The sequence below is a fragment of the Stenotrophomonas sp. Y6 genome, from assembly GCF_022436665.1.
GTDB lineage: Bacteria > Pseudomonadota > Gammaproteobacteria > Xanthomonadales > Xanthomonadaceae > Stenotrophomonas > Stenotrophomonas acidaminiphila_A.
Window position 1 is genome coordinate 112,285 of record NZ_JAKUKB010000006.1, and the last position, 111,931, is coordinate 224,215.

Here is a 111,931-nt window from a genome sequence, read left to right on the forward strand (position 1 = left end):
AGGATGGTGCCGGCGCCGAGGAAGCCCACGCCGCTGACCACCTGCGCGGCGATGCGCGACGGATCGAGCTGGATGCCCGGCCGCCCCAGCACGTCGAAGAAGCCGAACGTGGACACGATCACCGCCAGCGCCGAGCCCACGCAGACGAGCATGTGCGTGCGCAGTCCGGCGGCCCATTCCAGGCGCCCGCGGTTGATGCCGATCACCGCGCCGAGCAGGGCCGCCAGCAGCAGCCGCAGGCCAAGTTCCCACCACTGGATCATCGCCGCCTCCCGGTTGTCCGCCGGCAGCCTGCCGACGCCGCAGTGTAGGCCGATGCGCAGGCCGCGCGGCCACGGGTGGCGTGTGCCGCGGGCCGGCACCGCCCATCACGGCGTTACACTTCAAGGTTCCCCGCACCGGAACCTGCGATGTACGGCAATGACACCGCCCTGCTGGTGATCGACCTGCAACCCGACTTCATGCCCGGCGGCGCGCTGCCGTGCCACCAGGGCGATGCCATCGTGCCGGGTATCGCCGCACTGCTGGCGCGGCGCCACTACGCCACCGTCGTGGCCACCCAGGACTGGCACCCGGCCGACCATGCGTCGTTCGCCAGCCAGCACGCCGGCCGCCGGCTGTTCGAGTCGATTCCGCTGCACGGCCATGCGCAGACGCTGTGGCCGGACCACTGCGTGCAGGGCACCGCGGGCGCGGCACTGCACCCGCAGGTGGACTGGAGCAGCGCCGACCTGATCCTGCGCAAGGGCAGCCATCGCCAGGTGGATTCGTACAGCGCGTTCCGCGAGAACCACGGCCCGCGCGGCGAGCGCCCGGCCACCGGCCTGGCCGGCTGGCTGCACGAGCGCGGCATCAGCGAGGTGCACGTCTGCGGGCTGGCGCGCGACTACTGCGTGCTGTGGAGCGCGCAGGACGCGGCGATCAGTGGCTTCCGCGTGCGGTTCCTGTGGGAGCTGACGCGGCCGGTATCGCCCGAGGGCGACGAAGCCACCCGCATCGCGCTGATCGAAGGCGGGATCGACATCGTGGCGTGATGCCGCCGCTCAGCGGAACACCACGGTGCGGTGGCCGTTGAGCAGGATGCGGTGCTCGACGTGGCGGCGCACGGCGCGGGCCAGCACCAGCGATTCGGTGTCGCTGCCCAGCCGCACCAGCTCGCGCGGCGTCATGGCATGGTCCACGCGGGCCACGTCCTGCTCGATGATCGGGCCTTCGTCCAGGTCGCTGGTGACGTAGTGCGCGGTGGCGCCGATGATCTTGACCCCGCGCGCGTGCGCCTGGTGGTACGGCTGGGCGCCCTTGAAGCTGGGCAGGAAGCTGTGGTGGATGTTGATCGCGCGGCCGGCCAGCGCTTGGCACAGCTGCGGCGACAGGATCTGCATGTAGCGGGCCAGCACCACCAGGTCGATGCGTTCGCGCTCGACCAGGTCGAGCAGTTGCCGTTCCTGCTGCACGCGGTTGCCCGCGTCCACCGGCAGATGGTGGAACGGCACGCCGTAGGAACCGGACAGGCTGGCGAAATCCGGGTGGTTGGAGGCCACCGCGGCGATGTCCACCCGCAGCTGGCCGCTGTGCGCGCGGAACAGCAGGTCGTTCAGGCAATGCCCCTGCCTGCTGACCAGCACCAGCAGCCGCGCGCGGCGGCGCGCGTCGTGCAGTTGCCAGTCCATGGCGTACTCCGCGCCCAGTTGTGCCAGGCGTTCGCGCAGCGCCGCCGCGTCGCCGGCCGCGGCCATGTCGAAGTGCACGCGCAGGAAGAAACGGCCGCTTTCCTCGTCGCCGAACTGCTGGGCGTCGAGGATGTTGCAGCCGGCCTCGAACAGCAGGCCGGAGACACGGTAGACGATGCCGGTACGGTCCGGGCAGGAAAGGGTGAGGATGTAATCGGGTCGCATCGACGGAGTCTAGCGACGCTCGAAATTTTCCGGGGAAACCAACTGGGCCTCCCGTCGCTGCGGGGCTTGCCCCGCAGAGCCCCTGCCCGGCGGGCCCGGCACCTACCCGAACAGCGCGCGCAGCCCGTGCGGCTGGCAACGCAGGTACTGCGGCGCGGCGTGTACCTGCGCGCCAAGCTCGGCTGCCGCGTGCCACGGCCAGCGCGGGTCGTAGAGGATGCCGCGGGCGATGCCGATGGCGTCGGCATGGCCTTCGGCCAGGATCGCTTCGGCCTGGCGTGGCTCGGTGATCAGCCCCACCGCCATCACCGGCGTGGCGACCTGCGCCTTGATCGCACTGGCCAGCGGCACCTGGTAGCCCGGCGCCACCGGAATCTGCTGGCGCGGGTCCAGGCCGCCGCTGGAGACGTGGATGAAATCGCTGCCGCGTGCTTCCAGTGCGCGGGCCACGGCGATGCTCTGCGCCAGGTCCCAGCCACCGTCCACCCAGTCGGTGGCGGAGATCCGCACGCCTACCGCGACACCCGCCGGCACTGCCGCGCGCACCGCGTCGAACACCCGCAGCAGCAGGCGCATGCGGTTGTCCAGCGAGCCGCCGTAGTCATCGTCGCGATGGTTGCCCAACGGCGACAGGAACTGGTGCAGCAGGTAACCGTGGGCGGCATGGATCTCGATCAGTTCCAGGCCCAGCCGCGCCGCGCGCCGCGCGGCCGCGGCGAAGGCCTCCACCAGCGCGTCGATGCCGGCCGCGTCCAGCGCCTGCGGCACCGGATCGCCGGCGTTGAACGGCAGCGCCGACGGCGCCAGCACCTGCCAGCCATGCGCCTGGCCGGGGGCGATGGCGCCACCGCCGTCCCAGGGCCGCGCGGTGGACGCCTTGCGCCCGGCATGCGCCAGCTGGATGCCGATGGGCATCTTCGACCAGCGCCGTACCGCGGCCAGCACCTCGCCCAGCGCCGCCTCGGTAGCATCGTCCCACAGCCCCAGGTCGGCCCAGCTGATGCGGCCGCGGGGTTCGACCGCCGTGGCCTCCAGGATCAGCAACCCGGCGCCGGACTGCGACAGCGTGCCCAGGTGCTGGGCATGCCAGCTGGTGGCACGGCCGTCATCGGCCGAGTACTGGCACATCGGGGCGATGACGATGCGGTTGGACAGCGACAGGGGGCCGAGCGACAGCGGCGAGAACAGAAGGCTCACGTGGGGGTGATCCGCTTGTGGGGGGCGCCCATTGCACTCCCGCCCGGCGGGTCGATTCAACCGGCGCGGTGGATCACTGCGTCTTGGCCGCCGCCCAGCTGCCGTCGAGCAGGAACGCCAACGCCTGCGCGCATGGCTGCTCCACTTTCAGCGACAGCAGCGCGTCGGCGCGGGTCCGGCCGAGGTTGACCGCGGCCACCGGCAGCCCGGCCCGGGCCGCGGCATCGACGAAGCGGAACCCGGAATAGACCATCAGCGACGAGCCGACCACCAGCACCGCGTCGGCGCGCTGCAGGTGCGCATGCACGTCGGCCACGCGTTCGCGCGGCACGTTCTCGCCAAAGAACACCACATCCGGCTTGAGCAGGCCGCCACAGGCCAGGCAGTCCGGCACCACGAAGCCGCTGAAATCGCCCTCCAGGTCGGCGTCGCCATCGGGCGCCTGTGCTGCTTGTGCAGTCGCCCACCCGGGGTTGGCCTCGAGCAGGCGCTGCTGCAGTGCCTCGCGCGGCGAGCGCGCGCCGCAGCCCATGCAGCGCACCTGATCCAGCCGCCCGTGCAGGTCGATCACACGCCGGCTGCCGGCGCGCTGGTGCAGGCCGTCCACGTTCTGGGTCAACAGCAGTTCCACCCGGCCGGCCGCCTCCAGCGCGGCCAGCGCCTGGTGGGTGGCATTGGGCAGGGCGTAACCGAAGCGCGGCCAGCCGGCCAGGCTGCGCGCCCAGTAGCGCCGGCGCACGGCCGCGTCGGCCATGAACGCGCGGTAGTCCACCGGCGGCGTGCGCTTCCACTGGCCGTCGGCATCGCGGTAATCGGGAATGCCCGAATCGGTGCTGCACCCGGCGCCGGTCAGCAGCAGCAGCCGCCGGTGGCGGGCGACGAATGCCGCCAGCCGCGCATCCGCCGCGCCCGGAACGTGGATGCCGGCGTCATCCGGCCGCACCGCCATGGTCCGGCCCTCCGCTCAGGCCTGCGCCGGCAGCGGCGGCACCGAGGTCGGGCGCCCGTCGGCATCCAGCGCCACCATCACGAAGTGGCCGCGCGTGCACAGCTTGCGCTCGCCGCTGTGCAGGTCCTCGGCGATCAGCTCGACCTGCACCGTCATCGAGCTGCGCCCGACCTCGACCACCCGGCCGACGGTTTCGACCATCTCGCCGATGCGGATCGGCAGCTTGAAGTCCACCTGGTCCGAATGCGCGGTAACCACGGTGCGCCGCGAGTAGCGCGCGGCGGCCAGGAAGGCCGCCTTGTCCATCCATGCCATCGCCTGGCCGCCGAACAGGGTGCCCAGGTGGTTGGTGTGGTTGGGAAAGACGATCTCCACCATGCGCACTTCGGTGGGCGGGACGATGCTGGGCGTGGCATTCATGGCGACGGTCGCGGCAGTGGGGGCAGGAGCGGATGATACGCAGCGCCGGGCACCGGCGGCGTGACGCCTGCGCCCCGCCGCCCCACCCCGGCGCCCCGCCTCAGAAATTCATGTCGAAGGCGACTTCGCCCTGTACGCCGACCTGGTAGGCCGAGACCCGGCGCTCGAAGAAGTTGGTCAGCTCCTGCACGTCCTGCAGCTCCATGAACGGCAGCGGGTTGCGCACGTTGTACCGCTTGGCCATGCCGAGCTTGACGAAATGGTTGTCGGCGCAGTGCTGCAGGTACTGGCGCATGTCGCGGGTGGAAATACCGGCCACGCCGCCGGACAGCACGTCCTCGGCGAACTGCACCTCGCATTCGATGGCCTCGGACAGCATCTCGTAGACCTGGCGCTCCATCGCCGCGTCGAACAGGTCCGGCTCCTCGGCGCGGATGGTGCGCACGCATTCGAAGGCGAACTCCATGTGGCAGCTCTCGTCGCGGAACACCCAGTTGGTGCCCGATGCCAGCCCCGGCAGCAGCCCGCGCGAGCGGAAGTAGTACACGTAGGCGAACGCGGCGAAGAAGAACAGGCCCTCGATGCAGGCGGCGAAGCAGATCTGGTTGAGCAGGAACTGGCGGCGCTGCTCGCGGGTCTCGATGCGCTTGAGCCCCTGGATCGAGTCGATCCACTTGAAGCAGAAGTCGGCCTTCTTCTTGATCGAGGCGATGTTCTCCACCGCGGCGAAGGCCCGGAAGCGCTCTTCCGGGTCGGGCAGGTAGTTGTCCAGCAGGGTCAGGTAGAACTGCACGTGCAGCGCTTCTTCATACAGCTGGCGCGACAGGTACATGCGCGCTTCCGGCGCGTTGAGGTGCTGGTACAGGTTCAGCACCAGGTTGTTGGAAACGATGGAATCGCCGGTGGCGAAGAACGCCACCAGGCGGTGGATCAGGTGGCGGTCGGCCGCGGTCATCTTGTGGTGCAGGTCGGTGATGTCGATCTGGAAGTTGATCTCGTCGACCGTCCAGCTGTTCTTGATCGCATCGCGGTACATGTCATAGAACTGCGGGTAGCGCATCGGGCGCAGGGTCAGTTCGAAGCCCGGGTCGAGAAGACGAGGAGTGAGTGAAGAGGAGTGAGGAGCGAGAGGGGTCACTGCAAGGGTATCGGCTGACGAAGACATACGAAAATTCCTTATTTTTTGGCTTTCCCGGGAAGGTGAGGCTGGGGCCGGATTCGCCCCCCGGGAACGCATGCATTACCAACGAACTGTTCTCTGGCGGAAAGCCATGAAGCTGGCGCTTTCCGTCTACAAGCTGGTGCCCGGACTTCCGCGCGAAGAGGTTTACGGGATGCGGAGCCAGCTCACCCGTGCCGCCATTTCCATTCCTGCCAACATTGCCGAAGGCTGGACCGGCGAGAGTTCCGCAGAGAAGGCGCACTTCCTTGCGATAGCACACGGCTCACTGTCCGAAGTGGAAACACTGCTGACATTGTGCGAAGACCTGTATTGGTTTCCCCACGACCAGACAACAGGCGCGCGCAGTCTGATCGAGGAAACCAGCCGCATGCTGACCAGCATGCGGCGCAGACGAAGAAGAGAAAGATGAAATGACGGTGGCTTTTTGCCGTTGCTCCTTCTCACTCCTCACTCCTCTTCATTCACTCCTGCCTCACTGGCAGGCCTCGCAGGCTTCCGGGTTCTCCAGCGAGCAGGCGACGGCTTCGGCCGGGGTGTAACTGCTGACCGTGGTCTTGGCGATCCGGGTGGCCGGGCGCGAGCGCAGGTAGTACGTAGTCTTGATGCCCTTCTTCCACGCGTACATGTACATGGACGACATCGCGCCGATGTTCGGGCTCTCCATGAACAGGTTGAGCGAGGCGGACTGGTCGATGAAGGCGCCGCGGTCTGCGGCCATGTCGATCAGCGCGCGCATCGGCAGTTCCCACGCGGTGCGGTACACGCCGCGCAGCGCCTCGGGGATCTGCGGCAGGTTCTGGATCGAGCCGTCGGCCAGCTTGATCGCGTCGCGCATCTCCGGCGTCCACAGCCCCAGCTGCTTGAGCTCGCCGACCAGGTAGCGGTTGACCTGCAGGAAGTCGCCGGACAGGGTCTCGCGCTTGAACAGGTTGGATACCTGCGGCTCCACGCACTCGTAGCAGCCGGCGATCGAGGCGATGGTCGCGGTCGGGGCGATGGCGATCATCAGCGAGTTGCGCAGGCCGTGCTTGGCAATGCGCTCGCGCAGCGCGTCCCAGCGCGCGGCGTCGGCCGGCACCACGCCCCAGGCATCGAACTGCAGCTCGCCGCTGGCGGCGCGGGTGTCGTTGAACGAGGGGTGGCGGCCGCGCTCCTGCGCCAGCTCGCACGAGGTTTCCAGCGCGTGGTAGTAGATCGCCTCGGCGATCTTCGCCGACAGCGCGCGCGCGGCGTCCGAGTCGAACGGCAGGCGCTTGCGGAAAAACACGTCCTGCAGGCCCATGCAGCCCAGGCCGACCGGGCGCCAGCGCAGGTTGCCGCGGCGCGCGGTCTCGATCGGGTAGAAGTTCAGGTCGATCACCCGGTCGAGCTGGCGCACGGCCAGGCGCACGGTCTCGGCGAGCTTGTCGAAATCGAAATCGCCATGCGCGTCCAGGTGGTTGCCGAGGTTGATCGAGCCCAGGTTGCACACCGCTGTCTCCTCGGCCGAGGTGACTTCGAGGATCTCGGTGCACAGGTTGGACAGGTGGATGACGTTGCCGGCGCGCAGGGTCTGGTTGCTGGCCTTGTTGCACTTGTCCTTGAAGGTCATCCAGCCGTTGCCGGTCTCGGCCAGGGTGCGCATCATCCGCGCGTACAGCTTGCGCGCCGGCACGGTCTTGACCGCCTTGCCCTGGGCCTCGGCCTGCAGGTAGGCGCGTTCGAACGCCTCGCCGTACAGGTCGGTGAATTCCGGCACCACGCGCGGATCGAACAGCGACCACGGCTGGTCGGCCTCCACCCGCTGCATGAACAGGTCCGGCACCCAGTTGGCGAGGTTGAGGTTGTGGGTGCGGCGGGCATCGTCGCCGGCGTTGTCGCGCAGCTCCAGGAAATCCTCGATGTCGGCATGCCAAGTTTCCAAGTAGACGCAGGCCGCGCCCTTGCGCTTGCCGCCCTGGTTGACCGCGGCGACCGAGGAGTCGAGCGTCTTCAGCCACGGCACGATGCCGTTGGAATGGCCGTTGGTGGACTTGATCAGCGAACCGCGCGAACGCACCCGGGTGTAGCTCACGCCGATGCCGCCGCTGAACTTGGACAGCTGCGCGATGTCGCCGTAGCGGGCATAGATGGACTCGAGCGAATCCTGCGGCGAATCCAGCAGGAAGCACGACGACAGCTGCTCGTGGCTGGTGCCGGCGTTGAACAGGGTCGGGCTGGACGGCAGGTAGTCCAGGTTGCCCAGCCGCTGGTACAGCGCCAGCGCCTCGGGCACGTCCTCGGACAGCGCGCTGGCGATGCGCAGGAAGAACTGCTGCGGCGTCTCGATCACCTTGCGGGTGTGCGGGTGGCGCAGCAGGTAGCGGTCGTACAGCGTGCGCAGGCCGAAGTAGTCGAAGTTGAGGTCGTAGCCCAGGTTGACCGCATCGTTGAGCTTGCGCGCGTTGACCTGCACGAAATTGAGCAGGCGCTCGTTGATCAGGCCCACCTCGTGGCCGCGGGCGACCGACTGCGAGAACGCGTGGATCTCCTGGCCGGATACTTCCTTGGCGATGAAATTGGCCAGCAGGCGCGCGGCCAGGCGGCCGTACTCGGGCTCCTCGCCGATCAGCAGCGCGGCGGTGCGGATCGACAGTTCGTCCAGTTCCTGGGTGGTGGCGCCGTTGTAGAGGCCGGAAATGGTGCGAGTGGCCACGCGCATCGGATCGACCGCATGCAGGCCGTCGCAGCAGCGCTGGATCGCGCGGACGATCTTGTTCAGGTCCACCGGCTCGGTGCCGCCATTGCGCTTGGTCACGCTCATGGCGGTGGCGGTCGGCGGGGGGGTCAGTTCGAAGCCGGCCTCGGCAGGGGCAACGGCGGTATCGGTGGCGGTCACGGCAATGCGTCCTCATGGCGTGGTGCACGCGGCGCCTGCCCTCGCAGGAACCAGGGGGGCCGGTGGCGGGCGACAAGCATGGAAGGACGGCGTCGCAGCATCCGCGACGGGCACGACCCGAGGTCGCCACCGGCGCTGCCGCGTCGCCAGCCGTCTTCCCCTCGAAGACTCCGCAGCCGGCACCGCGCGCTGTGCTTCGCGCGGCTGTCGGCAGGTCTTCGGACTCATGGGCGCGGAGGCGGGGGCCTCCTCCTACTTCCGCCGCTTCCCAAGGCATCGGGCCTCAGTGCTAGGTGGCGGGTTCGTTCCCAATTACCGCTGCGGGGCAGTGCCGGACTGGCCATTGAAGGCGTCACCGGCTTCCCTTTCAATCCGGCGGGGAGCAACCCGCCAGAACCGACGGGCCACAAGATAGTGGGGGTGACCGGCCAGGTCAACGCCAAATATTGTGGATAGCCGCGCTCCCCTTGTGGCACAAGCGATCGCTTCCGGAGCGGCAGGCCGGCACGGGACTGACGGCTCATCAGGACTGCGCAGTCAACCCTTTGGAGGCCAATTGGCGGGTAGGAAAACACCTCACGCATTCATCGTCCGATACCCCGGTTGCAGCGCCATGACTTCCGGCGGGCGCCCGGCCACGGCGCGGCCGGCGATCCTGTCGGCCCTTCGAATGGATTCCCCGCATGCGCCGCCTGCTCCTCGCCGCTGCCCTGCTCGCCCTGCCATGCCTGTCCGCGCAGGCCGGCCCGGTGAAGCCGCCGGCGCTGTCGTCCACCCAGTGCGGGGTCAGCACCGATTACGACGTGCTGGTCGACGGCGGCGGCATCTGGCTGCGGCAGCGCGACGCCAGCCCGCGCGAGATCGTGTTCCACGATGGCGAGCTGAGCATCGACGGGCGCATGCAGGTGGTCAGTGCCGCGGACGCGCAACGCCTGCGGGTGCTGGAGACCGGGGTGCGTCAGTTGATGCCGGCGGTCACCGGCATCGCCAATGAATCGGTGGGCATCAGCTTCGACGTGCTGGACATGGTGTACGGCTCCATGACCGGCAACTTCGATTCGCGCAAGGTGCGCGCGCTGCGCAGGGACGCCGAGCGCTTCGTCGCCTCCACCATCGGCCGCGGGCGCTGGGAGCAGGAGCTGTTCGGCGAAGGTTTCGAACAGCGCGTGCAGGCATCGGCCGAATCGCTCAAGGGCTCCCTCGCCCGCGGCCTGCTGTGGACCCTGCTCACCGGCGGCGAAGAGCGCATCGAGAAACGCACCGGGAAGATGGAAGCGGAGCTGGAGCCGAAGATCGAAGCGCGCGCCCGCGCCCTGGAGCAGCACGTGCAGTCCCTGTGTACCCAGGTCCTGGCGCTGGACCGGGTGCAGTCGGCGCTGGAGTTCCGCTACGACGGCCAGCCGCTGCGGATGATGAACGTCGGCGGCGGGGTACCGGCCACGGCGCCGATGGCGAAGGAACAGGCACCGGACAACCGCATCGAGCTGCCCTAAGCCCTTCTCCCCGCGGGAGCGGGGTCGGGGTGAGGGCGGTCAGGGCCGATGGTTCACCGTCGTCGACGCCGCCCCCTGATCCGCGCTTCGGGCGGCTTCTCCCGCGGGGAAAAGGATCCCCCCGGCCGACGACACGACGCCGGCGCTGCGCTCACCCCTGCGGCAGCTGCGCCAGTTCCTCGCGCACCAGCCGCAGCACCAGCGCGTCCAGCGTATCCACCGAATAGTCGGCCACATCGTGCACGGTTTCGCGACCCGGCCCGCTGCCCGGGTCGGACGCAACCTTGTAGGTGAGGAAGATGAAGCGCCCGCCGGTGTACTGGGCGATCTGCCGCTGCACGATCTCGCCGGTGGTGTCCTGCCCCGACGCGGCCACGCTGAACACCTTGATGCCCTTGCCCAGCGCCGCCAGCATGGTCTGGTCGTAGTGCGGCGGCGGATAGTCCATGTGCGGCGGTGCGTCGGCCAGCGACACCAGCAGCCGCGTGGTGGCCGGTCCGCGCCAGTCCAGCGCCTGCACCGCATGCGCGAAGGCTTCGTTCATCGCCTCGGGCATGTCGCCGCCACCGCCGGCACGCACCCCGTCGAGCACCTGCTGGAACGCGGCGACGTTGCCGGTGAGGTCCCAGCTGCGCACGAAGTATTCGTCGCCGCGGTCGCGGTAGGTGACCAGGCCGAGGCACACGTCCGGGCGCGACGGCAGTTGCTCGATGCCGCGCACGATGTCGCGCAGCGAAGCGCGCAGCTTGTCGATCTCGTCGCCCATCGAGCCGGTGGCATCGACCATGAACACCAGGTCCAGGCGCGCGCGCGGGATCGCCGCGGCGGTGGGCAGGCGCACTTCCAGCGCGTCCTTCTGCCCGCGCCGCAACTGCGCCCGGGCCTGCTGCCCGGCGCGGCGCACGTCGACCCGGTAGCTGGCCGAATCGCGGTCGTCGAAGGCATTCAGGTGCAGCCAGGCCTGGCCGCCGGCATCGGTGCGCGCCCACATGCGCGCGCCATTGGCCGCGGAGACGGCGACCTCGGCATCGGGCACCGGCCGGCCCTGCGCATCGACCACCCGCAGGCGCTGGCGCACCGACACGTCGCGCCCCAGCCGCGCCGCCTCGGGGTGGCGCTGCAGGAACTGCTGGAACCCGCCGAAGTCGGCGTTGTCATCGACCACGCCGGCGGTCACCGGCGTGGCCGGGCGCTGCATCGCCGGTGGCGACGACGCGGCGGGCGCGTCCGCCACCTCCGATACCCTGACCGCCGCGTCGACGGCGATCATGGGGGCCGGCGGCGGAGGCGGCGGCGCCATCTCGTGCAGTTCCCTGCGATGCGGAACCTTGCCGACCAGGGTGGGGATCTCGCGCACCCGCTCCGGTGGCTGCGGGTCCGGGTCCGGCACCTCGCGCATCCGCGGCATGTCGCTGCACACGCTGGCCGCCGGCGCGCGGAAATCCGCGGTGGTCTGGCGCCGGCGCGTGGGCACGGGCGCCTGCAGGTCGGGCTGCACCACGGCGGGGGCGGGCGCCGGTGGTGGCCACCGCGGCTCGCCGGCGAGCGCCGGCAGGCCGGCCAGCAGCGTCAGCGCGAACGCCATCGAACGTACCGGCGGACGCCGGAAGGCCATGCTTGCGTGCTTCATCTGCGTACTCCGTTGCTTGCGGGGTGGGCCGCCGCGGCGGCAGGCACGGAACAGAACGGATGGTGGCAAAGAACGGGGTTGGCGGCGCATGCCGCGGCCGGGGGTCGGCCCCGGCACGCGGCCAGCGGGCTACAGGCGGTGGGCGGTTCCCAGGTACTCGGCACTCTGCATCTCGATCAGGCGGCTGGCGGTGCGCTCGAAGGCACCGGCCAGGCGGGTGCCGGAATAGAGCAGCGGCGGCGGGTCCTGCGCGGTGCACACCAGGTTCACCTGGCGGTCGTAGAGCTCGTCGATCAGGTTGACGAAGCGCCGCGCGGCATCTTCGTTCAGGCGGTCGAAGTGCGGGATGCCGCCCAGCAGCACGGTGTTGAACTCGCGCGCGATCTCGATGTAGTCCGACGGCCCGCGCGGGCCTTCGCACAGCGCCGCGAAATCGAACCAGACGATGCTCTTGCCACGCCCGCGCACGGGGATCTTGCGGCCCTCGATCTGGATGTTGCCGGCGCGCGCGTCCTGGCCGCCGCTCAGCTCCTTCCAGCGCCGCTCCAGCCAGGCGTCGCTGTCGCCTTCCAGCGGCGCGCGGTACACCGGCGAGCGGGTCAGCGCGCGCATGCGGTAGTCCTCGGTGCCTTCGGCGTACAGCTCCACACAATACTTCTGCAGCAGGGCGATGGCCGGCAGGAAGCTGTCGCGCTGCAGGCCGTTGAGATACAGGTTCTCCACCGCGGTGTTGGAGGTGGTCACCAGGGTCACGCCTTCGGCGAACAGCCGTTCCAGCAGGCGCGCCAGCAGCATCGCGTCGCCGATGTCGGTGACGAAGAACTCGTCCAGCACCAGCACCCGCAGCCTGCTGCGCCATTCCTGGGCGATCTTGGCCAGCGGGTCGCTCTGGCCCTGGTGTTCGCGCAGGCGCTCGTGGATGCCGCGCATGAAGCGGTGGAAGTGGGTGCGGTACTTCTGCTCGATCGGCAGGCCGTCGTAGAACAGGTCGACCAGGAAGGTCTTGCCGCGGCCGACGCCGCCCCAGAAATACAGGCCCTTGACCGGCCCGGGCTTCTTCCAGAAGGCCGACAGCCGGTCGAGCCAGCCGTCCTGCGCCGAATCGACGATGGCCTCGTGGATGCGGTCCAGTTCGGCCAGTGCCGGGTGCTGGGCCGGATCGTCGCGCCAGTCGCCACGGGCCACGCCGGCGGCGTAGCGCTGCGAGGGGGTCGTCGCCTCCATGCTCAGCAACTGCCGTCGGGCAGCCAGCGCCGCACTTCGTGCTGGATCGCGCCGCGCAGGTCGATCAGCTTGCGATGGAAGAAATGGCTGGTGTCGGGCATGCGCACCAGCTGAGGCGGGTCGGCCAGCGTCTCCAGCCACGCATAGACCGCCTGCGCGTCGACCACCTCGTCGGCGTCGCCCTGCACCACCAGCCACTGCGCCGGCGGCTGCAGCGCGTCGAAATCCCAGGTGCGGCGGCCGACCGGCGGCGCGATCGAGATCAGCGCCTGCGGCGCCAGCGCGCCACTGGCGCGCAGCGAGACGTAGGCGCCGAAGCTGAAACCGGCCAGCCACAGCGCGCAGTCCGGGCGCTGTGCGCGCACCCAGGCCACCACCGCGCGCAGATCGTCCTGCTCGCCTTCGCCGTTGTCGTAGCTGCCGGCCGAAGCGCCGACACTGCGGAAATTGAAGCGCACCGTGGTGATGCCCAGCTCGCGCAGGGCGCGCGCGGCCATGGTCACCACCTTGTTGTGCATGCTGCCGCCTTCGGTGGACAGCGGGTGGCAGATGACGGCGACGACCGGCCGCGCGGCGACATCGCCCTCGGGCGGATCGACCGCGACCTCGAGCGGCCCGCACGGGCCCTCGAGCATCAGCACCGCCGGTTCGCGGGGAAAGGAAGGATTGCTCATGCCGCCATAATACCGGCCCCCTTCACCGGCTTCACCGCCATCCCCGGTAGCGACGGCAATGCACTTCCTGATCCTGAGCGTGATCTGCAGCGTGCTGGTCTCGGTCCTGCTGAAGCTGGCGCCGCGGCGCGGCATCGACATCGCCCAGGCCGTGACCTGGAACTACCTGGCGGCCAGCGTGCTGTCGCTGCTGCTGCTCAGGCCATCGCTGCAGTCGCTGCGCGACGGCCATGCGCCGTGGCCGGCGCTGCTGGGCCTGGCGCTGGCGCTGCCGGGCATCTTCCTGGTGCTGGCGCGCGCCGTGCGCGAAGCCGGCATCGTGCGCAGCGACGTGGCGCAGCGGCTGTCGCTGCTGCTGTCGCTGGGCGCGGCGTTCGTGCTGTTCGGCGAACACGCCAATGGCTGGAAACTGGCCGGGCTGGGGCTGGGCCTGTTGGCCATCGTCGGCGTGAGTGCGCGCAGCGGCGAGCACGGCGCCGGCACGGCGTCGAGCTGGCACTGGCTGCTGGCGGTATGGGCCGGCTTCGCGCTGATCGACATCCTGCTCAAGCAGGTGGCACTGGCCGGCACCCCGGCCACCGCGGCGCTGCTGGCCAGCTTCGCCATCGCCTTCGTGCTGATGCTGGGCTGGCAGCTGCTGCGCCACTACCGCGGCCGCCAGCGGCTGCAGGCGCGCAACCTCGGCTTCGGCCTGCTGCTGGGCGCGATCAACTTCGGCAACATCCTGTTCTACGTGCGCGCGCACCAGGCGTTGCCGCACAGCCCGGCCACCATCTTCGCCGGCATGAACATCGGCGTGGTGTGCCTGGGCGCGCTGATCGGCGTACTGGCCTTCGGCGAGAAGACCAGCACCTGGAACCGCCTGGGCCTGGGCCTGGCGGTGGTGGCGATCGCGCTGATCGCGCGCGGCGCGCAGGGCTGAGCCTGCAGAACGGCCTCCTTGTCCAGGGGATTACCCACCCCCCTTTTTATGTTACTTTGTAACAAATGGAGCCGATCCGATGAAGCATGCCGCCGCCCTGTTCGATGTCTCCGCCCTCGCCCTGTCCGGCCTGTGCCTGCTGCACTGCCTGGCGCTGCCGCTGCTGGCCGCGCTGCTGCCGCTGCTCGGCACCTGGAGCGAGGCCGAATCGGTGCATGGGCTGTTCGTGCTGATCGCCGCGCCGCTGACCAGCTACGCGCTGTGGCGCGCGCATCGCCACCGCCCGCTGCCGGCCGCGCTGTGGCTGCTGGCGGGCACCGGGCTGGCACTGCTGCTGGCCGGGGCGTGCGGCGGGCTGGGCGGGCGGGCCGAAACGCCGCTTACCGTCGCCGGCAGCCTGGCACTGGCCAGCGCCCACCTGTGGAACGCGGCGCGGCGGCACGCGCACTGAGGGGCACCGGCCCCAGGCACATGACACCGGCGCCCGCTTCGCCCGGGCTCAGGGATCGAAGCCCAGCAGCAGCGGGTCGTGGTCCGAGCTGCGCCACGGGCCGGGTACGTTGCGCCCCTGGTAGCCGGCGTCGTCGGCTTCATCGGCGTTGATGTGCCATTCGGCCGCGCCCTTCAACCGCGCCGCCATGCCCGGGTTGAGCAGCGCGTGGTCCAGGCGCCCGGTCAAGCCGTTGTAGACGTAGCTGTAGGGCTGGGGCACGCCGGCCACCTTGAACGCGTCGCGCCAGCCATCGGCCTGCAGCTGGCGGATCGGTGCTTCCATCGCATAGGCGTTGAAGTCACCCAGCAACACCGCATCGACGCTGCCACTGCCGGTCGGGTCGCGCTGCAGCCACTGGTGCAGCAGGCGCGCCGATTCCACCCGGGTGGCGGTCCAGCAGCCCTGGCCGTCGTTCTGGTCGGCGTCGGCGCCACTGGCCTCGCTGCAGCCCTTGGATTTGAAATGGTTGGCCACGACCACGAACGGCCGGCCCTTGCGGCCCATGCGGAACGCCTGCGCCAGCGGTACCCGGCTGCGCTCGCCGAACGGCTCGCGCTCCAGCACCGCCGGCTTGCCCACCGGCGCCACCCGCGCGGCGCGGTAGATGATGCCCACGCGGATCGGGTTGTCGCCCGGCCCCTTGCCGGCGTCGACGAACGCCCAGTGGCGGTCCTTGCCCTGCCCCTCGTTGAGTGCGCGCACCAGCCCGGCGATCGCCGAGTCCGGGCCGTAGCCGTCGTTCTCCAGTTCCATCAGCGCGGCCACGTCCGCGTCGAGGCCGCGGATGGTGGCGACCAGCTTGGCCTGCTGCGCCTGGAACTGCGCGAACGTCTTGGCGCCGCGCAGGGTCGGGAAGCCGCCGCCGTGGCCATCGCCGTTGAAGTAGTTCTCCAGGTTGAATGCGGCGATGCGCAGTGCGCCGGCCACCACCGGCGGCTGCGGCCGCTCGATCGCCGGCACCGGCAGCGCGGCGGTCAGCTGCAGGCGGTAGTCGCCGTCATGGCGCTGGTCGACCACGCCCTCGACGCCGCGGAACACCATGCCGGTGCGCAGCTGCGCGGCCTCGGGCAGGTAGAACACGCGGCCCGGATCGCGCTGGCTGCTGCCGTCGTCCAGGCGCAGCCGGCGGCGCGCGTTGTCGGCTACCAGCGCCGCGTTCTCCGCGGTGCCGGCGGCGGCCAACTCGGTCGGCTGCCACAGCCGCCCGTCGAAGGCCACGGCCAGCTCGCCGTGACGCGCCAGCTGGTCCTGCCCGGCCAGGGTCAGCGGTGCGGTGATGCGCACCTTCATCCCTTCCAGCGCTTCCCAGCTGGCGGGCACGGCGTCCAGCACGGTGACCGCGGGCGCGGGGCGGGCACGGGCCGCGGCCAGCGTCTCGGCCTGCAGCGCGGTCAGGGTCTGGCCGCCCTTGCCGGCCGCCAGCTCCTGCACCGTGCCGGTGACACGCAGCCACTGCCCCGCGGGCAGCACGCGCGCCGGGTCCAGCTGCACGAACAGCGCATCGGACGTGGCCGGATCGCCATCGCCGGCATCCTGCAGGAAGACGCCGCCGAGCCCGGCGCGCAGGTCGGCAGTGACGAACCCCTCGATGGTGACCTGGCGCCCTTCCAGCGGGCTGCGCGGGCCACTGCCCTGCACTTGGCCGATGGCGGTGACCGCCGGCCCCCGGGCGAGCGCCTGCGGCACAAGGGCCAGGGACAGCGAGAGGGCGAGCAGCGGGGGAAGATGGCGCATGGGGCGGACTCCAGAACGGCGGAAAGCAAAGCGCCGCCCGGGAGGGCGGCGCCGCGTGTCCATGATGGGCACGTTTTATTTCAGGTTTGCCAGCATCCAGTCGACGGTGGCGTGGATCTGCTCGTCGCTCAGGCCGGCGTTGCCACCCTTGGGCGGCATCACCCCGCCGTCGGGGCCGGTATAGCCCTCGATGGCGTGCTTGTAGAGCGTCTCCTTGCCTTGGGCGATGCGCTTGTCCCAGTGCGCATGGTCCAGGGTCGGCGCCATGCCCACGCCGGTCAGGTGGCAGGCGGTGCACAGCTTGTCGAAGATCACCTTGCCATCGAGCGTGCCGCCGTAGGCGCCGCCCGCGGCCGCGGCCTGCGCTGCCGCGGCTTCGGCCGCCGCGGCCTGCGCCGCGGCGCCGGTGCTGCCCGCGTAGACCGCGCCGGCCGGGGCGATGCGCTGCTCGACGCGCGCGACCGCCTGCGGGGATGCTTCGGTGGGAATCGCGCGCTGCAGGAACGACGCGAAGATGATCAACCCGACCGTGACGACAGCCAAGATGGCGATCACGATGGAGAAGCGCTTCAGGAACTGCAGGTCGTAATTCCGCACGTATCAACACCCCTGGCAAGTAGTCGGTGGACCACAGCTACCGGCGGAGTATAGACCAGCGCCCCCACCCACCGGCAACGGGCACCGGTGGCCACGGGCCGGCCGCGATCAGGCGCGCTGCGCGCCGATGCCGGCACCGGCCGCGCGCAGGCACAGGGCCCCGATCGCCTCGACCAGCGGCTCGCCACCGCGCAGTCCGTCGCGGCTGGGCGCGGTCGGGCCGACCAGTGCCTCGGTGAACGCACCGACGATGCAGGCCGCGCCCACGTCCAGGTCCTGCGGCGGGAACTCGCCGCTGCGCACGCCGTCGCCGAGGATGCGTTTGAACACGTCGCCGAACAGGCGGCGACAGCGGATGCGCTCGGCCTCGACCTCCGGGTCCACCGGTTCGGCGATGAAGGCATAGGCCAGCGCCGGCCCGGCCAGTGCACGGCGCACGAAGGAGGCCACCGCCTGCTGCAGGCGCAGCGCCGCCGGCTGCGGCTGGTCGGCGATGGCCGAGAGGATGTCCAGCTCATGCTCGACCGCGGCGGTGAGCACTTCCACGAACAGGTCGGCCTTGGACGGGAAATGGCGATAGATCAGGCCGGTGGATACCCCGGCCTCGGCCGCCACCGCGGTGACCGGCGCATTGCGGTAGCCGCCGGCGGCGACCAGCCGGCGGGCCGCGGCCAGGATCGCCTCGCGGTTGCCGGCGAGGCGCTTTTCCATCAGTTCCGAACGTTTGTAGGCCATGGGCTGATTCTAGGTTCAATTATTGAATTTGTATTCACTTTTTCATGGAGACCGGCTAGGCTGCGCGTAAACGCCCGTGCCGACGGTCCGCCCGTCCCCCTCCCGGAGCGCCCACCCGTCCTGCCGTACCGGAGCCGCCCCCATGCACGTCCCCACCCTTTCCTTCGATCTCGGCGAAGAGATCGACATGCTGCGCGCGAGCGTGGCCCAGTTCGCCGCCGCGCACATCGCGCCGCTGGCGGCCGCTGCCGACGCCGGCAACCAGTTTCCCGATGCGCTCTGGCGCCAGCTGGGCGAGCAGGGCCTGCTCGGCATGACCGTGGAGGAAGAATACGGCGGCAGCGGCATGGGATATCTCGCCCACGTGGTGGCGATGGAGGAGATCTCGCGCGCCTCCGGCGGCATCGGCCTGTCCTACGGCGCGCACTCCAACCTGTGCCTGAACCAGCTGCGCAAGAACGCCAGCGAGGCGCAGAAGCACAAGTACCTGCCCAAGCTGTGCAGCGGCGAGCACGTCGGCGCGCTGGCGATGAGCGAACCGGGCGCGGGGTCGGACGTGGTGTCGATGAAACTGCGCGCCGACCTGCGCGGCGACCACTACGTGCTCAACGGCAACAAGATGTGGATCACCAACGGCCCGGATGCCGACGTGCTGGTGGTCTACGCCAAGACCGACCCGGAGGCCGGGTCGCGCGGCATCACCGCCTTCATCGTCGAGAAGGGCATGAAGGGATTCTCCACCGCGCAGAAGCTGGACAAGCTGGGCATGCGCGCGTCCAACACCTGCGAGCTGGTGTTCCAGGACTGCGAAGTGCCGGTGGAGAACGTGCTCGGCGAGGTCGGCGGCGGGGTCAAGGTGCTGATGTCCGGCCTGGACTACGAACGCGTGGTGCTGTCCGGCGGCCCGCTCGGGCTGATGGCCGCGGCGCTGGACGTGGTGCTGCCGTACGTGCACGAGCGCCGGCAGTTCGGCGAGGCGATCGGTACTTTCCAGCTGATCCAGGCCAAGCTGGCGGACATGTACGTGGGCCTCAACGCGTGCCGCGCATACGTGTATGCGGTGGCCAGGGCCTGCGACCAGGGCCGCACCACCCGCCAGGACGCTGCCGGCGCGATCCTGTACTCGGCCGAGAAGGCCACCTGGGCCGCCGGCGAGGCGATCCAGATCCTCGGCGGCAACGGCTACATCAACGAGTACCCGGCCGGGCGCCTGTGGCGCGACGCCAAGCTGTACGAGATCGGTGCCGGCACTTCGGAAATCCGCCGCATGCTGATCGGGCGCGAGCTGTTCCAGCGCACCGCGTGATCCAGGCCCGGCGACCGCCGGACCTCTCCCCGGGGGCTGGCGGGTGAACGGCATCGACGGGGTTCGCGCATCATGATCCCGGCGCGCCCCGCACCCGCCCTTCGGACGCCCCCACCGACGGCACCCAGGCCACCGCAGGAACCACTGCCATGAGCGTACTGAAAACCCAGCTGCAGCCCGGCAGCGAGACATTCGAAGCCAACCGCGCGGCGATGCAGGCGCTGGTCGACGACCTGCGCGCCACCCTGCAACGCACCGCGCGTGGTGGCAGCGATGCGGCCCGGGCCAAGCACACCGCGCGCGGCAAGCTGCTGGTGCGCGAGCGCATCGACGCGCTGCTCGATCCCGGCAGCGCGTTCCTCGAGATCGCGCCGCTGGCCGCGCACGGCATGTACGACGACCCGGTGCCGGGCGCCGGCATGGTCGCCGGCATCGGCCGTATCGAGGGCGTGGAATGCCTGGTCGTCGCCAACGACGCCACGGTCAAGGGCGGCACCTACTACCCGGTGACGGTCAAGAAGCACCTGCGCGCGCAGGAGATCGCGCAGCAGAACCACCTGCCCTGCATCTACCTGGTCGATTCCGGGGGCGCGTTCCTGCCGCTGCAGGACGAGGTGTTCCCCGACCGCGACCACTTCGGGCGCATCTTCTACAACCAGGCCAACCTGTCGGCGCAGGGCATTCCGCAGATCGCCTGCGTGATGGGCAGCTGCACCGCGGGCGGTGCCTATGTGCCGGCGATGAGCGACGAGACGGTGATCGTCAAGGAACAGGGCACCATCTTCCTCGGCGGCCCGCCGCTGGTGAAGGCGGCGACCGGCGAAGTGGTCAGCGCCGAGGAACTGGGCGGGGCCGACGTGCACACGCGCATTTCCGGCGTCGCCGACCACATGGCCGACAACGACCTGCAGGCGCTGGCGCGGGTGCGTGCCATCATCGCCAGCCTCAACTGGCGCAGGCCCGAGCCGCGCGTCGCGCTGCAGCCCGCCGACGCGCCGCTGTTCGATGCGCGCGAACTGTATGGCGTGATCCCCAGCGACACCCGCAAGCCCTATGACGTGCGCGAGGTGATCATGCGCATCGTCGACGGCTCGCGCTTCGACGAGTTCAAGCCGCGCTACGGCAACACCCTGGTCACCGGCTTCGCCCACGTGCATGGGCACCCGGTCGGCGTGATCGCCAACAACGGCATCCTGTTCTCCGAATCGGCGCTCAAGGGCGCGCACTTCATCGAGCTGTGTTGCCAGCGCGGGATCCCGCTGCTGTTCCTGCAGAACATCACCGGCTTCATGGTCGGCCGCAAATACGAACACGGCGGCATCGCCAAGGACGGCGCCAAGCTGGTGATGGCGGTGGCCAACGCGCGCGTGCCCAAGTACACGGTGGTGATCGGCGGCTCGTTCGGCGCCGGCAACTACGGCATGTGCGGCCGCGCCTATTCGCCGCACTTCCTGTGGATGTGGCCGAACGCGCGCATCGGGGTGATGGGCGGCGAACAGGCCGCCAGCGTGCTGGCCACGGTCAAGCGCGACGGTATCGAGGGCAAGGGCGGGCAGTGGCCGGCCGACGAGGAGGAGGCGTTCAAGGCGCCGATCCGCGAGCAGTTCGAACGCCAGGGCCACCCGTACTATGCCAGCGCGCGGTTGTGGGACGACGGGGTGATCGACCCGGCCGACACCCGCCGCATCCTCGGCCTGGCGCTGGCCGCCAGCCTCAACGCGCCGGCGCAGGACACGCGCTTCGGCGTGTTCCGGATGTGAGGCCGTCGGCATGACACGCATCGAGCCGGACGCCTACGCTTGTGCTCTGGCTCTTGCGGCTGCCTTCGCTTTCCCGGGTTCCCTTCCGCAGCGACGCAGCCGACGGAGAGGACCCGGAGGGCGACGTGCATGGATGCACGTCGTTTTTCGACACGACACGGATGTCGTGTCGAAAAATCCCGGCGGCGAAGTGGACCCGGCGCGCGCAGCGCGTTGGGCGCGGAGGCAGGGCGTGCTTTCTTTTGGCTACCTTTTCTTTGCACGAGCAAAGAAAAGTAGCTCGCTCCCCGGCAGGGGAGTGAAAGCTCTTCAATACTTCAAGCTGCCACCGCGCAGCACGTCATGGAATACGCCATGTTCGACAAGATCCTGATCGCCAACCGCGGCGAAATCGCCTGCCGCGTCATCGCCACCTGCCGCCGCCTGGGCATCGCCACCGTGGCGGTGTATTCGGACGCGGACCGCGACGCGCGGCATGTGCGGCTGGCGGATGAAGCCGTGCGCATCGGCCCGGCGCCGGCGGCGGAAAGCTACCTGCGCGGCGACGCCATCCTCGACGCCGCGCGCCGCAGCGGCGCGCAGGCGATCCATCCCGGGTACGGCTTCCTGTCCGAGAACGCCGGTTTCGCCCGCGCCTGCGCCGAGGCCGGCATCGTCTTCATCGGCCCGCCAGCCAGCGCCATCGATGCGATGGGCGACAAGAGCGCGGCCAAGGCGCTGATGCAGCAGGCCGGCGTGCCGCTGACGCCCGGCTACCACGGCGACCGCCAGGAACCGGCGTTCCTGCGCGCGCAGGCCGACGCCATCGGCTACCCGGTGCTGATCAAGGCCAGCGCCGGTGGCGGCGGCAAGGGCATGCGCAAGGTCGAGGCCAGCGCGGATTTCGACGCCGCCCTGGCCAGCTGCCAGCGCGAGGCGCAGTCCGCGTTCGGCAACGCGCACGTGCTGGTGGAGAAGTACATCGAACGGCCGCGGCACATCGAGATCCAGGTGTTCGGCGACAGCCATGGCAACGTCGTACACCTGTTCGAGCGCGACTGCTCGGTGCAGCGCCGCCACCAGAAGGTGCTGGAAGAAGCCCCGGCACCGGGCATGACGCCCGAGCGCCGCGCGGCGATGGGCAAGGCCGCCACCGACGCCGCGCGCGCGGTCGGCTACGTCGGCGCGGGCACGGTGGAGTTCATCGCCGCACCCACCGGCGAGTTCTGGTTCATGGAAATGAACACCCGCCTGCAGGTCGAGCACCCTGTGACCGAGATGATCACCGGCACCGACCTGGTGGAGTGGCAACTGCGCGTGGCCGCCGGGCAGCCGCTGCCGAAGACCCAGGCGCAGCTGGCCATCCGCGGCCACGCCATCGAGGCGCGGCTGTACGCCGAGGATGCCGACCGTGGGTTCCTGCCCTCCACCGGCACCCTGCGCCACCTGCGCCTGCCGCCGCCCGATGCCCACGTGCGGGTGGACGCCGGGGTCGAACCGGGCGATGCCATTACCCCCTACTACGACCCGATGATCGCCAAGCTGATCGTCTGGGACGAGGACCGCGACCGGGCCTTGCTGCGCATGCGGCGCGCACTGGCGCGCTGCCAGGTGGCCGGCGTCACCACCAATGCCGCGTTCCTGCACCGGCTGGTGGCAACCGCCTCCTTCCGCCATGCCGATCTCGACACCGCGTTGATCGAGCGCGAACGCGACGCGCTGGACATCACCCAGCACGCCGCGAGCGACGCCGACTGGGCCGTGGCCGCGGTACTCGCCAGCGGGTCAGGCGCCGCAACGCCGGCCGATGCGTCTGCCTGGTCCATCGCCGACGGCTGGCGCCTGACCGGCCCGGCCGCGCGCGCGGTCACGCTGGAATACCTGCAGCAGCAACGCACGCTGCGGGTGCGCCGCGACGCGGACGGCTGGCAGGTCCACGGCGGCGACGGCGATCCGCTGCGGGTCGACGGCAAGGCGGACGGAGTGAGCTACGCCCTGCAGGCCGGCGGCCGCCTGTACCGCGGCGACGTCCTGCACGACGGCAATGCGCTCTACCTCTTCGGCGAAGGCGGCCAGCGCCGCTTCACCGTGCACGATCCGGTCGCCGAGGCCGACGCCGGCAACGACCACGGTGGCAGCCTGCTGGCGCCGATGCCCGGCAGGGTCATCGCGCTGCTGGTTGAGCCGGGCAGCAGGGTCACCCGTGGCACCGCGCTGCTGGTGATGGAAGCGATGAAGATGGAACACACCCTGCAGGCGCCGGCCGACGGCGTGGTCAACGGCTACCGCGTGCGCGGCGGCGACCAGGTGGGCGACGGCGCGGTGCTGGTGGATTTCGAGGCGGGCCCGGAAAGCTGATCCGCACATTGTCCCGGAGGCGATCAGGTTGCAACCATCATCAGAATCGGGATAACCGGGGCATGATCGGTGCGGCGGTGCGACTTGCCCTCACTGCCAGCAGGACCGCATCCATCCCATGTGATCGCTGGCCATCGCCCCACCATGCGACTCGCGGGGCGATGGGCGCGCCATGCACCATCCCCGGGCGCACGCCTGGCCGGATCCGGTTTGACCGCCTTCAGCCAGGCAACTCCCGGCGCAGGTCCGCTGGCGACCAACAGGCCTGACCGGCGGATCGAAGAGGAGTCGTCGTCAAGAATCCGCGTCGATGCGCGCCAGTGCCGCGGCGGCGGCCACGATTCATTCGGCTCGTTCCCAGACCCTGCCTCCGGGATCGAACTCGGCGACTTCCTGTAGCGCGGCGCGCCAGCCGAATCCACCCACTGCGACCGGTCCGTCACACAAGGGCGCCAGGCCGAAGGCACGCTCCAGCTCGCCTTCGTTGATCGCCGCGGTCACAAACGCTCCCAGGCCCAGGTCGGTGGCGCTCAGGCACAGCGTCTGCGAAAGGTGGCCAACGTCCATCAGTAACGCGCGGTAAGCCTTGGGGTGGTCGCGGTACTTCCAATAGCTGCGCGCCACGCGAGGCGCATAGATCACCAGCACCGGCGCCTGGGCAAACCACCACTGCCCCGCCAGTGCCCTGCGCGCCAGCTCATCCAGCGGCATGGCCGGGGCGGGCAACGGACGCAGGGCATGCACGTGTGGGCGGTAGTGGTACAGGCCTGGCGGCACGCCCTGCACCCGTTGCACCAGGAGGTAGGCCTCGGTGGCATGCAACCCTCCACCTGAGGGAGTATGTTTCTTCAGGAACTCGATGCCTTCGCCCGCGACCACGCTGCCCTGCGCGGCGAAGACGCGGTCCAGCATCCGCGCGAACATGGCCTGCTCCAGTTCCCGCCCGCTATCGAAGTTGCGGCACGTGGTGCGTCTTTCGAGCAGCCTGTCCAGGCTGTCGGCGGGGACACGCTGCAGCGGGATGTCCGGGCCGCAGCCCTCCCGTTCGACCACAGCCGGCGGCGGTGTGCCGCAGGTACGTAGCAGGCCGGCGACCGTATCCATGCCCAGCCGCTGCATCGAGGCCACGCTGTCCACGCCGCTCCAGCAACTGGCCTTGTGCACGACCGCGGCCAGTGGCCACCAGTTCAATGCGCGGTGGCGTTCATCGGCCGCGCACTGCGATGCAAAGCGGGGCTCATCGGAAATCAGCAGTCCTGTTTCCAGCAGGCGCGACAGGATGTCCTCTGGCATGGCATCGGCCACGCTCCACAGCTGCGGACTGAAACGCCCCAGCCATGCCATCTCTGCCTCCGACACCTCGATTTCCTGCTCGAGGTGCGGCGCCAGTGCGAGCCAGCGACGGGTACGCGCGACCCCCACACCGCCAGCGAGCAGCCCGGCCAGATCAAAACTCGCAGTCTCCCGCGATTCAAAAAAAACGCATGCACAGCGACGCACGTTCATGGGTATGATCCTCATGCCGCGCAGGGGGGCGCTGCATATCCATACAACTTCAAGAAGCCGGTCAAGCGCCCCTGGCGCCCCCCAACCGGACAGGGGGAACAATGAGCAACGGCTCCAACAATGACGACGCTGCGGCTGGCCATCCCGGCCTGGATGCGGTGATGGCGGACACGCTGCTGGAAAAGCTGTCCAGCGATGATGCATTCCGTGCGCTTTTCCACGAAAACCCCATCCAGGCACTGGCCGATCTTGGCGTGGATGCGGCGCAGGCGCTGGCGCCCATGACGCCTGCCGCGGGCGATCCGTTCTATTGCATGACCACCACCCGGCTGGCCAGCAAGGAAGAGATCGCCGCCGCCCGCAGCGAGCTGCAGGCCCACCTCACGCGGGCGGGTAATCACGCGGTGGTCTTCTGCTTCGAGGCCGAGAGGATCGCCTCGGCCCTGGACAGCAACTGAGGAGACAGCACCGAGGCAGGCCACTGCCGCAGGAACGCCTGCATTTCGGCAGTGGCCTGGCTGTGTTTCCCCTGTGCCGCCAGCGATTCGGCAAGCCACAGCCGCGCGAGGCGCGAGTCGGCTACGTTGAGGGGCTGCAGTGCCTGGGATGCATTGGCTTCGATGTAGGCAAGCCCACGTTGCTTCAGCAGCCAGCGTGCCTGTGTTTCAGCTTCGGCATGGCGGCCCGCGGCGGCCAGTACGCGATACAGGGCGACCCGCGACTGGTACAGGTCGTCGGCACGGGGCGACAACAGCCTGCTGGCCTCGTCGTGACGCCCGTTCGCAGCCAGCTGCCCGGCTTGCACGATCCGTTGCATTGCCGCGGTGGTTGTGCCCAGCCTCTCCTTGTCAGGCAATGCATCGACCTGTCTCAGCGCATTGGCCGCCAGGCTGGTGTCCCCCTCACGCTGCGCCAGCCAGGCGTTGGCCAGCAACATCGACGTGAGATCCGCGCGGTTGGAAGGATCCCAGGCGGGGTCGGCGATCGCGCTCACCAGCGCCTGGGCGGTCGCCAAACGGCGCGATCTCGGCAAGGACACACCGGCCGTCTGCGCCACCACGCTTGAGATGAAGCGGAACTGCAGGTTCATGAACGCATCCTGCTGGCCGCTCGTCTCAACGGCGTTTTCCACTGCTGCCCGGGCCTGCTCCCACCTTCCCTGGTCAAGCGCCAACGACACCCGGTCGATCATGGGCACCAGATCGGTAGCCGCATAGCCGCTGGGCCTGATGGCCTCCAGTGCGGCCATGGCTTCGACGGGTCGTTCAAGCACCGCCAGCACATTGGCGATACGCCGGCCCTGGCCCGCCTGAGTCTCGTTCCCGATTTCCCGCAAGCGCTTCAACGCAGGTTCCGCCGCTCCCTTGGCGAGCAGGACGCGCGCCAGGAAGTCGGCCGCCAGCGGTCGCAACGGATCCTGCGGTACATCGGCCGCCTGTGCATATGGCAAAGCCTCGTCCATGCGATTGACGGTGAAAAGGTGCCACGCGGAGTTCGCCTGGCCGGCGAAGTCGTCGGGATAGAGACCGGCCATCAGTTGCCATTTTTCCAACGCCTGCACCGGCGCCCGCAACTCGGCCTCCCAGGCATCCAGGTAGAGGCGCTCCCGATCGGGCAGGCGGTGCCGCAGGGCCAGTGCGCGGTCGAGGAAAGGCATCGCAGACGGCCGCTGCGAACGCGCCACCATGACCCGCGCCGCGCCAAGGTAGCCAAGCGCGAACTCGGGATCCAGCGTGGTGGCCTCGTTATACATCTGCATCGCCTGCTGCCACTTTCCCTCACGCGTGGCCTGCAATCCGAGCGCATATGCGCGCAAGGCATGAAGGTTTGACGTCGTCACCGATGGCAATGGCTGTGACGCAGCCTTGACCGATGCCCGGGTTTCACCCAGATGCCCGCGCAACCGCGAGGCGATGGCATCGACCGAGGCCAGCAGCGAATCCAGGCCGCGGCCATCGACGAAATCCGAACGGATCGTGGCCTGCGTATGCGGGTCGACGATCTCCATGCTCAGGCGCAGCTTGCCCCCAACCTCGGAGACCGCCGGCAGTATGACCAGACGTGCGCCGTCACGCAGCGCCACTTCGGAAGCCAGCGTACGGTCCAGTCGCGAAGCCACGGGATCGCGGCGCATGCGGGACAGGGTGTCGCGCGTCTTCATGTCGCTGAGCACGTTGACGTGCCGCGACTGCTCCAGGCTGACACGCAGGGCCTGCATCACCGAATCATCCAGCAGGGCATTGCCGGTCAGGTTGCGCAGATCGCCCATCACCACCCAGTCGCGTTCGGCGAAAGCGATGGCCGGCTCCGGGCGCATGAAGAACCAGGCGCCCACGCACAGCGCCGCCAGCAGCGCCGCCTCCGCCACCAGCGCCATCGGGCGCCGCCAGAACGGTAGGTCGCGCCACGCCTTGGGCGTGCTGCGCGGCGTGCGCAGCGGGGCGAACCCCGGTTCGCCGACCTCGAACACTTCCTGGGTGGTCGGCACGCCCTTGAAATGCCAGCGGCCATGCGACTTCCACAGCAGGTGCCCGCTGCGCGCGCCCAGTTCGCGCGCGGAGCGGTGCGCCAGCGATTCGGCCACCGCCGAGAGCAGGATCTGCCCGGGCCGCGCCAGCGCCATCAGGCGCGCCGCCAGGGGCTTGGCCAGCCCCTCGACCTCCAGCGGCTTGGCGCCGGCCTGCACCGCCTCGACACTGTTGTGCCAGGTCAGCACCTCGCCGACGTGCATGCCGGTGCGCGCCTGCAGGTCGATGCCGCGCAATTTGCCCAGCTGCTCCAGGCCCTGCCGGTAATCCAGGGCGAAGCCGAGGCCGTTGACCGGGCGCTCGAACAACAGCAGCAGGCCGTCGGAGCGGTCGATCATGCGCCCCTTCCACTGCTGCTGCAGGCGCAGCACCAGCCGGTCGTGCTCCTGGAACAGTTCCGCGGCCGCGGTGTCGCCGAGCCGCTCCACCAGTGCCACCGAATCGCACAGGTCGGTCAGCAGCAGCGTGTGCACGCGGGGGGCCGGCGCTTCCGCCGCGGGATCCATGTCGGGGGTGGCGGGCGCCTGCTGCATGTCAGCCGGCTCCCAGCCAGTCCACCGGCCATTGCAGCCGGTTGCCGCCACGCCGCTTGGCCTCGTACAGGGCGCTGTCGGCATGGGCGTACCAGTCGTTCCAGTCGCGCGCCGGGTCGAGCAGGCAGGCGCCGATGCTCACCGGGCAGACCCGCGGCACCGGCTGCGAACGCTCCAGCAGGCCATGCACGGCGTGCAGGATGAAGCCGGCCACGTGCTCGAGCGCCGCGGCATCGGCCTCATGCACCAGCAGGCAGAACTCGTCGCCGCCCAGGCGGCAGGCCAGGCCGCCGGGCTGCACCACCGAGCGCAGGATGTTGGCGACCGCCTGCAGCACGCGGTCGCCGACCAGGTGGCCGTGCTCGTCGTTGATGCACTTGAAGCGGTCGCAGTCGATCAGCAGCAGCCCCTGCGGCGGGGTCCGCGACGGCTGCCGGCATTCCTGCAGGTAAAGGGTCAGCCCGCGGCGGTTGTGCAGGCCGGTCAGCTCGTCGGTCCGCACCAGTTCCTCGGTGTGGTTGAGCTGGTGCGTGGTGGTGTAGAGGTTGTCCAGCGCCGCTTCCAGGTCGTGGTTGCGGCGGCGCAGCTGCCGGATCAGCATCTGTTCGTTGGAGACCACACGCATGATCGTGCGGCGCAGGAAGAACGCGACGCGGCCGGGGTCGTGGTCCACCAGTTTCTGGAAATCGGGGTGCCCGAGTTCGAGCAGGGACAGTTCCGTCGCGGCGCGGGCATCGGCACCGCGGCGATGGTCGCCGATCAGCAGGCCCAGCTCGCCGAAGAACTCGCCCGGACCCAGGTACTTGACCACCAGGTCCTCGCCGAAGTTGAGGTCGACGATGCCGCTGACGATGACGAACATGGCATCGCCGGAATCGCCACGGCGGAACAGCACCTCGCCGGCGGCGACCTCGCGCTGCCGGCCGAACCGCGAGAACAGCGCGAACTCGTCGGGCGACAGGACCGGATGCACGATTTCGGCCATCGCCATATGAGCGACGCCCAGCTCGCGATCATCGGCCATGATTGCAGCATTGTCGCTGGTCATTCCCTCAGCCCCACCGCCCCTCCGTCCCCAGGGGCTAGCGCGGAAGGATAGCACCGCCACCCGGCGCGGACGATGCCGGAAACCGGCTTGAGCCCCATTCAGCCGGCCAAGAACAAGGGCGGCCGTCGCGGCCGCCCCAACACCATACCCCGGCTGCTGAAAACGTATCGAAAACGCCGTTCAGGCGGCCTTGCCGGCCTGGAACTGGGCCTCCTCGGTGGACCCGGTGAGCGCGGTGACGCTGGAGGCGCCGCCCTGGATCACCGTGGTCACGTCATCGAAGTAGCCGGCGCCCACTTCCTGCTGATGCGACACGAAGGTGTAGCCCTGCCCGCGGGCGGCGAACTCCGGCTCCTGCACCTGCTCCACGTAGTGGCGCATGCCTTCGCCGCGGGCGTAGTCGTGGGCGAACTTGAAGGTGTTGAACCAGTTGATGTGGATGCCGGCTAGGGTGATGAACTGGTACTTGTAGCCCAGTGCCGACAGTTCGTCCTGGAAGCGGGCGATGGTGCGGTCGTCCAGGTTCTTCTTCCAGTTGAACGACGGCGAGCAGTTGTAGGACAGCAGCTTGCCGGGGCTGGCCGCATGCACCGCCTGGGCGAACTCGCGGGCGAAGCCCAGGTCCGGGGTGCCGGTCTCGCACCACACCAGGTCGGCATACGGCGCGTAGGCCACGCCGCGGCTGATCGACTGCTCCAGCCCGTTGCGCACCCGGTAGAAGCCCTCGGCGGTGCGCTCGCCGGTGACGAACGGCGCGTCGTTGGGGTCGAAGTCGCTGGTCAGCAGGTTGGCGGCCTCGGCGTCGGTCCGCGCCAGCACGATCGTCGGCACCCCCAGCACGTCGGCCGCCAGGCGCGCGGCGACCAACTTCTGGATCGCCTCCTGGGTGGGCACCAGCACCTTGCCGCCCATGTGGCCGCACTTCTTCACCGCCGCCAGCTGGTCCTCGAAGTGCACGCCCGCGGCACCGGCCACGATCATGTTCTTCATCAGTTCGTAGGCGTTGAGCACGCCCCCGAAACCGGCCTCGCCGTCGGCCACGATCGGCAGGAAGAAGTCGATGGCGTCCTCGGCCTTGAGCTTGCCGTCGACGATGTTCTTCCACTGGATCTCGTCGGCGCGCTGGAAGGTGTTGTTGATGCGGCGGACCATGGTCGGCACCGAGTCGTAGGCGTACAGCGACTGGTCCGGGTACATGGTCTCGGAGGTGTTGCCGTCGGCGGCCACCTGCCAGCCGGACAGGTACACCGCTTCCAGCCCGGCCTTGGCCTGCTGCATCGCCTGGCCGGCGCTGATCGCGCCGAACGCGTTGACGTAGCCCTTCCGGGCATCGCCGTTGAGCAGTTTCCACAACCGTTCGGCGCCGCGCCGGGCCAGGGTGTGCTCGGGCTGCACGGTGCCGCGCAGGCGCACCACGTCGGCGGCGCTGTACGGGCGGCGCACGCCGGCCCAGCGCGGGTTGCTGTCCCAGTCGTGCTGCAGGGCGTCGATCTGTTGCGTGTAGGTGCTCATGGTGGAACTCCTTGGGGGGCGGGCGTGCGGGAAGGGGGAATGGCAGCGCGGGACTCAGTCGATCTGCCGGTAAGCGGGCAGGGTCAGGAACTCGGCCAGCTCGTCGGCGCGGCTGAGCGTGTCGAGCAGGTCGATGGCCTGGGCGATGCGGCCGCCGCCGGGCAGCGTGGCGGTGTCGCCCAGGCGCGCGGGCAGCGCGCGCAGGGTGGCGTCGAGCAGCGCGCCGTCGATGGCGGTGCCGTCGTCCAGGTGCTGGTTGCCGGCGTGCAGCCACTGCCAGAGCTGGCTGCGGCTGATCTCGGCGGTGGCGGCGTCCTCCATCAGGTTGTGGATCGGCACGCAGCCGTTGCCGTCCAGCCACGCGGCCATGTAGCGCACGCACACTTCCACGCTGTTCTCGAACCCGGCGCGGGTGATGGTGCCGGCGCAGGGGGCCACCAGCTGGTCGCGGGTGACGTGCACGTCGCGGCGCAGCACCTGGTGCTGGTTGGGGCCGGGCATGTGCTCGTCGAAGATCGCGCGCGCCACCGGGATCAACGCCGGGTGCGCCACCCAGGTGCCGTCGTGGCCGGCGCTGACCTCGCGCAGCTTGTCCGCGCGCACCCGCGCCATGGCCTGCTCGTTGGCGGCCGGGTCGTGGTTGATCGGGATCTGCGCGGCCATGCCGCCCATCGCATGCGCGCCGCGGCGGTGGCAGGTCTGGATCAGCAGCTCCGAATACGCCTTCAGGAACGGCTGGGTCATGGTCACCTGGCCGCGCTCGGGCAGCACCTTGTCGGCATGCCGGCGGAAGGTCTTCAGGTAGGAGAAGATGTAGTCCCAGCGGCCGCAGTTCAGGCCGACGATGCGCCCGCGCAGCGCGTGCAGGATCTCGTCCATCTCGAACACCGCCGGCAGCGTCTCGATCAGCACCGTGACCTTGATCTGCCCGTGCGGCAGGCCGAGCATGCCCTCGATGTGCGCCAGCGCGGTTTCCCACAGCGCCGCCTCCTCCATTGACTGCAGCTTGGGCAGGTAGAAGTACGGGCCGCGGTCGCGGCGCATCAGCGCACGGGCGTTGTGGAAGGCGAACAGCGCCGCGTCGAACAGGCCGCCGGCGATCGGCTGGCCGTCGACCAGCACGTGCTTCTCGTCCAGGTGCCAGCCGCGCGGGCGCACGATCAGGACCGCCTGCTCGGCGAACGGCCGCAGCGTGTAGTGCTTGCCGGGCGTACCGTCGGCCGCCGCCGGCGCGGTGTACTCCAGGTCGCCGCGCACCGCGCCGATCAGCGCCTGCTGGCCGGCCAGCAGGTTGCGCCAGGTCGGCGAAGTCGAATCCTCGAAATCGGCCATGAACACCCGCGCGCCGGAATTCAGCGCGTTGATGACCATCTTCGGGTCGGTCGGGCCGGTGATCTCGACGCGGCGGTCCTGCAGCGCGGCCGGGATCGGCGCCACCGTCCAGTCGCCCTGGCGGAGGTGCGCGGTGTCGGCGCGGAAATCCGGCAGCCCGCCCTGGTCGAAGAACGCCTGGCGCTGGCGCCGCGCCGCCAGCCGCGCCTGGCGCTCGGGCTCCACCGCCCGGTGCAGCGACACCAGCAGCGCCAGCACCCCGGCCGGCAGCAGTTCCGCCTGGCCGGCGAGCCGGGCGGCCACGGTGATGCCCGGCGTCGGGCGGGCGGGCGTGGACGGGACAGAGGTGGCGACGGCGGACATGGCGGAACCCTGCGGGTGTCGGGGGAGTCCACCGTGCCGCCGGGGTCACTTATTTATCAAAACAGTTTTTGCAATACCCAACATAAGTTGTGCTAATAATCAGCCGAAATGACGCCGAAGACGCCCGCAAACCCGCGTTTTTCCTACAAGTCCGACCGGCTCAAACCGCTGCGCGCGTTCTGCCAGACGGTCCGCCTGGGCTCGGTGTCGCGTGCTTCGGAGGCGCTGTTCGTCAGCCAGCCGGCGGTGAGCCTGCAGCTGCAGGCGCTGGAGCGGGAGCTGGGGGTGGTGCTGTTCGAGCGCAGCGGCCGGCGCCTGGTGCCCAGCCGCGAGGGCCAGCTGCTGTACGAGATGGCGCAGCCGCTGGTGGAGAGCCTGGACGGGCTGGAAGCCAGCTTCCGCGACAAGGTCCGCGGCCTGGATGCCGGGGAACTGACCGTCGCCGCCAACACCTCGACGATCCTGTACCTGCTGCCGAAGATCGTCGAGGCGTTCCGCCAGCGCCACCCCGACGTGCGGCTGGTGCTGCAGGACGCGATCAGCGCCGACGGCACCGAACTGCTGCGCGGCGATGCCGCCGACCTCGCCGTGGGCTCGATGCTGGACGTGCCGGGCGACCTGAGCTACGCGCCGGTCTACGACTTCGAGCAGGTGCTGATCACCCCGCGCGGGCACCCGCTGGCCGGCAGGCGCGAGATCACCCTGGAGGACCTGTCGGCGTTCCCCCTGATCCTGCCGCCCAAGCGGCAGATCACCTGGCGGCTGGTGGACCTGGTGTTCCAGCGCCACCGCGTGCCATACACCGTGGCGCTGGAGGTCGGCGGCTGGGAGGTGATCAAGCAATACGTGGCCATGGGCATGGGCATTTCCATCGTCACCGCGCTGTGCCTCAACGACGCCGACCGCGAACGCCTGGCGATCCGCCCGATGACGCGTTATTTCCCCACGCGCAGCTACGGGGTGACGGTGCGCCGCGGCAAGGTGCTGTCGCCGCAGGCGCGCGCCTTCATCGCATTGATCCGGCCCGACCTGTTCGCCCCGCGCCAGTACGACGACACCGGCCATTCGGAGCGCTGAGCCGCGCCAGGCGCGGCTTAACGCAGCAGGCGCGGTTCCGCGCTAGCGTGGCCGCACCCGCCAGCGCGGCATACCGGAGCTCCGCCATGGATCGCACTCTGCTGTTCGCTGTCAGTCTCGCCCTCACCCTGTCCCTTTCCGCCTGCAACCGCACCCCGGCCGGCAACGACGCCCCGCCCGCACCGGCCGCCAGCGGCACGCCCGCCGCGCCGCCCGGGCTGATCCCGCGCGACGCCCTGTTCGGCAACCCCGAACGTGCCAACGTGCAGATCAGCCCCGACGGCCGCTACCTGGGCTGGGTCGCCGCGGTCGACGGCGTGCTCAACGTCTGGGTCGCCCCGGCCGACGACCTGGGCAAGGCGCGCGCGGTCACCACGGACAAGACCCGTGGCATCCGCCAGTACTTCTGGAGCCACCGTCCCGACACCCTGCTGTACCTGCGCGACACCGGCGGCGACGAGAACTTCCACCTGTTCGCGGTGGACCTGGCCAGCGGCCAGGCGCGCGACCTGAGCGATTTCCCGGCCACCCGCGCCGAGGTCGTCGGGGTCAGCCACCTGCACCCGGAATCGGTGCTGGTGGCGATGAACGACCGCGACCCGAAGTGGCACGACCTGTACCGCGTGGATCTGGCCAGCGGGCAGCGCACGCTGCTGGAGAAGAACACCCGGCAGATCGCCGGCTACATCGCCGACCCGGACTTCAAGGTGCGCATGGCCAGCCGCGCGCGCGAGGACGGCGGCAACGACCTGCTCGAACCCGATGGCAAGGGCGGCTGGAAGGTCAGCGGGCAGATCCCGTTCGCCGATTCCCTGACCAGCTTCCCCGGCGGCTACACCAGCGACGGCAAGACCCGCTACTTCTTCGACTCGCGCGACCGCGACACCGCCGCGCTGTATGCCATCGACACCGGCACGGGGGCGAAGACCCTGGTCTACGAGGACGCCCGCGCCGATATCGACAGCGCGCTGGACGACCCCATGACCCAGCGCGCGCAGGCGGTGGCGGTCAATTACCTGAAGAACGAATGGAAGGCGGTCGACCCGGCCATCGCACCGGACCTGGACAAGCTCAAGGCGATCGGCCCGGGCAGCTTCAGCGTCACCTCGCGCACGCTCGACGACAAGACCTGGATCGTGGCCTACTCCGCCGCCGAGTCGCCGGTCACCTACTACCGCTATGTGCGCGGCGGCACGCCGGAGAAGCTGTTCGTCGCGCGCCCGGCGCTGGAGGGCAAGGCGCTGGTGCCGCAATGGCCGCAGGAGATCCGTTCGCGCGACGGGCTGACCCTGGTCAGCTACCTCAGCCTGCCGCGCAGCGCCGACGCCAACGGCGACGGCAAGGCCGATGCCCCGGTACCGATGGTGCTGCTGGTGCACGGCGGGCCGTGGGCGCGCGACGACTACGGCTACAACGCCTACCACCAGTGGCTGGCCAACCGCGGCTATGCGGTGCTGTCGGTCAATTACCGCGGCTCCACCGGCTTCGGCAAGGCCTTCACCAACGCCGGCGACGGCGAATGGGCCGGCAGGATGCACGACGACCTGATCGACGCGGTGGACTGGGCGGTGAAGAACGGCGTGACCACCCGCGAGCAGGTGGCGATCATGGGCGGCAGCTATGGCGGCTACGCCACCCTGGTCGGGCTGACCTTCACCCCCGACACGTTCAAGTGCGGCGTGGACATCGTCGGCCCCTCGAACCTGGACACGCTGCTGTCCACCATCCCGCCCTACTGGGCCGCGTTCTTCGAGCAGTTCGCCAAGCGCGTGGGCGACCCGCGCACCGCGGCCGGCAAACAGCTGCTGGCCGAGCGCTCGCCGCTGACCCGCGTGTCCGCCATCCGCCGGCCGCTGCTGATCGGCCAGGGCGCCAACGACCCGCGCGTGCGCCAGGCCGAGAGCGACCAGATCGTCAAGGCCATGACCGACCGGAAGATCCCGGTCACCTACGTGCTGTTCCCGGACGAAGGCCATGGCTTTGCGCGCCCGGAGAACAGCAAAGCGTTCAACGCCGTGGCGGAGGGTTTCCTGGCGCAGTGCCTGGGCGGCCGCGCGCAGCCCATCGGCGCTGACTTCCAGGGCTCGAGCATCACCGTGCCGACCGGCGCGGACGGGGTTCCCGGCCTGGCCGAGGCGGTCGGCACCCACGTGCAGGACATCCGCCGCTGACGCGGGGCGCGTTGCGGGCGGCCCGGTCGCGGTGACCGGGCCGCCAACTCACTGGCCCCTCCCGGCGCATGGCGCGCTCAATGCGCGCAGTCGCAGTCCTTCCAGCCGGCCCGCTTGCTGGTCTGGCCGATGCCCGGATTGAAGACATTGCCAGGATCGAGCTGCCGGTAGAACGCGGCCAGCGCCGGCTTGGCCGGATACAGGTGGCCGACATTGTGTTCGGCCGGGTATTCGGCGCCGCGCGCGTCGAGCAGCGCCCACATCGCATGCTCGATCGCCAGCGGGTCTTCGCCCTTGCGCGCGATGTAGTCCTGGTGGAACACGTGGCACAGGAAATGGCCGTAATACAGCTTGTGCAGCAGGCGCGCGTCGAGCCCGGCCGGCAACCGCTCGAACCAGTCGCGGTCGTCGCGGCGCAGCGCCACGTCCAGGGCGACGATGTCCTGCACCCGGTCGCGGTGCACTTCGCGGTAGCGCACCGCCGCGCTGGCCACCGCGAAGCGGTGCAAAAACGCCTTGCGTCCCTCCTCCGCGGTGCAGTGGAAGAAGCCGCCTTCGTGGCCGTCGAAGAAGCCGCGCAGCCAGGCCCCGGTCTGCGCCGCGTCGCGCGCGGACACCTTCAGCAGCAGATGATGTTCGTAGCGCAGGCGGAACTCGCCCATGCGCCTGGGCAGGTGCGATGGCAGCAGGCCGGCCAGCGCCTGCAGCACCCGGTCGCTCACCCCGCGCAGGCCCAGCCGCTCGAACCAGCCATCGACCCGGCTTTTGCAGGCGAAGGCAGCCGGCACGCGCGCGGTGCCGAGCCGGTCGATCAGCAGGAACACGTCCTTGCCGTAGCGCTCGCCGATGTCGTAGGCATCGCGGTGGATGTACTCGCCGGCGATCGGCAGGCGTTCGAAACCGGTGAGCAGCTGGCGCCGCAGCGCGGTGAGGCTGTCGGTGCGGTTGCTGCCGATATAGAAGACCTCGGCCGGCTCTTTCTCGAAGGTATCCAGGCGCACCGCGAAAACGGCCAGCTTGCCGGCCGAGCCGGCTGCCTCGTGCAGCCGTGCCGGGTCGGCGTTGAAGCGCGCCGGCGTGCCGGCATCCACCTGACGCACCTGCGTGGCGTAATGCGGGTCGGAGGCGACGCGGCCGCCACCACTGCCGACGTCGGCCGGCGTGTAGTCGCCGGCCTGCAGGCGCGTCAGGATCTCCTCGGGGCTGTCGCCCAGCGCGATGCCAAGGTGGTTGACCAGGTGCAGCCGGCCATCGGCATCGACCTGCGCGAACAGCGCCAGCTCGGTATAGGCCGGCCCGCGCCGCACCAGCGCGCCGCCGGAGTTGTTGCAGATGCCGCCCAGCACCGAGGCGCCGATGCACGAGGAGCCGATCACCGAGTGCGGCTCGCGCCCGAGCGGTGCCAGCACCTGTTCCAGCCGGTCGAGGGTGGCGCCCGGCAGGCACAGCACCTGGCGGCCGCCATCCAGCAGCTGGATGCCGGCCAGGCGCAGCGTGCTGACCAGCACCACCGGGCGGCCATAGTCATCGCCATCGGGCGTGGAGCCGCCGGTGAGCCCGGTGTTGGCCGCCTGCAGGATGATCGCCGCGCCGCCCTGCACCGCCGCCTGCAGCACCTGCCACAGCTCCAGCAGCGTGCCCGGCCGCACCACCGCCAGCACCGGGCCCTCGCCGAAGCGGTAGCCCCGGCGGAAGCGGCGCGTGGCCCGGTCGCCGGTCAGCACGTGGCGCTGGCCGACGACCGCGCGCAGGCGCCCCAGCAGCGCCGCGCTCACGGCAGCCGCACCAGCGACTCGCGGCCGATGTCGGCAATGCGGCGCGCACCGGTCAGGGTCATCGCCACCCGCATCTCGCTGGCGACCAGGTCCAGCAGGTGGGCGACACCGGCCTCGCCGCGCGCCGCCAGCGCGTAGACGAAGGCGCGGCCCAGCAGCACGGCATCGGCGCCGAGGGCGAGCATGCGCACCACGTCCAGGCCGCTGCGGATGCCCGAATCGGCCAGGATCTTCAGCTCGCCCTGCACCGCATCGGCGATCGCCGGCAGCGCGCGTGCGGTGGACGGCACGCCGTCGAGCTGGCGCCCGCCGTGATTGGACACGACGATGCCATCGGCGCCGAACTTCACCGCGTCGCGCGCGTCGTCCGGGTCGAGGATGCCCTTGATCAGCATCGGCCCCTTCCAGAACGCACGGATCCACTCCAGGTCCTTCCATGAGATCGACGGGTCGAAGTTGCTGCCGAGCCAGCCGATGTAGTCCTCCAGCCCGGTCGGGTGGCCACGGTAGGCGGAGATGTTGCCCAGGTCATGCGGCCGCCCGCACAGGCCCACGTCGAAGGCCCAGCGCGGATGGGTCACGGCCTGCAGGTAGCGGCGCAGCGCCGCGTTGGGCCCGCTCATGCCCGAATGCGCATCGCGGTAGCGCGCGCCCGGCACCGGCATGTCCACGGTGAACACCAGGGTGGTGACGCCCGCCGCCTGCGCCCGCTCCAGCGCGTTGCGCATGAAGCCGCGGTCGCGCAGCACGTACAGCTGGAACCACATCGGCCGCCGGATCGCCGGCGCCACTTCCTCGATCGGGCAGACCGAAACGGTGGACAGGGTGAACGGAACGCCGCGGCTGTCGGCCGCGCGCGCGGCCTGCACCTCGCCGCGGCGCGCATACATGCCGGTCAGCCCGACCGGCGCCAGCGCCACCGGCATCGCCAGCTTTTCGCCGAACAACTCGGTCTCCAGGCCCAGGTCGGCCATGTCGCGCAGCACGCGCTGGCGCAGGGCCACGTCGGCCAGGTCGGACATGTTGCGGCGCAGCGTGTGCTCGGCGTAGGCGCCGCCATCGATGTAGTGGAACAGGAACGGCGGCAGGCGGCGGCGTGCGGCCGCGCGGTAGTCGGTGGAAGCGGAGATGATCATGGGTCGGCCGTGGCGGAAGGCAGGCGCGAGGCCCGCGCGCGCCGGGCCTCGTTCTCGTCGAGCGTGCGCAGCGTGGTGTGCACGAACTCCAGGTGGGACAGCGCGGCGGCGCGCGCGCGTTGCGGGTCGCCGGCCAGCACCGCATCCATCATCTCGCGGTGCTGCGCGGACAGCGGCGAGAAGGTGCGCGGCGAGGTGTACAGCCGCTCGCGGCTCTGCGAGATGTTGGTCTGCAGCAGGTCGAACAGGCCGCGCATCACCTGCAGCAGCACCAGGTTGTGCGACGCCTCGGCGATGGACAGGTGGAAGTCGGCGTCGGCGCGGGCTTCGCCGGCGGGGTCGTCCCTGCCGTGCGCATCCAGCATCGCGGCGTAGGCGCCGGCGATGCGCGCGCGGTCCTCGGCGGTGGCGCGCAGCGCGGCATGCCAGGCCGCGGCGCCCTCCAGCGCATGGCGGATCTCCAGCACGTCGAAGCGGTACTCCGGGTCGCCCTGGAACAGCGGCAGGTATGGCGCCAGCGGTTGTTCGATGGCCTGCCGCGCGCGTGCCGCCGGTTCGGCCACGAAGGTGCCGCCGCCCACGCGCGCGACCAGCAGGCCCTGGCTGCCCAGGCGGGCGATGGCCTCGCGCAGCGCGGTGCGCGATACGCCCAGCTGCGCCGCCAGCAGGCGCTCGGCCGGCAGCCGGTCGCCGGGCCGCAGCCGCCGCTCGCGCACCAGCGCTTGCAGTTGTTCGGCGACCCTGTCCGACACCCGCTGTGGCGGGCGGCGCGGCACGTTCACCGGCGCCGCTCCCCGGGCCGCGCGCAGGCGGCCGGGCGCGGCACCCCGGCACGGCGCGCCCGCCCATGGCGCTGTGGCGAATGCTTCATGTCCACTCCGGTCGCACGCAGCCGGCGCTGCCTTGCCGGCCCGCCGCGGTCGCGATTGGTATTACCAAATGATCCATAACTGCCGGTTCCGGCCCGCACGGCAGGGACAGGCCCCGCGAAGAACGCATTAGATCATGGCAGCGCGCATGTATTGGACAGACCAATTCTGACGCAGAAACGCGTCGGCACCTGATACAGCGGCCGCCAGGCCGGGCCGCTGCCCCGCCGCCAGTACACCGCCCGCGCCCTGCCATACACCGCGTCGGCATCCACCAGGCCGAAGAAGCGGCCATCGAGGCTGTTGCCGCGGTGATCGCCGAGCACCAGCAGCTTGCCGGCGGGGATGAGGATGCCGTCGATGTCGGGGCCTCCGCCGGCCGCCAGGTCCAGCGTCACCTGCCGCTCGCCGAAGCGCTCCTGGCGCGGCACGCGGCTCAGCCGCTGGCCGTTGATGCGCAGGTAGCCGTCGTGCAGTTCCACCCGGTCGCCCGCCACCGCCACCACGCGCTTGATCAGCCGCGTGCCATCGACCGGCGAGTCGAACACGGCGACGTCGCCGCGCCGCGGGTGGCCGGTATCGAGCAGGCGCAGTCCGGTGAACGGCAGGCGCAGCCCGTACGCGCGCATGTCCACCATGACCCGGTCACCGGGCTGCAGCGTGGGCTGCATCGAGCCGCTGGGCACCTGGTAGTGATTGGCCAGCGTGTCGCGCGCGGCGCACAGCAACAGCAGCATCAGCGCCAGCGGCGGCGCCTCCCTGCGCAGCCACTGCCACGGCCTCCGTGGCACGCGGCCGGGACGGGCGGACGAATCGACATGCATGGCGCGCTCCCTCCGGATACTGCCGCATGCGACCCCGGCGGCGACCGGCAAGTTCCCGAAGCTACGCATTGTTTACGCCGCCAGCGGCCTGGCTGCATGGCGGTTTTACGCGCCGGCGGCGCATCGTGGCGTCACCGCGCTTCCCGCGCCTGACATCCAGCCATCATGCCTCGTCCCTGCCTGCACCCCACCCCCGCGCCGGCCCACAGGCCGCAGTCGGTCTTCCTGCTGCGCGGGCCCGACCTGCCCGGCAACGCGCCCCACATGCCCGCCCCGCTGCCCGCCGCGGTGCTGCAGTCGGTGGTCAGCCGTGCGCTCGAGGCCGACACCACGCTGGCCCTGCGCGACTGCCGCTCCGAACAGGAACTCATCGAGGCCCTGTGCGTGGCCGACCACGACCCGGCCGACGTCGTGCTGCTGGCGCCCGGCGCCTGCGTCTCCAGCGAGCGGCTGCGGCGGCTGTTGCCGCGCCTGCGCAACGCCTATGTCGAAGTACATGACACCGCCGCCGATGCCAACCCAGCGCAGCTGCCGGAAAACGCGGGCCACCGCCTTGCGGTCGCCCACGGGTGCGGCGCGCAGAGCTACGTGCTGGCGCTGGAGGTGGCATTGGAGCACCTGGCCTGCAACGACGCCGGTGAGCGGGTGCATGTCGGCACCTGACGGCGGCACCCGCCACTACGCGGCCGGCTACGAGATCATCGCCGACGGTCACCCCCGCTGGTGGGGCCAGATCGGCGTCAGCGTCGGCGCCGGCGATCTGCCGGGCGACGATCCGCAGGCGCTGCTGCAGCACATCTGCGGGTTGGCGGCGCGCCGGCACGACGCGCTGCCGGCGCAGGTACGCCTGTTGCTGCTGGTGCGCCTGTGAGCGCGCCGCCGGCGGCACAGGCACGAACGGCGGGGTTGCCCCTGCCGTTCGTGCAGCCGGCGGACGCCGGATCGAGCGCTTACTTCAGCCCGCGGTGCTTCAGCAGCGGCTCCACGCTCGGATCCTTGCCGCGGAACTCGCGGTAGGCGGTGGCCAGGTCGCGGGTATTGCCGATGGACAGGATCCGGTCGCGGAACACCTGGCCGTTCTCGCGGGTCAGGCCGCCGTGCTCCTTGAACCACTCGAAAGCGTCATGGTCGATCATCTCCGCCCAGAAGTAGGCGTAGTAGCCGGCCGAATAGCCGCCGCCCCAGATGTGGTCGAAGTAGCTGCTGCGGTAACGCGGCGGTACCTGCGGCAGGTCGACGCGGTACTGCTTCAGCGCCGCGGCCTCGAACGCATCCACGTCCTGCCGCGGGGCATCGGCGCCCTGCGTGTGCCAGGCCAGGTCGAGCAGCGCCGCGGCCAGGTACTCGGTGGTGGCGTAGCCCTGGTTGAAGGTCCTGGCCTTGGCGATCCGGTCCACCAGCGCCTGCGGCATGGGTTCCCCGCTCTGGTAGTGCTTGGCGTAGTTGGCGAACACCTTCGGGTCCGACGCCCAGTGCTCGTTGAACTGCGACGGGAACTCGACGAAATCGCGCGGCACCGCGGTACCGGCCACGCTCGGGTACTTCGTATTGGAGAACATGCCGTGCAGGGCATGGCCGAACTCATGGAACATCGTGGTGACGTCGTCCCAGCTCAGCAGCGCCGGTTGCCCGGCGGCGGGCTTGGTGAAGTTGCACACGTTGTAGACCACCGGGCGGGTACCGGCCAGGCCGTCCTGCTCGACGAACACGTCCATCCACGCGCCACCGGACTTGCTGTCGCGCTTGTAGAAGTCGGCGTAGAACAGCGCCAGCGGCTGGCCGTTGGCATCGGTGACCTCGAACACGCGCACGTCCGGGTGGTAGACCGGGATGTCCTTGCGTTCCTTGAAGGTCAGCCCATAGAGCTGGTTGGCGGCGAAGAACACGCCGTTCTGCAGCACGTTGTCCAGTTCGAAGTACGGCTTGATCTGCGCCTCGTCCAGGTCGTAGCGGGCCTTGCGTACCTGCTCGGCGTAGAAATCCCAGTCCGAGGCCGCGGCCTTGAAGCCGCCGTTCTGGGCGTCGATGACCTTCTGGATCTCGGCCAGCTCACCGCGCGCCTTGGCGGTGGCCGCCGGCACGGTGTCGGTCAACAGTTTCAGCGCGTTGGCCGGGGTCTGCGCCATCTGGTCGCCGAGGTTGTAGGCGGCATAGTTGGGGAAGCCCAGCAGTTTCGCCTTGGCCGCGCGCAGCTGCGCCAGGCGCTGGATGATCGCGCGGGTGTCGTTGCCGTCGCCCTGCTCGGTGCGGGTCTCCGACGCCTGCAGCACCCGGGCCCGCAGGTCACGGTCGCGCAGCGAGGCCAGCACCGGCTGCTGGGTGGTGTTCTGCAGCGCCAGCACCCACTTGCCGTCGAGCTTGCGGCCCTTGGCCGCCTCCCCGGCGGCGGCGATGTCGCCGTCGGACAGGCCGGCCAGTTTCGCCTTGTCCTCGACCACCACCGCGCCGGCGGCGGTGGCCGCGACCAGCTTGTTGTGGAAGTCGTTGGCGAGCGTGGCTTCCTCGGCGTTGTACTGCTTGAGCGTTTCCTTGTCGGCGTCGTTGAGCTGGGCGCCGGCCTTGACGAAGCCCTTGTAGGTTTCCTCGACCACGCGCAGCTGCTCCGGATCCAGCCCGGCGCCGGCGCGCGCGTCATAGACCGCCTTCACCCGCGCGAACAGCCTGGGGTCCAGGTGGATGGCGTCGCTGTGCGCGGCCAGCTTCGGGATCACCTGTTCCTGGATCTTCTGCCGTTCCGGATTGGTGTCGGCCTGCACCACGCCGAAGAACACGCGGCTGGTGCGGTCGAGGATGGCGCCGGACTGCTCCAGCGGCAGCAGGGTGTTGTCGAACGTGGCCGGCTCGGCGTTGGCGGTGATCCGGGCGATCTCGGCCAGCTGCTGGCGCATGCCTTCCTCGAACGCCGGCAGGTAGTCGCTGTCCTTGATGCGGTCGAACGCCGGCGCCTGGAACGGCAGCGTGCTGGCGCTCATGAACGGGTTGGTCGACGCGGCGGCGGGATGCGCGGTGGTAGCGGTTTCGGCGGTCACGGGGGCAGTGGACTCCTTGCCGGAACAGGCCGCCAGCGCGAGGCTGATGGCGGCGGCCAGAGTGAGGGTACGCGACATGTGATGTGCTCCTGCGGAACGGGGATGCGTGCGATCACGCACCCTACTCCGTCGGCCGCGCGCTGGCATGTGCCGGTGGTGGCGCCTGGGTGTGCGGCCGCTGCCGGCTGCTCAGCCCGCCCGCCCGCCGCGCAGCGCGGCGAAGGCGGCCAGTGCATCGGCGCGGCCCGCGGCCAGGTCCACCTGCGGCCGCGCCGGGTAGCCCGGCGCCAGCCGGCGGGCCAGCTCCGGGTGCTCCCAGGGCGCGAACCGCGCCGGCAGCGGCAGCCGCGCCAGTTCCGGCACCCAGCGCGCGACATAGGCGCCCTCCGGGTCGAACCGGCGCGCCTGGCTGACCGGGTTGAACACGCGGAAATACGGTGCGGCGTCGGCGCCGGTGCCGGCGGTCCACTGCCAGCCCTGGGTGTTGTTGGCCAGGTTGGCATCCAGCAGCGTGTCCCAGAACCAGCGCGCGCCGTGCAGCCAGTGCTGGCGCAGGTGCTTGGTCAGCCAGCTGGCCACCACCATGCGCACGCGGTTGTGCATCCAGCCGGTATGCCACAGCTCGCGCATCCCGGCATCGACGATCGGCACCCCGGTGCGCCCGCGCCGCCACGCCTCCAGCCGCGGCTCGTCGGCCGCCGCCCACGGGAAATCGTCGAAGCGCGGGTCGAGGTTGTGCTCCGGCACCCGCGGGTAGTGGTGCAGCACGTGGTGGGCGAACTCGCGCCAGCCCAGCTCGGCGAGGAAGCGGTCGCGGTCCGGTTCGGCGATGGCATCGCCGGCATCCAGCACCGCCGCGGCGATCCGGCGTACCGACAGCTCGCCATGGTGCAGGTGCGGCGAGAGCCGCGAGGTACCGGCCTCGGCGGCGAAATCACGGCGCTGCGCGTAGCCGTGCACGGCACCGTCGAGGAACGCCTGCATGGCCGCGCGGGCACCGGCCTCGCCGGGGCTGAAGTGCTCCCAGAAGCCCGTATCCCAGGCCGGCACCGGCGCCGGCAGCAGGTCGTCCAGGCGCTCACCGGGGGGCAGGCCGGGGACGTCCGCCGACGGCAGCCGTGCCGGCGCATCCCAGGTCGACAGCGGCCGCCACTGTGCGCGCGCCGATTTCCAGAACGGGGTGAACACCCGGTACGGGTCGCCCTGGCGGGTGGCCAGTTCCCACGGTTCGAACAGCAGCGCGCCGTTGAAGCTCTCCGCGTGCAGGCCGGCCTGGCGCAGGCTGCGCTTGATGTGCGCGTCGCGCTGCTCGATGGCAGGCTCGTAGCGGCGCGTCCACAGCACCGCCTCGGCACCGGTGCGCGCGGCCAGCGCCTGCAGGGTGGCGAGCGTCGGCCCGCGCGCCAGCAGCAGCCGCGAACCGCGCCGCTGCAGTTCTTCGGCGAGCGCCGCCAGGGCGCGCCGGCGCCACGCGCGCGACGCCGCGCCGGGCGCCCAGTCGCCTTCCTCTTGCGGGGCGTGGATGTAGACCGGCAGCGGCCGCAGACCGCGGTCCAGCGCCGCACGCAGCGCCGGGTGGTCATCCAGGCGCAGGTCGTCGCGCAACCAGATCAGTGCGATGCCCATGGCCTACACCGTGCCGCGGTTGCGGCCGATCCACGGCCGGTACCAGTGGCGCACCGCCACCATGTCCGCGTTGTCGTCGCCGCTGGTATGGAACGGCGGGCCGAAGCCGATGACCTTGTCCGGGTAGTGGAAATACGCCGGCACGATCGGCACCTGCGCCATGCGCGCGATGCGGATGAAGCCGCTCTTCCATTCCTTCACCGGCTTGCGCGTGCCTTCCGGCGCCAGCGCGAACCAGATGCGTTCGCTGCCCTGGATCATCGCCACCGCCTGCCCCACCGTGCCCTGCGGCGAACTGCGGTCCAGCGGCACCACGCCCAGCCGCCGCAGCACCGTGCCCAGCGGCCACCAGAACAGTTTGTCCTTGCCGAGGATGCGCGCCTCGATGCCCAGCGCCATCTTCGCCGCCAGGCCCCACAGGCCGTCCCAGTTGGACGAATGCGGCGCAGCGATGACCACGGCCTTGCGCAGGTCGGGGATCGGCCCGACCACGCGCCAGCCGCCCAGGCGCAGGACCGTGCGCCCGAGCCAGCGCACGAAGCCGCTGCCGCCCACGTGCGGCACGTTCGCGGGAACGGGCGGAACCACCGGCCCCCGGGCCGGCGAGGAAGGGTTGTCCAAGCGTTACTCCCAGTTGCGTTGCGAGCGGCCGCGCTTGACCTGCGCGCGCTCCTTCTTCTGTTCCAGCCGGCGCATCCTGGAGCCGTGGGTGGGCTTGGTCGCGACCCGCGCCTTGGGGACCACCATCCCGGCGCGGATGAACTCCGCCAGGCGCTCGCGCGCATCGGCGCGGTTGCGCTCCTGGGTACGGAAGCGCTGCGCGTCGATCACCAGCACGCCGCCCTCGGTGAGCCGCCGGTCACGCCGCGCCAGCAGGCGCGCGCGCAGCGGCTCCGGCAGCGACGGCGAGCCGGCCACGTCGAAACGCAGCTCGACCGCGCTGGACACCTTGTTCACGTTCTGCCCGCCGGCGCCACTGGCGCGCACGAAGCGCTCGACGATCTCCGCTTCCGGAATCGCCAGCCGCGCCGAGACCTGGAGGGCTTCACTGACCATCGGCGCATTGTAAGCGCGTCGCCGGCCGCCGCGAGGGGGCACGGCGGCCGCGCGGGCTACAGGTCGGGCCAGTCGCGGGCGGCCCAGCGCCGGTACGCGCGGTAATGGTGGATGGCAAAGCCGGCGAACGACGGTTCGGCGCCCAGCGCCTGCTCGACCTTGCGCACCTCGCGCTCGAACACCCTCGGGCCTTCCTCGTGGAAGGTGACCTTGTTGATGTCGTTGGAGGACACCTCCAGCCCGATCACCACCTGCTTGCCGACGCGGTTGGCGTAGGCGATCTCCTCGGCCGCGTGCGAGAGGATGCTGTCGCGACCCTCGGCCTTGTCGCGGTAGTCCATCAGCGCGACATAGTCGTAAATGTCGATGGCATGCTCGCTGACCGGGCGCAGCGTGCCCTTCCATTCCAGGGTGATGCCGTCCAGCCAGAACGGGATGGCCGGGCCCACCTGCAACTGAGCGCCGGACGCGCGTTTGATCCGCATCAGCGCGTCGCTCATGTCCAGGAAGCCGACCAGCAGGCGCTCGCGGGTTTGGTCGTTCCACTCGTCGAGGATGTGCGGCTCGATGTCGAGGTTGACGCCGTCGAAGCGCGCCGCCGCCGGCGCCGCGGCGTTGTACTCGACCACCCGCCGGAACATGGCCTCGGCCTCGGCGCGGTAGGCCGGCAGCACGTAGTTCTCGGTGTTGAGGTAGGCCGAGCCCAGCAGCGCGTACACCTTCATGCGCTGCCCGTGCAGGCGCTCGATGAAGGCACGGTACAGCTGCGGCTGGTCGACGATGAGGTTACGGCCGCGGTAGGCGTCGGCGTACAGGTACACCGTGTCGATATGCTGCGACTTGAGGTAGGCCACCGCCTCCTCGGCCACGGCCGGATCCTCGACCATCGCGTAGGACTCCGCCTCCCAGGTCCAGATCGCGCGGCTGGCGCCGGCGGATGCCGCCAGCGGCAGGACGCACAGAACCAACAGCAGGCCCAGACTGATGCGCAGGTGTGTCACGGCGAGGTTCCCGTTGCGTTGACCGCGTCCACCGGCAGGCGATAGCGCCCCTGCCCGATGGCCTTGCCGGTGTCCGGATCGGACGGAAACACGGAGACATAGCAGCGCGCGCTGCAGGCGTCGGGCCGCGGCAGCTGCAGCTGCACCTGCTGCCGTCCGCCCGCGGGCAGGGCCAGCGCCTGGCCGTACACTTCGTGCAGTTCGCTGCCGTCGGCGGCGGTCAGCACCGCCAGCGGCACGAACGTGCGGCTGGGTGTGCCGTCGCCATTGCCGAACACCATCGACAGGCGCAGGCCGTTGCCGGCCGGCACCACCTGCGCCGATTCCATGGACAGCCCGGCCATGGCCGGGCCCGCCGGTGCCTGCACCTGTATCTGCGGCGCGGCCTGGTAGGCCACCAGCACCGGTCTGGCCGCGTCCGGGTCCAGCGCCTGCTGCTGCATGAAGATCGCATTGGCCTGCGTGTAGCGCTGCAGGCGCGCATTGGCCCACGCCAGCAGCGACGCATCATCGACCTCGGCCAGGTGCATGCCCTCCTGCAGCTGGTAGAGCTTGCCGTCGTACAGCCACCAGCGGTCGGCCAGGTACTCCACCGCGCTGGTCTTGGTCTGCTTCAGCGGCAACGCGTGGATGTTGCGGAACGTGTCGGCCATGTCCAGGCCGGTGCCGAGCCACGGCGTCCGCGCCGGCCGCTTCAGCCCATAGGTGTTCGACAACAGGGCCAGCAGCGACGGCGTCACGTCCAGCTGCGACGAAACCGCGCGGATGCGCGCGGCGCGCTTGAGCAGCGGCGAGAAGATGATCAGCGGCACGTGGTAGCGGTCGACGTGCTCGCCCATCGGGATTTCCGGCAGGCGATGGTCGCCGGTGATCAGGAACACGGTGTTGGCATACCACGGCGCCTTGGCCACTTCGTCGAAGTAGCGGCGCAGCTGGTCGTCGGTGTAGAGGATGCTGCTGTAGATGTCCGCCTGCGCCTGGTAGGACGGCAGCTGCGCCGCCGGAATCCGCAGCTGGGCCAGGCGCTGGGCGAACTGCGCGCGGTAGGCGTCCTGGCCGGGGAAGCGGTAGCTGGTGTGCATGGTGATGGTCTGCATCGCCAGCAGGAACGGCGGCTGCAGGCGGCCACTGTCGGCCAGCACCCGCGACACCAGCTCCTTGTCCGGGTAGCCCCAGGTACTGAACGGGTTGCGCGCGTAGCCCGGACCGAAGGAGTTCATGTCCACCAGCGTCTGCACCTGCTGCAGGCGCATGTAACCGCTCTCGTTGTCGAAGCCGGTGTCGGTGCCGTTGTAGAAGGCCGTGTGGTAGCCCTGCTGGCCAAGCACGCTGAACAGGCCCGGATGCGGCGGCATGCGGTCGCCCAGCGCGGTGAACCCCTGGTCGGCGAACGGCGCCGAGCCCAGCAGGCTGGGCAGCACGCCGAAGGTACGGCCCTGGTTGGCCAGGAAATTGTCGAAGTACAGGCTGCGCGTCGCCAGCTCGTCGAGGAACGGGGTGAAGCTGCCCAGCGTGGCCTCCGGGCCGGAGAACGAGCGCCCCAGCCCCTCCACCACGATGACCACCACGTTCGGCGGGTGGCCGTCGGCGGTGGGCGAGAACCAGGGACCGAGCGTGTCCGGCGTGCGTTCGTCGTGCAGGAACGGGTAGTGCGGATCCAGCGCCGGCTCGCCGGGGTCGGCGGCCGCGGCCGCGCCGCCGGCCGCGGCAGGCGCGGCTGCGTCCTGCCAGCGCCATACGTCGGCGCCGAACCAGGCCAGCTTGTTGCTGGCCAGTCCGCGCGCCGGTTCGTCCTTCAGTGCGGCGGCGCCGGCCGGCAGCGGTACCAGCCAGGCCAGCAACCCGGCCACCAGCAGCAGCGTGGTCCACAGCACCGAGCCACGCGCATCGCGCCGCACCCACCACCACAGCCCGGCCCACAGCGCCAGCAGCGGCAGGCCGATGGCCAGCACGGTGCCGGCGTCCAGCGGCGCCCCGTCGCCGAGCGCGGTGCGTATTTCGGCCAGGCTGTAGCCGAACAGGTCCGCGCCCAGCGGCACGCGCGCCACCTGGTAGTACTGGTCGAGCATGCCCTGCACGATGATCAGCAGCGACCAGGGCACGGCCACCGCCACCGCGCGCAGCAGCGGCCGCCGCAGCGCCAGCAGCGGCAGCGACAGCAGCAGCAGTACCGGCACCGTGCGCAACAGCACCAGCAGCGCCTGCGCCAGCGCGACCCCGGCGACCGTCCACTTTTCCCCGCTGCTCCACGCCATGCCGGCGCTGCCGCCGATCACGCTGGCCGCGACCAGTACGCACTGCGCCAGCAGCAGCGCCCGGAAACCGGAGGAGAACCGCGGGTACGCACTGCCCTGGCGTCCGGTGTTCATCGATGCACTCCCGTCACCAGCGCGAATAGACCGACAGCGACAGCCGCTTCTCGGCAAAGCCACCGTCGTCGTCGGCATAGCCGGCGCCGAGCTTGAGGCCCCAGTGCGGCGCGAAATAGTGCATCCACGCAACACCGACCGCGGCATTGCTGTTGCGCACCACGGTGCCGAAACGGTCCATGTCGGTGCTGCGGCCGGTGCCGGCGTTCACCTCCCAGTAGTCGTCCGCATCGCCGCGGTAGTAGTTGCGCAGCAGCAGCCGGTGGCTCCAGCTGCCCGAGCCCACGCCCGGCACGTGCTGCAGCTTGTAGCGGCCATACCAGTTGCCGACGTAGCGGCCCACGCCGATGCCGTAGAACTCGGTGTTGCCGGAGAAACGCAGGTGGTCGACGCTGGCCGACAGCTCCCAGCCACTGCCCACGCCCTGGAACACCTCGGCGCGCCAGGCCTGCTTCGGCAGCACGCCGGCCGACGGCCCCTGCTGGTAGCGCAGGTTGGCATAGGCGCGGGTCCACAACGGCACGTAGCCATCCAGCGCCCAGGCGGTGTCGTTGCGGCCGAAATGGTCGGCGCGCAGCAGTTCCAGGCCCAGCGAACCACGCTCGAAGTAGCGGCGCAGCGTCAGGTTGGCGTCGTTCCAGCTCTGCCGCCCGCCACTGAAGCCGGTGTGGTCCCAACCGGCATTGGCACCCCACCTGTAGCCGCCGGCGATCATCGCGTCGGGGTTGGCCGTGCGCGGCAGCAGGCTCTGCCGCAGCGAATCGACCTCGGCCGGGTCCGCACCCATCGCCAGCGCGGCATCGAAGTCGGCGCGCGCGGCCGCGGGCTGGCCGGCGTCGCGCAGCGCACGGCCACGCGCGATCCGCGCCTGCGGGTCCTGCGGCGCCAGTTCCACCCAGCGCGCGTAGGCGTCCACGGCCTGCTGCGGGCGGTCGCTCCAGCGGTACAGGTCGCCCAGTGCCGACCACGCGTCGGCGTAGCCGGGGCTGGTGCGTACCACGGTGCCCAGGTCCGCCTCGGCGGCCGCGTACTGGCCGTCCCAGGCATAGGTGCGGCCGCGCGCCAGCAGCAGGTCGCCGTTGCCGGGGTGTTCGGCCAGCAGCGCGGTGTAGCGCTCGATCGCCTCGGCGCGCTGCCCGCCGGTGGCCAGGCCGCGGATCTGCGCCATCTGCGCGGTGAGGCTGTCCGGCGCGCCGTCCTGCGCCAGCGCCGGGCCGGCCATGACGGCCAACGCCAATGCCAGGCCCTTTGCCAGCGACCGGTGGGTGGATTGGAAACGCGATGACTCGGCCACGGGAATATTCCTGTTGGTCACGGGGTGGGTCCGCCACGGTCCGGGCGGAGGGGGGCTGCCGGCACCGCGGCCGGCGGCAGGTCGTCTTCCGGCAGCTGCTGCCAGGAGCCGTCGCGCTGGATGCGGCCCCAGCCATGGCGCTTGCGCGGCCGCAGCAGCCAGTTGACGGTGCCGGCCAGGCGCCACAGCGAGTTGATCTGGCGGTAGCCGAAGTTCTCCAGCACCGCCACCACGAACAGCCGCAGTTGCTGGCGCGGGCGCGCATACAGGCCGAAGGACAGCTCCTCCAGCAGCATGGCGTTGACCGACAGCAGCACGCCCATGCCCACCGCCGCGACCAGGAACACCAGGAACACATCCAGCGGCACCAGGCCGAGGATGGCCAGCGAGATCATCGCCACGTAGCCGATGACCTCGATCGCCGGCCCGAAGAACTCGAACAGCAGCATGAACGGGAAGGCGATCCAGCCGACGACGCCGCCGCGGCGGTTGAACATCAGCGACAGGTTCGACCACAGGCTTTCGGCCAGGCCGTACTGCCAGCGCATGCGCTGGCTGCGCAGCGACTTCAGGTCGGCCGGCACCTCGGTCCAGCACACCGGGTCGGGCACGAACACGATGCGGTAGTCGCGGCCTTCCCTGCGCAGGCTGCGGTGCATGCGCACCACCAGGTCCATGTCCTCGCCCACGGTGTCGGCGCGGTAGCCGCCGACCGCGACCACGCGCTCCTTGTAGAACACCCCGAACGCGCCGGAGATGATCAGCAGCGCGTTCATCGGCGACCAGCCCACGCGCCCGAACAGGAACGCGCGCAGATACTCGACCAGCTGGAAGCTGGGCAGCCAGCGGTCGGGCAGGCCGATCCGCGACAGCTGCCCGTCGCTGACGGTGCAGCCGTTGAGCACGCGCACCACGCCACCGCTGGCCACCACCCGGCGGTCCTCGAGGAACGGCCGCACCACCCGCGACAGGCTCTCCGGCTGCAGGATGCTGTCGGCATCCATCACGCAGAACAGCGGATAGCGCGCGCAGTTGATGCCGGCGTTGATCGCATCGGCCTTGCCGCCGTTGGCCTTGTCCACCATGCGCACGCGCGGATGGGTCGGCGACGCGTAGACGCCCTTCACCGCCTCGGTCTTCAGCCGCGCGCGGTAGGCCTCGGGCACCATCACCAGGCCGAACGCCTGGATCAGCGCCTCGCGGGTACCGTCGGTGGAGCCGTCGTTGATCACCACGATCTCGTAGTCCGGGTAGCAGGTCTTGAGCAGCGAGCGCACCGAGGACACCACCGATTTTTCCTCGTTGTGCGCCGGCAGCAGCACGCTCACCGGCGGCTGGTACTCGCGCAGCGCCTCCGGCAGGTAGTTGGCGCGGTGCTCGCGCATGTAGCGCACGATCTGGTACGCCGAGATGTAGTTCAGCACCAGGTACGCCAGGTTGATGGCCACGAAGTAGGCCATGAAGAACCATTGCAGCGAGACCATCAGGTGCACCCACGGCACCTGGTAGAAATGATCGAGGACCATCTGCCAGTAGGTGTTCATGCCTTGATCCCCAGGCGGTGCTCGGACAGCACGTGGTCGATGATGTCGCGGCCATAGGCGTCGGCCAGCCGCTCCTTGATCTGCAGCAGCGCCTGCTGGCCCGCGCCGGGCAGCGCCAGCAACGCCTGCGCGGTGCGGTAGCGCACCCACCAGACACTGTCCGCCAGCAGCGGTTCCAGCAGGCCGCGGTCGCCCGGCTCGCCCATGCGTCCGAGCGCCGCGGCCGCGTGCATGCGTACGTGCCAGCGCGGCGAATCGAGGAAGCGCTTGGCCCGCTCGCGGTCCTGCGGGTCATTGAGCAGCTGCAGGCACACCGAGATGACGTGGTCGTCCACCTGCGCGTCGAGCAGCTGCCGCACCACCCCGGCCGCCTGCGCGGGGGCGATGCGCGCCAGCAGGCGCACCAGGGTCGCGGCCGTGTCGGTGTTGGCGCGCAGCAGCACGCTGGACAGCTCGCGCGCCGCGCTGCCGTCGTGGTTGTCGGTGAGGATCCGCGCCACGCTGCCCGGGAACCAGTCCTCGCGCGAGGCGATCATCGGCACGAACAGCGCCATCGCCCGCGGCGGGTCGATCTGCGCCAGCGCGCGCGCGGCGCACAGCGACACGATCGGGCTGGGGTTCTCGAGGAAGCCGGACAGCTCGTCGAACAGCCGCGGGTCGCGCAGGTGGCCGAGGGCGATGATCGCCATCGCGCGGTCGTGGTAGCGTCCATCGAGTTGCCGGCGCGCGGCCTCGACCAGTCCGACCCGCTCGCCCAGCGCCGCCAGCCGGCGCGAATCGGCCTCGGGCAGCGATTCATGGATCGTGTTCCACGCCTCGATGAACCCGTGCGCCTGGCGCGCGTCAAGCCGACGCAACGGCGGGGAGGCGCCGGCCAGCTCCTGTTTCAGTACCTGCATCCAGTGCTCGCGCTCGCGGAAATCGCGCCTTTCCCGCCGCAATGCGCGCATCCTGAGCAGCACGACCCCGGCCAGCAGCAGACAGGACATCGTGATGGTCAGCACCGCAACCCAGAATGCAATCACCACTACCGGCGAACCGTGCAAAAGACTGTCCATGTTCTTCTCCCTGTCACAGAAGCGGCATCCATGTCCGCGTTGGAATATCTCTAGGCTAATACCGGCAAAAAGACGCAAAGTTTTTGTGACTTGAGTCACAATAATCACACATGCTCACCAACGTGCAACTGCATCGGGAGTGGGAAGATGAAGAAATCGTTAAGAAACAAGCTGCTGATCCTCGGCGCATGCCTGGCGCTGCTCGGCGGTGCCGCCGGCGTCTGGGTCCTGCTGCACCCGGCCAGCTTCGTGGTGCAGCCGTGGCGCGCCCAGCAATCGGTGACCGGTGCGCGCTTCGTGTTCGGTCCCTACCCGGTGGATGCGGACATGCACCGGCTCAAGGCCGAGGGCATCACCACCATCATCAGCCTGCTCAACCCGCAACTGCCCTACGAGGCGGCGTTGCTCGACGATGAGAAGGAACGTGCCGCGCGCCTGGGCATGCGGGTGCTCAATTTCCCGATGGGCAGCATCCTCGGGCAGCGCTTCGGCGCCGACTACGAACGCAATTCGCGCGCCGCGGCCGATGCCGCCATCGCCAGCCCGGGCACGGTCTACATCCACTGCTATCTGGGACTGCACCGCGCCGCCAGCGTGCGCGATTACCTGGAGCAGCACGCCGGCCAGGCCGCCACCAGCGAGTTCGACGGCTCGCTCGAACACGGGCGCAGCGAACGACAGCTGGCCAACGAACGCGCCCAGGGCCTGTACGAGCAGGACGACTATGCGGGCGCCCTGCGCGAGCTGGCCACCGTGCAGCCGATGGACTATGCCGCGTACGTGCTCACCGGCTGGGTCCAGCTGCGCCGCGGCGAGAACGTGCTGGCGCGCGATGCGTTCCGGCGGGCCACGCTGATGCCCGATCCCAAGGCCGACGCCTGGGGTGGCCTGGGCTTCGCGCTGCTGCGCCTGGACGACCTGCAGGGCGCGTCCACCGCGTTCGAGCAGGCGCTCAGGCTCTCGCCCGACGACAACGACGCGATGCAGGGCATGGCCCAGGTGCTCTACCGGCAGGACCGGACGGAGCAGGCGCGCGCCCTGCTCGAGCGGCTGCACGCCCAGGCCCCGGACAACGCCGAGGTCAATGCGCTGCTGGAGCGGCTGAAGCAGCCGGCGGACGCTTCCCGCTAGGCCGGGCGGGGAGCCGACAACGGGCGGCGGCATCGGCTAGGCTGCACCTTTCCCGGAAGGAGCAGCCCATGTCGACCGCTTACTGGTGTGTGTTGATCGCCGCGATCCTGCCTTACGTCTGGGTGGCGGTGGCCAAGATGCGGCCCGGCTACAACAACCGCAATCCACGCGCCTGGGTCGCCAGAAGCGACAACTACCTCGTGCAGCGCGCCAACGGCGCGCACCTGAACGCGTTCGAGAACTTCGCCCCGTTCGCCGCCGGCGTGATCCTGGCGCAGCTGGCCGGCGTGGACCCGGCGACGGTCAATCCGCTGGCCATCGCCTTCGTGGTGTTCCGCGTCCTGCATGGCGTGCTCTATGTCGGCGACAAGCCGTTGCCGCGCAGCCTGGCGTGGCTGGGCGGCTTCGCCTGCAGCGTGGCGCTGATCGTGCTGGCCGCGCTGGCCGCCGGCCGCTGATCCAGCGGCGCTTGCCGGCCACCGGCAGAGGCATCCAGCGCCGCCGCGGAAGGCCGCTTTGCCGGCTCGCGGTTGGGCGCATACGCGGCGGCTGCCGGATCAGTCGCGCCGCGGGTCCAGCGCGTCCTGGTCCCAGCCCAGCAGCGCGAACGCCTTGCGGAACTCCGCGTCCAGCGGCGCGCTCACCTCGATACGGCGCCCGTCCTGCGGGTGCGGGAACGACAGCCGCTGCGCGTGCAGCAGCATGCGGTGCACGCCGTGCATGCGGAACGTGCGGTTGTGGCGGCCGTCGCCGTGGCTGGTGTCGCCGATCAGGTGGTGGAACACGTGTTTCAAGTGGCGGCGGATCTGGCGGAAGCGCCCGGTCTGCGGCTGGCAGCGCAGCAGCGCGTAGCGCGAGGTCGGGAAGCCGTTGGAGGGCACCGGCAACTCGCCGGTCAGCAGCTTCTGGAAGTGGGTGACGGCCGGCTTCTTCAGCGGCTTGCCGGGGCCGCCGTCGAGGTCGTGGTCGACGCTGAAGACGTCCTCCGCCGGCCAGCCGCGGCACACGGCCAGGTAGTGCTTGCCGACGTCGCCGCCCATCAGCGTCTTGCCCAGCGCACTGGCGGTGTCGCGGTCGAAGGCCAGCAGCAGGCAGCCGCTGGTGGCACGGTCCAGGCGGTGGATCAGGAAGATCGGCCGGCCCAGCTGTTCGCGCAGGCGGTCGGCGAGGAAGTCGTCCTCGCCGCGCGCCAGCTTGCTGTCGTGGACCATCAGCCCGGCCGGCTTGTCGACCACCGCCAGCCAGTCGTCGGCGTACAGCACCGGCAACGTCCGGTCAGGCAGCGATGGCGTGGTGTCGTGATCCATGGTTCGGCATACCTGCTCGGGCACGCCCTGCGCGCCCGGTTCGTGGAAGCCCCGTTGCAGCGGAGCGGGGAAGACGCCGGGCGTCAGGACTTCATCGGCGCGACGGTGATGCCCATGCGCAGCATCAGCTGCGCGACCTGCAGGGTGTCCAGCCGCGCACCTTCCAGGTCGACCACGCGCAGGTCCAGGTCGCCCAGTTCCGAGGCGGTCAGGTCGCAGTGGGTGAAGTCGGCCGAGCGCCAGTCCAGCGCCGAGAAATCCCCGCCGGACAGGTCCGAGCCGCTGAAGCTCGCACCGGCGACGTTGGCGCCGGTCCAGCGGTTGTCCGGCAGCGCGCACTTCTCCAGCGTCACCCCGGAGAAATCGGCATAGGCAAGATTGGACTGGCGGATCACCGCGCTGCAGAACCAGCTGCGCGCGGTGATCTGGTTCATGAAGCTGGCCCTGGAGAAATCCGCGCCCTGCGCCCGGCATTCCACGATCTCCAGCCCGAGCGCCTTGGCGAAGGCGAAACCGCACAGGCTCAGGTCGCACTGGCGGAAACGGGCCTCCTTGAGCTGGGCGCCGTTGAAGCGGCAACCGGCCTGGGTGTCCGCATCGTAGAAAACGCAGTTCACGAACGTCGTGCCAGTCAGGTCGGCACCGGAGAAATCGCAGTTGCGGAAATGCGTGCTGGCAACCGTGGCACCGGTGAAGCGGTCCCGGTCGATGCGCGCGTTGCTGACGACCGTGGCTGCCGTGGCGGCGCCGGCGCTCATCGCCGCAGCCATGCCGAGGCCAGCGCCAGCGCACCCACGCCGCCGCTGATCCACGACCACAGCGGCACCGTGGCCCACTGCGGGCCGCCGGCATGCAGGCCGTGCAGCAGCGCCGCCACCACCAGCAGGCCGGCACCGGCCACCGCGGTGACCACGCGCCGCTGCATGCGCTGCAGGGTGTGGTCGAGGTTGACGATGTCGCGCGAGCGCATCGACAAGGCATGCTGGCCCTCGACCTGCTGGCGCAGCCAGGCATGCACCAGCACCGGCATGTCCGGGGTGCGGGTCATGATCTCCGGCAACCGGCGGCGCAGTTCCCGCAGCGCGCGGCGCGGGCTGTAGCGCTCGCGCAGGATGCGCTCGAGCACCGGCCGGGCCACCGCCCAGATGTCGATCTGCGGGTCGAGCTGGCGGCCCACGCCCTCGATGTTGAGCAGGGTCTTCTGCAGCAGGATCAGCTGCGGCTGCAGGGTCAGCTGGTAGCGCTGCGCGGTGCGGAACAGCTTGAGCAGCACTTCGGCCAGCGAGATCTGCGACAGCGGGCGGGTGAAGTACGGCTCGCACACCGCGCGCACCGCCGCCTCCAGGTCGTCGATGCGCACCGTGGCCGGCATCCAGCGTGCCTGCACGTGCAGTTCGGCGATGCGCCGGTAGTCGCGGTTGAAGATGGCCATGAAGTTCTCGGCCAGGTAGTACTGGTCCTCTTCCGAGAGCTGGCCCATGATGCCGAAATCCAGCGCGATGAAGCGCGGGTTGTCGCGCCGCGCCGGATCGGTGTCGACCCAGATGTTGCCGGCGTGCGCGTCGGCATGGAAGAAGTTGTCGCGGAACACCTGCGTGTAGAACACGCGCACGCCCTTGGCGGCCAGTGCGCTGCGGTCGATGCCGGCCACGTCCAGCGCGGCGATGTCGTCCGAGGGAATGCCCCAGACCCGCTCCAGGGTCAGCGCGCGCTCGGCGGTGTGGCTCCAGATCACCTCGGGCACGTACAGGTCGTCCGAGTCCTGCCAGAAGCGGCGCAGCACGCTGGCGTTGGCGCCCTCGCGCTGCAGGTCCAGCTCCGCGGCCAGGGTGGTCTCGATTTCCGCCACCACCTCGCGCGGGCGGATCTTGTCCGCACGCGGGTGGGTGCGCTCGACCAGCGCGGCCAGCGAACGCAGCAGCGCGATGTCGGCGTCGATCTGCCGTTCGATGTCCGGGCGCAGCACCTTGACCACCACCTGGCGGCCGCCGGCCAGGGTGGCCGCGTGCACCTGCGCGATCGAGGCCGACGCCAGCGGCACGGTGTCGAAGCTGGCGAACGCCTCGGCGACCGGCCGGCCCAGCGCCTGCTCGACGATCTGCCGCGCGCGCTCGCCGTCGAACGGCTGCACCCGGTCCTGCAGCAGGGTGAGTTCGACCGCCACGTCCGGCGGCACCAGGTCGCGGCGGGTGGACAGGATCTGCCCGAACTTGACGAAGATCGGCCCCAGCTCCTGCAGCGCCAGGCGCAGGCGCGCGCCGCGCGGCAGCGAGGCGATGTCGCCGCGCGCGCGCGGCACGAATGGCCTGGCGATGCGCAGCCAGCGTTCGGCCGGGGTACCGTCGAACAGGTCGTCGAGCCGGTAGCGCAGCATCACCCGGCCGATGCGGCTGGCGCGGAACATCGCGCGGGTCGCCTTCATGCCCGGCCCCCGCTGCGCAGCCTGGCCACGCGCGCGGCCAGGCGTTCGACGTCGTCGCGGATCGCATCGACGTCATCGTGGAAGGCATCCAGTTCGGCCCGCGGCAACACGTCGCGCGATTCCTCGGTCACGTATTCGGCCGCGGTCCGGGCCAGGTCGGTGGCGCTGCGACGGGCCTGCACCAGCGCCGCGCGCAGGGTCTGCGCCACCTGCACCCCCAGCACCTCGCCGAACACCGCCACGAACGGCTGCTGCCAGTCCGGATCGAAACGCGTGGCCAGCTGCTGCAGGCGCCGCGCCAGTTCGGCGTCGCCGGATACCTTCACCCGCCCGGCCGGTGCCGCGCCGGCGCTGCGCCGCGCGTTGGCCAGCAGCGGCAGCTGCGCCAACACCCCGCCCAGGGTGCTGCGCACGGCCAGGTCCGGCTCCTGCGCGGCGTCCACCGGGCCGACCGTCAGGCGCTGCCCGGCCACCCCGATCTGCAGCGCCAGCGCGGGCGACTCCAGGGTCAGGGCGATGCGCCGGCCGTCCAAAGGCGCCAGCGCGGCGCGGGTATCGGGGTCCAGCGCCAGCGCACGGTTGAGCGCCGTTTCCAGCGCGCGGCCGGCCAGCGGCTTGATGAACTTGAAGGGGGATGCAGGCATGCGCGGCATTCTACCGAAGCGGGAACGCGGGAATGGCGAACGCGGACTGCCCGGGCGCGGCGGGCGGGGGGTGCCGCGCACCGGGGCGGGCAGGTGAACGCACCGGGCACCGGCGAGCCCGTCCGCGCCTTTGCCTGTTCCCCATTCCCGGCCATTCCCCCATGCTATGCACACCCGCATCAGTGCAATCGGCAGGAGCAACAGGCAATGGGCAAGACCCGGGTCGGCATCATCTTCGGCGGTCGTTCGGCCGAACACGAGGTCTCGCTGCAGTCGGCGAAGAACATCCTCGACGCGCTGGACAAGGAGCGCTTCGACGTCAGCCTGATCGGCATCGACAAGCAGGGCCACTGGCACCTGAGCGACCCGCAGCAGTTCCTGCTCAACCCCGGCGACCCGGCGAAGATCGCGCTGAACCGCTCCGGCAACGCGCTGGCGGTGCTGCCCGGCCGCGAGCAGGCGCAGCTGGTGCCCAGCGACCCGGCCACGGCGCTGGCGCAGATCGACGTGGTGTTCCCGATCGTGCACGGCACGCTGGGCGAGGATGGCTCGCTGCAGGGCCTGCTGCGCATGGCCAACCTGCCCTTCGTCGGCTCCGGCGTGCTCGGCTCGGCGGTGGCGATGGACAAGGACGTGGCCAAGCGCCTGCTGCGCGATGCCGGCCTGCCGGTGGCGCCGTTCGTGTGCTTCAGCCGCGCCACCGCGGCCAGCGCCGACTACGACACGCTGGTCGCGCGGCTGGGCACGCCGCTGTTCGTCAAACCGGCCAACCAGGGTTCGTCGGTGGGCGTGAGCAAGGTGCGCGATGCCGGCGAGTTCGCCCGCGCGATGGCGCTGGCGCTGTCCTTCGACCACAAGGTACTGGTGGAATCGGCCATCGTCGGCCGCGAGATCGAGTGCGCGGTGCTCGGCAACGACCACCCCGAGGCCAGCGTCTGCGGCGAGGTGGTGGTGCACGACGACTTCTACGCCTACGACACCAAGTACATCAGCGCCAACGGCGCCGAGACGGTGATCCCGGCCGACATCCCGGCCGAGGCGCAGGAGCGCATCCGCGCCATCGCCATCCGTGCCTACCAGGCGCTGGACTGCGCCGGCATGGCCCGGGTGGACGTGTTCCTGACCCCGGCCGGCGAGGTGGTCATCAACGAGATCAACACCCTGCCCGGCTTCACCCGCATCAGCATGTATCCCAAGCTGTGGGGCGCAAGCGGGCTGGACTACACCGCGCTGATCACCCGCCTGGTGGAGCTGGCGCTGGAGCGCCACGCCGACGACAAGGCGCTGCGCAGCTCGATCACCGGCGCCTGATGATGGCCGCCCGCGCCGCCGGCCATCGCGCGCCGCGGGCCTGACCGGGAGCCGTTGCGCGCATGGCCGCCCAGCCCCCACGCCCATTGCCGCGCATCCCGGCCATGGTCTGGGCGCTGGGCCTGGTCAGCCTGCTGACCGACATCTCCTCGGAGATGATCCACAGCCTGCTGCCGATGTTCATGGTCGGCACGCTCGGCCTCACGGCGCTGGCGGTCGGCCTGATTGAAGGGCTGGCCGAGGCCACCGCGCTGATCGTCAAGGTGTTCTCCGGCGTGCTCAGCGACTGGCTGGGCAGGCGCAAGGCGCTGGCGCTGCTGGGCTATGCGCTGGGCGCTTTCAGCAAACCGCTGTTCGCCCTCGCCCCCGGCGCCGGGCTCATCGTGGCCGCGCGCCTCACCGACCGGGTCGGCAAGGGCATTCGCGGCGCACCGCGCGACGCGCTGATCGCCGACATCACCCCGGCCGCGATCCGCGGCGCCGCGTTCGGGCTGCGGCAGTCGCTCGACACCGTCGGTGCGTTCGTCGGGCCGTTGCTGGCGGTGGGACTGATGCTGCTGTGGGCCAACGATTTCCGCGCGGTGTTCTGGGTGGCGGTGATTCCCGGGCTGCTCGCGGTGGCGGTGCTGGCGCTGGGCGTGCGCGAACCGCCGCGCCAGGACGGCGTGCGGCGCGGCAATCCGATCCGCCGCGACAATCTGCGCCGGTTGCACGGGACGTACTGGTGGGTGGTGGCACTGGGCGCGGTCTTCACCCTGGCCCGTTTCAGCGAAGCGTTCCTGGTGCTGCGCGCCCAACAGGTGGGCATCGCGGTGGCGCTGGTGCCGCTGGTGATGGTGGCGATGAACCTGGTCTATGCCGCCAGCGCCTACCCGTTCGGCAGGCTTTCCGACCGGCTGAGCCATGTCCACCTGCTGGGCGGGGGCCTGGCCGTGCTCATCGTGTCCGACGTGCTGCTGGCGACGGCGCGGCACTGGGGCATGGTGATCGCCGGCGTCGCGCTGTGGGGCATCCACATGGGCATGACCCAGGGGCTGTTGTCGGTGATGGTCGCCAACACCGCGCCGGCCGACCTGCGCGGGACCGCCTACGGCATGTTCAACCTGGTCAGCGGCGTCGCCCTGCTCGCGGCCAGCCTCATCGCCGGCGCGCTGTGGGATGCCTGGGGGCCGTCGGCGACCTTCTGGGCCGGGGGCGTGTTCGCGGCCCTGTGCCTGGCCGGGCTGCCCGTCCTCCAGCGCAGGCTGCCGCAGGAAACTGGCCCCACGCCCTGAGCGGGGGCCATCCCTGCGCCTGCGGGGTCATCCCTTCTTGCGGAACAGCGAGATCACCGCCAGGACCAGGAACACCACGAACAGGATCCAGGCGATGTTGCTGGCGGCGCCGGCAATGCCGGAAAAACCCAGCAGCGCGGCGATGATGGCGATGACGAAGAACACGACGGCGTAGTGGAGCATCAGCATCTCCCTTTGTGTGAGAACCCGGGCTCCATCCTCGGCAAAGCGCGGTGGCGGCACGGTGACGGGGACGTGATCGCCAGATGATGGGCGCCAGCGTGCCTCAGCCGGCCGCCCGTACGCTGTCGCGCAGCCGGCGCAGGCCCTCCTCGATCGATACCCGCGGCACGTAACCGAAATCGCGGCGCGCCGGTTCCATCGAATACCAGTGCGGCGTGCACAGCTGCTCGGCGAGGAAGCGCGTCATCGGCGGCTCTCCGCGCAGGCGCAGCAGCGGCCACAGCGTTTCGCACACTGCGCCGATGCGGTAGGCCGCCTTGAACGAAATCGACTTCTCCACCGGCGGCGCGCCCATCGCCGCGAGTAGCTTGTTGAGCAGCTCGCGCATCGGCAACGGCTCGCCGTTGGAGATGAAGTAGGCCTTGCCGGCGCAGGCCGCGCCCGCCACCAGGTGGTCGAAGGCGTCGAAGTGCGCCTGCGCGGCGTTGTCGATGTAGGTGGTATCGACCTTGTTCAGGCCGTCGCCGACGAAGCGCAGGCGTCCGGCGCGGGCGCGCTCGGCCAGGCGCGGCACCAGCTGGTTGTCGCCCGGGCCCCAGATCAACCGCGGGCGCAGCGCCACGGTCGCCAGCTCCGGGCCGTTGGCGGCCAGCACTTCCTGTTCGGCGATGGCCTTGGTGGCCGCATACGGTGCCTGGAAATCCTCGCCGTAGGGCACCTGGTCCGCGCCCAGCCCCTCCACCGGATGGGTGGCGCGGTGGGTCACGCTCGGCGTGGAGGTGTACACCAGCCGGCCGATGCCGTGCGCGCGGCAGGCATCGAGCACGTTGCGGGTACCCACCACGTTGGCCTGGAAGTAACTGTCGTAGCTGCCCCACGCACCGGCCTTGGCGGCGTTGTGGAACACCGCATCCACGCCCGCGGCGGCATGGCGCACGGCGCTGGCATCGGCCAGGTCGCCGCGGATCTGGCCCACCCCCAGCGTGGCCAGCGCCGGGTAATGGCCGCGGTTGAAGCTGAGCACTTCGTGTCCGCGCTCGACCAGCCCGCGGCACAGCGCCTGCCCGAGGAAACCGCCGCCACCGGTGACCAGGATCTTCATGCGTGTTCCTTCAGTTGCGTGGCGGCCCAGGCGGCGAGTTTCTCGCGGCCGATCTTGGCGTTGTGGCGGATATCGACCGGGAACCCGGCATGGCGCAGGAAATGGCCGATGCCAGCCAGGTGCGGGTGGCGTGCGGCCAGTGTGCGCAGCTGTGGCTCGACCGTGGCCGCATCGGCGCCGGGCAGCAGTTCGTAACACAGCACCGGCAACTGTCTGCCGAACTCGCCGACGCCGACCAGCGCGGTGCGGCGCACGCCGGGTACGGTGTTGAACACCGGCTCGGCCTGTTCGGTGTACAGCGGCCCGGTGGCGGTTTCCACGCGCTGGGTCTTGCGCCCGCAGAACCACAGCCGGCCTTGGTCGTCGAACCAGCCGACATCGCCCATGCGGTGCACGATGCGTTCGCCGCCATCGCCCAGCGCCTCGCGGATCTTGGCCGCGGCGGTGGCCTGCGGGCGGTTGTAATAGCTGTCGGTGGTGGTGGGGCCGGCGACGGTGATCTCGCCCACCTGCCCGGCCGGCAGTTCGCGTACGCCGCTCCAGTCGGGGATCGGCGCGTCGTCGATGGCGATGATGCGCACCACGTTCGGCGCCACCACGCGGCCGACGCAGGTGCCGGCGCCGGCTTCGGTCGCCTCGCGGGTGTCCTCCAGCTCGCGGCCTTCGATGACCGCCACCGGCAGGCATTCGGTGGCGCCGTAGGGCGTCCAGAACTGCGCGTGCGCCGGCAGCAGTCCGCGCATCTTCGCCACGATCTGCGGCGGTACCGGCGCGCCGGCCGAGGTCACCCGGGTCACCGTCGGCAGCGGCTGGCCGTGCTCGGCCAGCACCCGCATCAGCGCCGGCGAGCCGAACAGCTGGGTCACGCCGAAGCGGGCGATGGCGTCGTGCAGCCGGCGCGGGTCGGCGCTGCCCGGCCGGGTCGGGTCCATGTCCGGAATCACGCTGGTCAGCCCCAGCGCCGGGTCGAACAACGCGAACGGCGGGAAGGTCGGCAGGTCCACGCCGCCGGCCTCGATGCCGAACGCATTGCGCAGCAGCTCGACCTGGCCGAGGAAGTGACGGTGGCGGTAGACCACGCCTTTGGGCACGCCGGTGGAGCCGCTGGTGAACAGGATCGCGGCGACGTCGTCGGGCGCGGTGTCGGCCAACTGGCTGCCGGCACCGGCGCCGGCCGCCTCGATCTTCGCCAGGGTGGTGCCACCCCAGCCCCAGCGGGGGCCGACAGTGACCAGCCGGGTGGCCGATTTCGCCCAGCCCAGCAGCAGCCGCGCCACGTGCGCCAGGCCGATGCCGACGAAGGCCTGCGGCTGCGCCTCGTCCAGGCACTGGCGCAGCGCGCGGCGGTCGATGCCGGGGTCGACCAGCACCGGCACCGCGCCGATCTTGAACAGGGCGAACATCAGCAGGAAGAACGCCGGTCCCGGGCGCACCATCACCACCGTGCGCACGCCACGGCCGATGCCATGGGCGGCCAGGCCGGCGGCGATGGCGTCGCTGCGGGCATCCAGGGTGCGGTAGTCCAGGGCCACGTCGTAGGCGGCCATGCCGCCGGCGCCGGGCCGGCCGGGGCAGCGGATGGCGATCTGGTCGGGCCGTTCGCGCGCCAGTTGCGGCAGGCGCGCGGCGATGTTGCACGGTTCGTTCATCTTCCTATTGTCGCCGCTGAAGAAAATTCTTGCGCGTGGCCCGGCCGCGTGGAAAATTTTCCACCTCCTCCCGCCCGCACCGCCGCCCGAAGGCCGGCCGCCATGCTCCATCCCTGCCTCACCTGCGGCGCCTGCTGCACCCAGTACCGCGTCGCCTTCCACTGGATGGAATCGGACGAGGTCACCGAAGGCGGCGTGCCGCACCAGCTGACCGAACGCCTGGATGCGCACCGGCTGTGCATGCGCGGCACCTATTCGGACCCGATCCGCTGCGTGGCGCTGGATTCGGAGATCGGCGTGTATTCGCGCTGCAGCATCCACCCCAACCGCCCCAGCGTGTGCCGCGAGGTCGATGCCTCGTGGGAATACGGCAAGGCCAGTTCGCAGTGCGACCGCGCGCGCATCGCCCATGGCATGGCGCCGCTGACCCTGGCCGACTGGCGCTGGCGCGACGACGCCGACAACGACGACCATCCGGACGACAGCGGCAACAGCCCGTCCTCGCCGCGCGCGGCTTGAGCGCGGATTCGCGCTACGCCACCCCACGGTTTGCATTGCAGACCGCGGGCCCCGGCTCACCCTTTTCCAGATCCCCCGCGCCTGTCGGCGCGCGCCCTTGACCCAAGGGGGCGCTTCGTTGGTCGCAGATGGCGCCAGGCCGTCGCGTTGCAGGAGCAGGGCAGGGGCACGCCGAGGCTCAGTCGAGCGGGTTGCGCTCCAGGAAGGCCCGCACCGCCGGCACGATGACGACGTGCTTGTCTTCGAGCACGTAGTGGTTGGCGTCCTCGAAGGCCATCACTTCGGCCTGCGGCAACGCCTTGCGGAAGCCGGCAAGGAAGTGGTGGTCGAAGCAGATGTCGCGCAGGCCCCAGGCGATGAACGCCGGGCGGTCGGCGAAGGACGGCAGCGCCGCGGCGGCGCGCTCCAGCAGCGGCCAGGCCTTGTCGGCGGGGGACAGCGGGATGTCCTGCATGAAACGGATGGTGGCGATGCGGTTGGCCCAGCTGTCATAGGGCGCCACGTAGGCGCGGCGTACGTCGGCCGGCATGCGCCGCGACACGCCCAGCCACGAGGCGCCGGCCGAGAACGCATTGAAGGTGCGGATGAACCACTCGCCCGGTTTCCAGTGCCGGCCCATGGCGATCTGCCACGGCATCGGCTTTTCCGCCGGCAGCGGGAAGGCGGCGGTATTGGTGATGACCAGCCGCCTGACCTGGGCGTGGTGCGACAGCGCCCAACCGAAGCCGATCATGCCGCCCCAGTCATGCACCGCCAGCGTCACCGGTCCGCGGATGCCGAGGTGGTCGAGCAGCGCGGTGAGGTCGTCCACCCGCGACTGCAGGGTGTAGTCGTAGCGGCTGTCGTCCGGTTTGTCGGACAGGCCCATGCCGATGTGGTCGGGGACGATGCAGCGGTAGGTGTCGCTCAGGCCGTTGACCAGGTGCCGCCACAGGTAGCTCCACGACGGATTGCCGTGCAGCATCACGACCACCTCGCCGTCGCGCGGGCCTGCGTCGATGTAGTTCATCGACAGGCCGGGGCGGACGTCGAAACGGTGGGTGGTGGCGGGGTAACCGGGAAAGTTCAAGCGCGGACCTGTCTGGATCGGATACGTCCGCCGCGGACGCTGCCGGCGGCGGACGATGGACGGATGGCCCGTTGCGGGCGCGGCAGATTGTCGTGCCAAACCGCCGGATTGACCAGTTCGGACGCACCGCTCAGCCGCAGCTCGTCTTGAACGACGCCGACGAGGCGGACCCGATCGACAGCAGGATCACCCGGCAGTTCTGCCCGGCCGCGCTCTGGTAGGCGATGGAATCCCCGCTTTTCAGCCACTTGGTCTGGTCGTCCTGCCCACCCGCGCTGATGCTGACCTGGGCGCTGGAGGAGCGGATCATCTGCACGCCCAGCACCGACGACGCGTCCAGCGCCATCCCCGTGTTCTCGGACAGGATGATGTCGTAACCGCCCTGGACCCCCGACTGCCGGCCGGCCACCTGCGACAGCCGCTCGTTCTCCTGCCTGGCCAGCGACAGCTGGGCGAACAGGCCCGCGTTCATGGCCTTCATCTCCCCGACCGCCCCCTTCACCTCGGCCAGCGCCGCGCGTCCGCCGCCGTCCACCGAACTACCGAGCGCGCCCAGGCTGTCCTGCAGTTTTTTGAACGCGGCGTCCTGGTCTTCCTTCATGCGCACCAGATAGGCGTCCGGATCGCGGAACTTGTCGCGCACATGGCCATAGGCCTCGCTGCCCGCCACGCCCACCGCGAGCAGGGCCAGCGCCACCAGCGTGCGCTTGACCGGTTCGCCCTTGCTCGCGCTGTCGCGCTGCCCCCAGTACCAGCCCAGCGCGCGCCGGACCATCCCCTGCCGTGCCGGCGGATCGCTCTTCTCCACCGCAGCCCCCTTGTCGTTGTCCCTGTTTTCCATGACGCCCCCTGATGGCTCGATAGCGCGAAGCCGGCAAGCGCGCTTCGCGCTCCGAGCATAATCCAGGCACAGGCGTACCACCCGCGCACGCCTCCAGCGATGGGAGAGGAAGAAGGGCATGCACGACTTCGATGCGCTGATGGCACGCATCCGCGCCTGCCGGCTCTGCCAGGCGCAGTTGCCGCTGGGCTGCCGGCCGGTGCTGCAGGCCTCGCCGGGCGCGCGCCTGCTGATCGTCAGCCAGGCGCCGGGGCGCAAGGTGCACGAGACCGGCATTCCCTTCAACGATCCCAGCGGCGAGCGCCTGCGCGGCTGGCTGGGGATCGACCGGCCGACGTTCTACGACGCCGCCAGGGTCGCCATCGTGCCGATGGGCTTCTGCTTCCCCGGCACCGGCAGCAACGGCGACCTGCCGCCGCGCCCCGAATGCGCCCCCACGTGGCATCCGCAGTTGCTGCCACGGCTGGAGCAACTGCGCCTCACGCTGGCGATCGGCCAGTACGCACAGGCCGGCCTGCTCGGCGACCGACGTGGCTGCACGCTCACCGGGACCGTGCAGGCCTGGCGCCAGCACCTGCAGCGCGGCGTGCTGCCGCTGCCCCACCCCAGCCCGCGCAACCGGCTGTGGCTGGTGCGCAACCCGTGGTTCGAAAGCGACCTGCTGCCGGTACTGCGCGCGCGGGTGGCCGACGCGCTGGCCGGCTGAGCCGGCCGAGCCGGCCGAGCACCGCGATTCCCATGCCGGCCAGCGCCGGATACCGCTAAAGCGGAACGTCGCGCCTGCCGGTCCGATCCGCTGCGATCCGCGCGGATGCGGGATCCAGGCCCGCAGCGACTACCATGCACGCCCACCCCACCGAGCGGCCGCCATGTCCACGCCTCCCAGTTTCCTCGACGACCACCAGATCGAACGGCTGTCCAGCCTGCTCGAACAGCGCGCGGTGCCCTTCAAGGGCCTCAACCTCGAAGCGCTGGACGGCTTCCTGTCGGCCCTGGTGGTTGCGCCGGTGGCTGCACCGCCGGGTCAATGGCAGCCGCAGGTCTGGGGCGGCCAGGCACCGCGCTGGAACGACGAGGACGAAGCCCTGCAGGTGCAGAACCTGCTGATGGGCCACTGGAACATGTGCGCCGCGCGCGCGCGGTTCGAGGGCGACGACCTGCCCGACCACCTCGCGCCGCTGATGTGGTTGCCGGAGGATCCGGAGCAGGCCGAGGAAGCCCTGGACGAATCCGAGCTGGATGTCGGCCGGGACTGGGCGATGGGCTTTTTCACCGCGGTCATGCTGCATGAAGCGCAATGGGACGCGTGGCTGGACGAACACGCATGGATCGAGGAGATCTTCGACCTGCTCGACCATTTGGCCAGCGGCGAACGGATCGATCCGGAGAACCCCGACGCCCCGCCGGCCAGGGTTAGCTATCGCGAACGCCTGGATATCTGCATGGAACTGCCGGCGATGCTGGCCGACCTCAACCACCACCGCGTGGATACCCTGACCCCGCGCGTGCCGATCCGCCGCGACGCCGGACCCGGCCGCAACGACGACTGCCCCTGCGGCAGCGGAAAGAAATACAAGAAGTGCTGCGGGTTGAACTGAGCGCGCCCGGCAAGCCTGCCCAGCCGGTCGCTGCCGGGCGACGTAGCCACGGCCAGCCCGGACGCGCGACACCGGGCCGGGGATGCACTGCCGGCCTCTCCGGCCCGGCACAGGTCCGGGGATCGCGCCACGCGCTCCCGCTCCGGTAGTGCGGGCCGGGCCCCGCCTCCGCCAGGCGCCTGGTTGGCGCCGACCTGCGCGGCGGGTGCTGTCACGCAAAACGCCCGCAAGTGCGGCTTGCGGGCGTTTCACGGGCTCACACCGGTACGGCCGGGCGGGCCATTGCGGCAACGCAGCCGCTGGCTTACCAGACCACCTCGGCCATGGTGCAGTTCAGGCCCGAGCCGATGCCCATCAGCGCCACGCGGTCGCCCTTCTTGAGCTTGCCCAGCTGGCGCAGCTTGCTCAGCACGATCGGCACCGACGCCGGGCCGACGTTGCCGTGCTCGCCGAAGATGGTCATCACCTTCTTCGGGTCGATGCCGAACGCCTTGATGAAGGCGTTGGTATGCGGCTGGCTGACCTGGTGGATGACGAACTGGTCGATCTCGTCCACCGCCCAGCCCAGCGCCTGGCGGGTGGCCTCGAAGGTCTTGGTGGCCAGCTTGATGCCTTCGATCAGCAGCAGCCGGGTATCGGTGACCATGCGGTCCAGGTTGCCCACGCACAGCTTGTTCCACTGGTTGGCCGCGCGGGTCACGCCGCCCTTGTAGCGCGGCGCGTCGGGCACCAGCTCGGCGCGGGCCAGCACCATGGCGGCGGCACCGGAGCCGGTGGTCAGCGCGGCGAACTCGTCGCGCAGCTGCTGCGCGGTGACGTCGGGCGCGCTCATCCGCTCCAGGGTCTTTTCATAGACCAGGTTGGAGCTTTCGCCGTCGACGATCAGCGCATAGTCGATGTCGCCGCGCTCGATCATGCGCGCGGCCACGTCCATGCCGTTGATGAAGGCCAGGCAGGCGTTGGCGATGTCGAAGGTGACGCAGTCCTCGCCGATGCCCAGGTTGCCCGAGACGATCGACGCGGTGGACGGCTCCAGGTAGTCGCGGCTGACCGAGGTGTTGACCAGCAGGCCGATGCGGTCCGGCGACACGCCGGCGTCTTCCAGCGCCTTGCGCCCGGCCAGGGTGGCCGCATCGGACGCCTGCGTACCCGGGTCCCACAGGCGGCGCGCATGGATGCCGGCGACATCGCCCAGCATGTCCGCACGGATGCCCAGACGGTCCAGCGTCGGCTGCAGACGCTCGTTGATTTCCTTGGAGGTCAGGGTATGCGGCGCGTCGACATGCGCCAGTCCCGCGATGGAGACATTCTGGAAGGGCATCGGAAGGCGCCAGGACTCAGGCGAAGGGGGCGCCATTCTAGCGGCTGCCCGGGTTTGACGCATCTTTAACGGTTTGCGGCCGCTGCGTATGGGGAGCGGACCGCCACCCGATCGGCCGGATGCCCGGCAGCGGGCGTGCTTCCGGACGCCGCGTGCGCCGGTGGCGGCTCAGCCCAATGCGGGCGGGCGACGCTGGCGCGGGCCCGCGCGCGTCGCGTCAGCGGCACTGCCAGGCGGCGTAGCGCTGGCTGCCGTCGGCCGGCGCGGCCAGGGCCTGGATCGCGTTGGCACCGGCACTGGGCGCCTCGTTGCGCGCCAGGGTTTCCAGCTCTTCCTGCACGCGCAGCGGGTTGCGGTTGTAGAAGCCGACCTTGCTCTTGACCGAGACCACGATTTCGCCCTTGGCCACGCAGCCCGGCGCCACCGGACCGGCCGGCAGCACGCGCACCGCCTTGCCACCGCTTTCGATCGGCACCCAGGTGCAGGCGGCGGTGCTGGCAATCAGGGCGGTAAGGAGCAGAGCGCGCATGGACAGGTCCTTGTTGGAATCGGAACGGATTGTGCCGGGTATGGATGAATCGGTGATGATCCGCGGCCCGCTCCCGGGGGAGCGGGCCGCGATGGTGCTGCATCACTTGGCGGCCGGCACCGGGTTGCCGTCGCTGTCGATCACGGTCACCTCGCCCAGGCCCAACGCACGCACCGGTGCCTCGGTCTGCTTGAGGTCGCCCACCACCACCCAGGTCAGCCGCGCCGGGTCCAGCGTCCGCGCCGCTTCGGCCACCTGCGCCGGGGTCATCGCCTCGATCTCGGCCTTGCGCTTGAACACGTAGTCGTCCGGGCGCTGGTAGCGCACGATGCCGCCGATGGTGTTCATCACCGCCGAGGCGGTCTCGTAGGCGCCCGGCAGGCTCAGCGTCTGGATGTTGCGGATGCGGGCGACTTCGTCCGTCGTCGGCGGCCGCTGGCCGCTGGCGAACTGGCTGATCTCGGCCTGCATTTCCTTCATCGCGTCGCCGGTCTTGTCGATCTGCACCGGCGCCACCGCCATCCACGGCCGCTGCCCCAGCGCGCCGCTGGCGCTGGAACGGGCACCGTAGGACCAGTGCTTGTCCTCGCGAAGGTTCATGTTCAGGCGCGAGGTGAAGTCGCCGCCCAGCACGCCGTTGGCGATGTCGAAGCGGGTCGCGCCGGCGTCCATGGTGGAGGGCACCACCTGGCCGGCGAACAGGTTGGCCTGCACCGCGCCGGGCTGGTCGATCAGGTACACGCGGGCCTTGTCCGGGCGCGCGACCGCAGCCGGTGCGGCCACCTTGGGCGCCGGGCCCTCGCCCTTCCAGTCGCCGAGCTGGCGGTCCAGCAGCGGCACGATCTCCTTCAGCGTGGTGTCGCCGACCACGACCAGGGTGGCGTTCTCCGGGCGCACCCAGTCCTTGTGGAAGGACAGCAGGTCTTCGCGGCCCAGCGCCTGGATCGCCGCTTCGTCGCCGCTGCCGGTGAACGGGATGGCGTACGGGTGGCCCTTGCCGTACAGCAACGGCGGCAACACCCGCATCGCCACCGCGTTCGGGTTGACCTTCTCCTGCTTGATGCCGGCGATCCAGGTGGCCTTGATGCGGTCGATCTCGCTCTGGTCGAAGCGCGGCGCGCGCAGCGCGTCGGCATACAGCGCCAGCGACGGCGCCAGGTTCTCCTTCAGCGCCGACAGGTAGACATTGGCGCCGTCGAGCGAGGCGCCGGCGCCGATGCGCGCACCCAGCGCGTCGGCGGCATCGGCGAAGGCCAGCGAGCCGAGCTTGCCGGCGCCTTCGTCGAGCATGCCCATGGTGAAGTTGGCGGTGCCCGGCTTGCGGCCCTGGTCGGCGGTGAATCCGCCCGGGAACTCGTAGCTGAACTGCACCACCGGGATGTCATGGCGTTCGGCCAGCACCACCCGCGTGCCGTTCTTCAGCGTGGCGCGCTGCAGCTGCGGGAACTTCAGCTCCGGGAAGGTCGCGGTCTGCGGCACGCCGGCGCTGCGGTCCACCTGCGAGGGCAGCACGCGGTACTTGGGGTCGACCGCCGGCACGTTGAACGGCGCGGGCTTGCCCGAGGGCAGCTCGGCCAGCGCCACGCGCTCGCCCGGCTCGACCACCAGGGTGTGGTCTCCCACCCCCAGCCACTTGGCGCCGACCGCCTTGAGGTCGGCGACGCTGGCGTTCTGGATGTTGGACAGCGAGGCGCGGAAGCAACCCGGGTCGCCCTCGTACACGGCGCACTCGGCCAGCGCATCGGCCTTGCCGCCGAAGCCGCCGATGCGCTCGATGCCGCGGATGAAGCCGGCACGGAACGCGGTCTTGGCGCGCGCCAGCTCCTCGGCGCTGGGGCCGTCGGCCACCAGCCGCTTCAGTTCCTCGTCGATGACCGCTTCGACCTTGGCCGGGTCCACGCCCTGCTTGACCGTGGCCATGATGATGAAGTTCGAGCCCAGCTGCGACGGGCCGACCATGGTGCCGATGTTGTCCACCAGCTTGTCCTGGTGCAGCAGCCGCTGGTCCAGGCGCGAGGACTTGGCGCCACCGAGCACCTGCGCGAACAGCTGCAGCTGGTCGATGTCGGTGGTGCCGACCTGGGCCACGTTCCAGGCGCGGTAGATGCGTGCCTGCGGCACCTTGTCGGTCATCACCTCGCGGGTGGAGGCGGCGCGCTTGGCCACGTCCACCTTCGGCTGGGCCATGGTCGGGCCGGCCGGGATGTCGCCGAAGTAACGGGCGACCTTTTCCTTGGCGGTGGCCACGTCGATGTCGCCGGCCAGCACCAGCACCGCGTTGTTCGGGCCGTACCAGGTGCGGAACCAGGTCTTGACGTTTTCCAGCGAGGCGGCGTTGAGGTCGTTCATCGAACCGATCACGCCGTGGTGGTACGGATGGCCGGCCGGGTACAGCGCTCGGGTCAGCTTGTCCCACACCTGGCCATAGGGCTGGTTCTCGCCCTGGCGCTTCTCGTTCTGCACCACGCCGCGCTGCTCGTCGAGCGCGGCCTGGTCGATCGCGCCGAGCAGGTGGCCCATGCGGTCGGACTCCATCCACAGCGCCATGTCCAGGGCGGTGGTGGGCACGTTCTGGAAGTAATTGGTGCGGTCGGTGTTGGTGGTGCCGTTCTGGTCGGTGGCGCCGACCTGCTTGAAGGGCTCGAAGAACTCGCCGTGGTGGTTCTCGCTGCCCTGGAACATCAGGTGCTCGAACAGGTGGGCGAAACCGGTGCGGCCGGACGGCTCGTCCTTGGCGCCGACGTGGTACCAGATGTTGACCGCCACGATCGGCGCCTTGCGGTCGGTGTGCACCACCACGCGCAGGCCGTTGGGCAGGGTGAACTCCTCGAACGGGATGTCCACGGCCGTGGCCGGGGCGGGTGCCTTGGCGGCGGCCGGCAGGGGCAGGCCGGCGAATCCGCCCAGGGCAAGGCCGAGCGCGGTGGCGAGAAGCGCGGTCCGGGGTGTTGCTGCGTTCATCCCACTTTCCTTGAGCAATGAATATGAACGCCGATCCTAACCGCCCGGGCCGGCCGGCCGCATACGCCATGGGTCATGGGGGGGGATCGGCACGGGGGCGGTCCTGTCGCGCCGCGTCTCCCCTCCGCGCGGCCTGCGTGGGTCATGACCGCTGCGGCATTCACGGCCGCGCGGATGTCCGCGGACGCCGGTCACCGACGCCGCCGTCCGGACAGCGGACACCGTGCATCGAGATAAAACACATAATAATCAACAGGATAAATGTGGCACGCATCCTGCTTCATGGTTACCTGCAGCGCAGCCGGATCAAACAAAACATGACTGTACGCTGAACAAATCAACGGAAAGCAAAAAATCACTTGCGTCCCGAGATTTGGTGTACTACCTTACTACCACACCACCGCTCACACACACCAAACAGGCCCGCCATGAACACCAAATCCATCGCCATCGCCTTCGCGCTTGCCGCCGGCTTCGCCACCTCCGCGCATGCATCCAACATCGTCACCCTGGAAACCGTGCAGGTGCGTCCGTCCGCCGACCAGCTGGCCCAGGCCGAGCACGAACGTTCCAGCGCCATCCCGACCCTGTCCTCGGTGCAGGTGCGCCCGACCGCCGGCCAGATCGTCGAACTGGCCGCCGAGCAGGCCGCCGCCCAGCTGGCCGCACACACCCCGGTGGCGATCGGCGCCAGCATCGGCCAGTGGATGGTCTCGCTGCCGGCCATCACCGTCCGCCCGGACGCCCAGCAGGTCAAGGCGCTGGCTACCGAGCTGGCCAGCGATACCCTGGGCCAGGTCGCCAACGGGATGGTCGCCAAGTGAGTCGTCATCGCGATCCGGACCTGTCCGTGCCACGGCGGTACCAGGCACGCAGCACCGCTTCGCCCGCGGCAGGCTGCAGCGGCGCGGACAGGTCCTAGCCGGATTGCCACGGCGTAAACTGCGCCGATGACCGTCGCCCCCGTTTTCCATGTACTGCTGTACCAGCCCGAGATCCCGCCCAATACCGGCAACGTGATCCGGCTCTGCGCCAACACCGGCGCGCGGCTCCACCTGATCGAACCGCTCGGCTTCGACCTCAGCGACAGGCAGCTCAAGCGGGCCGGCCTGGATTACCACGAATACGCGCGCCTGCAGGTCCATCCGGACCTGGATACCGCGCTGGCGCGGATCGCGCCCAGCCGCCTGTTCGCCATGAGTACCCGCGCCAGCGTGCGCTACGACACGGTGCGCTTTGCCGACGGCGACGCCTTCCTGTTCGGCCCGGAAACGCGCGGCCTGCCACAGGCACTGCTCGACGCCCTGCCCGCCGGCCATCGCCTGCGCCTGCCGATGCAGCCGGACAACCGCAGCCTCAACCTGTCCAACTCGGTCGCCGTGGTGGTGTTCGAGGCCTGGCGCCAGCACGGCTTCGCCGGCGGCCAGTAACCGCAGCGCCCGGCAACGGCGAAAGGCGGCGCCGCTCCGGTATGCTCGCCGGCCCCGCATACCCATGCGCCAATCAATGGAAGGATCAATGCAGCGCATCGCAATTGCCATCGGGCTGATCGGCCTGGTGGCCCTGGGCCCGCTCCGCGCCTCGGCGAACCCGGTCATCGACACCACCCGGCCCACGGCCGCGCAGATCGAGCGCATCCAGGCCGAGCTGGCCGGGCACAAGATCTACAGCGAACTGAAACCGGCCGACCATGCGCAGGTGGTCAATGCGCTGTCGCGCATCCAGGAAAAGCTGGGCAGCGACGGCGTCCTGTCCGGCCTGCATCCGGCCGCGCAGGCGGACGTGGTCAACGACCAGGAACTGGTCAACACCCTGCTTGCCAAGGCCAGGGCGGACAGCCGCCTGGTGTGCCGCCGGGAAGTGCCAACCGGCAGCAATCGCCCGCAGACCATCTGCATGACGGTCGCCGAACGCGCCGCCGCGCGCGAGCGCAGCATGGACGTCATGCGCAAGACCGGCATCAGCCGGCCGGAAATAATTCCCTGACCCCCGGTGGCGGCGGACTCACCCGCCGCCCACCACGCCCGCCGCCTGCAACGCCCGCAGGCGGCCGGCATCGAGCGACAGCACCTCTTCGAGCACCTGCGCGGTGTGCTGCCCCAGCACCGGGGCGGCCTGCCGGTACTGCAGTGGCGTAGCCGAGAACCGCACCGGGTTGCGCACCCCCGGCACGCTGCCGCCCGCCGCATGCGGCAGGTCGATGCGCAGTCCGCGCGCGCGGACCTGCGGATCGTCGAAGACCTGGTCGACGCGGTTGACCGGGCTGGCCGGCACCTGCGCCCGTTCCAGCTCCTGCAGCCATTCGCCGGCGCTGCGCGTGCGCAGCCGCTGCTGCAGCAGCGGCACCAGTGCGGCGCGATGCGCCACCCGCCCGCTGTTGGTCGCATAGCGGGCATCGGCGGCCAGCTCCGGGGTGCCGATCACCTCGCACAGGCGCGCGAACTGCGCGTCGTTGCCCACCGCCAGCATGAAATGGCCATCGGCCGCCGGCATCACCTGGTACGGCACGATGTTCGGGTGCGCGGTGCCCTGGCGGCCCGGCACCTGGCCACCGACCAGCCAGTTGGACGCCTGGTTGGCCAGCCACGCCACCTGCGTGTCCAGCAGCGCCAGGTCGATCTGCTGGCCCTGGCCGGTGCGTTCGGCATGGCGCAGCGCCGCCAGGATCGCGGTGGCCGCGTACATGCCGGTCATCAGGTCGGTCGCGGCCACGCCCACCTTCTGCGGGCCACCGCCGGGCGCGTCGTCGGGTTCACCGGTCACGCTCATCAATCCGCCGATGGCCTGGATGGCGGCGTCGTAGCCGGCGCGTCGCGCGTAAGGCCCGTCCTGGCCGTAACCGGTGATCGAGCAGTACACCAGCGCCGGGTTGAGCGCGCGCAGGCTGGCGTAGTCCAGCCCGTACTTCGCCAGCCCGCCGACCTTGTAGTTTTCCACCAGTACCTGGCAGCGCGCGGCCAGCGCGCGGATCAGCGCCTGCCCCTGCGGCTGGGTGAAGTCGATGGCGACCGAACGCTTGCCGCGGTTGGCGCACAGGTAGTACGCCGACTCGGTGGTGTCATTGCCCGCGGCGTCCCTGAGGAACGGCGGCCCCCAGCCACGGGTGTCGTCGCCCACGCCCGGGCGCTCGACCTTGATGACATCGGCGCCGAAATCGGCCAGCACCTGGGTGGCCCACGGCCCGGCCAGGATGCGCGACAGGTCGAGCACGCGCACGCCGTCGAGCAGGTTCATCGCGGTGTTCCCCATTGCGCCCCGGAAGCGCGGCTTCCGGGGCGTCCAGCGTTCGTCGCGATACCGCTCAGAACGCGTTGATGCCGGTCAGTTCGCGGCCGACCACCAGCTGGTGCACGGTTTCGGTGCCTTCATAGGTGATCACCGACTCCAGGTTCAGCGCATGGCGGATGGCCGCGTGCTCGGTGGTGATGCCGGCGCCGCCCAGCAGGTCGCGGCACTCGCGGGCGATGTCGATGGCCAGGCGGCAGTTGTTCCACTTGGCCAGCGACACCTGCTGCGGCTGCATTTCCCCGGCATCCTTCAGGCGGCCCAGCTGCAGCACCAGCAGCTGGCCGGCGGTGATGCGCCGGGCCATGTCGGCCATCTTGATCTGCGCGCTCTGGGTGGCCGCCACCGGACGCCCGAACAGGATGCGCTCCTTGGTGTAGGCCAGCACTTCGTCCAGGCAGGCGATGGCCGCGCCGAGCGGGCCCCAGGTGATGCCGTAGCGGGCCTGGGTCAGGCAGCCCAGCGGGCCCTTGAGCCCCTTTACGTTGGGCAGCCGGTTGGCGTCGGGTACGCGCACGTTGTCGAAGAACAGCGCGCCGGTCACCGAGGCGCGCAGGCTCATCTTGTGCTTGATCTCCTGCGCGGTGAAGCCCGGGGTGCCCTTCTCGATGACGAAGCCCTGCACGCCCTCGTCGGTGTTGGCCCAGACGATGGCGATGTCGGCCACCGAGCCGTTGGTGATCCACATCTTGGAGCCGTTGATGATCCAGTCACCGCCGTCCTTGACCGCGCGGGTCTTCATGCTGGCCGGGTCCGAGCCGCCATGCGCCTCGGTCAGGCCGAAGCAGCCGATGACCTTGCCGCGCGCCATGTCCGGCAGCCAGCGCATGCGCTGCTCTTCCGAGCCGTAGGCGTAGATCGGGTACATGCACAGCGAGCTCTGCACCGAGACGAAGCTGCGCAGGCCGGAATCGCCGCGCTCCAGCTCCTGGCAGATCAGGCCGTAGCTGACGCCATTGAGTCCGGCGCCGCCGTACTGCTCCGGCAGCGTGCTGCCCAGCAGGCCCATGTCGGCGATCTCGGGGATCAGCTCGTCGGGGAAGCGGCCCTGGTCGAAACAGTCGCCGATGATCGGCAGCACGCGTTCGTCGGTGAAGCGGGCAACGGAGTCCTGCACGGCGCGCTCTTCCTCGCTCAGCAGCGAACGCACATCGAACAGGTCGAAGGGGTTGAGGGTCTTCAAAGTCATTGCTGTCTCGGAAAGTGCCATCACGGCCGGGAAGGTGGATGAATAAGGTAGTCCATCCGCACGGGGAAAGTCGCTGCGAGCGCACGTGGACCCGGGGCTGGCCGCCACCGGCGGCCCGGCAACGGCCTCCATACCCCCCCGCCGGGCGCGGGCCGGCCCAACCAACGGAACAGGCACGGCACGCGGCCGACGCGGTATGGTGTCGCCCTTTCCGCCCTCCGAAGCCCGCCGATGCCCGCCAACCCGTCCGTCGCCGCCCCGGCTCCGCCGTCGCAGAAACTGGAACGCGCGCTCAAACCGCGCCAGCTGATCATGATGGGCCTGGGCAGCGCGATCGGCGCCGGCCTGTTCCTGGGCTCGGGGGTGGGCATCCATGCCGCCGGCCCGGCGGTGCTGCTGTCCTACCTGGTCGCCGGCACGCTGGTGATCATCATGATGCACGCCATGGGCGAAATGGCCGCGGCGCGCCCGGCCAGCGGTGCGTTCTCGGTCTACGCGGCCGATGCGCTGGGCGCCACCGCCGGCGCCACCATCGGCTGGCTGTGGTGGGTGCAGCTGGTGATCGTGATCGCGGCCGAGTCGGTCGGCGCCGCCGGCCTGCTGGCCACGCTGTGGCCGCAGCTGTCGGTGCCGCTGACCTCGCTGGCATTCATGGTGGCCTTCACCGTCATCAACCTGATGGGCGTGCGCAACTACGGCGAGTTCGAATTCTGGTTCGCCATCCTCAAGGTCGCCGCGATCGTCGCCTTCATCGTGATCGGCATCGCGCTGCTGTGCGGGCTGCTGCCCGGCGTGCCCTCGCCCGGCCTGTCCAACCTGTTCGGGCACGGCGGCTTCGCGCCCAATGGCCTGGCCGGCATCGGCGCGGCACTGCTGGTGGTGGTGTTCGCCTTCGGCGGCACCGAGATCGTGGCCGTCGCCGCGGCCGAGACCCAGGACCCGGAACGCAGCCTGGCGCGCGCGATCCGCACCGTGGCCTGGCGCATCCTGGTGTTCTACATCGGCTCGATCGGGGTGATCATCGCGGTGGTGCCGTGGACCAGCGAATCGCTGAAGTCGCCGTTCGCGGCGGTGCTGCAGGTCGCCAACATCCCCGGCGCGGCCACCGCCATCACCCTGATCGCGGTGATCGCGCTGCTGTCGGCGCTCAACGCCAATCTCTACGGCGCCTCGCGCATGATCCATTCGCTGGCGGCGCGCGGCGAGGCGCCACGCGGGCTGGCCCGGGTCAGCCGCCGCCAGGTCCCGGTGCTGGCGGTGCTGGCCAGCGTGCTGTTCGGCTTCGCCGCCACCGTGCTGGAGCTGCTGTATCCGGACCGGGTGCTGCCGGTGCTGCTGAACGTGGTCGGTTCGACCTGCCTGCTGGTGTGGACCATCACCCTAGTCTCGCAGCTGGTGCTGCGGCGCCGCGCCGAGCGCCTGGGCACGCCGCTGCCGTTCCGCATGGCCGGCTTCCCCTACCTGACGGTACTGGCGCTGGCGATCCTGGTGCTGATCTTCGCGCTGCTGCTGTCGGCGCCCGAGACCCGCCTGCAGTTCCTGTCGATGGCCGCCTTGACCGCCGCCATCGCCGTGTTCAACGCGCTGGCGCGGCGCTTCCGCGGCGGCTGACGACGCCACCGGGCCCGCGCGAACCGGGCCCGTCCAGGCCAGGCTTGTATTGGCGCGCGGGGGGCGGCAGGCTCCGCCCATCCGAGACCCGCGCCATGCCCACGCCCGATCCCCGTGTCGACGCCTACATCGCCCGCGCCGCCGCCTTCGCGCAGCCGATCCTGCGTGAGATCCGCCAGCGCGTGCACGCGGCCTGCCCCGGGGTGGAAGAAGCCATCAGATGGGGCATGCCGGCCTTCCTGCACCGTGGCCGGCTGCTGTGCGGAATGGCCGCGTTCAAGGCGCACGCCGCGCTGAACCTGTGGGCGCGGGACGCCGGGGACAGCGGTGCCGGCGGGGGCATGGGCCAGTACGGGCGGCTGCGCTCGGTCGCCGACCTGCCCGCCAGGCGGGGGTTCGCCGCCCAGCTGCACCAGGCCATGCAGCGCATCGAGGGCGGCGCGCCCGTCCTCAAGCGCGCGCCGCGGCCGCCGCTACCCATGCTGCCGGCGTTCGCCCAGGCGCTGGCCGCGGCGCCACAGGCCAGGGCCACGTTCGACGGCTTCGCGCCCGGCGCCCGCCGCGATTACCTGGAATGGATCGGCCAGGCCAGGCGCGAAACCACCCGCCAGCAGCGCATCGCCCAGGCCATCGAATGGCTGGCCCAGGGCAAGCGCCGCCACTGGAAACACGAAAGGCATTGACGCCGGCCCCGCCAACGATTCCACTTGCCCCCGAAAGTACGACACGACTCCCCACGCAACGCCATGACCGACCTTGAAGACCTCATCCAGCGCGCCATAGACCCGTCATCCGTCAAGCTGGAAGGCACCCTCACCAATCCCCCTTCCTTCGGCGTCTACCTGGTCCAGGACACCGACAACGACAGCCAGCACTACCGGTTCGGCAGCCACCCGGTGCGCATGCAGGAGCTGGAGGACAGGTTCGGCGGCTGCGAGCTGGAATACCTGTTCCTGTCGCGCGAGGACGCCGCGGCAGTGACCTCGGCGCTGAACAAGCGCGAGGAATGAAGCACGCCCTTCGCGGCGCCGCGCCGGTGCCGCCGAAGCGGCGCCGGCACGCGGCCAGCGGCGTCAGCCGATCACCCGCCTGAACGGCGGCAGCGCGTCGATGATGCGCTTGCCGTAGCGGCGCGTGAGCAGCCGCGAATCGAGAATGACCACGCGCCCGGTATCGGTGGAGGTGCGGATCAGGCGCCCGGCGAACTGGGTCAGCGTGCGCAGCGCATGCGGGATCGCGATCAGGTTGAAGGAATTCAACCCGCGGCTCTCGAACCACTCGCTCAACGTCGAGGTCTGCGGATCGGTCGGCACCGCGAACGGCACCTGGGTGATGACCACCGTGGTACAGGCCTCGCCCGGCAGGTCCAGGCCCTCGCCGAACGAATTGAGCCCGAACAGCACCGAGCCCTCGCCGGCGGCGGTGCGGCGCAGGTGCTCGTCGATCATCTTCTGCTTGGCGCCTTCGCCCTGCACCAGCACCTTCCGGCGCAGCGTGGCCGGCATCAGCTCGGCCACCTTCTCCATCTTCCAGCGCGAGGTGAACAGCACGATGCTGCCCTTGTCCCAGTCCAGCTCGGCGGCCAGGTACTTCGCCACCTCCTTCGGGTGGCGCTCGCGGTCGTCCGGCGTCACCGGGAACGGCGGCACCACCAGCTGCGCCTGGTTGGGCAGGTCGAACGGCGAGGCCAGCGACACCATTTCCGCCTCGGCCGGAATGCCGTTGTCGATGGCCAACGCCTGGAAATCGCCGCCGCCGGTGAGCGTGGCCGAGGTCATCACCACCGAATCCACTTCGTCCCACAACAGCTTGCGCAGCACCATCGCCGCCGACACCGGCGAGCAGTGCAGCACATGCTCGCCGTCGCGGGTCAGGGTGATCCAGCGCGCCATCGGCGGCTGGCCTTCCTTGTCCTCGCGGCGCCAGCCGGCCCACAGGTCGTACTGCTGCTGGATCATCTCCAGCGCCATGCCCAGGCTGCGCTGCAGGCGCTCGTGGGCGGCGTCCTCGGGCTTGCCCTTGGCCACCTGCGCGGCCGCGGCCGTGGCCCAGTTGAGCAGGGTGCGGGTCTCGTCGGCCAGTTCCTCGACCGGCTGCCGCCAGGCCTCCGGCAGGCGGCCGTTGGCGGCGCGCCACAGCGGCTCGCGTTCGTCCGGCGCCGGCGTCCACACCTGCGCGATGCCGTCGGCGAACGCCTTGAGCAGCTTGGCCACGCGCGCCGCGGCGTCGATCGCCTCGTTCGGCAGCAGGTTGCCGATCCTGTCCTTGTCCACCGCGCGGTAGGCGCCGGCGATGATGATCTGCAGGCGCCCGGTGCGCCGCGCCATGTCATCCAGCGGCAGGCTGGCCGCGCCCTGGTCGATGGCGACGTTGCCGATGTGGTGGCCTTCGTCCAGCACCAGCAGCATGTCGGCGGGCGCGGCGATCAGCGGCTGGCCGTTGTCGGATTCGCCGATGGACAGCGCCGACAGCAGCAGCGCGTGGTTGGTCACCACGATCTGCGCCTCGCGCACCTCGTTGCGCGCGCGCAGCACCGGGCACTGGGTCGAATAGGCACAGCGGCGCCCGGCGCAGCCCGAGGCCGGGGTGGTGATGCGCAGGCGCAGGCCGGGCGTGACCGCTTCGGGCGCATTGTCCAGGTCGCCGTTCCAGCGGCCTTCGCTGAAGGCCCGCACCAGCCGGCCGGCCACGTCCATCTCGATCGGCGCCAGCGGCCGCTCGTAGAGCAGCACTTCGTCGCCGAACATGCCCTCCTGCGCGCCTTCGCCCTGCGCTTCGGCGGCATTGCGCGTGCACAGGTAGCGGGTGCGGCCCTTGGCCAGCGCCACCGTGGCCTGCAGGCCGGTGGCCTTGAGGAAACTGGGAATGTCGCGCTCGACCAGCTGCGACTGCAGCGCCACCGTGCCGGTGCTGATCACCAGCTTCTTCTTCGAGGCCAGCGCGATGGGCACGCCGGCGGTCAGGTAGCCCAGGCTCTTGCCGACCCCGGTCGGCGCCTCGACCACGCCCACGCCACCGCTGGCCAGCGCGCGCGAGACCACGCCGATCATCTGGCTCTGCGAGCGCCGCGTGCTGAATCCGGGCGTGTTGGCCTGCAGCTTCGCGTAGGCGTCGCGGATGGCCGTCTTCACTTCCTCGGTCAACGCACGCGGCGCTTCCACTTTCTCCGTCACGCCGACCTGCCGCCTGCTACCTTCATGCCCGGCATTTTCCCATACCGGCGCGGCACATGCCCCGTAGATGCCGGGCTTGCCCGGCATGGGGCTTCACCGGCCCGGCTTAATGCGGGGCAAGCCCCGCATCTACGGGGCGCATGGATTCCGGCAGGAAACACGCCGACCCCGGCAAGCATTCCGTAGGTGCCGGGCTTGCGCGGCACGGAGCTTCACCGGCCCGGCTTCATGCGGGGCAAGCCCCGCGTCTACGGCGGGCATGGATTCCGGCATGAAACACGCCGACCCCGGCATGCATTCCGTAGGTGCCGGGCTTGCCCGGCACAGAGGCTCTCCCGGCACGGGCTTCACCGGCGCGGCTTCATGCCGGGGCCCCGCATCCATGACAGGCATGCGCCTGCGCGTGGCACTCCGACAAAGACCGCGGAGCTCACTGATACACGCCGTCGCCACTGGTCGATACGGTGCCGCCATGCCCAGCCCAAAGCTCCGAAAAGGCCGCCACTCCGTGCAGGGCGCCGTCTATGCCGTCACCGTGGTCACGCACCACCGGCAGGCCCTGTTCCGGGATGCCGCGTTGGCCGAGATCGTCCGCGGGCAAGTACGCCGCAGCGATCTGGAGGGCGGCAGCCAGACCCACGCCTGGGTAGCGATGCCCGACCACCTGCATTGGTTGTTCACCCTCGACCATGGTGAGCTTTCCGCTTGCCTGCGCCGCTTCAAGTCACGGTCCGCAAGGGCCATGAATCGCGCGCGCGGGCAGAGCGGCGCGATCTGGCAGCCAGGCTTCTACGACCATTGCCTGCGCCACGACGAAGACCTGCTGATACAGGCACGCTACATCCTCGCCAACCCGGTGCGAGCGGGGCTGGTCACCGATGTCCGCGAATATCCACACTGGGGGTGCCATTGGGTTCCGCCTCCCATTGGACTTGATGGTCTATAGACGTTTCATGCGGGGCAAGCCCCGCATCTACGGGCGCATGAATTCCGGCACGAAACACGCCGACCCCGACACGCACCCGTAGGTGCCGGGCTTGCCCGGTACGGGGGCTTCACCGGCGCAGCTTCATGCGGGGCAAGCTCCGCATCTACGGGGGCATGGATTCCGTCAGGAAACACGCCGCCCCCGGCCATGGATTTCGGTATGAAACACCCCGACGTCGGCACGCACCCCGTAGGTGCCGGGCTTGCCCGGCACAGGGGCTCGCCCGGCACAGGTTCGCGGCCACGCGTGGCAGCTCAGGCTTTCGCCGGCCCGCGCAGGGCCCTGGCCAGCGCCCAGGCCAACAGCACGAAGCCGCCGGCTTCCAGCAGCGACACCGCGAAGTGGCCGACGCCCAGCGCGGTATTGAGCGCGGCGATGCCATCGAAGTTGCCCGCGGCGATCAGCAGCAGCGGCAACACCGCCAGCACCGCGCCGGACAGCGTGCTCGCCATCAGGATCGCCAGCGCCCACAGCGCGGCGCTGCGCGCCACCGCCTTCGGCGCCCCCAGCAGCAGGACCAGCGCCACGCCCAGCGCGACCATCACCGGCAGGCGGTAGCCCACCGATACCAGCAGCGAGCCCAGCAATTGCGTCTGGTCCACGCCGCTCAGTCCGCGGTGACCAGGGTGGCGGCGCGTGCGCGCAGCCCGGCGTAGACCGCGTCGGTCTCCGGGCGCACCCCGTGCCACTGCTGGTAGCTTTCCGCCGCCTGCTCCACCAGCATGCCCAGGCCGTCGAACTCATTGCGGCACCCGGCCGCGCGCGCCCAGGCCAGGAAAGGAATCGCCGCCTCGCCGTAGTTCAGGTCGACCGCGGTGGTCAGGCTGTTGACCAGCGACAGCGGCAGGGTGAAGGCCGCGCCCTCGCCCCGGCCGGCCGAGGTGGCGTTGATGATCAGCTCGAAGTCGCCCTGCTCGCGCAGTGCGTCCCAATAGGCCGAGATGACGCGGCCCGGTTCGCTCATCGCGTCCACCAGCGCATCGGCGCGCTCCGGGGTGCGGTTGGCCACCACCAGTTCGAGGATGCCGGCGTCGAGCAGCGCCGGGGCCACGCCGCGCGCGGCGCCACCGGCGCCGAGCAGCAGCACGCGGCGACCGCGCAGGTCCAGCCCGTTGCGGCCGGTGAGGTCGCGCACCAGGCCGATGCCGTCGGTGTTGTCGCCATGCCAGCGCTCGCCCTTGCGCAGCAGGGTGTTGACCGCGCCGGCACGCTGCGCGCGCGAAGTGGTGGTGGCGCACAGCGCGAACGCCGCTTCCTTGTGCGGCAGGGTCACGTTGGCGCCCACCCCGCCGTCGGCGGCGAACGCGTCCAGCGCCGCGGTGAAATCCTGCGCGGTGGCATCGATGGCGCGGTAATCGATCTCGATCCCCTGCGCCCTGGCGAAGGCGGCGTGGATGTGCGGCGACTGCGAATGGGCGATGGGGTGGCCAAAGACGGCGTAGCGGGCGACGCTCATGGTGATCCTCTGCATGACCTAGACTGGCGCGATCCCTGGCTTGCGGAACCTCCATGCGGACCCGATCGCTGCTGCTCGCGCTGTCCATGAGTCTACTCTTTGCACCGCGGGTGACGGCACTGGCGGAGTTCGGCATCGAAGGCATCGGCGTGGTGTCCACCCGTGCCGACGAGCTGCGCGCCACGCGCTCGGCCGATGGCCGGCGCCTGGTCTGGGCCAGCAACCGCGACGGTGGCGCAGGCGGCTGGGACCTGTGGCAGGCCACCTGGCAGGACGCGCGCTGGAGCGACCCGCGCCCGCTGCCACTGGACACCGCGGCCGATGAGGTCGATCCGTTCCTGGATGCCGCCGGCCGCTGGCTGTACTTCGCCTCCAACCGCAAGGGCGGCCATGGCGGCTTCGACCTGTACCGCGCGGCGCTGCGCGACGACGGCGGCTTCGGCCCGGCGCAGAACCTGGGCGCGGCCATCAATGGCGCCGACCACGAACGCTCGCCGGCCGTGCACGACCACGACGGCAGCCTGCTGCTGGCCAGCGACCGCGCGGGCGGCGCCGGCGGCTGGGACCTGTGGCGCGCGCACCGTGCCGGCGACGGGTTCGCCGCGCCGCAGCCGATGACCGGCCTCAACGGTGCCGACGACGAACTGGACGGCGCTTGGCTGGCCGGTGGGCGCGCGGTGGTGTTCGCACGCGGCAAGGGCGAAAGGCGCGCGCAGCTGCAGCTGTCGCACTGCCACCAGGGACAGTGGAGCGCGGCGCAACCGCTGGCGCTGTCGTTCAACAGCGCCGAGGGCGATACCCGGGCGGCGCTGGTCGACGCCAGTACCCCGGGCGAACTGCTGGTCAGCGGCCATGCGCGCGCGCCGCGTGCCGGCGGCTTCGACCTGTACCGGATGCGGGCGCCGGCCAGCGACGGCAGCGGCGACTGCCGCTAGCGGGAGCCAACGCGCCGGCACCGCGCATGCGTCGTGCGGCGCGCGGCGGTGAGGACGGTCAAGGTTCATGCGGGGCAAGCCCCGCATCTACGCAGTGCATGGATTGGGGTAGCAGGCCCGTAGGTGCCGGGCTCGCCCGGCACGGGCTTCCCCGGGACGGCCACATGCGCGGCGAGCCCCGCATCCACGGAGTGCGTGGATTGGGGCAGCAGGCCCGTAGCTGCCGCGCTCGCCCGGCACGGGCTTCACCGGCACGGCCACATGCGCGGCGGGCCCCGCATCCACGGAATGCGTGGATCGTGGCAGCAGGCCCGTAGGTGCCGGGCTCGCCCGGCACAGGCTTCACCGGCACGGCCACATGCGCGGCAAGCCCATCCACGGAGGGCCACATGCGGGGCAAGCCCCGCATCTACGGAGCACGGGCTTCCCCGGGAAGGCCACATGCGGGGCGGGCCCCGCCTCTACGGTTGGGGGTCGTTACCGGGAGCCGGGTTGCCGGCAAGCACTTCGGCGCGCCGCCGCTCGTACTCCACTTCACCGATGCGCCCGGCCTGCCGCAGGCCGGCCAGTTCGCGCAGCCGTGCCTCGACCTCCGGTGGCAGCGGTGATTGCCGCTGCAGCCGTTGCGCGGCCGACGGCAGCTCCGGCGGTCGCCGCGCGGCGCGGACCACGGCGGCGATCACCAGCCCGATCACCACCGCGAACGCGGTCACCCCGACCACCCACACCACCCATTGCCAGGGCTGCATGCCGGGCGCGTCCATCAGCCTTCCCGCAGCCAGCGCGCGATCTGCGGCGCGTAGTAGGTCAGCACGCCGTCGGCACCGGCGCGCTTGAAGCCGATCATGGTCTCCATCACGCAGCGGCGTTCGTCCAGCCAGCCGTTGGCGGCGGCCGCCTTGAGCATCGCGTACTCGCCACTGACGTGGTAGGCGAAGGTCGGCACGCCGAACTCCTGCTTCACCCGGTACACCACGTCCAGGTACGGCATGCCCGGCTTGACCATCACCATGTCCGCGCCTTCGTCCAGGTCCAGCGCGATCTCGCGCAGCGCCTCGTCGCTGTTGGCCGGGTCCATCTGGTAGGTGTGCTTGTCGGCCTTGCCCAGGTTGCCGGCGCTGCCCAGCGCATCGCGGAACGGGCCGTAGAAGGCCGAGGCGTACTTGGCCGAATAGGCCATGATGCGGGTGTTGATGTGGCCGGCGTCGTCCAGCGCCTGGCGGATCGCGCCGATGCGCCCGTCCATCATGTCCGAGGGCGAGACGATGTCCACGCCGGCCTCGGCATGCGACAGCGACTGCTTCACCAGGGCATCGACGGTGACGTCGTTGAGCACGTAGCCACGCGCGTCGATGATGCCGTCCTGGCCGTGCACGGTGAACGGGTCCAGGGCCACGTCGGTCATCACCCCCAGCTCGGGGAAGCGCTGCTTGAGCGCGCGCACCGCGCGCTGCGCCAACCCGTCGGGGTTCCAGGCCTCGGCGGCGTCGAGCGACTTGCACGACGGGTCGACCACCGGGAACAGGTCGATCACCGGCACCCCCAGTTCCAGCGCCTGCTCGGCCTCGCGCAGCAGTTCGTCGATGGACAGGCGTTCCACGCCCGGCATCGATGCCACCGGCGCGCGGCCGGCCAGCTCGTGCACGAACACCGGCCAGATCAGGTCGTCGGCGGTGAACGTGTTCTCGCGCATCAGCCGGCGCGAGAAGGCATCGTGGCGCATGCGGCGCGGGCGGTAACGGGGGTGGAACATGGTGGGACTCCGGATGGGGGGGATGGCTATTGCAGCAGGTAGCCCTGCGGTTGCAGCGGTTCGGGCAACGGGTGCTCGCCCAGTGCGTCGAGTACGTCGATCTCGAGGGTGCGCACCATGGCGTCCAGCGGCAGGTCGTTGGGTTCCAGGCCGAACGGCTCTTCCAGCTCCTCGCCGAGCTGGTCCAGGCCGAAGAACGCGTAGGCCAGCAGCATCGACACCACCGGCGTGGCCCAGCCGAGCGCGCCGGCCAGGCCGAACGGCAGCAGCACGCAGAACAGCCACGCGCAGCGGTGCAGCAGCAGGGTGTAGGCGAACGGCAGTGGCGTGCCGGCGATGCGCTCGCACGCCGCCTGCACCGAGGACAGCGCATGCAGGCGCTGTTCGAAGCAGGCGTACAGGTAAGGGTCGAGGCGGCCGGCGCGCAGCGGCACCGCCAGTTCGGCGGCGACCAGCGCCAGCAGGCCGTCGGGGATGTTCTGCCGCTGCAGCAGCGCCTGCTGCCCGGGCGCCAGCCACGGCGCGGCCGCGGCGGCGGCGTCGCGGCCGCGCAGGCGCGCGGCCAGGGCATGGGCGAAACCGACCAGCAGCCGCGACACCCGCCGGCACAGCGGCGCGTCGTCGGCCAGCAGCGCGTTGGCCTGGCGCACGAAGCTGCGGGTCTCGACCAGCAGCTGCCCCCACTGCTTGCGACCTTCCCACCAGCGCTCGTGGCAGGCGTTGTTGCGGAAGCTCAGGAAGATCGACAGCACCAGCCCCAGCAGGGTGAACGGCGCCACCGCCAGGCCATTGGCGGCGAATGGATGATGCAGCTTGGCCAGCAGTGCCACGGCCACCGCCAGCACCCCGATCGCCAGCACCCGCGGGGCGATGGCCGGCACGATCGAACCGCGCAGGATGTACAGCAGCTGCCAGCCGCGGGGGCGGGGTCGGATGATCATCGGTGGGGGGGTCGCGCCGGCTGCGGGCCCTGGGCGCCGGACCGTCAGCCGGCAGGGTCCGCCATTCTACGCCCCGCGGTCAGACCAGGCCGCCACCCAGGCCCAGGCGGATCACCCCGACCACGATCACCGCCACGTTGAGCAGCAGCCCGGCCTTGGCGCGGCCGCGGTTGCCCTCACGGGTGAACAGCAGGCCGATGCCGGCGATGACCGCGCCGACCGCGGCGAACGGGATCAGGAACCAGTTGCCCCAGCCCAGCAGCGGGATGAAGGCCAACACCATCCACAGCAGCGCCACGATGCCCCAGACCAGGCTGATCAGTCCCATGTCGTTCCCTCCGCTGGTTGATGCGCGCAAGATAGCCCGGAAATCCCCGCGATCAAACGTTCCACGCGGTTCGCGGCCGATTCACGCGTGCGCGCCGATGATCCCGCCATCACCCACCCGGGAGTGAACCCATGAAACTACCGCTCGCCATCGCATTGGGCGTCGCCCTGGCCACCGGCGGCTGCGCCAGCACCTCACGGGTCATGCTCGGCCAGGCGCGCGCGCCGGTGGACCCGGCCAGCGTGCAGATCTATTCCACGCCACCGGCCGGCGCGGTGGAGATCGCCCAGCTGGAGGCCTCCAGCGCGGTCGGCTTCGGCACCCAGGGCCAGACCGATGCGGCCATTGCCCGGCTCAAGCGCGAGGCCGCGGCGCTGGGCGCCAACGGCGTGATCCTGATGGGGGTGGGCGCCGGCGGCTCGCCGGTGGGCATGTCGGTCGGCGGCGGCAGCTACGGCCGACATGGTGGCGGGGGCCTGAGCGTGGGCATCCCCACCCAGCAGAAGCGCGCCGCCGGCGTGGCGATCTGGGTGCCGCCGGGCGCCAGGTAGGCGCTGCGGCGCCGGTCAGGTGTCGCGGCTGGCGCCGCCGCCACTTGGGCAGCGGCGCCGATGACGCTTACCTGCGGCGCTGCGCCGGGATGAACACCTCGTCCACAGCGGTGGCCAGCTGGTCCGGCGGCAGCAGCCCCTGGTCGAGCAGGAAGTTGTTGAACGCCAAGCGGTCGAAGCGGTCGCCCAGCGCCAGCTCGGTGCGCATGCGCAGTTCCATGATCCGGGTATAGCCGTAGAAGTAGCTGCAGGCCTGGCCCGGCGCCCGCACGGTGTAGCGGTCCAGTTCCTGGGTGGCCATGGCCTCGGACAGGCCGACGCCTTCCACCAGCACCTTGCGCGCCTGCTCGCGGTCGGTCAGGCCGAGGTTGAGCATCGGGTCGAGCATGGCGCGGGCGGCGCGCAGCAGCCGGAACTGCAGCGCGATCATCTGCCCGTCCAGCGGCTCGAACGGCACCAGCTCGGCCTCGGCGTACAGCGCCCAGCCCTCGACGTTGACCGAGTTGAACGCGAACAGCGTGCGCGCCAGCGAGATGCCGCGCTCGACCATCGCCGCGAACTGCAGGTCATGGCCCGGGCGGCCTTCGTGCGCGCTCAGCGTCCACGCCGCCGAACCGAAGTTGAAATCGTCGTACTGCGCCTTGCCGCCCGAGGCCGGGTTGCCCAGCGGCAGCACGAAGGTGCCCTGCTGCCCGGTGTTGCCGACCAGCGGCGGCGGCAGGTAATGCGGCGCCGGCGACGCGGCGCTCTCGGCCGCGCTGCCCAGGCGCATCTGCAGCGGGCGCTGCGGCACGTCGACGATGCGCTGGCGGCGGATGATCGGGTCGATGGCGTCGATGATGCCGCGGTAGTGCGCCTCCAGGCGGTCGTTGCCGATCGTGTCCTGCTTCAGCGCGCGGATCACCGCGGCGTAGTCGTTGGCATCATCCACCTTCAGGCCCTTGGCCTGCACCACCAGCGGCGCCAGCTGGCGCATCATCGCGCGGGTTTCCATGTATTCCAGCTGCGCGCGCTGCACCAGCAGCGCCGGGTCGATGTCCACGCCCACGTCCTTGAGCTGGAAGGCATACAACTCGGCCGGCAGGCGGGTGTCGGTGCGCGCCTGTGGCAACACGTCCCGGCGCGTCCATGCGATGTACTCCTTCATCTGCGTGGCCAGGGTGGCCAGCGCGGCGTCCGCGCCCTTGATGTCGTACTTTGCGAACAGCTTGCCGATGCCGTCGATGTAGGTATCCACATTGGCGATGGCCTGTTCGACCTCGATCCGGGTCGGCTGCAGCAGGCCCGGGGTACCGCTCTTCTCGGCGTAGCGCTGCCGCGCCAGGGTGGCCAGCGGCTGGCTGCCCGGGGCCTGGCCGATATAGGCCTTGAGCCGGTCCAGCGCCCGGGCCCGGCGCTCCGCCGGCACCTGGTCGGACAGCAGCCCGTTGAGGCCGCCGAACACGCTCTGCGGCACGTCCACCCACGGCATCAGGTGCTGCTCCTCGAGCGCGCTGCCCTCGATGCCGCGGCCGGCCGCGGCGATCATGATCTCCAGGTCCTGGCGCACGTTGGGGTCGCGTTCGAGCTGGAGCTTTTCGCGCAGCTGGGTACGCGCCTGCTCCAGCGCGGCGCGGTAGCGCGCGGCGTTGTCCGGACCAAGGTCGACGACCTTGTCGTCGTAGCCCGGGACGCCGAAGAAGCTGGCCATCTCCGGCCGGAACGGTGCCTGCGTGCGCAGCAGGATCTGCGCCAGCGCGTTGCTGTGCGCCACCCAGGCCGGCGCGGATGTGGCCGCCGGGGACGACGGCGTGGTGGCCGCGGCCAGCGGCAATGGCGTGGCCAGGGCAAGGGCGACGGCGAGGACGATCGGTTTCATGCGCGCGGCTCCGGGGGTGGAGCCGTGACCCTACGCAGTCAGCGGCAACCGGGCAAGATCGCGCAGTCGCGGTCGCGGTCGTCGCGCAGGTCCACCGGCGCATGCCGGCCCGGCAGTTCCGCCTGCAGCCGCGGGTAGGACCAGCGCCCCTGGCGGCGTTGCGCGCGCACGTCGAGCTTGCCGCTGCCATGCGGTCCCTGGATGCGGATCACCATGTCGGCGCCGCCGTCATCACCGAACTGGTTGATGCTGCCGAACGGGAACGGCTTGGCCCGCAGCGGCTGCCCGAGCGCCGCGGCTACTTCCGGGTCGCGGCCGGCGCGCGCCAGCGCCTCGCGGTAGGGCTCGCTGCGCTCCAGCGGCGCGGCCATCTGCCGCAGGCCCATCCACGAGGTCAGCGACCAGCCACCGACGATCAGCAGCACGAACAGCGGCAACGCCCACTTGAGGTTGCGTTGCAGCCAGTTGCGCGGCGGCCGCTGGCCGGGCGTGCGGGCGCCCGGCAGGGGCGGGGGCAGTGACGACATCCGTGTCCTCCTGTCCGGCTCAGGGCTTGAGGCAGCGCGCGAGGAAGTCCTCGGCGACGCGGTAGCGGTGCAGCGCGTTGCTGCCGGACAGGCCATGCTTGGCGCCCGGGTAGGTCATCAGTTCGAATGGCTGGCCGCGCTTCTGCAGCGCGCTCATCAGATTGGTCGAGTGGGTGAACAGCACGTTGTCGTCGGCCATCCCATGGATCAGCAGCAGCGGCGAGGTCAGCCCATCGATGTGGGTGAGGATGCGCCCTTCGCGGTAACCGTCGGGGTTGGCCGCCGGCAGGTTCATGTAGCGCTCGGTGTAGTGCGTGTCGTACAGGCCCCAGTCGGTGACCGGCGCGCCGGCCACGCCGCAGGCGTACTGGTCCGACGCCTTGGCCAGCAGCATCAGGGTCATGTAGCCGCCGTTGGACCAGCCCTGCACGCCGATGCGCGCACCGTCCACCCACGGCTGCCGCTTCAGCCATTCCACGCCCTTGAGCTGGTCGGCCACTTCCACCGTGCCCTGCACGCCATACAGCGCGCCGCCGAAATCGCGGCCGCGGCGCGGCGTGCCGCGGTTGTCCAGCGAGAACACCACGTAGCCGTGCTGCGCCAGGTACTGGTTGAACAGGTGGTCGCCGCGGCCGGGCCAGCTGTCGGTGACCGTCTGCGACGCCGGGCCGCCATACACGTAGACCGCCACCGGGTACTGCTTGGCCGGGTCGAAGCCGGCCGGCTTGATCAGGCTGTAGTGCAGCTCGGTGCGGCCATCGGCGGCGGTGAGCGTGCCGTACTCGACCGGCCGCTGCGCGTCGCGGTACTTCGCGTACGGATGCGCCGGGTCGGCCAGGTCGTTGTCCAGCAGCGTGGCGATCTTCTCGCCATTGGCGCGGTACAGCTCGATCTGCGGCGGCGTGGTGCTGTTGGACCAGCTGTCCACGTAGACGCTGGCGTTGTTGGCGAACGCGGCGCTGTGCATGCCCGCCGCGCGCGAGAGCTTCACCGGCGCGCCGCCGGCCAGCGGCACGGCATGGATCTCGCTGTGCAGCGGCGACTCGATCCCGGCGCGGAAATAGACCTTGCCCGCGTCCTCGTCCACCGCCAGCAATTCGTCCACCGGCCAGGCGCCGGAGGTCAGCGGGGTCAGCGTGGCGCCGTCCTCGCTGGCCAGGTACAGGTGTTCGAAGCCGCTGCGCTCGGACGACCACAGGAAACGGCCATCCTTGAGGAAGCGCAGGTCGTTGTGCAGCGGCACCCAGGTCCGGCTGGTCTCGGTGACCAGGGTGCGCTGGCGGCCGTCGGCCAGCGTGGTCTCGATCAGTTCCAGCGTCTTCTGGTCGCGACTCTGGCGCTGGAAGGTCAGGCGCTGCGGGTCGCGCCAGGTGACGCGGGCCAGGTAGATGTCCTGCTCCCTGCCCAGGTCGACCCACTTCGGCGCGGCACCGGCACGCGGTGCGACCACACCGAGCTTGACCCGCACGTTGGGGTCGCCGGCCGCCGGGTAGCGCTGTTCGATCATCTCCACGCGGTCGGCGTACATCTCATAGCGCTTCTGCGCCGGCACCGGCGATTCATCGATGCGGGCGAAGGCGATCGCCGAGTCGTCCGGTGCCCACCAGTAGCCGGTGTGGCGGTCCATTTCCTCGTCGGCGACGAATTCGGCCACGCCGTTGCCGATGGTGGCGCTGCCGTCGCGGGTCAGCTGCAGCGGCTTGCCGTTGGCCAGGTCGATCACCCACAGGTTGCGCTCGCGCACGAAGCTGACGAACCCGCCCCTGGGCGAGATCTTCGGGTCGGTGGCGAAGCCTTCGCCGTGGGTGAGCTGGCGCACCGCGTCGCGGCCCTGCCGGCCCAGGTCGTACAGGTAGAGTTCGCCGCCGAGCGGGAACAGCAGGGTCTTCGCATCGGGCGACCACTGGTAATCGACGATGCCGGTCATCGCCGCGATGCGCTGGCGTTCACGCCGCGCCTTTTCCTCGTCGCTCAGGGTCTCGGTGCCGGGCAGCACCACCTTGGAATCGACCAGCAGCCGGGTCTGGCCGCTGGCGATGTCGTATTCCCACAGGTCCAGCTGGTTGCGGTCGCTGTCCTTGCCGCGCAGGAAGGTCACACGCGAACCATCCGGCGCCACCTTGGGCTTCATCAGCGTCGGCCCGGACAGCGGCGCGCTGCCGGTGATGGCTTCCAGGGTGAGTTTTTCGGCGTGGACGGCGGGCGTGGCGAGCATCATGGCAAGGGCGAGGAACAAGGGGCGCATGGGCTTCCTGTCATGGACAGCATGGATCGCACCATCCTAGCCGAGCCCGCCCGCGCCTGCCCCCTGCCGTCAGTCCCGCCCGCGGCTCAGCGCTGGTTGCGCTGCTCCTCGCGCAGCCGGCGACGGATGAAGAACACCGTGAAAACCGGAATCCCCAGGATGATCAACGCCCCGCAGATCGTCAGCCAGCCCACCGGTTGCGTCAGCATGTCGCGCAGTATCGGATGCATCGTCCCCTCCCCGTGCCGTTGTCGATAGAGGCAGCGTAGGGAGGGCTGCCGTGGCTGGCCTTGCGTTGGATCAATCCGGACGGCGGGCCGGCCTGCGGCCATTGGCCGCAGGCCGCCACGGCACCGCGGCTCAGCGCTTGCCGAACAGGTGCTGCCGCTCCTCCTCGCTCAGCGGCTTGCCGGCGTCCGGGTTCACCGTCGGGCCGAGCGCGTAGGCGCGCTGCGTGGCCGGGCGCATGGCGATGGCCTGGTGCCAGCGGTGCAGGTGCGGGAAGGCGTCGAAGTCGGCCGGCAACTTGCTGTAGGCGCCGATCCACGGGTAGCTGGCCATGTCGGCGATGCCGTACTCGTCGCCGCCCAGGTAGGCCGATTCGGACAGGCGCTTGTCCATCACCCGGTGCAGGCGCCGTACCTCGCTGTCGTAGCGCTCGATGGCATAGGCGATGCGCTCAGGCGCATACACGTTGAAGTGGCCCATCTGCCCGCTCATCGGCCCCAGCCCGCCCATCTGCCAGAACAGCCACTCCAGCGCGGTGGCGCGACCGCGCAGGTCGCTCGGCAGGAAGCGGCCGGTCTTCTCGGCCAGGTACAGCAGGATCGCGCCGGACTCGAACACGCTCAGCGGCGCGCCGCCGTCGGCCGGTGCATGGTCGACGATCGCCGGCATCTTGTTGTTCGGCGAAATGGCGAGGAACTCGGGCTGGAACTGGTCGCCCTTGCCGATGTTGACCGGTACCAGACGGTACGGCAGCCCGGCCTCTTCCAGGAACAGGGTGATCTTGTGGCCGTTGGGGGTGGGCCAGTAATAGAGGTCGATCATGAATGCGTCTCCGTGGGGGGAACCGTCACCGGGGATCGATACGGTAACGCTTGGCAGCCTACCGGACGACCGTTAACCTGCCGCCTTCCCGCAACGCAGCATTCCTGCCATGTCCGAACACAAACCGCTCAGCCCCCTCCCGGCCCTGATCTTCGCCTCGCGCTGGCTGCAGTTGCCGCTCTATCTCGGCCTGATCATCGCCCAATGCGTCTACGTGTTCCTGTTCGGCAAGGAACTGTGGCACCTGATCCACGACGCCAACGCCCTGGGCGAGCAGCAGATCATGCTGATCGTGCTCGGCCTGATCGACGTGGTGATGATCTCCAACCTGCTGGTGATGGTGATCGTCGGCGGCTACGAGACCTTCGTCTCGCGCCTGGGCCTGCAGGGTCACCCGGACCAGCCGGAGTGGCTCAGCCACGTCAACGCATCGGTACTGAAGGTGAAGCTGGCGATGGCGATCATCGGCATCTCCTCGATCCACCTGCTCAAGACCTTCATCGAGGCCGGGCAGCTGGGGCTGCCGCTGTGCGGGTCGGAAGCGGCCACGGGCGTTGCGTGTACCAAGTTCACCTCCACCGGGGTGATGTGGCAGACCATCATCCACTGCGTGTTCATCCTGTCGGCGGTCGGCATCGCCTGGACCGACAAACTGATGTCCAACGGGCATTCCAAACAGAACGGGCACTGATCGACGCCCCCGCGCGGCCGCTGGCCCCGCCGTGCGGCGGCCATCGGCGGCAGCGCCATGCGCCCCCCGCCTCGTGCAACCCGGGGCGGCAATGCTAGATTCTCCCTTCGCACCGGGTCCGGCCGACGTGGGGAAACGCCGCGCATCCATGACGGCCCGGGCGAACCACCATTCGCGTTCGTCGATTCAAGGGGAAGATTGATGTCGTACGTCACGATCCACGGCAAAGCGCGCCTGCTGGCGCCCGCCCTGCTGGCCGTCGCCCTGGCGGCCTGCTCGGGCAAGGACGATTCCGCCCCGGCGGCTGCCGCCGGCACGCCCGCCAGCCCCGCCGCGACCCCCGCCGAGCCCGCGGTTTCGGCCAAGGTGCAGTCGATGGGCACCGACCAGCTGCGCGACTCGGCCAGCACCGCACTGCGCGAGAACCGCATGTACGCGCCGGCCGGCGACAACGCCATGGAGTACTACCTGGCCCTGCGCGACAAGCTGCCCGACGACGCGGCAGTCAAGAGCGCGCTGACCGACCTGCAGCCCTACACCCTGATCGCCGCCGAGCAGAGCCTGGCGCGCGAGGACTTCCCCGAAGCGCAGCGCCTGGTGGCGCTGATCGAGAAGGTGGACCCGTCGGCACCGGCGCTGCCGCGCCTGAAGCAGGGCATCACCCGCGGCATGGAAGTGGCGGTCAAGCGCACCCAGGAAGAGACCGACAAGGTCAAGAAGGACGCCGAGAACCGCGCCAAGCAGCTGGTCGAACAGCAGCGGCTGGCACAGCAGCAGGCCGCCGAGGCCAGTGCCGCGCAGCAGCTGGCCGCGCGCCAGGAAGCGGCGCGCAAGGAAAGCGAGCGGCTGGAGGCCGAGCGCCAGGCCGCGGCCAAGCGCGAGGCCGACGCCCGCGCCGCGGCGCAGCAGGTGGCGGCCGCACCGAAGCCGGCCGCGGCCGCGCCGACCCTGCGCGCGGTGAGCACGCCGGCCCCGCGCTACCCCGCCGACGCGCTGCGGTCGGGCACTTCCGGCGAAGTGCTGGTGGAACTCACCATCGGTACCGACGGCTCGGTGACCGATGCCCGCGTGCTGCGTGCCAACCCGCCGCGGGTATTCGACCGCGAGGCGCTGAACGCGGTCCGGCGCTGGCGCTTCGAGCCGATTTCCAGCCCGACCACCACCCGCCGCACGCTGGCATTCCAGCCCAACCAGTAGCCGCAGGAGGCTTACCGGCGGAAGGCGTGTGCGACGAAGCGTGCGCCGGGCATTGAAGCGTGCGCGGCAAGCCGCGCACCTACGAAGGCGGAAGGCCCGGAGCGATCCGGGCCTTCATTTCGTTGCGGGTCCGGAATGTTCCGTCCGTAGAGGCGGGGCTTGCCCCGCCTGGGCCTTGCCGATGCGGCACGTGAAGCGTGCGCGGCAAGCATTGAAGCGTGCGCGGCAAGCCGCGCACCTACGAGGACGAAAGGCCCGGAACGATCCGGGCCTTCATTTCGTTGCGGGTCCGGAATGCTCCAAAATGCTCCCATTCGTAGAGGCGGGGCTCGCCCCGCCTGGACCTTGCCGCCGCGGCAGGTGAAGCGTGCGCGGCAAGCATTGAAGCGTGCGCGGCAAGCCGCGCACCTACGAGGGCGGAAGGCCCGGGGCGATCCGGCCTCCATTCTTGTTGCGGGACCGAAGCGTTCCCATTCGTAGCGGCGGGGCTTGCCCCGCCTGGGCCTTCGCCGCGGCGCGTGAAGCGTGCGCGGCAAACATTGAAGCGTGCGCGGCAAGCCGCGCACCTACGAAGACGGAACGCCCGGAGCACCCACAAAAACGAAAGGCCCGGAGCGATCCGGGCCTTTCGCTTCTCCTGCGCCGATGTGGGCTCAGCCCGAGATCGCCAGCTTTTCCTGTTTGTAGCGCCACACCGCCATGGCCCACAGCACCACGGTCAGCAGCAGCGAGGCCCCGAGGTAGACGCCCCACTGCTCGGCGCCCGGCATTTCGCCGCGGGTCACCTTCACCAGCATCTGGTTCTGCGACAGGAACGGCACCGCGTACTGCCACAGCTGGGTGTCCTTCAGCGGATAGGCCATCAGCGCGTAGCCAGGCATCATCGCCATCATCATCAGCCAGACGATGTGGCTCTGCGCTTCCTTCATGCTCTTGGCGCCGGCAGCCAGGCAGGTCAGCAGCGCGGTGCCGATCAGCACCAGCGGCAGCAGCACCAGTAGCAGCTTGCCCATCGCCATGAAGCTCACGTCCAGCGAACTGCCCACGCCACGGCCGAGGCTGGCGCTGAACTTGAACGACAGCAGGATCAGCAGGATCGCGGTCAGCCCGACCAGGGTCGATGCCAGCATCTTGCCGCTGACCAGGGCGCCGCGTGGCGCCGGGGTGGCCAGCAGCGGTTCCAGCGACTGCCGTTCGCGCTCGCCGGCGGTGGTGTCCATGACCAGGTGCGAGCCACCGATGAAGGCGGACATCATCAACAGGATCGGCAGGATGACCGACAGCAGGATGCCGCGCTTGGCCTCGGCGGTGGCCAGGTCGCGCGTGCCCACGCTGACCGGCATGGCCACCGCGGGATTGACGCCGCGCGCCATCAGCCGCAGTGCGCCCACCTGCTGGCCGTAGGCCGCCAGCACCTTGCGCACGCGCGCCACCTGCACGTCGCTGGTGCGGCGGGTGGTGTCGGCGACGACCTCGACCTTGGCCGGCTTGCCGGCATGCCAGTCGTCGGCGAAGTCCGCCGCGACCACCAGCGCCACGTCCTCGCGCTGGGCGCGGATGCGGGCTTCGTAGTCGTCCGGCGCCTCGCGCGGGGTGATGCCCTGGCTGGCCAGGAACGCCATCAGGTTGGGCGCGCGCTCCATGCCGACCACGGACAGCGCCATGTCCTTTTCCAGCTGGTTGGACACCCGCAGGTTGCTGAGCTTGTCGATGCCCAGGAACAGCAGCGGGTACAGCAGCGGCGCGATGAACAGGGTCAGGAAGAAGGTGCGGCGGTCGCGGGCGAAATCGCGCAGCTCCTTGCGCATCACCGTGAACATGCTGCCAATGAATCCGGTCTTGTTCATGCGTGCAGGCCCTCTTCGCTGCCGATCAGCTTGACGAACGCGTCTTCCAGGTTGCTCTCGCCGGCATGCTCACGCAGCTCGTCCGGCGTGCCCTGCGCCACCACGCGGCCATGGGCGACGATGACGATGCGGTCGCACAGCGCCGCCACCTCCTGCATGATGTGGCTGGAGAAGATCACGCAGCGGCCTTCGCCGCGCAGCTCCTTGAGGAAACCGCGCAGGCCGCGGGTGGTCATCACGTCCAGGCCGTTGGTCGGTTCGTCGAGAATCACGTTCTTCGGGTCGTGCACCAGCGCGCGGGCGATGGCGGTCTTGGTGCGCTGGCCCTGGCTGAAGCCTTCGGTCGAGCGGTCGAGGAAGTCCTCCATCTGCAGCGCCGCGGCCAGGCGCGCGATGCGCGCGGCGATCGCCGCCGCATCCATGCCATGCAGCTGGCCGAAGTACTCGATGTTCTCGCGCGCGGTCAGGCGCTTGTACACGCCGCGCGCGTCCGGCAGCACGCCCAGGCTGCGGCGCACCGTGTCGGGGTCGGCCGCGGCGTCCACGCCATCGACCATGACCTTGCCGGTCTCGGGGGTCATCAGCGTGTAGAGCATGCGCAGCGTGGTGGTCTTGCCGGCGCCGTTGGGGCCGAGCAGGCCGGTGATCTGGCCGTCGTGGGCGGTGAAGCCGACGTCGTCCACCGCGATCACCGGCGTCTTGTCCTTGCCCTTGCCGGGGAAGGTCTTGCGGAGTCGTTCTGCAACGATCATGGAAGCGGATTCCTCAGGGGTGCGTGGACGGTCACGGTTCCCAGCCATTGAAGCTGGTGAACGGCGGCACGTAGGTGAGTTTTTCCAGGCAGGTGGCATCGAGCGCGGCGGCGTCGGTGGTGTCGACGAACTGCGCGAACAGCTTGGGCATGCAGCCGGCGCCGATGACCGCGTGGCCCTGGCCGCGCAGCACGAACAGGCGCCCCTTGGGCAGCTGCTTGGCCACCTCCTCGCCATAGCGCGGCGGGGTGACCGGATCGAACTCGCCTTCCAGCACCAGCGCGGGCACCGCGGTGGCCAGGGGCGTGTGGAAATCGGCCGGCATCCGGCCCTTCGGCCAGGTGCTGCACATCGCCGCCAGGCTATCGGCCATGCGGTTGCCGAGCACGGTGTCCGCGTCCTCGGCGCGGGCGGCCATGCCCTGGTCGTCTTCGCTGCAGATCACCGACAGCTGCATGCCCATGGCCATGCTGTCCTTCATGCCGCCCTGCAGCATCTTCGCCAGCGCCATCAGGTCGCCGTAGCGGCCATTGCGCGCCTCGTGGATGAGCTTGGGCAGCAACGCGGCGGCTTCCGGCATGTAGGCGTACATGCGCACCAGCCCGGCGACGGTATCGGCGCGCAGCACGTCCTCGTGCTCCTGCCCGGTGCTGGCATCGCGGTAGCGCACCGTCACCGGGTTGGCGCGCAGTGCGGCCAGCAATGCGTCCAGTTCGGCGCGCGGGTCGCCCAGCGCGGCCTTGCACGCGGGGTTGCCGGTGCATTGGGCGAACTGCAGGGCCAGCGCATCGTCCAGGTTGCGGGCGAAGATGTTGCCCAGCTGCAGGGTGTTGGGCACCACCGAGTCGAGCACGATGCTGCGCGTGCTGGCCGGGTGGCGCATGGCGTACTGCTGCGCGACGCGGGTGCCGTAGCTGACACCGACCAGGTTGATCTGCGCCGCGCCGATCGCCTGGCGCACCGCGTCCAGGTCGGCCACCGCGTCGGTGGTGGTGTAGTGGCGCAGGTCGGCCTTGCCCGACAACGCCGCCACGCAGGCGGCGGCGCTGGCCTGCATCGCCTCGACGCTGGCGTCGTCGTCCTCCGGCGGCTCGCACGACAACAGGTTGGATTTGCCGGTGCCGCGCTGGTCGAGCAGGATCACGTTGCGCCGCTTGCGCACCTCGGCGAAGGCCGGGTCGATCTGCGGATAGCTCTGCGTGGCGGACTGCCCGGGGCCGCCGGCCAGGAAGAACACCGGGTCCGGCAGCGCGCTTTCGGGCTTGTCCGGGGTCAGCAGCGCGATGTTCAGCGCGATCTTGCGGCCCTGCGGGTTGCCGCGGTCCTCGGCGACCTCGAAGGTGGTGCACTGGGCTTCCAGGCTGTCGCGGCTGTTCGGCGAATCGAGGGTGCACGGACGGAACGCGAGGCTGCCGAGCATCAGCGGCTTGACCTCCGCCTCGGTGGCGGGCAGCGGCGCCTTGGCGGCCTCGGCCTCATCGGGTGCGGGCTTGAGCGCGCGGTAGCCGAGCACGGCGCCAAGCGCGGCCACCGCCAGGAGGATACGGGTCTTGCGGGACATCATCGGAACAGCCCCTTGTGGTTGATGGAACGGGTTGGGTCCTGCCAGCCCAAGACGGGGCTGGCGGCGTCATGTGACAGCGGGAAAGAAAATATCCTCGATCCTGGCATCGAACAGGCGGGCGATGCGAAACGCCAGCGGCAGGCTGGGGTCGTACTTGCCGGTCTCCAGCGCGTTGACCGTCTGCCGCGAGACCTCCAGCCGCTCGGCCAGTTCCCCTTGCGACCAGCCGTGGGCTTCGCGCAGTTCACGCAGTCGGTTGTCCATGCCGGTCGGTTCAACCGTAGCGCCGGGAGACGACGATCTTGGCCAGGCCGTAGGCCAGGCACACCAGCGGGAACACCCAGATCATCGCCGCGCTGGCCGCCACGTCCAGCACCCGCGCCGATTGCAGCAGGCCGCCGGTGAGATACAGCAGCGAGACGAACGCCGCGGCGAAGCTGACCGCCTGCAGCTCGATGCGCTGCTGCAGTTCGTCGGCGTCGCGGATGTAGCGGATCATCGCCCGCAGGGTCATCGCGATCGGCGGCACCGGCAGCAGCGCGATGCAGGCACGCAGCGCGGTGCCTTCCACGCGCTTGAGCAGCAGGATCGACAGCACCAGCAGCACCACGTAGCCGCTCATGGCGATCATCATCTCGCGGCTGTAGCGCCGGCGCAGCGCCAGCGGCGCGGTGTCGCAGGCATTGGGCAGCTGCCGCCGCAGCAGCAGCACGAACAACAGGCCCACGGCCACGCCGAGGCAGATCCCGCCCAGCATGTCGGCGCTGTCGCCCGGCATCAGCCGCAGCAGCGCCAGGCCCGTCGCCGCGGTGGCGAAGGCGGCGGCGATGATCCAGCGGTCGAGTGCGCGTGCCATGGTTCAGCCCCCTCCGCGCACGCGCGCCAGCACCACCCGGCCCGCCGCGACGGTGGCCGTGCGTCCAGCGACGAACACGACCTGGCCGGTCGCGGCGACGCACGCGAACGCCGCGCCGGTACCTGCCTGGCTTACTGCTGCTTTCATGTCCGCGCCCCCCATGGCCCCATCCTTGTCAAGCAAGCTTTACAGGAGGATGCAGCGGCCATCCGCCATCTGTCAAGCGAGCTTTACAGCCCGGTGCCGCGCGGGCGCCGCCATCGACGGGCCCGCTGCCGGCGCGGATGCGGCCGGACGCTCAAGGTCGCGGCGCCGGCGCTACCCCAGGTCGCCGGCAACGCGGTTGCGGCCAGCGGCCTTGGCCCGGTACAGCGCCGCATCGGCCCGCGCCAGCAGGCTCTCCAGCCCGGGCACGGCATCGGCGACGGCCACGCCGATGCTGGCGGTGATGACGATCGTGCCGCCATCGCGCTGCAGCGGGCTGGCCTCCAGGGTCGCGCGCAGGCGTTCGGCCAAGGCCATCGCCTGTTCCATGCCGGTGTCCGGCAGCAGCAGCACGAACTCCTCGCCGCCATAGCGGCCGAGCAGCTGGTCGCGGCCGCGCAGGGAGCGCCGCAGGGTCCGTGCGGCGTGGTGCAGCACCTCGTCCCCGACCGGATGGCCGCGGGTGTCGTTGATCCGCTTGAAGTGGTCCAGGTCCAGCAGCATCGCCGCGAACGGCTGCTGCTGGTGCAGGCTCTGCGCCAGCTGCTGCTCGCCGTCGCCCATCAGCGCGGTGCGGTTGAGCAGCCCGGTCAGGCCGTCGCGACGGGCCAGCCGGCGCAGGTCCACCATCTGCCGCTCGACGATCAGCAGCACCAGCGCGAAGGTGTGGGCGAGCATCACGAACATGCCGCCGACGTAGGTGACGTTCATCGGCAGGCCGGCGCGCAGGATGTCGCCATCGGCGCCGGGCGCGACCGGGATCAGCGCCCGCACCAGGAACAGCGCCGCATCCAGCAGGAACACCACCGCCGCCAGCCGGCAGCTGCGGCGCACGTCGACCGGGGCATGGCGCAGCAGCAGCCAGGCCTCCCAGGTCTTCCAGATGATGATCAGCCCGCTGTACAGCGCCAGGCGGATGCCGAGGTCGGGCCTGGCCACGCTGAACCAGGCGATCGCCAGCAGGTAGCCTGCGCCCAGCACCAGGGCCGGGCGCACCGGCGCGCGGCGGCCGACATGCAGGGCCACGCCGAACAGCATCAGCATGCTGCCCAGCACCGCGAATCCGTTGCGCGCCAGGATGCCCACCGCCACCGGCAGCGGCAGCGGCACGCTGACCAGCACCGTGCTGGCCGCGCCCGCCCACATGCTTGCGGCCCACAGCCGGGGCACGGTCTGGCGGCGCAGGACCAGCAGGATCAGCGAAAAACCGGCGGCCAGGCCGATGTTCAGCAGCAGGCCGATGGCGGCGATGGTGGGAAAGTCCAGCGTGGTCATGCCCGGTGTCCTTGCGTCGAGCGGCACCGCCGAGGGTGGAGCAGCCTGCCGGATCATCGCGCCGCGTGGCGCGTGGGCACAAGCCTACTTGCTGCTGACGTACTTCTCGCGGCGCAGTTGCGGCAGCGGCAGGCCGGCCGCGCGGAGCGCCTCGAAACAGGCATCGACCATGACCGGGTTGCCGCACAGGTAGGCGATGTCGCGGGCCGGGTCCGGGGCGATTTCGGCCAGCTGCTGCTGCACGTAGCCGCTGCGCACGTCCGGGTGCGGATCGGCCGGCAGCTCGCGCGACAGGCACGGCATGTAGCGGAAGCCCGGGTGGGCATCGGCGAAGGCGCGGAAATCATCGGCGTACAGCAGTTCGGCCGGGGTACGCGCGCCCTGCAGCAGCACCACTTCCACCCCGCGCCCGGCCATCGCCCTGGCCAGCAGCGGCAGCATCGAGCGGTACGGGGTGACGCCGGTGCCGGTGGCGATCAGCAGGTAACGGCCGTTGTGGTCGCCCGGCTGCAGGCAGAAGCGCCCGAACGGGCCGCTGGCGGTGACGCACTGGCCGGTCTCCAGGCCCTCGAACAGGGCCGTGGCGGCACCGCCGGGCACGAAGCTGACCGCGATGTCCACCGCGTCGCCCGGGCCGAGCGCGTGGTCGTGGAGGGTCGCCAGCGAGTAGCTGCGCTTGGTGGCGGTGCCGTCGGCGTAGTGGAAGTGCACCTGGATGAACTGCCCGGGCTGGAAATCCAGCGGCTGGCCGTCGTCGCGGACGAACTGGTAATGACCGACGGTGGGCGCCAGCATGCGGCGACCGACCAGCTTGAGGGGGAATTGGACAGGCACGAACGGGAAACAGTGTGTAGCCGGGCTGGTGCCGCGGGGCCTCCTATAATAGCCCCTCGCACTCATCCGGCGCCGTCACCCCGGCGCGAAGGCCCGAGCTTGGACTCCCGAATCCCTCCCGTCGCGCCGGCACTGCGCGTCCATGATCTCCGCAAGACCTACGACAACGGCGTGGAGGCGCTCAAGGGCGTCTCGCTGGAGGTCGCCCCGGGCGATTTCTTCGCCCTGCTCGGCCCCAACGGCGCCGGCAAGTCCACCCTGATCGGCATCGTCTCGTCGCTGGTGAACCTGAGCGCGGGCAGCGTGCAGGTGTTCGGCACCGACCTGGTGGCCGAACGCAGCGCGACCATGCGCCTGATCGGGCTGGTGCCGCAGGAGATCAACTTCAACCTGTTCGAAAAGCCCTTCGACATCCTGGTCAACTACGCCGGGTTCTACGGCATCCCGCGCGCCGAGGCCGAGGCCCGCGCCGAGCAGGAGCTCAAGCGCGCGCACCTGTGGAACAAGGCGCAGATGATGAGCCGCACGCTGTCCGGCGGCATGAAGCGGCGGTTGATGATCGCCCGCGCGATGATGACCCGCCCGCGCCTGCTGATCCTGGACGAGCCCACCGCCGGGGTGGACATCGAGATCCGCCGCGACATGTGGAAGACGCTGCAGGAGATCAACGCCGCCGGCACCACCATCATCCTCACCACGCACTACCTGGAAGAGGCCGAGCAGCTGTGCCGCAACCTGGCCATCATCAACCACGGCCGGATCGTCGAGCAGGGGCCGATGCGCGCGCTGCTGGCCAAGCTGGACGTGGAAGGGTTCGTGCTGGACATCGACGGCGAGCTGCCGGCGCAGCTGCCGCACATCGAAGGCGCGCAGCTGGCCGCGGTCGACGCGCACACCCTGGACCTGGACATGCCGCGGGCGATGGACCTGAACCGCGTGTTCGACGCGCTGGGCGCCGCCGGCATCCGCGTGCGCTCGATGCGCACCAAGAGCAACCGCCTGGAGGAGCTGTTCGTGCGCCTCACCGGCAACCTGGAGAACACCGCCGCATGAGCACGCCCGCTCCCCTGACCGACAGCGCCCGCAACCGCGTGGCGCTGGGCACCATCGTCCGCCGCGAGGTCAACCGCATCCTGCGCATCTGGGGCCAGACCCTGGTGCCGCCGGCCATCACCATGACCCTGTACTTCCTGATCTTCGGTGGCCTGATCGGCTCGAAGATCGGCGACATGGGCGGCTACAGCTACATGCAGTTCATCGTGCCCGGGCTGGTGATGATGAGCGTGATCCAGAACAGCTACGGCAACATCAGCTCCTCGTTCTTCGGCGCCAAGTTCGGCCGCCACGTCGAGGAACTGCTGGTCAGCCCGATGCCGAACTGGGTGATCCTGTGGGGCTACGTCGCCGGTGCGGTGCTGCGCGGGCTGATGGTCGGCGCCATCGTGCTGATGATCGCGCTGTTCTTCACCCGCGTGCACGTGCCGCATCCGCTGGTGACGCTGAGCACGGTGCTGCTGGGGTCGACGATCTTCTCGCTGGCCGGCTTCATCAACGCGGTGTACGCCAAGAAGTTCGACGACGTGGCCATCGTGCCGACCTTCATCCTGACCCCGCTGACCTACCTGGGCGGCGTGTTCTACTCGGTCACGCTGCTGCCGGGCTGGGCACAGGCGCTGACCAAGGCCAACCCGATCTTCTACATGGTCAACGCGTTCCGCTATGGCCTGCTGGGCACCAGCGACGTGCCGCTGTGGGTGTCCTACGCGCTGATGCTCGGCTTCGTCGCCGCGCTGACCGCGCTGTCGCTGTGGCTGCTGCGGCGCGGCGTCGGCCTGCGCAGCTGAGCGCGCCCGTTTTTTCCCTGATCCCGATGGAGCCGGCAACATGCGCATCCTGATCCTTGGCGCCGGCGGTACCGGCGGCTACTTCGGCGGCCGCCTGGCCCAGGCCGGCGGCGACGTGACCTTCCTGGTGCGGCCGGCGCGCGCGGCGCAGCTGCAGCGCGACGGGCTGGTGATCCGCAGCCCGCTCGGCGACGCCGCGTTCGCGGTGGCGCATGTCACCGCCGACGCGCTGCCGGCCGTGGCCGCGGCGCGGCCGTTCGACCTGGTGGTGCTCAGCTGCAAGGCCTATGACCTGGACAGCTCGATCGAGGCCATTGCACCGGCGATGGGCGCGGACACCACGCTGTTGCCGATCCTCAACGGCCTGCGCCACTACCCCGCGCTGGACGCCCGCTTCGGCCGCGCGGCGGTGCTCGGCGGGCTGTGCTTCATCAGTGCCACCAAGGCCGCGGACGGTGCCATCGTGCACCTGGACCGGCCGGCGCGGCTGACCTTCGGCGAGCGCGACGGCGCCGGTGCAAGCGCACGCGTCGCCGCCCTGGCGGGCGCATGCCAGTCCGCCGGCATCGACCATCTCGCCACGGACGACATCGCCGGCGAGCAGTGGATCAAGTTCACCTTCCTCGCCGCGCTGGCCGCCGCCACCTGCGCAATGCGCGCCGATGTCGGCCACATCGTCGCCACCGACCACGGCGTCGCGTTCCTGCAGGCGCTGTACGGCGAATGCCTGGCCGCGGCCGCGCACGCCGGCCAGCCGATACCGGCCAAGGCGCAGGAGATCGCCCTGTCGGCGCTGACCCGGGCCGGCTCGCCGATCAAGGCGTCGATGCTGCGCGACCTGGAGGCCGGCCAGCCGGTGGAAGCGGCGCACATCGTCGGCGACATGCTCGACCGCGCACTGGCCGCCGCACACTCCGCGCCGCACCTGCGCGCTGCGTACTGCCATCTGCAGGCCTACGAAGCGCAGCGGCACGCATGACCACCGCCGGGGCGCTGCCGCAGCGGGTGCTGATCCTGGGGCTGGGCTTTGCCGGGCGCGCGCTTGCGCTGCACCTGCAGGCGCTGGGCGTCGCGGTGGCGGGCACGGTGCGCGATCCGGCGGCCGCGCCCGGCGATGGCATCGCGCGCCACCGCCTGCATCCGGACCACGCCCCCGACCCGGCGCTGCTGGCCGCCGTCGCCCGCGCCGACGCGGTGCTGTGCAGCGTGCCGCCCGACGCCGATGGCGACCCCGCGCTGCGCCTGCTCGGCGCTGCCCTGCAGGCCAGCCCGGCGCTGCGCTGGGTGGGCTACCTGTCCTCGACCGGGGTCTACGGCGACCGCGGCGGCGGCTGGGTCGACGAACACGCCGAAGCCGATGCCGGCGATGCCGTCGCGCTGCGGCGGCTGCGCGCCGAAGCGCAATGGCGCGCGCTGGCCGCCGCGCGCGGCATCGCCTCGGCCACGTTGCGCCTGCCCGGCATGTACGGCCGCGGCCGCAACGCGCTGGTGCGGCTGGCCCAGGGCAACGCGCGCCACATCGTGCGGCCCGGGCTGGTGTTCAACCGGCTGCACGTCGATGACCTGGCCGAAGCGGTGGTCGCGGCGATGCGCCGTCCGCTCCGCGATGCGTTGTACCTGCCGGCGGACGACGAACCGGCACCGCCGCAGGACGTGCTGGCGCATGCGGCGCGGCTCGGCGGCTTCGCGATGCCGCCGGCGCAGGCCTGGGATGACGCCTCGCTGGAGCCGATGCTGCGCCGCTTCCATGCGAGCAACAAACGCATCGACAGCCGTGGCACGCGCCAGGCGCTGCAATGGCAGCCGCGTTTCCGCAGCTACCGCGAGGGGTTGGCGGACGCCTGGGAAGCGGGCGACGGGCGCCCCGGTCCGGCCGGCCCCACGCCCTAGCCGGCCTCGGGCAGGCGGAAGAACGCGCGGGTGGCAGCGGTGGCGTTGGCCGCGGTGAGCGTCACCGGCTCGCCGCGGTCGCGTGCCAGCTCCTCGACGATGTGTGCCAGGAACGCCGGTTCATTGCGGCGGTGCTTGGGCAACGGCCGCAGCGTGCGCGGCAGCAGGTAGGGCGCGTCGGTCTCGATCATCAACCGCCCGGCCGGGATGTGCTTCACCAGCTCGCGCAGGTGCGCGCCGCGGCGCTCGTCGCACAGCCAGCCGGTGATGCCGATATGCCAGTCGCGGTCCAGGTAGTCGAACAGCTCGCGGCGCTCGGCGGTGAAGCAGTGCACCACCGCCGGGCCCAGCCGGCCGTCGAAGTTCTTCATCATCGCCAGGAAATCGTCGTGCGCGTCGCGCTGGTGCAGGAACAGCGGCTTGCCCACGCCGTCCACGGCAAGGTCCGCGGCCAGCTGCAGCTGCCGCTCGAACGCGCGGCGCTGGGCCGGTCGCGGCGAGAAATCGCGGTTGTAGTCCAGTCCGCATTCGCCCACCGCGACCACTTCCGGGTGCGCGTGCAGCGCACGCATCTGCGCGTCGCATTCATCGGTGTATTCGACCGCGTGGTGCGGATGCACCCCGGCGGTGGCGTACAGGAACCCCGGATGCCGCTGCGCCAGCGCCAGCGCCAGCGGCGAGTGCTCGCGGCTGGCGCCGGTCACCACCATCTGCGCCACGCCGGCGGCACGCGCGCGCTCCAGCACCGCGTCCAGGTCATGGGCAAAGGACTCGTGGGTGAGGTTGGCGCCGATGTCGATCAGTTGCATGGCCGTGGGCAGGGGTGCGGAGACGGGAACCACGCATTGTAGGCGGTCGCGCCGGCACGAACCCTTATCCTTGCGCGATGGCTCGCCCCGACTTCCCCATTTCCCCGCTGCTGCCGGCCATCGCCGACAGCCTGGCCGCGCACCCGCGGCTGGTACTCGAAGCCCCGCCCGGTGCCGGCAAGACCACCCAGGTGCCGCTGGCGCTGCTCGAAGCGCCCTGGCTGCAGGGCGGCCGCATTCTGATGCTGGAGCCGCGCCGCGTCGCCGCGCGCAGCGCCGCCCAGTTCATGGCCCGGCAGCTCGGCGAAGCGGTCGGCGAGACCGTCGGCTACCGCATCCGCTTCGAGAACAAGGTTTCCGCGCGCACCCGCATCGAGGTCGTCACCGAGGGCATCCTCACCCGCATGCTGCAGGACGACCCGCTGCTGGAAGGCGTCGGCGCGCTGCTGTTCGACGAATTCCACGAGCGCCACCTGTCCGCCGACCTCGGCCTGGCCCTGGCGCTGGACGTGCAGGCCGGGCTGCGCGAGGACCTGCGCGTCGTGGTGATGTCGGCCACCCTCGACGGTGAGCGGCTGGCGGCGTTCCTGGACGCGCCGCGCCTGTCCAGCGAGGGCCGCGGCTTTCCGGTGGAGATCACGCATTTCCCGGCGCGGCGCGACGAGGCGCTGGAAGCGCAGGCGCGGCGCGCGGTCGAGCACGCGCTGGCGGCGCATCCGGGCGACGTGCTGGTATTCCTGCCGGGCCAGCGCGAGATCGCGCGCGTGCAGGCCGCGCTGGAGCCGGTGCTCCCCGCCGCCACGGACGTCCTGCCGCTGCACGGCGAACTGCCGGTCGAGCAGCAGTCGCGGGTGCTGCAGCCCGACCCCGACGGCCGCCGCCGCGTGGTGCTGGCCACCAACGTCGCCGAATCCTCGGTGACCCTGCCCGGCGTGCGCGTGGTGGTCGACGCCGGCCTCGCGCGCGAGCCGCGTTACGACCCCAACAGCGGCTTTTCCCGGCTGGACGCGGTGGCGATCTCGCAGGCCTCGGCCGACCAGCGCGCCGGCCGTGCCGGCCGCGTGGCCGCCGGCTGGGCGCTGCGGCTGTGGCCGCAATCGCAGCGGCTGGAACCGCAGCGGCGCCCGGAGATGGCACAGGTGGAGCTGGCCGGGCTGGCGCTGGAGCTGGCCGCCTGGGGCAGCGACGCGCTGCGCTTCGTCGATCCACCACCGGCCGGCGCGCTGGCCGCCGCGCGCGAGCTGCTGCAGCGGCTTGGCGCGCTCGACGGCACCGCGATCACCGGCAGCGGCCGGCGCATGCTGGCGCTGGGCACCCACCCACGGCTGGCGGCGATGCTGCTCGCCGCGGCCAATCCGCGCGAACAGGCCCTGGCCGCCGATCTGGCCGCACTGCTGGAGGCGCGCGACCCGCTGCGCCAGGGCGGCGATGCGCTGGCCGCCCGCTGGCGCGCGCTGGCCGCGTTCCGCAACGGGCGCGCCCCGCACGATGCCAGCCGCAGCGCCCTGGCCGCCATCGACACGGCGGCGCGGCAATGGCGGCGGCGCCTGCGCTGCGATGCCACGCCGCCGGCCGACCTCGAGGCGCACGAACTGGGCGACCTGCTCGCCCACGCCTTTCCCGACCGCATCGCCGCGCGCCATCCCACCGACCCCCTGCGCTACCAGCTGGCCAACGGCCGCAGCGCGCGCCTGTTCGACACCAGCGACCTGCGCGGCGAACCCTGGCTGGTGGTCAGCGAGCTGCGCTTCGAGGCGCGCGACGCGTTGCTGCTGCGCGCCGCGCCGGTGGACGAGGCGCGGCTGCGTGCCGATTTCCCGCAGCGCTTCCAGCAGCGCGACGTGGTGCGCTGGAACGGCGAGCGGCGCGCGCTGGAGGCGCGGCGCGAATCCGGCTTCGACCGCATCGTGCTGGACAGCCGCCCGGCCGGCAGGGTCGATCCGGCACAGGCCGCGCGCGCGCTCACCGACGCGGTGCGCGAACTGGGGCTGGAAGCACTGCCGTGGACCGACGCCCTGCGCCAGTGGCGCTACCGGGTGCAGGGCCTGCGCCAGTGGATGCCGGAACTGGAACTGCCCGACCTGTCCGACGCGGCGCTGCTGGGCACGCTCGACGACTGGCTGCTGCCGGCCTTCGCCGGCAAGACCCGGCTCGACGCGCTGGCCGAAGCGGAGCTGGGCGAAGCACTGAAGTCGCGCATCGACTGGAACCTGCGCCAGCAGATCGACCGCCACGCCCCGGTACGGATCAACGTGCCGTCGGGGCTGGAGCGCGCCATCGACTACGCCCTGGACGACGACGGCATCAGCCCGCGTCCGCCGGTGCTGGCGGTGAAGCTGCAGGAACTGTTCGGCCTGGCCGACACCCCGCGCATCGCCGACGGCCGCGTGCCGCTGCTGCTGCACCTGCTCTCGCCCGGCGGCAAGCCGCTGCAGGTGACCGGCGACCTGCGCAACTTCTGGGAGAACACCTATGCGGAGGTGCGCAAGGAGATGAAGGGCAGGTACCCCCGACATCCGTGGCCTGATGATCCTTGGAGCGCAACTGCCACGCATCGCGCAAAACCTCGCGGGACGTGAAAGATCGTCTCCCGTGGCGACGGTGAAAGGGGAATGGACTATGGATTCATGCCTGACGCGGCCCGACACCCCGTGGCATGCGGATCATCGTAGGTGCGGGGCTCGCCCCGCACGCAACGACCGGAAGGCCGTGTGGGGCGAGCCCCACACCTACGGAGGAGTGCGTCCGCCCCGCTGGTGACTAACATTTCCTGCACGCGCATCCCGCGACACTGCATGCCCGCCCCCGCAACCGAGGATTCCCCCATGAGCAAGTTCAGCGACATCACCGGATCGGCCCTGGAACGGGCCATGGAACTGGCCGGCCACGCCGGCGACAGCCTCAGGCACGGCGGCTCCAACGCCGCCGACTGGCTCAAGGCCGGCGCCGCGATCGGCGCCATGAAGACCGGCGGTCGGGCCGTGGGCCGGGTGGCACGACGCAATCCCACCGCCACCATCGCCGTGGCCGCGGTCGGCCTGGGCCTGATCGGCTACGCGGTCTATCGCAAGAACAAGCGCGACAACGCCGCACTGGAGGCCAAGTCGCAGCAGATCGCCCAGCGCCGCCGCGCGCAGACCACGGTGGACGAGACCAGCGACATCGGCAGCGACGCCTGACCCATGCGGGCGCGCCACGCGGCGCGCCCGTCCCTGTCCTACCCCTGCAACACCCGCCACTGCCCGGGCTGCAGGCCATCGAGCGCATGCGCGCCCATCGCGGCGCGCACCAGGCGCAGCGTCGGCAGGCCCACCGCCGCGGTCATGCGCCGCACCTGGCGGTTGCGGCCCTCGCGCAGGG

At 70.5% G+C, this 111,931-nt stretch carries 103 protein-coding genes, 1 pseudogene and 1 riboswitch (2 of these 105 running past the window's edge); of the genes and pseudogenes, 37 read left to right on the forward strand and 67 right to left on the reverse strand.

All coding sequences use genetic code 11. From position 1 onward, the window contains the following. Positions 1-263 carry the beginning of an MgtC/SapB family protein gene (locus MKP15_RS08850; protein ID WP_240212460.1) on the reverse strand. The gene continues 430 nt to the left of window position 1, outside the view, so 263 of the gene's 693 nt are visible here — the first part of the coding sequence; it begins with the start codon at positions 261-263; its stop codon lies beyond the left edge, outside the window. 147 nt (positions 264-410) lie between these two features. On the opposite strand from MKP15_RS08850, the gene pncA reads away from it, so the two are divergent. After that, the gene (gene pncA / locus MKP15_RS08855; protein WP_240212461.1) at positions 411-1,034 is read left to right on the forward strand and encodes a bifunctional nicotinamidase/pyrazinamidase; all 624 of its coding nucleotides are present in this window, start codon (positions 411-413) and stop codon (positions 1,032-1,034) included. Positions 1,035-1,043: 9 nt separating this feature from the next. Here pncA and purU read toward each other — a convergent pair whose 3' ends face one another. The 5 genes from purU to MKP15_RS08880 all read right to left on the reverse strand — a co-directional run bounded on the left by purU (position 1,044) and on the right by MKP15_RS08880 (position 5,521). After that, a complete protein-coding gene (purU, locus tag MKP15_RS08860; RefSeq protein WP_240212462.1) occupies positions 1,044-1,895 on the reverse strand; it encodes a formyltetrahydrofolate deformylase in 852 nt (283 codons plus the stop codon). Between the two features lie 102 nt (positions 1,896-1,997). Continuing rightward, positions 1,998-3,092 (reverse strand): NADH:flavin oxidoreductase/NADH oxidase, encoded by a 1,095-nt coding sequence (locus MKP15_RS08865; protein WP_240212463.1) that lies wholly within the window; start codon positions 3,090-3,092, stop codon positions 1,998-2,000. Positions 3,093-3,165: 73 nt separating this feature from the next. Next, a complete protein-coding gene (locus MKP15_RS08870) occupies positions 3,166-4,041 on the reverse strand; it encodes an NAD-dependent protein deacetylase (protein WP_240212464.1) in 876 nt (291 codons plus the stop codon). Positions 4,042-4,056: 15 nt separating this feature from the next. After that, the gene (locus tag MKP15_RS08875) at positions 4,057-4,461 is read right to left on the reverse strand and encodes an acyl-CoA thioesterase (protein ID WP_104939837.1); all 405 of its coding nucleotides are present in this window, start codon (positions 4,459-4,461) and stop codon (positions 4,057-4,059) included. Positions 4,462-4,561: 100 nt separating this feature from the next. Continuing rightward, entirely contained in the window at positions 4,562-5,521 is a 960-nt protein-coding gene (locus tag MKP15_RS08880; protein ID WP_240212556.1) for a ribonucleotide-diphosphate reductase subunit beta, read from the reverse strand. Between the two features lie 175 nt (positions 5,522-5,696). Here MKP15_RS08880 and MKP15_RS08885 point away from each other — a divergent pair, with 175 nt between their 5' ends. Continuing rightward, a complete protein-coding gene (locus tag MKP15_RS08885) occupies positions 5,697-6,053 on the forward strand; it encodes a four helix bundle protein (protein WP_275692527.1) in 357 nt (118 codons plus the stop codon). A 63-nt stretch (positions 6,054-6,116) separates the two neighbouring features. Here the strand turns inward: MKP15_RS08885 and MKP15_RS08890 are convergent, their stop codons facing one another. Continuing rightward, positions 6,117-8,426 (reverse strand): ribonucleoside-diphosphate reductase subunit alpha, encoded by a 2,310-nt coding sequence (locus MKP15_RS08890; RefSeq protein ID WP_240212557.1) that lies wholly within the window; start codon positions 8,424-8,426, stop codon positions 6,117-6,119. 266 nt (positions 8,427-8,692) lie between these two features. After that, a riboswitch (cobalamin riboswitch) is annotated at positions 8,693-8,917 on the reverse strand. 267 nt (positions 8,918-9,184) lie between these two features. Here MKP15_RS08890 and MKP15_RS08895 point away from each other — a divergent pair. Then, entirely contained in the window at positions 9,185-9,994 is an 810-nt protein-coding gene (locus MKP15_RS08895; RefSeq protein WP_240212466.1) for a DUF2884 family protein, read from the forward strand. 151 nt (positions 9,995-10,145) lie between these two features. Here the strand turns inward: MKP15_RS08895 and MKP15_RS08900 are convergent, their stop codons facing one another. The 3 genes from MKP15_RS08900 to MKP15_RS08910 all read right to left on the reverse strand — a co-directional run bounded on the left by MKP15_RS08900 (position 10,146) and on the right by MKP15_RS08910 (position 13,522). Beyond that, positions 10,146-11,624 (reverse strand): VWA domain-containing protein, encoded by a 1,479-nt coding sequence (locus MKP15_RS08900; RefSeq protein WP_240212467.1) that lies wholly within the window; start codon positions 11,622-11,624, stop codon positions 10,146-10,148. Positions 11,625-11,753: 129 nt separating this feature from the next. Next, complete coding sequence (gene zapE, locus MKP15_RS08905) at positions 11,754-12,848, reverse strand: cell division protein ZapE (RefSeq protein ID WP_104940297.1); 1,095 nt, start codon at positions 12,846-12,848, stop codon at positions 11,754-11,756. Between the two features lie 2 nt (positions 12,849-12,850). Continuing rightward, positions 12,851-13,522 (reverse strand): alpha/beta hydrolase, encoded by a 672-nt coding sequence (locus tag MKP15_RS08910; protein WP_056932714.1) that lies wholly within the window; start codon positions 13,520-13,522, stop codon positions 12,851-12,853. 58 nt (positions 13,523-13,580) lie between these two features. Between MKP15_RS08910 and MKP15_RS08915 the strand changes: the two genes are divergently transcribed. Beyond that, positions 13,581-14,444, forward strand: coding sequence for an EamA family transporter (locus tag MKP15_RS08915; RefSeq protein WP_240212468.1), 864 nt, complete (start codon positions 13,581-13,583; stop codon positions 14,442-14,444). A gap of 79 nt (positions 14,445-14,523) precedes the next feature. Further along, positions 14,524-14,895, forward strand: a complete 372-nt coding sequence (locus tag MKP15_RS08920) for a MerC family mercury resistance protein (protein WP_240212469.1) — start codon at positions 14,524-14,526, stop codon at positions 14,893-14,895. A 48-nt stretch (positions 14,896-14,943) separates the two neighbouring features. Here MKP15_RS08920 and MKP15_RS08925 read toward each other — a convergent pair whose 3' ends face one another. From MKP15_RS08925 to MKP15_RS08935, 3 genes are all read right to left on the reverse strand, one after another. Next, the gene (locus tag MKP15_RS08925) at positions 14,944-16,671 is read right to left on the reverse strand and encodes an ExeM/NucH family extracellular endonuclease (protein ID WP_240212470.1); all 1,728 of its coding nucleotides are present in this window, start codon (positions 16,669-16,671) and stop codon (positions 14,944-14,946) included. A 75-nt stretch (positions 16,672-16,746) separates the two neighbouring features. Continuing rightward, positions 16,747-17,268 carry a c-type cytochrome gene (locus MKP15_RS08930; RefSeq protein WP_104939843.1) on the reverse strand — a complete coding sequence of 174 codons (522 nt, stop codon included), beginning with the start codon at positions 17,266-17,268 and terminating at the stop codon, positions 16,747-16,749. Between the two features lie 108 nt (positions 17,269-17,376). Continuing rightward, on the reverse strand, positions 17,377-18,003 hold the full coding sequence (locus MKP15_RS08935) for a TetR/AcrR family transcriptional regulator (RefSeq protein ID WP_240212471.1): 627 nt from the start codon (positions 18,001-18,003) through the stop codon (positions 17,377-17,379). Positions 18,004-18,145: 142 nt separating this feature from the next. On the opposite strand from MKP15_RS08935, the gene MKP15_RS08940 reads away from it, so the two are divergent. The 3 genes from MKP15_RS08940 (at position 18,146) to MKP15_RS08950 (ending at position 23,406) form a co-directional block, all read left to right on the forward strand. Then, positions 18,146-19,309 carry an isovaleryl-CoA dehydrogenase gene (locus tag MKP15_RS08940; protein ID WP_240212472.1) on the forward strand — a complete coding sequence of 388 codons (1,164 nt, stop codon included), beginning with the start codon at positions 18,146-18,148 and terminating at the stop codon, positions 19,307-19,309. Between the two features lie 149 nt (positions 19,310-19,458). Continuing rightward, a complete protein-coding gene (locus MKP15_RS08945) occupies positions 19,459-21,069 on the forward strand; it encodes a carboxyl transferase domain-containing protein (protein WP_240212473.1) in 1,611 nt (536 codons plus the stop codon). 354 nt (positions 21,070-21,423) lie between these two features. Further along, a complete protein-coding gene (locus MKP15_RS08950) occupies positions 21,424-23,406 on the forward strand; it encodes an acetyl/propionyl/methylcrotonyl-CoA carboxylase subunit alpha (RefSeq protein ID WP_240212474.1) in 1,983 nt (660 codons plus the stop codon). Positions 23,407-23,748: 342 nt separating this feature from the next. Here the strand turns inward: MKP15_RS08950 and MKP15_RS08955 are convergent, their stop codons facing one another. Further along, positions 23,749-24,912: a putative peptide maturation dehydrogenase gene (locus MKP15_RS08955; protein WP_240212475.1), complete on the reverse strand. Its 1,164-nt coding sequence runs from the start codon at positions 24,910-24,912 to the stop codon at positions 23,749-23,751. A gap of 101 nt (positions 24,913-25,013) precedes the next feature. On the opposite strand from MKP15_RS08955, the gene MKP15_RS08960 reads away from it, so the two are divergent. Continuing rightward, a complete protein-coding gene (locus tag MKP15_RS08960; RefSeq protein ID WP_161614505.1) occupies positions 25,014-25,370 on the forward strand; it encodes an NHLP-related RiPP peptide in 357 nt (118 codons plus the stop codon). Here the strand turns inward: MKP15_RS08960 and MKP15_RS08965 are convergent. The 4 genes from MKP15_RS08965 to aceB all read right to left on the reverse strand — a co-directional run bounded on the left by MKP15_RS08965 (position 25,310) and on the right by aceB (position 32,228). Further along, complete coding sequence (locus MKP15_RS08965; protein ID WP_240212476.1) at positions 25,310-27,973, reverse strand: putative peptide modification system cyclase; 2,664 nt, start codon at positions 27,971-27,973, stop codon at positions 25,310-25,312. The two genes, MKP15_RS08960 and MKP15_RS08965, sit on opposite strands and share 61 nt — an antisense overlap. A 1-nt stretch (position 27,974) precedes the next feature. Next, on the reverse strand, positions 27,975-29,021 hold the full coding sequence (locus MKP15_RS08970) for a GGDEF domain-containing protein (RefSeq protein ID WP_161614504.1): 1,047 nt from the start codon (positions 29,019-29,021) through the stop codon (positions 27,975-27,977). A 180-nt stretch (positions 29,022-29,201) separates the two neighbouring features. Further along, positions 29,202-30,533: an isocitrate lyase gene (gene aceA, locus MKP15_RS08975; protein WP_240212477.1), complete on the reverse strand. Its 1,332-nt coding sequence runs from the start codon at positions 30,531-30,533 to the stop codon at positions 29,202-29,204. A 54-nt stretch (positions 30,534-30,587) separates the two neighbouring features. Further along, complete coding sequence (gene aceB / locus MKP15_RS08980; protein WP_240212478.1) at positions 30,588-32,228, reverse strand: malate synthase A; 1,641 nt, start codon at positions 32,226-32,228, stop codon at positions 30,588-30,590. A 108-nt stretch (positions 32,229-32,336) separates the two neighbouring features. Between aceB and MKP15_RS08985 the strand changes: the two genes are divergently transcribed. Further along, on the forward strand, positions 32,337-33,305 hold the full coding sequence (locus MKP15_RS08985; RefSeq protein WP_104939851.1) for a LysR family transcriptional regulator: 969 nt from the start codon (positions 32,337-32,339) through the stop codon (positions 33,303-33,305). Positions 33,306-33,391: 86 nt separating this feature from the next. Further along, on the forward strand, positions 33,392-35,476 hold the full coding sequence (locus MKP15_RS08990; RefSeq protein WP_240212479.1) for a S9 family peptidase: 2,085 nt from the start codon (positions 33,392-33,394) through the stop codon (positions 35,474-35,476). 77 nt (positions 35,477-35,553) lie between these two features. Here the strand turns inward: MKP15_RS08990 and dld are convergent, their stop codons facing one another. The 4 genes from dld to lepB form a co-directional block, all read right to left on the reverse strand. Continuing rightward, the gene (gene dld / locus MKP15_RS08995; protein WP_240212480.1) at positions 35,554-37,251 is read right to left on the reverse strand and encodes a D-lactate dehydrogenase; all 1,698 of its coding nucleotides are present in this window, start codon (positions 37,249-37,251) and stop codon (positions 35,554-35,556) included. Then, positions 37,248-38,387 carry an FMN-dependent L-lactate dehydrogenase LldD gene (gene lldD / locus MKP15_RS09000; RefSeq protein ID WP_240212481.1) on the reverse strand — a complete coding sequence of 380 codons (1,140 nt, stop codon included), beginning with the start codon at positions 38,385-38,387 and terminating at the stop codon, positions 37,248-37,250. Before lldD ends, dld begins: the two co-directional genes overlap by 4 nt. Beyond that, the gene (gene lldR, locus MKP15_RS09005) at positions 38,384-39,169 is read right to left on the reverse strand and encodes a transcriptional regulator LldR (protein ID WP_240212482.1); all 786 of its coding nucleotides are present in this window, start codon (positions 39,167-39,169) and stop codon (positions 38,384-38,386) included. The genes lldD and lldR overlap by 4 nt, the downstream gene beginning before the upstream one ends. A gap of 221 nt (positions 39,170-39,390) precedes the next feature. After that, positions 39,391-40,080, reverse strand: coding sequence for a signal peptidase I (gene lepB / locus MKP15_RS09010; RefSeq protein WP_240212483.1), 690 nt, complete (start codon positions 40,078-40,080; stop codon positions 39,391-39,393). Positions 40,081-40,344: 264 nt separating this feature from the next. Between lepB and MKP15_RS09015 the strand changes: the two genes are divergently transcribed. Next, positions 40,345-40,743: a 3-dehydroquinate dehydratase gene (locus MKP15_RS09015; RefSeq protein ID WP_237723519.1), complete on the forward strand. Its 399-nt coding sequence runs from the start codon at positions 40,345-40,347 to the stop codon at positions 40,741-40,743. After that, on the forward strand, positions 40,730-40,951 hold the full coding sequence (locus MKP15_RS09020; protein ID WP_240212484.1) for a hypothetical protein: 222 nt from the start codon (positions 40,730-40,732) through the stop codon (positions 40,949-40,951). Before MKP15_RS09015 ends, MKP15_RS09020 begins: the two co-directional genes overlap by 14 nt. A 79-nt stretch (positions 40,952-41,030) precedes the next feature. Here MKP15_RS09020 and dcp read toward each other — a convergent pair whose 3' ends face one another. The 9 genes from dcp to MKP15_RS09065 all read right to left on the reverse strand — a co-directional run bounded on the left by dcp (position 41,031) and on the right by MKP15_RS09065 (position 53,057). Next, the gene (dcp, locus tag MKP15_RS09025; protein WP_240212485.1) at positions 41,031-43,187 is read right to left on the reverse strand and encodes a peptidyl-dipeptidase Dcp; all 2,157 of its coding nucleotides are present in this window, start codon (positions 43,185-43,187) and stop codon (positions 41,031-41,033) included. Between the two features lie 111 nt (positions 43,188-43,298). Continuing rightward, a complete protein-coding gene (locus tag MKP15_RS09030; RefSeq protein WP_240212486.1) occupies positions 43,299-44,735 on the reverse strand; it encodes a deoxyribodipyrimidine photo-lyase in 1,437 nt (478 codons plus the stop codon). 3 nt (positions 44,736-44,738) lie between these two features. Next, positions 44,739-45,323, reverse strand: a complete 585-nt coding sequence (locus MKP15_RS09035) for a lysophospholipid acyltransferase family protein (RefSeq protein WP_233996395.1) — start codon at positions 45,321-45,323, stop codon at positions 44,739-44,741. A gap of 36 nt (positions 45,324-45,359) precedes the next feature. Continuing rightward, positions 45,360-45,791: an alternative ribosome rescue aminoacyl-tRNA hydrolase ArfB gene (gene arfB, locus MKP15_RS09040; protein ID WP_161614492.1), complete on the reverse strand. Its 432-nt coding sequence runs from the start codon at positions 45,789-45,791 to the stop codon at positions 45,360-45,362. A 56-nt stretch (positions 45,792-45,847) separates the two neighbouring features. Continuing rightward, positions 45,848-46,792 (reverse strand): hypothetical protein, encoded by a 945-nt coding sequence (locus MKP15_RS09045; protein ID WP_240212487.1) that lies wholly within the window; start codon positions 46,790-46,792, stop codon positions 45,848-45,850. Next, positions 46,789-49,161, reverse strand: a complete 2,373-nt coding sequence (locus MKP15_RS09050) for an LTA synthase family protein (protein ID WP_240212488.1) — start codon at positions 49,159-49,161, stop codon at positions 46,789-46,791. The genes MKP15_RS09045 and MKP15_RS09050 overlap by 4 nt, the downstream gene beginning before the upstream one ends. 13 nt (positions 49,162-49,174) lie before the next feature. After that, positions 49,175-50,455, reverse strand: a complete 1,281-nt coding sequence (locus MKP15_RS09055) for a YaiO family outer membrane beta-barrel protein (RefSeq protein ID WP_240212489.1) — start codon at positions 50,453-50,455, stop codon at positions 49,175-49,177. A 17-nt stretch (positions 50,456-50,472) separates the two neighbouring features. Next, on the reverse strand, positions 50,473-51,999 hold the full coding sequence (locus MKP15_RS09060; RefSeq protein ID WP_202626413.1) for a glycosyltransferase: 1,527 nt from the start codon (positions 51,997-51,999) through the stop codon (positions 50,473-50,475). Beyond that, complete coding sequence (locus tag MKP15_RS09065) at positions 51,996-53,057, reverse strand: HEAT repeat domain-containing protein (RefSeq protein WP_240212490.1); 1,062 nt, start codon at positions 53,055-53,057, stop codon at positions 51,996-51,998. The genes MKP15_RS09060 and MKP15_RS09065 overlap by 4 nt, the downstream gene beginning before the upstream one ends. 147 nt (positions 53,058-53,204) lie before the next feature. Here MKP15_RS09065 and MKP15_RS09070 point away from each other — a divergent pair, with 147 nt between their 5' ends. Beyond that, positions 53,205-54,188, forward strand: a complete 984-nt coding sequence (locus MKP15_RS09070) for a tetratricopeptide repeat protein (protein WP_240212491.1) — start codon at positions 53,205-53,207, stop codon at positions 54,186-54,188. Between the two features lie 68 nt (positions 54,189-54,256). Further along, positions 54,257-54,646: an MAPEG family protein gene (locus tag MKP15_RS09075; RefSeq protein ID WP_240212492.1), complete on the forward strand. Its 390-nt coding sequence runs from the start codon at positions 54,257-54,259 to the stop codon at positions 54,644-54,646. 99 nt (positions 54,647-54,745) lie between these two features. Here MKP15_RS09075 and MKP15_RS09080 read toward each other — a convergent pair. The 4 genes and pseudogenes from MKP15_RS09080 to MKP15_RS09095 all read right to left on the reverse strand — a co-directional run. Further along, positions 54,746-55,450: pseudogene (locus MKP15_RS09080) on the reverse strand (pseudouridine synthase); the annotation flags it as partial. Between the two features lie 128 nt (positions 55,451-55,578). After that, positions 55,579-56,253, reverse strand: a complete 675-nt coding sequence (locus tag MKP15_RS09085; RefSeq protein ID WP_240212494.1) for a Qnr family pentapeptide repeat protein — start codon at positions 56,251-56,253, stop codon at positions 55,579-55,581. Continuing rightward, the gene (ubiB, locus tag MKP15_RS09090; RefSeq protein WP_240212495.1) at positions 56,250-57,917 is read right to left on the reverse strand and encodes a ubiquinone biosynthesis regulatory protein kinase UbiB; all 1,668 of its coding nucleotides are present in this window, start codon (positions 57,915-57,917) and stop codon (positions 56,250-56,252) included. The genes MKP15_RS09085 and ubiB overlap by 4 nt, the downstream gene beginning before the upstream one ends. Continuing rightward, entirely contained in the window at positions 57,914-58,561 is a 648-nt protein-coding gene (locus MKP15_RS09095) for an SCP2 sterol-binding domain-containing protein (RefSeq protein WP_240212496.1), read from the reverse strand. The genes ubiB and MKP15_RS09095 overlap by 4 nt, the downstream gene beginning before the upstream one ends. Before the next feature lie 207 nt (positions 58,562-58,768). Here MKP15_RS09095 and ddlA point away from each other — a divergent pair, with 207 nt between their 5' ends. Beyond that, positions 58,769-59,872: a D-alanine--D-alanine ligase gene (gene ddlA, locus MKP15_RS09100; RefSeq protein WP_240212497.1), complete on the forward strand. Its 1,104-nt coding sequence runs from the start codon at positions 58,769-58,771 to the stop codon at positions 59,870-59,872. A 62-nt stretch (positions 59,873-59,934) separates the two neighbouring features. Next, positions 59,935-61,146, forward strand: a complete 1,212-nt coding sequence (locus tag MKP15_RS09105; protein ID WP_240212498.1) for an MFS transporter — start codon at positions 59,935-59,937, stop codon at positions 61,144-61,146. 27 nt (positions 61,147-61,173) lie between these two features. Here MKP15_RS09105 and MKP15_RS09110 read toward each other — a convergent pair whose 3' ends face one another. From MKP15_RS09110 to oleC, 3 genes are all read right to left on the reverse strand, one after another. Further along, complete coding sequence (locus MKP15_RS09110; protein WP_161614482.1) at positions 61,174-61,329, reverse strand: DUF1328 domain-containing protein; 156 nt, start codon at positions 61,327-61,329, stop codon at positions 61,174-61,176. A gap of 103 nt (positions 61,330-61,432) precedes the next feature. Further along, positions 61,433-62,431 carry a 2-alkyl-3-oxoalkanoate reductase gene (gene oleD / locus MKP15_RS09115; RefSeq protein ID WP_240212499.1) on the reverse strand — a complete coding sequence of 333 codons (999 nt, stop codon included), beginning with the start codon at positions 62,429-62,431 and terminating at the stop codon, positions 61,433-61,435. Beyond that, complete coding sequence (gene oleC, locus MKP15_RS09120; protein WP_240212500.1) at positions 62,428-64,080, reverse strand: olefin beta-lactone synthetase; 1,653 nt, start codon at positions 64,078-64,080, stop codon at positions 62,428-62,430. The genes oleD and oleC overlap by 4 nt, the downstream gene beginning before the upstream one ends. Positions 64,081-64,182: 102 nt before the next feature. On the opposite strand from oleC, the gene MKP15_RS09125 reads away from it, so the two are divergent. Next, positions 64,183-64,599, forward strand: a complete 417-nt coding sequence (locus MKP15_RS09125; RefSeq protein WP_104939872.1) for a YkgJ family cysteine cluster protein — start codon at positions 64,183-64,185, stop codon at positions 64,597-64,599. Between the two features lie 178 nt (positions 64,600-64,777). On the opposite strand, the gene MKP15_RS09130 is transcribed toward MKP15_RS09125, so the two are convergent. Both MKP15_RS09130 and MKP15_RS09135 read right to left on the reverse strand, forming a co-directional pair. Next, a complete protein-coding gene (locus tag MKP15_RS09130) occupies positions 64,778-65,668 on the reverse strand; it encodes an alpha/beta fold hydrolase (protein WP_240212501.1) in 891 nt (296 codons plus the stop codon). 130 nt (positions 65,669-65,798) lie between these two features. Then, on the reverse strand, positions 65,799-66,509 hold the full coding sequence (locus MKP15_RS09135; protein WP_240212502.1) for a hypothetical protein: 711 nt from the start codon (positions 66,507-66,509) through the stop codon (positions 65,799-65,801). A 118-nt stretch (positions 66,510-66,627) separates the two neighbouring features. Between MKP15_RS09135 and MKP15_RS09140 the strand changes: the two genes are divergently transcribed. After that, positions 66,628-67,215, forward strand: coding sequence for a uracil-DNA glycosylase family protein (locus MKP15_RS09140; RefSeq protein ID WP_240212503.1), 588 nt, complete (start codon positions 66,628-66,630; stop codon positions 67,213-67,215). Positions 67,216-67,378: 163 nt separating this feature from the next. After that, positions 67,379-68,107 carry a UPF0149 family protein gene (locus MKP15_RS09145; protein ID WP_240212504.1) on the forward strand — a complete coding sequence of 243 codons (729 nt, stop codon included), beginning with the start codon at positions 67,379-67,381 and terminating at the stop codon, positions 68,105-68,107. A gap of 304 nt (positions 68,108-68,411) precedes the next feature. On the opposite strand, the gene MKP15_RS09150 is transcribed toward MKP15_RS09145, so the two are convergent. From MKP15_RS09150 to MKP15_RS09160, 3 genes are all read right to left on the reverse strand, one after another. Next, positions 68,412-69,428 (reverse strand): 3-oxoacyl-ACP synthase III, encoded by a 1,017-nt coding sequence (locus tag MKP15_RS09150; RefSeq protein ID WP_104939874.1) that lies wholly within the window; start codon positions 69,426-69,428, stop codon positions 68,412-68,414. Between the two features lie 217 nt (positions 69,429-69,645). After that, positions 69,646-69,957 carry a DUF4156 domain-containing protein gene (locus MKP15_RS09155; protein ID WP_104939875.1) on the reverse strand — a complete coding sequence of 104 codons (312 nt, stop codon included), beginning with the start codon at positions 69,955-69,957 and terminating at the stop codon, positions 69,646-69,648. A gap of 102 nt (positions 69,958-70,059) precedes the next feature. Beyond that, positions 70,060-72,918 (reverse strand): pitrilysin family protein, encoded by a 2,859-nt coding sequence (locus tag MKP15_RS09160; RefSeq protein WP_240212505.1) that lies wholly within the window; start codon positions 72,916-72,918, stop codon positions 70,060-70,062. A gap of 428 nt (positions 72,919-73,346) precedes the next feature. Here MKP15_RS09160 and MKP15_RS09165 point away from each other — a divergent pair, with 428 nt between their 5' ends. The 3 genes from MKP15_RS09165 (at position 73,347) to MKP15_RS09175 (ending at position 74,904) form a co-directional block, all read left to right on the forward strand. Continuing rightward, on the forward strand, positions 73,347-73,742 hold the full coding sequence (locus MKP15_RS09165; RefSeq protein ID WP_104939877.1) for a hypothetical protein: 396 nt from the start codon (positions 73,347-73,349) through the stop codon (positions 73,740-73,742). Positions 73,743-73,868: 126 nt separating this feature from the next. Then, positions 73,869-74,348, forward strand: a complete 480-nt coding sequence (locus MKP15_RS09170; protein ID WP_104939878.1) for a tRNA (cytidine(34)-2'-O)-methyltransferase — start codon at positions 73,869-73,871, stop codon at positions 74,346-74,348. A gap of 88 nt (positions 74,349-74,436) precedes the next feature. Then, positions 74,437-74,904: a hypothetical protein gene (locus MKP15_RS09175; protein ID WP_161614466.1), complete on the forward strand. Its 468-nt coding sequence runs from the start codon at positions 74,437-74,439 to the stop codon at positions 74,902-74,904. An 18-nt stretch (positions 74,905-74,922) separates the two neighbouring features. Here the strand turns inward: MKP15_RS09175 and MKP15_RS09180 are convergent, their stop codons facing one another. Beyond that, a complete protein-coding gene (locus MKP15_RS09180; RefSeq protein ID WP_240212506.1) occupies positions 74,923-76,152 on the reverse strand; it encodes a CaiB/BaiF CoA-transferase family protein in 1,230 nt (409 codons plus the stop codon). Positions 76,153-76,219: 67 nt separating this feature from the next. Next, positions 76,220-77,392: an acyl-CoA dehydrogenase family protein gene (locus MKP15_RS09185; protein WP_161614464.1), complete on the reverse strand. Its 1,173-nt coding sequence runs from the start codon at positions 77,390-77,392 to the stop codon at positions 76,220-76,222. 231 nt (positions 77,393-77,623) lie between these two features. Here MKP15_RS09185 and MKP15_RS09190 point away from each other — a divergent pair, with 231 nt between their 5' ends. From MKP15_RS09190 to MKP15_RS09200, 3 genes are all read left to right on the forward strand, one after another. Continuing rightward, on the forward strand, positions 77,624-79,003 hold the full coding sequence (locus MKP15_RS09190) for an amino acid permease (protein WP_161614463.1): 1,380 nt from the start codon (positions 77,624-77,626) through the stop codon (positions 79,001-79,003). A gap of 95 nt (positions 79,004-79,098) precedes the next feature. Beyond that, positions 79,099-79,686: a YdeI/OmpD-associated family protein gene (locus MKP15_RS09195; protein WP_240212507.1), complete on the forward strand. Its 588-nt coding sequence runs from the start codon at positions 79,099-79,101 to the stop codon at positions 79,684-79,686. 63 nt (positions 79,687-79,749) lie between these two features. Further along, positions 79,750-80,013, forward strand: coding sequence for a hypothetical protein (locus MKP15_RS09200; protein WP_104939881.1), 264 nt, complete (start codon positions 79,750-79,752; stop codon positions 80,011-80,013). A 63-nt stretch (positions 80,014-80,076) separates the two neighbouring features. Here MKP15_RS09200 and dinG read toward each other — a convergent pair whose 3' ends face one another. Next, a complete protein-coding gene (dinG, locus tag MKP15_RS09205) occupies positions 80,077-82,176 on the reverse strand; it encodes an ATP-dependent DNA helicase DinG (RefSeq protein WP_240212508.1) in 2,100 nt (699 codons plus the stop codon). Positions 82,177-82,648: 472 nt separating this feature from the next. Between dinG and MKP15_RS09210 the strand changes: the two genes are divergently transcribed. Beyond that, entirely contained in the window at positions 82,649-83,122 is a 474-nt protein-coding gene (locus MKP15_RS09210) for a transposase (protein ID WP_240212509.1), read from the forward strand. A 296-nt stretch (positions 83,123-83,418) separates the two neighbouring features. Here MKP15_RS09210 and MKP15_RS09215 read toward each other — a convergent pair whose 3' ends face one another. Both MKP15_RS09215 and aroE read right to left on the reverse strand, forming a co-directional pair. Further along, complete coding sequence (locus tag MKP15_RS09215; RefSeq protein ID WP_240212510.1) at positions 83,419-83,766, reverse strand: hypothetical protein; 348 nt, start codon at positions 83,764-83,766, stop codon at positions 83,419-83,421. A gap of 5 nt (positions 83,767-83,771) precedes the next feature. Then, positions 83,772-84,620: a shikimate dehydrogenase gene (gene aroE, locus MKP15_RS09220; RefSeq protein WP_240212511.1), complete on the reverse strand. Its 849-nt coding sequence runs from the start codon at positions 84,618-84,620 to the stop codon at positions 83,772-83,774. A 53-nt stretch (positions 84,621-84,673) separates the two neighbouring features. On the opposite strand from aroE, the gene MKP15_RS09225 reads away from it, so the two are divergent. Next, on the forward strand, positions 84,674-85,555 hold the full coding sequence (locus MKP15_RS09225) for a TolB-like protein (protein ID WP_240212512.1): 882 nt from the start codon (positions 84,674-84,676) through the stop codon (positions 85,553-85,555). Between the two features lie 461 nt (positions 85,556-86,016). Here the strand turns inward: MKP15_RS09225 and MKP15_RS09230 are convergent, their stop codons facing one another. The 4 genes from MKP15_RS09230 to MKP15_RS09245 form a co-directional block, all read right to left on the reverse strand. Beyond that, positions 86,017-86,319, reverse strand: a complete 303-nt coding sequence (locus tag MKP15_RS09230; RefSeq protein WP_240212513.1) for a DMAP1-binding domain-containing protein — start codon at positions 86,317-86,319, stop codon at positions 86,017-86,019. Then, positions 86,319-87,308 (reverse strand): porphobilinogen synthase, encoded by a 990-nt coding sequence (gene hemB / locus MKP15_RS09235; protein WP_240212514.1) that lies wholly within the window; start codon positions 87,306-87,308, stop codon positions 86,319-86,321. The genes MKP15_RS09230 and hemB overlap by 1 nt, the downstream gene beginning before the upstream one ends. 26 nt (positions 87,309-87,334) lie before the next feature. Next, positions 87,335-88,249, reverse strand: coding sequence for a bestrophin family ion channel (locus MKP15_RS09240; protein ID WP_240212515.1), 915 nt, complete (start codon positions 88,247-88,249; stop codon positions 87,335-87,337). 79 nt (positions 88,250-88,328) lie between these two features. Continuing rightward, the gene (locus tag MKP15_RS09245) at positions 88,329-88,577 is read right to left on the reverse strand and encodes a hypothetical protein (protein WP_161615614.1); all 249 of its coding nucleotides are present in this window, start codon (positions 88,575-88,577) and stop codon (positions 88,329-88,331) included. Positions 88,578-88,708: 131 nt separating this feature from the next. On the opposite strand from MKP15_RS09245, the gene MKP15_RS09250 reads away from it, so the two are divergent. Then, on the forward strand, positions 88,709-89,128 hold the full coding sequence (locus MKP15_RS09250; protein ID WP_104939887.1) for a hypothetical protein: 420 nt from the start codon (positions 88,709-88,711) through the stop codon (positions 89,126-89,128). 67 nt (positions 89,129-89,195) lie between these two features. Here MKP15_RS09250 and MKP15_RS09255 read toward each other — a convergent pair whose 3' ends face one another. The 5 genes from MKP15_RS09255 to MKP15_RS09275 form a co-directional block, all read right to left on the reverse strand. Further along, positions 89,196-90,986 carry a DUF885 domain-containing protein gene (locus MKP15_RS09255; protein WP_240212516.1) on the reverse strand — a complete coding sequence of 597 codons (1,791 nt, stop codon included), beginning with the start codon at positions 90,984-90,986 and terminating at the stop codon, positions 89,196-89,198. 38 nt (positions 90,987-91,024) lie between these two features. Then, on the reverse strand, positions 91,025-91,513 hold the full coding sequence (locus tag MKP15_RS09260) for a cytochrome c oxidase assembly factor Coa1 family protein (RefSeq protein WP_240212517.1): 489 nt from the start codon (positions 91,511-91,513) through the stop codon (positions 91,025-91,027). Positions 91,514-91,532: 19 nt separating this feature from the next. Further along, a complete protein-coding gene (locus MKP15_RS09265; protein ID WP_240212518.1) occupies positions 91,533-93,758 on the reverse strand; it encodes a S9 family peptidase in 2,226 nt (741 codons plus the stop codon). Positions 93,759-93,844: 86 nt separating this feature from the next. Next, entirely contained in the window at positions 93,845-93,988 is a 144-nt protein-coding gene (locus MKP15_RS09270) for a hypothetical protein (RefSeq protein WP_161615619.1), read from the reverse strand. 130 nt (positions 93,989-94,118) lie between these two features. After that, positions 94,119-94,808, reverse strand: a complete 690-nt coding sequence (locus MKP15_RS09275; RefSeq protein ID WP_240212519.1) for a glutathione binding-like protein — start codon at positions 94,806-94,808, stop codon at positions 94,119-94,121. A 109-nt stretch (positions 94,809-94,917) separates the two neighbouring features. Between MKP15_RS09275 and MKP15_RS09280 the strand changes: the two genes are divergently transcribed. Beyond that, complete coding sequence (locus MKP15_RS09280) at positions 94,918-95,499, forward strand: TIGR00645 family protein (protein ID WP_104939895.1); 582 nt, start codon at positions 94,918-94,920, stop codon at positions 95,497-95,499. 201 nt (positions 95,500-95,700) lie between these two features. Next, positions 95,701-96,696, forward strand: a complete 996-nt coding sequence (locus MKP15_RS09285; RefSeq protein WP_104939896.1) for an energy transducer TonB — start codon at positions 95,701-95,703, stop codon at positions 96,694-96,696. Positions 96,697-97,349: 653 nt separating this feature from the next. Here MKP15_RS09285 and MKP15_RS09290 read toward each other — a convergent pair. The 8 genes from MKP15_RS09290 to MKP15_RS09325 form a co-directional block, all read right to left on the reverse strand. Continuing rightward, positions 97,350-98,543, reverse strand: coding sequence for an ABC transporter permease (locus tag MKP15_RS09290; protein ID WP_161614630.1), 1,194 nt, complete (start codon positions 98,541-98,543; stop codon positions 97,350-97,352). Continuing rightward, the gene (locus MKP15_RS09295; protein WP_161614629.1) at positions 98,540-99,295 is read right to left on the reverse strand and encodes an ATP-binding cassette domain-containing protein; all 756 of its coding nucleotides are present in this window, start codon (positions 99,293-99,295) and stop codon (positions 98,540-98,542) included. Before MKP15_RS09295 ends, MKP15_RS09290 begins: the two co-directional genes overlap by 4 nt. A gap of 31 nt (positions 99,296-99,326) precedes the next feature. After that, positions 99,327-100,859: an alpha/beta hydrolase gene (locus MKP15_RS09300; protein WP_240212520.1), complete on the reverse strand. Its 1,533-nt coding sequence runs from the start codon at positions 100,857-100,859 to the stop codon at positions 99,327-99,329. Positions 100,860-100,925: 66 nt separating this feature from the next. Continuing rightward, positions 100,926-101,123, reverse strand: a complete 198-nt coding sequence (locus tag MKP15_RS09305; protein ID WP_104939899.1) for a helix-turn-helix transcriptional regulator — start codon at positions 101,121-101,123, stop codon at positions 100,926-100,928. Between the two features lie 10 nt (positions 101,124-101,133). After that, positions 101,134-101,715: a hypothetical protein gene (locus tag MKP15_RS09310; RefSeq protein ID WP_240212521.1), complete on the reverse strand. Its 582-nt coding sequence runs from the start codon at positions 101,713-101,715 to the stop codon at positions 101,134-101,136. Between the two features lie 3 nt (positions 101,716-101,718). Beyond that, a complete protein-coding gene (locus MKP15_RS09315; protein WP_240212522.1) occupies positions 101,719-101,862 on the reverse strand; it encodes a hypothetical protein in 144 nt (47 codons plus the stop codon). A 171-nt stretch (positions 101,863-102,033) separates the two neighbouring features. Continuing rightward, positions 102,034-103,194: a GGDEF domain-containing protein gene (locus MKP15_RS09320; RefSeq protein ID WP_240212523.1), complete on the reverse strand. Its 1,161-nt coding sequence runs from the start codon at positions 103,192-103,194 to the stop codon at positions 102,034-102,036. An 84-nt stretch (positions 103,195-103,278) separates the two neighbouring features. Then, the gene (locus MKP15_RS09325) at positions 103,279-104,028 is read right to left on the reverse strand and encodes an FAD-binding oxidoreductase (RefSeq protein WP_240212524.1); all 750 of its coding nucleotides are present in this window, start codon (positions 104,026-104,028) and stop codon (positions 103,279-103,281) included. A 99-nt stretch (positions 104,029-104,127) separates the two neighbouring features. On the opposite strand from MKP15_RS09325, the gene MKP15_RS09330 reads away from it, so the two are divergent. Genes MKP15_RS09330 through MKP15_RS09345 form a run of 4 tightly spaced genes read left to right on the forward strand, consistent with a single transcriptional unit; the run spans position 104,128 to position 107,762 of the window. After that, positions 104,128-105,081, forward strand: coding sequence for an ABC transporter ATP-binding protein (locus MKP15_RS09330; protein WP_104939903.1), 954 nt, complete (start codon positions 104,128-104,130; stop codon positions 105,079-105,081). Then, the gene (locus tag MKP15_RS09335) at positions 105,078-105,872 is read left to right on the forward strand and encodes an ABC transporter permease (protein WP_104939904.1); all 795 of its coding nucleotides are present in this window, start codon (positions 105,078-105,080) and stop codon (positions 105,870-105,872) included. Before MKP15_RS09330 ends, MKP15_RS09335 begins: the two co-directional genes overlap by 4 nt. Positions 105,873-105,912: 40 nt before the next feature. Next, positions 105,913-106,851: a 2-dehydropantoate 2-reductase gene (gene panE, locus MKP15_RS09340; protein WP_240212525.1), complete on the forward strand. Its 939-nt coding sequence runs from the start codon at positions 105,913-105,915 to the stop codon at positions 106,849-106,851. Then, positions 106,848-107,762, forward strand: coding sequence for an NAD-dependent epimerase/dehydratase family protein (locus tag MKP15_RS09345; protein ID WP_240212526.1), 915 nt, complete (start codon positions 106,848-106,850; stop codon positions 107,760-107,762). Before panE ends, MKP15_RS09345 begins: the two co-directional genes overlap by 4 nt. Here MKP15_RS09345 and MKP15_RS09350 read toward each other — a convergent pair. Continuing rightward, the gene (locus MKP15_RS09350) at positions 107,759-108,571 is read right to left on the reverse strand and encodes a TatD family hydrolase (RefSeq protein WP_240212527.1); all 813 of its coding nucleotides are present in this window, start codon (positions 108,569-108,571) and stop codon (positions 107,759-107,761) included. The two genes, MKP15_RS09345 and MKP15_RS09350, sit on opposite strands and share 4 nt — an antisense overlap. A 77-nt stretch (positions 108,572-108,648) precedes the next feature. Here MKP15_RS09350 and hrpB point away from each other — a divergent pair, with 77 nt between their 5' ends. Both hrpB and MKP15_RS09360 read left to right on the forward strand, forming a co-directional pair. Further along, a complete protein-coding gene (gene hrpB / locus MKP15_RS09355) occupies positions 108,649-111,150 on the forward strand; it encodes an ATP-dependent helicase HrpB (protein ID WP_240212528.1) in 2,502 nt (833 codons plus the stop codon). 246 nt (positions 111,151-111,396) lie between these two features. Then, entirely contained in the window at positions 111,397-111,750 is a 354-nt protein-coding gene (locus MKP15_RS09360; protein ID WP_240212529.1) for a hypothetical protein, read from the forward strand. Positions 111,751-111,788: 38 nt separating this feature from the next. Here MKP15_RS09360 and MKP15_RS09365 read toward each other — a convergent pair whose 3' ends face one another. After that, positions 111,789-111,931 carry the end of a pseudouridine synthase gene (locus MKP15_RS09365; RefSeq protein ID WP_240212530.1) on the reverse strand. 400 nt of this gene lie beyond the right edge of the window, so 143 of the gene's 543 nt are visible here — the last part of the coding sequence; the start codon falls outside the window, past its right edge; it ends in the stop codon at positions 111,789-111,791.

Bases quoted from the DNA above. Each gene is read 5' to 3' on its own strand.
- pncA (WP_240212461.1), top strand. From the start codon at position 411: ATGTACGGCAATGACACCGCCCTGCTGGTGATCGACCTGCAACCCGAC.
- purU (WP_240212462.1), bottom strand. From the start codon at position 1,895: ATGCGACCCGATTACATCCTCACCCTTTCCTGCCCGGACCGTACCGGC.
- MKP15_RS08870 (WP_240212464.1), bottom strand. From the start codon at position 4,041: ATGGCGGTGCGGCCGGATGACGCCGGCATCCACGTTCCGGGCGCGGCG.
- MKP15_RS08875 (WP_104939837.1), bottom strand. From the start codon at position 4,461: ATGAATGCCACGCCCAGCATCGTCCCGCCCACCGAAGTGCGCATGGTG.
- MKP15_RS08880 (WP_240212556.1), bottom strand. From the start codon at position 5,521: ATGCGCTACCCGCAGTTCTATGACATGTACCGCGATGCGATCAAGAAC.
- MKP15_RS08885 (WP_275692527.1), top strand. From the start codon at position 5,697: ATGCATTACCAACGAACTGTTCTCTGGCGGAAAGCCATGAAGCTGGCG.
- MKP15_RS08890 (WP_240212557.1), bottom strand. From the start codon at position 8,426: ATGAGCGTGACCAAGCGCAATGGCGGCACCGAGCCGGTGGACCTGAAC.
- MKP15_RS08895 (WP_240212466.1), top strand. From the start codon at position 9,185: ATGCGCCGCCTGCTCCTCGCCGCTGCCCTGCTCGCCCTGCCATGCCTG.
- MKP15_RS08900 (WP_240212467.1), bottom strand. From the start codon at position 11,624: ATGAAGCACGCAAGCATGGCCTTCCGGCGTCCGCCGGTACGTTCGATG.
- zapE (WP_104940297.1), bottom strand. From the start codon at position 12,848: ATGGAGGCGACGACCCCCTCGCAGCGCTACGCCGCCGGCGTGGCCCGT.
- MKP15_RS08910 (WP_056932714.1), bottom strand. From the start codon at position 13,522: ATGAGCAATCCTTCCTTTCCCCGCGAACCGGCGGTGCTGATGCTCGAG.
- MKP15_RS08915 (WP_240212468.1), top strand. From the start codon at position 13,581: ATGCACTTCCTGATCCTGAGCGTGATCTGCAGCGTGCTGGTCTCGGTC.
- MKP15_RS08920 (WP_240212469.1), top strand. From the start codon at position 14,524: ATGAAGCATGCCGCCGCCCTGTTCGATGTCTCCGCCCTCGCCCTGTCC.
- MKP15_RS08925 (WP_240212470.1), bottom strand. From the start codon at position 16,671: ATGCGCCATCTTCCCCCGCTGCTCGCCCTCTCGCTGTCCCTGGCCCTT.
- MKP15_RS08935 (WP_240212471.1), bottom strand. From the start codon at position 18,003: ATGGCCTACAAACGTTCGGAACTGATGGAAAAGCGCCTCGCCGGCAAC.
- MKP15_RS08940 (WP_240212472.1), top strand. From the start codon at position 18,146: ATGCACGTCCCCACCCTTTCCTTCGATCTCGGCGAAGAGATCGACATG.
- MKP15_RS08945 (WP_240212473.1), top strand. From the start codon at position 19,459: ATGAGCGTACTGAAAACCCAGCTGCAGCCCGGCAGCGAGACATTCGAA.
- MKP15_RS08950 (WP_240212474.1), top strand. From the start codon at position 21,424: ATGTTCGACAAGATCCTGATCGCCAACCGCGGCGAAATCGCCTGCCGC.
- MKP15_RS08955 (WP_240212475.1), bottom strand. From the start codon at position 24,912: ATGAACGTGCGTCGCTGTGCATGCGTTTTTTTTGAATCGCGGGAGACT.
- MKP15_RS08960 (WP_161614505.1), top strand. From the start codon at position 25,014: ATGAGCAACGGCTCCAACAATGACGACGCTGCGGCTGGCCATCCCGGC.
- MKP15_RS08965 (WP_240212476.1), bottom strand. From the start codon at position 27,973: ATGCAGCAGGCGCCCGCCACCCCCGACATGGATCCCGCGGCGGAAGCG.
- MKP15_RS08970 (WP_161614504.1), bottom strand. From the start codon at position 29,021: ATGACCAGCGACAATGCTGCAATCATGGCCGATGATCGCGAGCTGGGC.
- aceA (WP_240212477.1), bottom strand. From the start codon at position 30,533: ATGAGCACCTACACGCAACAGATCGACGCCCTGCAGCACGACTGGGAC.
- aceB (WP_240212478.1), bottom strand. From the start codon at position 32,228: ATGTCCGCCGTCGCCACCTCTGTCCCGTCCACGCCCGCCCGCCCGACG.
- MKP15_RS08985 (WP_104939851.1), top strand. From the start codon at position 32,337: ATGACGCCGAAGACGCCCGCAAACCCGCGTTTTTCCTACAAGTCCGAC.
- MKP15_RS08990 (WP_240212479.1), top strand. From the start codon at position 33,392: ATGGATCGCACTCTGCTGTTCGCTGTCAGTCTCGCCCTCACCCTGTCC.
- lldD (WP_240212481.1), bottom strand. From the start codon at position 38,387: ATGATCATCTCCGCTTCCACCGACTACCGCGCGGCCGCACGCCGCCGC.
- lepB (WP_240212483.1), bottom strand. From the start codon at position 40,080: ATGCATGTCGATTCGTCCGCCCGTCCCGGCCGCGTGCCACGGAGGCCG.
- MKP15_RS09015 (WP_237723519.1), top strand. From the start codon at position 40,345: ATGCCCGCCCCGCTGCCCGCCGCGGTGCTGCAGTCGGTGGTCAGCCGT.
- MKP15_RS09020 (WP_240212484.1), top strand. From the start codon at position 40,730: ATGTCGGCACCTGACGGCGGCACCCGCCACTACGCGGCCGGCTACGAG.
- dcp (WP_240212485.1), bottom strand. From the start codon at position 43,187: ATGTCGCGTACCCTCACTCTGGCCGCCGCCATCAGCCTCGCGCTGGCG.
- MKP15_RS09030 (WP_240212486.1), bottom strand. From the start codon at position 44,735: ATGGGCATCGCACTGATCTGGTTGCGCGACGACCTGCGCCTGGATGAC.
- arfB (WP_161614492.1), bottom strand. From the start codon at position 45,791: ATGGTCAGTGAAGCCCTCCAGGTCTCGGCGCGGCTGGCGATTCCGGAA.
- MKP15_RS09050 (WP_240212488.1), bottom strand. From the start codon at position 49,161: ATGAACACCGGACGCCAGGGCAGTGCGTACCCGCGGTTCTCCTCCGGT.
- MKP15_RS09060 (WP_202626413.1), bottom strand. From the start codon at position 51,999: ATGAACACCTACTGGCAGATGGTCCTCGATCATTTCTACCAGGTGCCG.
- MKP15_RS09065 (WP_240212490.1), bottom strand. From the start codon at position 53,057: ATGGACAGTCTTTTGCACGGTTCGCCGGTAGTGGTGATTGCATTCTGG.
- MKP15_RS09070 (WP_240212491.1), top strand. From the start codon at position 53,205: ATGAAGAAATCGTTAAGAAACAAGCTGCTGATCCTCGGCGCATGCCTG.
- MKP15_RS09075 (WP_240212492.1), top strand. From the start codon at position 54,257: ATGTCGACCGCTTACTGGTGTGTGTTGATCGCCGCGATCCTGCCTTAC.
- MKP15_RS09085 (WP_240212494.1), bottom strand. From the start codon at position 56,253: ATGAGCGCCGGCGCCGCCACGGCAGCCACGGTCGTCAGCAACGCGCGC.
- ubiB (WP_240212495.1), bottom strand. From the start codon at position 57,917: ATGAAGGCGACCCGCGCGATGTTCCGCGCCAGCCGCATCGGCCGGGTG.
- MKP15_RS09095 (WP_240212496.1), bottom strand. From the start codon at position 58,561: ATGCCTGCATCCCCCTTCAAGTTCATCAAGCCGCTGGCCGGCCGCGCG.
- ddlA (WP_240212497.1), top strand. From the start codon at position 58,769: ATGGGCAAGACCCGGGTCGGCATCATCTTCGGCGGTCGTTCGGCCGAA.
- MKP15_RS09105 (WP_240212498.1), top strand. From the start codon at position 59,935: ATGGCCGCCCAGCCCCCACGCCCATTGCCGCGCATCCCGGCCATGGTC.
- MKP15_RS09110 (WP_161614482.1), bottom strand. From the start codon at position 61,329: ATGCTCCACTACGCCGTCGTGTTCTTCGTCATCGCCATCATCGCCGCG.
- oleD (WP_240212499.1), bottom strand. From the start codon at position 62,431: ATGAAGATCCTGGTCACCGGTGGCGGCGGTTTCCTCGGGCAGGCGCTG.
- oleC (WP_240212500.1), bottom strand. From the start codon at position 64,080: ATGAACGAACCGTGCAACATCGCCGCGCGCCTGCCGCAACTGGCGCGC.
- MKP15_RS09125 (WP_104939872.1), top strand. From the start codon at position 64,183: ATGCTCCATCCCTGCCTCACCTGCGGCGCCTGCTGCACCCAGTACCGC.
- MKP15_RS09135 (WP_240212502.1), bottom strand. From the start codon at position 66,509: ATGGAAAACAGGGACAACGACAAGGGGGCTGCGGTGGAGAAGAGCGAT.
- MKP15_RS09140 (WP_240212503.1), top strand. From the start codon at position 66,628: ATGCACGACTTCGATGCGCTGATGGCACGCATCCGCGCCTGCCGGCTC.
- MKP15_RS09145 (WP_240212504.1), top strand. From the start codon at position 67,379: ATGTCCACGCCTCCCAGTTTCCTCGACGACCACCAGATCGAACGGCTG.
- MKP15_RS09150 (WP_104939874.1), bottom strand. From the start codon at position 69,428: ATGCCCTTCCAGAATGTCTCCATCGCGGGACTGGCGCATGTCGACGCG.
- MKP15_RS09155 (WP_104939875.1), bottom strand. From the start codon at position 69,957: ATGCGCGCTCTGCTCCTTACCGCCCTGATTGCCAGCACCGCCGCCTGC.
- MKP15_RS09160 (WP_240212505.1), bottom strand. From the start codon at position 72,918: ATGAACGCAGCAACACCCCGGACCGCGCTTCTCGCCACCGCGCTCGGC.
- MKP15_RS09165 (WP_104939877.1), top strand. From the start codon at position 73,347: ATGAACACCAAATCCATCGCCATCGCCTTCGCGCTTGCCGCCGGCTTC.
- MKP15_RS09170 (WP_104939878.1), top strand. From the start codon at position 73,869: ATGACCGTCGCCCCCGTTTTCCATGTACTGCTGTACCAGCCCGAGATC.
- MKP15_RS09175 (WP_161614466.1), top strand. From the start codon at position 74,437: ATGCAGCGCATCGCAATTGCCATCGGGCTGATCGGCCTGGTGGCCCTG.
- MKP15_RS09180 (WP_240212506.1), bottom strand. From the start codon at position 76,152: ATGAACCTGCTCGACGGCGTGCGCGTGCTCGACCTGTCGCGCATCCTG.
- MKP15_RS09185 (WP_161614464.1), bottom strand. From the start codon at position 77,392: ATGACTTTGAAGACCCTCAACCCCTTCGACCTGTTCGATGTGCGTTCG.
- MKP15_RS09190 (WP_161614463.1), top strand. From the start codon at position 77,624: ATGCCCGCCAACCCGTCCGTCGCCGCCCCGGCTCCGCCGTCGCAGAAA.
- MKP15_RS09195 (WP_240212507.1), top strand. From the start codon at position 79,099: ATGCCCACGCCCGATCCCCGTGTCGACGCCTACATCGCCCGCGCCGCC.
- MKP15_RS09200 (WP_104939881.1), top strand. From the start codon at position 79,750: ATGACCGACCTTGAAGACCTCATCCAGCGCGCCATAGACCCGTCATCC.
- MKP15_RS09210 (WP_240212509.1), top strand. From the start codon at position 82,649: ATGCCCAGCCCAAAGCTCCGAAAAGGCCGCCACTCCGTGCAGGGCGCC.
- aroE (WP_240212511.1), bottom strand. From the start codon at position 84,620: ATGAGCGTCGCCCGCTACGCCGTCTTTGGCCACCCCATCGCCCATTCG.
- MKP15_RS09225 (WP_240212512.1), top strand. From the start codon at position 84,674: ATGCGGACCCGATCGCTGCTGCTCGCGCTGTCCATGAGTCTACTCTTT.
- MKP15_RS09230 (WP_240212513.1), bottom strand. From the start codon at position 86,319: ATGGACGCGCCCGGCATGCAGCCCTGGCAATGGGTGGTGTGGGTGGTC.
- hemB (WP_240212514.1), bottom strand. From the start codon at position 87,308: ATGTTCCACCCCCGTTACCGCCCGCGCCGCATGCGCCACGATGCCTTC.
- MKP15_RS09240 (WP_240212515.1), bottom strand. From the start codon at position 88,249: ATGATCATCCGACCCCGCCCCCGCGGCTGGCAGCTGCTGTACATCCTG.
- MKP15_RS09245 (WP_161615614.1), bottom strand. From the start codon at position 88,577: ATGGGACTGATCAGCCTGGTCTGGGGCATCGTGGCGCTGCTGTGGATG.
- MKP15_RS09250 (WP_104939887.1), top strand. From the start codon at position 88,709: ATGAAACTACCGCTCGCCATCGCATTGGGCGTCGCCCTGGCCACCGGC.
- MKP15_RS09255 (WP_240212516.1), bottom strand. From the start codon at position 90,986: ATGAAACCGATCGTCCTCGCCGTCGCCCTTGCCCTGGCCACGCCATTG.
- MKP15_RS09260 (WP_240212517.1), bottom strand. From the start codon at position 91,513: ATGTCGTCACTGCCCCCGCCCCTGCCGGGCGCCCGCACGCCCGGCCAG.
- MKP15_RS09265 (WP_240212518.1), bottom strand. From the start codon at position 93,758: ATGCGCCCCTTGTTCCTCGCCCTTGCCATGATGCTCGCCACGCCCGCC.
- MKP15_RS09270 (WP_161615619.1), bottom strand. From the start codon at position 93,988: ATGCATCCGATACTGCGCGACATGCTGACGCAACCGGTGGGCTGGCTG.
- MKP15_RS09275 (WP_240212519.1), bottom strand. From the start codon at position 94,808: ATGATCGACCTCTATTACTGGCCCACCCCCAACGGCCACAAGATCACC.
- MKP15_RS09280 (WP_104939895.1), top strand. From the start codon at position 94,918: ATGTCCGAACACAAACCGCTCAGCCCCCTCCCGGCCCTGATCTTCGCC.
- MKP15_RS09285 (WP_104939896.1), top strand. From the start codon at position 95,701: ATGTCGTACGTCACGATCCACGGCAAAGCGCGCCTGCTGGCGCCCGCC.
- MKP15_RS09290 (WP_161614630.1), bottom strand. From the start codon at position 98,543: ATGAACAAGACCGGATTCATTGGCAGCATGTTCACGGTGATGCGCAAG.
- MKP15_RS09295 (WP_161614629.1), bottom strand. From the start codon at position 99,295: ATGATCGTTGCAGAACGACTCCGCAAGACCTTCCCCGGCAAGGGCAAG.
- MKP15_RS09300 (WP_240212520.1), bottom strand. From the start codon at position 100,859: ATGATGTCCCGCAAGACCCGTATCCTCCTGGCGGTGGCCGCGCTTGGC.
- MKP15_RS09305 (WP_104939899.1), bottom strand. From the start codon at position 101,123: ATGGACAACCGACTGCGTGAACTGCGCGAAGCCCACGGCTGGTCGCAA.
- MKP15_RS09310 (WP_240212521.1), bottom strand. From the start codon at position 101,715: ATGGCACGCGCACTCGACCGCTGGATCATCGCCGCCGCCTTCGCCACC.
- MKP15_RS09315 (WP_240212522.1), bottom strand. From the start codon at position 101,862: ATGAAAGCAGCAGTAAGCCAGGCAGGTACCGGCGCGGCGTTCGCGTGC.
- MKP15_RS09320 (WP_240212523.1), bottom strand. From the start codon at position 103,194: ATGACCACGCTGGACTTTCCCACCATCGCCGCCATCGGCCTGCTGCTG.
- MKP15_RS09335 (WP_104939904.1), top strand. From the start codon at position 105,078: ATGAGCACGCCCGCTCCCCTGACCGACAGCGCCCGCAACCGCGTGGCG.
- panE (WP_240212525.1), top strand. From the start codon at position 105,913: ATGCGCATCCTGATCCTTGGCGCCGGCGGTACCGGCGGCTACTTCGGC.
- MKP15_RS09345 (WP_240212526.1), top strand. From the start codon at position 106,848: ATGACCACCGCCGGGGCGCTGCCGCAGCGGGTGCTGATCCTGGGGCTG.
- MKP15_RS09350 (WP_240212527.1), bottom strand. From the start codon at position 108,571: ATGCAACTGATCGACATCGGCGCCAACCTCACCCACGAGTCCTTTGCC.
- hrpB (WP_240212528.1), top strand. From the start codon at position 108,649: ATGGCTCGCCCCGACTTCCCCATTTCCCCGCTGCTGCCGGCCATCGCC.
- MKP15_RS09360 (WP_240212529.1), top strand. From the start codon at position 111,397: ATGAGCAAGTTCAGCGACATCACCGGATCGGCCCTGGAACGGGCCATG.